The organism is Bradyrhizobium sp. IAR9 (assembly GCF_013408065.1).
Classification (GTDB): domain Bacteria; phylum Pseudomonadota; class Alphaproteobacteria; order Rhizobiales; family Xanthobacteraceae; genus Bradyrhizobium.
In genome coordinates, this window is the sequence record NZ_JACBZW010000010.1 from 220,873 (window position 1) to 319,866 (window position 98,994).

Here is a 98,994-nt window from a genome sequence, read left to right on the forward strand (position 1 = left end):
CAACGGGCCCCCGTCAGCCCTTCGCAATCATCCCGGCCATGACTCCGAACGACGAACCACCGGCCCCGCCGAGACCAAAGCCCGCGCGCGACACGCGGCGCATGGACGAGGCCTTGGCTAACCTCGAAGCGTATGCGGACGATCTGCGGGAGCTGATCAGGAAGCTCCGGAGGCGATTGCATTGACGGTCCGTTGCCCCGGACGCTGCCGAACTTGGGCCCGGCCGGAGGCTCACAACGCACCTACGTGCTGCAGACCCCGAAAGCTGAAGACAAGTCGAGCAAATCAGTTGGACGATGTCCGCAAAAAGTGGCCCGCGGGATTCGCGGCGCGCCTTTTTAGGGCCGAGTCGGGGCAGTCGCAGTCTTCCGCTCAAGCATAGCCATTTCAACTTGGTCAGCCAGGACCGTGAGGTGGCTTGCAAGCCGGTCGAACACTTCGCGCTTGCCTGGATCGGTTGCCAAATCGCGGATCAGGGCGCATTCGGCCGCATCTTTCCGGAGCTTCTCGATCTGGGCCAGATAATCCTTCATTGGGCCATTGCTCCGTTCCCCGCAAATGGAACGTACAGGCAATGTACGAAAGCGAACAGAAGTGATTGCCGCTTTTTCCTAGTCTACGGTGGCTTGGCCTTCCCCAAAGGTCCAAGCACCTCCAGCGGCCCCGGCCTCCCCACCCCAGAAGCCCCCCACCGCCGGGGCCGTCACTGGCGATAGCCCGACCGATCGATCGTATCCCGGGAAGTTGATCTTCTCCGCGTTCGCGATATGGGGGCCTTGAGCCATTTTGCAGCGGACGCGCTGCGACGATGCGCGGCACTTTCAATGGGAACTGTCCCCTCGCCACCGCATTTCCGATCGCATAGTTTTCCCGGTTGTCTCGGTCGGTCTTTGAGTGGCCCAAGGGGCGTACAATGGGCATTGGTGATCACACCGCTGTGCTGAAACAGCGTTTCGACGAGCTCGCTTCCGGGCTCTCCGAGTTGGAAAATTTGCGCTCCCGCGTGATCGCGGCCGAGCAAATGCAGAAGATGCGTAGCGCCGACCGCAAACCGGCCGCACCAATCCACCGGACTGCTAAACCCAAATCATCGTCGGCAAAATCCGATCGGCCAAAGAGGCGCCTGGCGCGGCCGCCCAGCGTCGGGCAATGACGTCGACGCCGGGCTACCGGCAATGCCAATGCCGGCTAGATTTTGGCAACCGTCATCAGCATTCGAGCGTGGCCGAAATACTCAACTAGTGAACTACGCGAAGAAAATAGTAGCCGACGCCGCCGATGACGAGCACCGTGGGGACGGCCCAGAGTATGAATACCGGCATGTCTACCTCCTCCAGTTACCTCCGGTAGCGGGATAACTTGGCAGAGATGGTGCCGTTCCAGCCTTCTAGGGGCGGGACCGATCTTCGCGTTGCACGGCTTGAGCTTCGTGAGATTCAGATCAGCGCGTTGAGCACTTGCGAAACCCATCGCAGGCAAGTCGGTCGGTCACTTCGCGGGCTTTTGAGGATTGCTCCGATACGATCGCGGATCGCAGCGGCGCTGATCGCAACGAGTGATGGGTTTTGCAAGAGCTCAAACCGACTTACGCGCCGAGTGCTATGCCAGCGGAATGGTGTCGACGCGCAGACAGGGGCGGCACTGGAAAGCATGGACTGCAGGCAGATTGAGGATGGCGGGAAGCGTGGCCAAAAACGTCATCGGCCGTCCGCACTTGGAGCAGATCAGAAGGGGCGGGCTGTCTTTCGCTACGCAAACCATCGCCAAGATGCCTGGAGGGGTAGGGCACAATAGGCGCATGCTGCGGGGAGTTCATCTCGGGGCGACTACTGGGGTTTATCGGAATCTGGCACTCGTTTGCGGCGACGAGCTACCAGAGCTCTATTGCGCATGAACTCGAGTGCGAACCATGTCGACGTCGAAATCGCGACCGGCCGTCACCGAATTGTACATTCCTCATTCCGGAGACGTCGATTGCGTTTTTAGCCTTACGCCGCGCTACCTTCCGAAGTTCGCGCGCGACGAGGTCGCAGCGGGAGGAGCTTCTCGGGCCCTGCTCAAGCTCAATTGGCAGGTCAAAAGTCCTCGGTCGGGTGCGCTTCTACAGCAGCAAATACGGACCAGCGACAGAAAGTGCGATTTTTAGAACCCGCTGTCGCTAGACGTCAGCGCATGTCGAGATGGAACGACATTTCGCTCGGAGACCGCGTCCTCGGGCTTGCGGGACTGACGCGCCAAAGCGCCCCCCCGAAAGGGGATGGGGACTTTTCGCGTAGGCCTAGTGCAACACGCGCGCGGCCTCGGCGAGCCGAACCCTTTCTCTGAGCTCCTCGAGTTCCTGAAGCATTTTCAGGAGATCGGGCAGGACATTTGCCCGCTTCAAAATTCGGGTCGTTTGTCCCATCGCTATACGCCTCCATGGCCTCCTGACGGCGAGCCACATCAAGGCGCACACAGGCAAATTTTCCCCTGCAAGAGAATGAACAATCTTAACCAGATCAGTGGTGGGATGATCGCGGAGCCTGGACAACGCGAAGCGATCCTTTGCCGGGGATTACGCGTCATCCGCGATAGGCGGGCTATCGGCCTTGCCGGGCCTCATCGGCTCAGCGGTTGCCACAGGCAGCGTAGACAAAGCGCGGCTCGATATCAGACAGGCGGACAACATCAGGCCAGCGATCGGCGCTCAACGCTACGTGATGGCCGCAATGGCGGTAGAACACAACGCCCTGCAAGCCATCTCGCGCATCTTGCCGAACGTGATCTTCACCGGTCGGCCGTCCGCGTGCGTGGGCGTGTGGCGTCGAGCAGAGCCGGGCATGCCGCTATCGAAGCGCGCCGCAAGCCGGAGTCGATTATCAATTACTTGGGCTTCGGAATGCGCCCGAGCTAGCGCCCCGTAGGTGTGCAAAGATCACTATGACGATCTACCCCGTGATGATTGCGCCCACGCGATCGAGATAACGCGCAACCAGTTCCGTCGCGAGTATGTCCTCAAACTCCGCAGGAATGTTCTTCATGTTCACGCGCAATCGATTCGCCGACACGGGGCCCGCGCAGAGTTTTTCGGTTCGGCTGGTCTTGTTGGCCAAGCTATTGATCCGGCTTTTGGTGAGCGCGCTGGGGCTCGAACCCAGGACCCCGTGATTAAAAGTCACGTGCTCTACCGGCTGAGCTACGCGCTCCCATGGCCGCTGATGGCACGTCAGAGATCGCCATCGTGGTCGGACATTCGAGAAGCATGTCTTGCCGCTGCGCTTAAGGGCGTCGCGGGGAAAACCGGCTGTTTCCGGATCATGCTTTCGGCCCGCGCTGTGTAGGGGGATGGGGCGCTGAGGTCAATAGCGTGGGTGGTTGCTGAAAGTCGCGGCAGGGGCGGGGATTTGCTCGCGGTTTCCGCCGCTTAGGGCGGAAAGCTCAACCCGATTGGCGGGCCGTCATCCACGCTGAACTGTCAGGGGTCGCCGGACGGGCTCGGCCTGCATGGTTCGAGACGCCCGCTTTGGCGGGCTCCTCACCATGAGGGTTTGTCAGTTCGTCTCCCGCCGCACCTCGTTCGGCACGGGCTGCGGCGTGCCGGGGGCCGGCAGCGCGACCGGACGCAGGCCGATCAGCTCGGCGGTGCGGATCGCGCTGTCGCGCCAGAACTGGAACGAGTTGATGCGGCTCAGCTCGAGGATGGCGATGGCGACGGCGGCCAGGAACGGCAGGCTCTGCAGCACCAGCACCCCGGCGAAGATGTAGATCTCGGTGATCTGGCGATAGCTGTTGGAGGCGATCAGTACGCCGGCGCCGATCACGAGCAGGGTGCCGATCACGGCCTCCCAGAACGCCTGGAACTCGATCGACATCCTGGACAGGCCGCCCTTGGAGGTGCGGGCGAAGGCGATGTGCTCGGTGATGAGGCCCTGTGCCACCGCGCGCGACACCGTCCACTGCACGCTCATCGCGGCGATCATGGCGCCGAGCATCTGGCCGGGCTTGATCGCGACGCGGGCGCGGTACATCGACAGGAAGTGCGCGAGCGAGACGATGAAGGCGCCGATGATCGGCAGCGTCAGGATCTTGTCGGGGATGGCGATGTCGGCGAAGGCGACGATCGGCACCCAGACGAGGTTGAGCAGCGCCACGACCACGCCGAGACTTTCGGCGCCGAGCCAGTTCAGCCAGCCCAGGCCATATTCGCGCTTCTGGTCGGGCGTCAGCCGGCTCTTGCCGGGCAGGAAGTAGCGCCAGTGCTTCTTCACGATCTGGAGGCCGCCATAGGCCCAGCGGTGACGCTGCTTCTTGAAGGCCTCGTAGGTGTCGGGCAGGAGACCCTGGCCGTAGCGGTGGTTGGTGTAGTGGGTTGTCCAGCCGAGCTCCTGGATCGCGAGGCCGAGATCTGAATCCTCGCAGATCGTATCGGACGACCAGCCGCCGGCCATGTCCATCGCCGCGCGGCGGATCAGGCACATCGTGCCGTGCACGATGATGGCGTTGGCCTCGTTGCGCTGGACCATGCCGATGTCGAAGAAGCCGGCATATTCGCCGTTCATGATGTAGTGCATGATCGACAGATCGCCGTCGCGATGCTCCTGCGGCGCCTGCACGAGGCCGACACGCGCATCGGCGAAGGCAGGCACGAGGTCCTTCAGCCAGTCGGGATCGACGGCATAGTCGGCGTCGAGGATGCCGATGATCTCGGCATCGGCGGCGGTGCGGTCCATCGCGATCCGAAGAGCGCCGGCCTTGAAGCCCTGCACCTTCTCGGCGTTGATGAACTTGAAGCGTTCGCCGAGCGCGCGGCAATGGTCCTGGATCGGCTGCCAGAACGCGGGATCCGGCGTGTTGTTGATGATGACCACGCATTCGTAGTTCGGATAGTTCAGCCGCGACAGCGCATCCAGTGTCTGCTTGAGCATCTCGACCGGCTCGAAATAAGCGGGAATGTGGATCGAGACCTTTGGGCAGTAATTCTCGGGAACATTCTCGACCGGCTTGCCCTTGCTGAGCAGTCGCTGCGGCGACCGGCCGAAGGCGACCGCTGCGATCTCGTCGATGCGCGCCATCGCAATGAGGACGAGCGGAACGAGCAGGATCATGCCGAGCGTCAGCGCGAAGGCGGAGCCGAAGATAAAGTAATGGCTGTTCCAGAACGCGAACACGGTCGCGGCCCAGGCGCCGACGCCGTTGGCCGTCGCCGACAGCAGGAAGGCCTGCTTCGCGGTCGGCTTTTCGATCCGCAGGATCGGCAGCGACAGCAGGATGCCGACCAGGAGCGCGATGCCCATCAGCTTCCAATAGTCGGGGTTCTCGACCGGACCGGTCCAGGCGAATTTCGGCTCACGGCTGGCGTTGAGGATGCCCCAATACGGACCGACGCCGCCTTCGAAGAATTTCCAGGGCTGATCGATGGCCTCGACGATGTTGTATTCCATGCCGATGGCTTCGGCGCGGCTGACGAAGTTGCGCAGGATCAGAGCCTGCTGGAACGGGCCCGGATCGGCGTTGCGCAGATTGTAGCCCTGGCTCGGCCAGCCGAACTCGGCGATCACGATGCGCTTGCCGGGGAACAGGTTGCGCAAGAGATTGTAGCGGTCGACGGCCTGGTCGACCGCCTGGTCCGAGCGGAAGTTTTCCCAGTAGGGCAGCACGTGGGCGGCGATGAAATCGACGCTGGAGCCGAGGTCGGGATTGTCGCGCCAGATGTTCCAGATCTCGCCGGTGGTGACGGGCACGCGGACCGAGCCCTTCACCTTCTTGATCATGTCGATGAGGTCTTCGACCTTCTGCTCGCCGCGGTAGATCACCTCGTTGCCGACGACGACGCCGACGACGTTGCTGTTCTTGCGGGCGAGCTCGATGGCGGCCTTGATCTCGCGCTCGTTGCGATCCTTGTCCTTGTCGATCCAGGCGCCGACGGTGACCTTGAGGCCGAACTCGGCTGCGATCGGCGGCACCAGTTCCACGCCGCCGGTGGACGAGTAGAGGCGGATCGCGCGCGTCATGGTCGACAGCGTCTTCAGGTCTGCGCGGATTTTCTCGACCGTCGGGATGTTGTCGATATCGGGGTGAGCCGAGCCTTCGAACGGCGCGTAGGAGACGCTCGGCAACAGGCCCTTGAAATCGGGCGCGGGTTCCTTGTCGCGCAAGACTCCCCACAGCCCAGCGTGAAGCGCGGAGACGAGCAACAGAACGGCGGCGACAACGCGCATCGCGGCTAAACCTGAAGGGGCTGAGGGGGCAGGGAAGCGGATCCGACCCCGAGATCCGACCAAGTCCGCGGCAAAGGGAGCATATCTCCGCCGCACGGTTTCACAACTGTCATGGCCTCATGTCCTTATGAGGGCATGGCCTTTTTCGAACGACGCGCGGCAGTGCCAACCGCGTCTATGGCCGATCGTTCCTGAACGACAGCTGAAACGGCCAAGGCTATTTAAGACCTTGGGCTATTTCTGGGGCGCCGGCGTCGGGCTTGCCGCGGGCGATGGGCTGGCGGTCGGCTGCGGCTGCGCATTGTTGGCAGCGGGAGCGGCCGGCTGTGCCGCTGCGGCCGCCGCCTGCTGCGGCTGGGCCGCCGGGTTGATCCAGCAGGCGTGCACGCGGCTGTCGAGGGTCTCGGCGACCTTGGGATCGATCTGGCCGCCGAACCGGGTCAGGCAGCGGAAGGCGGCCTGGATGTGACCGCCGGGGCAGCCGAAACGGTCGTAGAGGTCGAGATGGCGGAACGCGGTATCGAGGTCATCCCGCCACATCAGGCGCACCACGCGGCGGCCGAGCCAGACGCATTCGGGATTGCCGGCCGGGCCGTTGATGACTTGGGCCGCTTCGGCGAATTCGTCGGTGCGGCGCTGGTTCTGGGCCGCATCCTTGGCGGCGTCGGCGGGCTGGGCGGCAGCCTTGCCCTGGTCCGGTGCGGGCGTGCCGCTCTGGGCGGAAGCGCCACCGAGACCGGCGAGAACGAGAAGGCAGGAGACGGCCAAGGTGGCGGCGAACTGCCGCAGGACCGCATTTCGTGACTCGAACACCCGTTGCCGCATGAATTCCCCAATGTATCCGCTGGCCGTCCGCGTCAGGATCCCGCGGACGCGCCGGTGATGGCGTCCAAATGGGTCTCCAATGCGGCGGAAAAGTCTTTCCGAGTCCATGACCTGTATTTGGAATTTTGTCCAGCAAAGTCACGATGCTAGGCCCCGGTCGAAGGGCCGCAGCCCAATTCCTTTGGGGCAGGCGCGGATCCTTGAGTGTGGATCGGCATTTGGACCCCCGCTTGGACACCCGCTTTGGGCACCCCCTTGGCAGACGGCGTGCAAGCAGGTAATCGACGGACCCTTCGCGGAGGACGGAACCGATTTCTCTTCGTACGCCACTGGCGCTTCTGCTCGTTTCACTGGGTGCGATTGCTGCCGTGTGGTGGTGGTTGGCGACGCCGATCACGCTTGCACGCGCCCCGATCGATCCCGCCGAGAAGGTCCAATGCGTCTCCTACGCGCCGTTCCGCGGCGAGCAGACGCCGCTGAACGCGTGGACCCATATCGACGCCGAGCAGATCGAGCAGGATCTGCGCCAGCTCAAGGAAATCACCGACTGCGTCCGCACCTATTCGATGGAGAACGGGCTCGACCAGGTGCCGGCGATCGCTGCCAAGGTCGGTGGGCTGAAAGTGCTGCAAGGCATCTGGCTCTCCAGCAACCGCAGCAAGAATTCTGAGCAGGCCGCCCTCGCCATTCGCCTCACCAAGGAATTCCCCGCCATCATCACCGCGGTCATCGTCGGCAACGAGGTGCTGCTGCGCGGTGAGATGACGACGGCGGACCTCGTCTCGATCATCCGCCTGGTGAAGACGCAGGTCAGCGTGCCCGTCACCTATGCCGACGTCTGGGAATTCTGGCTGAAGAACCGCGAGGTCTATGACGCCGTCGACTTCGTCACCATTCACATCCTGCCTTATTGGGAGGATATGCCGGTGAAGGCGAAATTCGCCGCCGCCCATGTCGAGGCGATCCGCGAGCGCATGGCGGTGGCGTTTCCGGGCAAGGAAATCCTGATCGGCGAGACCGGCTGGCCGAGCGAAGGGCGCATGCGCGACGGCGCGCTGCCCTCACGCACCAACCAGGCGCGGGTGGTCTCGGAAATCCTCAGCTTGGCGAAGGCGCAGAAGTTTCGCGTCAACCTGATCGAGTCCTACGACCAGCCGTGGAAGCGCAAGCTGGAAGGCACCGTCGGCGGCTATTGGGGCCTGTACGATTCGGTGCGCCGGAGCCTGAAATATCCGCCGGGCGAGCCGATCAGCAATTTCCCGTACTGGAAATGGTACATGGGCGCGGGCATGGGCCTGTCCGTGCTGGTATTCGCGGTCGCGCTCATCACGCTGCGCCGGCGGCCGTGGACGCCGCGCTTCTCGGCTTGGCTCGGCGTCGCCATCTCGGCGACGACGGCGGGCAGCCTGCTCGGGATCGGCGCCGACAAGCTTTATTATGAGAGCTACGGCATCGGCGGCTGGCTGCTCTGGGGCGCGCTGCTCGCGGCCGGCATCCTGTCGCCGATCTTCTGTGCGCAGGCGATGGTGATCGGCCGCAGCCTTCCGACCTTCCTCGACCTGCTCGGTCCGCGCGAGGGGCGGAAATGGTCGAAGCTCACCGCCGTGCTCGGCCTGACGCTGGCGGTGACCGCGGTGATCGCGGCGGCGACCGCGCTCGGCTTCGTGTTCGACCCGCGCTACAAGGATTTCCCCTACGCCGCGCTGACGATGGCGGTGGTGCCGTTCGCGCTTTTGATGCTGAACCGGTCGCAGATCGGCCAGCGTCCGATCGCGGAATCGGTGTTCGCGGGCGTGCTGGCGCTGTCGGCAGTCTTCGTGCTCTTCAACGAGGGCCGCGACAATTGGCAGTCGCTGTGGACCTGCACGATCTATCTGTTGTTCGCGCTTACGCTGTGGCGGGCGCGGGCCGAGCAAATCCAAGAATGAACAGGCCGATCGCCAGGCCCGACAGCACGACATTGTAGAGCACGATGCCGAGGCCGGCGGCGATGATGCCGACGGTGAGCAGCACGATCGACGGCCGCATCAGGTTCAGCGTCGCGACCACCAGCGCGACGATGCCGAACACCGAATTCTTGAACAGCACCGTCGAGACCGACCGCGCCTTGCAGATCATCGTCTGCAGCCCGGCGTCGCAGGCGAGAGCGACCTGCGACAGCTCGATCGCGAGGTAGCGCAGATAGAGCGCATAGCCGACGGACGCGAAGCCGACGACGATCAGGAACTGCACCTGGTAGGGCGAGAGGCGGAAGGGCTTTTTTGTCATGGCGGCAATATGGTCGTGATGGCGCGGGCAGGCAACAGGGCAGGCGATGTTTCTGTTGATCCGGCTCGCCCAATGCGTGCGCGAGGGCCGTCAAAGCCGGCCTTGCGTCGCCCGTTTCTGGTCCGCGAGCCGTCGCTCGTATTTCTCAGCCAATGCGAGCAGGCGTTTCCTGATGTAGGGGTCCGCCTGTTCGGCCAGCTCGCGGATCAACGCGAGTTGCTCCTCCAGAAACTTCCCGTCCGTCATCTCCGCTCCGAATCAAATCCGTCGCGGATACTGCCGTCTTACGCGGACCTCTTCCGTATCATTTGGTATGTGCGCTATTTCAATCCGAGCCGGCGCTCGACCCAGCCGAGAACGAACAGCACGAGCAACGTGACGGCGATCGCTGCGGCGACCAGCAGCCAGGCTCCGAGCGCGCAGGCAATTCCAAGGCCCGCCGCAATCCAGACAGTCGCCGCGGTCGTGAGGCCGTGCACGGTCTTCGCCTTGGCGTCGTGCAGGATGACGCCGGCGCCGATGAAGCCGACGCCGGTCAGCACACCGGCAACGACGCCCTGAATGACCCGGGAGATCGCGTCCGGGTGGTCGCGCAGATTCTGGAACTCGATCACGGAGATCGAGACCAGCGCGGAGCCGAGAGCGACCAGCGCCAGGGTGCGCATTCCGACCGGCTTGTCGTTCATGTCGCGGTCGATGCCGATCAGCAGCCCTGTTCCCGCCGCGACGAGAAGCCTCAGCACATCATCCAGCTCGTTCATCGATGCTCGCGCGTTTCGGGAGACGGACGCTTGGCGTGCGCCCGGCAGATCGGGACTAAACGCCCGCTTGGTGAGAAAGAGCCGCTGAGATCCGAGCGTCCGATGGTCGCATGCTCGCGCAACTCCGAGCGATCATCGACGATCAGGCGGAGAGCCGCCGTTCGACAAGGCGATGGCGCCGACCAGTCCGGTCGGCGCCATCCGTCAGAGCTGAACGCGACCGCGCACCGTCACTTCTTGGTGTTCGAGCCCGTGGTGTTCTGCATCTTCTGTCCCGGCGCGCTTTCCGAATGGCCCGGTCCTGCGGTGGTATTGGTCTGGTGACCAGGGGCGTATTCGGATGCGCCGGGTCCCGTCGAAGGCTTCTTGGTGTTGTGCATTTGCTGACCCGGCGCGTTGCTCGACGCGCCCGGCGATTTCGTCGTTTGCGCGAGCGCCGGAGCTGCCGCCAGAAGCGCGGCCGTTGCGATGATCAATGTCTTCACGTGTTTCTCCCTTGGTCATGGAGACGGGCGCGAACGATTTCACATGTCGGCCGCTCCGGTTCACGACCGGGACAACTTGGCAATCGGCAGGTGGTTTCTCTTCTCGGTCCGAAATTTAGGTTCATCGGCGCGCGGAAAAGCACGCCGGCGTTCACCGCGCGTTCAGGTGCAATGTTTATCGCCTGAAGAACGACGACAGTGTCGATCCCGCGGACGCAGACGCAGTCTCCGGCTTCGCCGGAGCCGGCTGTGCCGCAGGCGGGGGCGCGGGCTCCTCGCGCTTCGACGAGCGCTTGGAGGAGTAGCTGCGGCGGCGTTGCGGCTTCTCGGGCTTTGCGCTCGGCGCGGGCGCGGTTTCGGCTTGCGGGACCGCGTCCTGGCTCTTCTCGGAGTTCTTCTCTTGAACTCTGTCCTGGGACTTCTCTTGTCCCTTCTCCGAACTGCCGCGCATCGACAGGCGCTGGCCGTCGAAGACGGTGGTCTCGCAGTGACGATCGTTCTCGGCGAGGCTCGCGCAGAATTTTGCGGCGGCGGCGGCGTTGACCAGCGGGCCGGCACCCAGGCGGAGCTGCATGCCGAGGCCGGTGTTGCCTTCCTTGATCATGATGATCGGTCGCAGCGCTGCGATCTCCGGATTGGATTTGCTCAGGCCGCGCCAGAGCGCGCGCAGACCGTCGATCGAATTTGCGCCGCCGAGGTCGATCGCAAAACGCGTCTGCTGGACCGCGATGGCGGGGGATTCGTTCTCGGCTGCCTCAGGTGCCTTCGCGGCTGTCGCGACGACCTCGGTCGGGGCGGGCGCCGGCTCGATTTTCTTTTCGGCGGCCTTCTCGTTTGACTCGGGCTGAATCAATTTCGACGCCGCCGGATCGGGCGGCGCCATGATCGACTTGGACGGCACCAGCGGTATGGTCGGCAGCGCCGAAGTGGTTGCCAGCGGCTGCTGCACGAGCGAGGCGGCGGCGGCAGTCTGCGGTGGCAGGCTCGACGGCTCCTTTGCAACTTCCTTGAGCGTATCCTTGACCGTTTCCTTCGGGGTGTCTTTGGGCGTGTCCTTGGCGGCCTCGGTCCGCGGCTTGTCGCCGGCGGAGGCGGGGGTCGAGGCGACGGGCGCGACGCTGGGGGCCGTGGGCGCGGCATCCTGCGGCTTGCCGGCCTGCGGCGGGGTGGTGGGCTGCTTGGCGATGGCGCCGGTGACGGAATCGAGCCCTTGCTCGACCACAGTGACGCGCGAATAGAGCCGATCGCGATCTGTGTTCAGTGTCTCGATGGCGGCCGCGAGCCGGCGGGCCTCGTTCTGGCTCTCCTTGGCCAGCGCCTGGAGCCGCTCCGCCTGGCGCGCGAGATCGGCGGACGCGACCTGGTCGCGCCGCCATCCGAGCTGGGCCTGATTGGCCATCACCGCGATGACGACGGCGCCTACCGCCGCAACACCCCAAGAGCCCAGCCGCCACATCATGCGGCGGTCGAACGCGCTTTCCTCGGCTACAAGTCCGGAGAACAGCCCGCCGGTCTCCTTGGTGCCGAAGGCATCCGCCAGTGGGTCGGAATCCTTTGCCATGAACGTTAAGTGCCCAGCCCTGTCCGGCTTCCCCGAATCAATCACGGAACATTAACAGGAAAAGCGTGTCGCACTTGAATTCCGGGCGTTTGCGGGGGTAGCAAGGCAAGAGCTTTTGAGGGTGGCTGCCCGCCCGTCGCGCCAATTTGATTCGGCCTTATCTGACAGGATTTCGATGACCGCCCGTTCCAGCCTCACGATCGTGCTCGCCGCCGGCGAAGGCACGCGCATGCGATCGAGCCTGCCGAAAGTGCTGCATCCGGTAGCCCACCAGACCTTGCTCGCCCACGTGCTCGCCGCCGCACCCAAGGGAACCGGCACCGCGCTCGCGGTCGTGATTGGTCCCGACCACCAGGCCGTCGCGGACGAGGCAAAGCGCATCAGGCCCGACGCGCTCACCTTCGTGCAAGCCGAGCGGCTCGGCACCGCCCATGCTGTGCTGGCGGCGCGCGAGGCGATCGCGCGCGGCGTCGATGATCTCCTCATTGCCTTCGGCGATACGCCGCTGATCTCGGCCGAGACCTTTGCGCGGCTGCGCGCGCCGCTCGCCAGGGGCGCTGCGATTGCCGCACTCGGCTTTCGCGCCGCCGATCCCACCGGCTATGGCCGTTTCATCGTCGAGGGCGAACGCCTGGTCGCGATCCGCGAGCAGGCCGATGCCAGCACAGAGGAGCGCGAGATCGATCTGTGCAATGCCGGCGTGATGGCGATCGACGGTCGCCGGGCGCTCGCGATCCTGGACAAGATCGGCAATGCGAATTCCAAGGGCGAATATTATCTGACCGACGCCGTCGGCATCGTCCGCGAACAGGGATGGGAGTCTGTGGTGATCGAGACCAGCGAGGACGAGGTGCGCGGCATCAACACCAAGGCACAGCTTGCGGAAGCAGAAGGCGTGATGCAGGCGCGCTTGCGCAAAGCGGCGATGGAAGCCGGCGTCACGCTGATCGCGCCGGAGACGGTTTATCTCGCCGCCGACACAGTGTTCGGCAAGGACGTGACGATCGAGCCCTTCGTGGTGATCGGCCCCGGCGTGTCGATCGCCGACGGCACCGTGATCCATTCCTTCTCGCATATCGTGCAGACGACGCTGGGCAAGAACGTTTCGATCGGCCCCTATGCGCGCTTGAGGCCCGGCACCTCGCTCGGCGACGGCGCGCGCATCGGCAATTTCGTGGAGACCAAGGCAGCGACGCTGGAGGCCGGCGTCAAGGTCAATCATCTCTCCTATATCGGTGACGCCACCGTCGGCGCCAATTCCAACATCGGCGCCGGCACCATCACCTGCAACTACGACGGCTTCAAGAAGCACAAGACGATCATCGGGCAGGGCGCCTTCGTCGGCACCAATTCCTCGCTGGTTGCCCCAGTGAAAATCGGCAATGGCGCCTATATCGGCTCCGGCTCGGTCATCACCCGCGACGTACCCGACGACGCCATGGCGCTGGAGCGCAACCAGCAGACCATCCGGGAAGGCGGCGCGGCGCGCTATCGCGAGTTGAAGACGGGCGGGAAGAAACCGGAGAAATAGGCACTATTCTGTTGTGTCGCAGCGCACTCCGACCTGATCCTGAGGGCCCGCTGGAAGCGGGCGTCTCGAAGGACGGCCGCGGGCGAGATGCGGGCCTTCATGCTTCGAGACGCGCTTCTCACCATGAGGGGCTTCTTACGTGGCCTTACTCGTCGTCGGCGAATTCGGAGAAGATCGCGCGGGTCAGGCGCCAACCGCGCGGCTTGGCGCGTTTGGCCGGCTCGCCTTGAGCGTGCTTCAGGAAGACCGGCTTGCTTTCCTTGCCGCGCTGGGGCGGCGGCCAATGCGCCAGGTGCGTGCCCGTGGTTTCGCTGGCGCGCAAGTACGTCGATGACAGACCTTTGCGGTCGGACGAGCCTTTCATGGCTTTGCTCTCCTGCACCGGAATCGTTGGTCAAACATATTGACAACAAGTTAAGGTACGCGGTCTAAGGCCGGCCAATTCGACGCAGGCGAAGCTCAGGTTGCGGTCCATGCTGTCTCAATCCGCAATAAATATTGAGTATATGGTTCCCTGGGATTTTCGCTAAAAACCGAGCGCGTCGTTTAGGCGATTTTTCGACGATTTGGGGGATAGTGATCCGCATGTGCGGGATTGTCGGCATTCTCGGGCGCGAGCCGGTTGCAGAGCAGCTGGTGGATTCGCTCAAACGTCTTGAATATCGCGGCTATGACTCCGCGGGCGTCGCCACGCTCGAAGGCAAGCACCTCGAGCGCCGTCGCGCCGAGGGCAAGCTGAAGAACCTGGAGAAGCGGCTGGAAGCCGAGCCGCTCCTGGGCACCACCGGCATCGGCCACACCCGCTGGGCCACCCACGGCAAGCCCACCGTCAACAACGCCCATCCGCACGCGACCGATCGCGTCGCCGTGGTCCACAACGGCATCATCGAGAATTTCCGCGAGCTGCGCGAGGAGCTCGAGAAAAAGGGCACGGTGTTCCACACCGAGACCGACACCGAGATCGTGCTGCATCTGGTCGACGATTTGCTTACACGCGGCAACAAGCCGGTCGAAGCCGTCAAGCTGGCGCTGGGGCGGCTCCGCGGCGCCTTCGCGCTTGGCTTCATCTTCGCCGGCGATGGCGACCTGATGATCGGCGCCCGCAACGGGCCGCCGCTGGCGATCGGCTATGGCGACGGCGAGATGTATCTCGGCTCCGATGCCATCGCGCTCGGCCCGTTCACCGACACGATCAGCTATCTCGAGGACGGCGACTGGGTGGTGCTGACCCGCAAGAGCGCGTCGATTTTCGACAAGGACGGCATTGCCGTCCAGCGCGACAAGATCAAGCATGCCGCCTCGACCTCGCTGGTCGACAAGGCGAACTATCGCCACTTCATGGCGAAGGAGATCCACGAGCAGCCGGAAGTGGTCGGCCATACGCTGGCGCGATACGTCGACATGGCGACCGAACGTGTCGCGCTGCCGGTCAAGCTGCCGTTCAACTTCAAGAACATCCAGCGCATCAACATTACGGCGTGCGGCACCGCGAGCTATGCCGGCTACGTCGCAAAATACTGGTTCGAGCGCTTTGCGCGCGTGCCGGTCGAGGTCGATGTCGCCTCCGAATTCCGCTACCGCGAGGCGCCCTTGCGCAAGGGCGATCTCGCCATCTTCATTTCGCAGTCGGGCGAGACCGCCGACACGCTTGCGGCACTGCGCTATGCCAAGGCCGAGGGCGTGCATACGGTCGCCGTCGTCAACGTGCCGACCTCGACGATCGCACGCGAGAGCGAGACCGTACTGCAGACGCTCGCGGGTCCCGAGATCGGCGTCGCCTCGACCAAGGCCTTCACCTGCCAGCTCATGGTGCTGGCAAACCTTGCGATCGCGGCCGGCAAGGCCAGAGGCGAATTGTCCGATGAGGACGAGACCAAGCTGGTTCACGGCCTCGTCGAGGTCCCGCGCCTGATGGCGGATGCGCTCACCACCGAGTTGCAGATCGAAAAGCTCGCGCACCGGATCGCCAAGTCCAGCGACGTGCTCTATCTCGGCCGCGGCACCAGCTTCCCGCTTGCGCTCGAAGGCGCGCTGAAGCTGAAGGAGATCTCCTACATCCACGCCGAAGGCTATGCCGCCGGCGAGCTCAAGCACGGGCCGATCGCGCTGATCGACGAGACCATGCCTGTCGTCGTCATCGCGCCGCACGATCGGGTGTTCGAAAAGACGGTGTCAAACATGCAGGAGGTCGCCGCCCGCGGCGGCAACATCATCCTGATGTCGGACGCGAAGGGTGCGGAAGAGGCGACCGTCGAGTCCCTCGTCACCATCGTCATGCCCGACATGGCGGCGGCCTTCACTCCGATGGTCTATGCCGTCCCCGTCCAGCTGCTCGCCTATCACACGGCTGTCGTCATGGGGACCGACGTCGACCAGCCGCGCAACCTCGCGAAATCGGTGACCGTGGAATAGGCAGAAGGGATATCAGGCGGTCGCGGTCTTCCAAAACCTGCTAGAAGACCCTAGCTTGTGTGCTGCGACCGACCTGGAACCCGAATGACCCCCCGCGACGACGCGCCCGCGCCTCTTGATCCGCTCCCGGAACCGCATACCGGCCTGATGGGCCGCTTCCGCAACTATTTTCTGACTGGCCTCGTGGTGACGGGGCCGATCGCCATCACCCTGTATCTGGTCTGGTGGTTCGTCACCTGGGTCGACGGCGTGGTGCGGCCGTTCGTGCCGCTGGCCTATCGGCCGGAAACCTATCTGCCCTATGTCGTTCCCGGCTGGGGACTGGTTGTCGCATTTTTCACGCTGACGCTGGTCGGTTTCCTCGCGGCCAATCTGATCGGCCGGACGCTCGTCGATGTCGGCGAAACGTTCCTCGGCCGGATCCCGGCGGTGCGCGCCATCTATCGCGGCCTGAAGCAAGTGTTCGAGACGCTGTTCTCGGGCAAGGGCTCGAGCTTCCGCAAGGTCGGACTGGTCGAGTTTCCCTCGCCGGGCATGTGGTCGATCGTGCTGATCTCGCAATCGCCGAACGAGGACATCGCGCGCAACCTGCCGGGGCAGGAGGAGCACGTCTCGGTGTTCCTGCCGTGCTCGCCGAACCCGACCACCGGCTTCTTCTTCTATGTCCCGAAGAGCAAGATCATCGAGGTCGACCTCACCGCCGAGGACGCGGCGACGCTGATCATGTCGGCAGGCGTGGTGCAGCCGGGCTCGGCACCCGATCCGAAAAAGGCTGCAGCACTCGCGGGCATGGCGAATGCCGCGCGCATCGCCAACGCGTCCGCGCTTCAGCCCGAGCCTGCGAAGGTGGAGTAGGGCCATTCCGCTGCGGGATGGCCGTCGGTCACGCGCGCGTTCGCATCCTCTGATAGTCTCCGGTTCGCCTGAGCGCCTCGCTCGGAATTCGATCTGGAGTACATGATGTCCAAGACCATTGCGATTCTCGCACCCGGCGCCATGGGCGGCGCCGTCGCCCGCCGCCTCGTCGAGCATGGCGCGCGCGTGCTGACGTCTTTGGACGGGCGGAGCGAGGCGACGCGGAAACGCGCGGCGGAAGCCGGCATGGTCGGTGCCGATGACAATCAAATTGCGGGCGCCGACATCATCCTCTCGATCGTGCCGCCGGGCGAAGCCGTCGCGCTGGCTGAACGGCTGGCCGCGCTGATCGTCAGGCGCGACAAGAAGCCAATCGTGGTCGATTGCAACGCCGTCAACGTCGATACCGTGCAGAGAATTGAGGAGATCATCGGCTCGGCGCAGGCGCCGTTCGTCGATGGCGGCATCATCGGTTTTCCGCCGCAGCCGGGCGGCAAGAGCCCGGCCTTTTATGTGTGCGGCGAGCACGCGAAGGACGTCGCGGTGCTGAAGGATTTTGGCCTCGATGTGCGTGTCGTCGAGGGCCCGGTCGGCGCGGCGTCGGCTCTAAAGATGTCCTACGCTGGCATCGTCAAGGGCCTCGCCGGCATCGGCTCGGCCATGGTGGTCGCGGCGACGAAAGCGGGCGCTGCAGATGCGCTACGCGACGAACTGGCGCTGAGCCAGCCCGCGGTCCTGGCGCGGCTCGAAGTCGCGCTGCCCGACATGATCCCCAAGGCCTATCGCTGGGTTGCCGAGATGCGGGAGATTTCCGGCTTTCTCGGCCCGGATCATCCGGCGAGCCAGATTTATGAAGGCTTTGCCAGATGGTTCGAGCATCTTGCAAAGGATGCAAGCGGCGAGGCGGCGGATGCGGCGCTGATGAAGGCGTTTGCCGCGGGGATCGCGCGGAAGAAGGCCTAATGGCCCCGCACCATCGCTCCGGCAGTTTGGTCGAAGTGCGCGGGTCTGTGTCCATGCGTCATTGCTTCGCTGCGCTCGCAATGACGAGGAGGAGACGTCGCGCCTGAACCTCAACCCGCCCCGATCAGCGGGATCGCCTCGTCGCGCTCATACAGATACAAGAGGCACCGCAGCGCCTCGCCGCGCTCGCCCTTCAGCTTTGGATCGTCCTTGAGGATGCGCAGCGCCTCGTCTCTGGCCTGGGTGATGAGCTGGCCGTGGACCTCCGAGCGCGCGATGCGGTAGCCGGGCAGGCCGCTCTGGCGCACGCCCAGCACGTCGCCTTCGCCGCGCAGCTTGAGGTCTTCCTCGGCGATGCGAAAACCGTCGGTGGTCTCGCGGATCACCTTCAGCCGTGCCTTCGACATCTCGCCGAGCGGCTCCGAATAAAGCAGCAGGCAGGTCGAAGCCTCCGAGCCGCGTCCGATGCGGCCGCGCAGCTGGTGCAGCTGGGCAAGGCCAAAACGCTCGGCATTCTCGATCACCATGATGGTCGCCGCCGGCACGTCGACGCCGACCTCGACTACGGTGGTCGCGACCAGCAAGCCGATCTCGTGGGCGGCGAACTGGCCCATCACGCGGTCCTTCTCGGTGCCCTTCATCTGGCCGTGGACGAGGCCGACGCGCTCGCCAAAACGCTTCTGCAGGCTCTCGAAACGCTTCGTCGCGTTGGTGAGGTGCTCGGTGCCTTCGGCCTCGGATTCCTCGACCAGCGGGCAAATCCAGTAAACCAGCTTGCCGGCCTGCAGCGCGCGGCCGATGCTGTCAGTGACTTCGGCGAGGCGGCTGATCGATATGGTGCGGGTTTCGATCGGCTGGCGGCCGGCCGGCTTTTCGCGCAGCTCGGAAATGTCCATGTCGCCGAAATAGGTCAGCACGAGCGTGCGCGGGATCGGCGTCGCGCTCAGCACCAGCACGTCGACCGCCTCGCCCTTGGACGTCAGCGCGAGGCGTTCGCGCACGCCGAAGCGGTGCTGCTCGTCGACGATGGCGAGGGCGAGATCGTGGAAGATCACGTCGTCCTGGATCAGGGCATGGGTGCCGACGACGAGGTCGATCTCGCCGGCCTCGAGTTGCGCCAGCAGCTCGCGCCGCTCCTTGCCCTTTTCGCGGCCGGTGAGGATCGCGACCCGCATTCCCGCGCGCTCGACGAGCGGCGCGATGGTCTTGATGTGCTGCCGCGCCAAAATTTCGGTCGGGGCCATCAGCGCCGCCTGCTTTCCCACTTCGGCGACGGCTGCGGCCGCGAGCAGCGCGACCACGGTCTTGCCGGAGCCGACGTCGCCCTGCAACAGACGCAGCATGCGCACCGGCTGTTGCAGGTCCTCGGCGATCGCGGCCGTTGCGCTGCGCTGGGAGGGCGTCAGCGCATAGGGCAGGGCGTCAATGATCTTGTTGCGCAGGTGACCGTCGCCGGCGTTGCGGACGCCGGCCGGGCGGCGGAGTTGCGCGCGGATCAGGGCGAGCGCGAGCTGGCCGGCCAGGAGCTCGTCGAAGGCGAGGCGCGACCAGAACGGCTGGTCGGGCAGGATGTCCGTCAGCTCGACCGGTTGATGCACGCGGTTGAGCGCTTCGGCGATCGGCGGGAAACTGCAGCGGCGCATCACCTCCGGGCTGATCCATTCCGGCAACGAAGGCAGCTTCTGCAGCGCCTGGGCGATCGCGCGGCGGAGCGAGCCGAGCGCCAGGCCTTCCGTTAGCGGATAGACCGGATCGATCCCTGAGAGTTTCGAGATCGCTTCCTCGTCCAGCACGCGGTCGGGATGCACGATCTGCGGGATGCCTTCATACATCTGCAGCGTGCCGGAGACGTAGCGCTTCTCCCCCATTGGCAGCAGTTTTTCGACATAGCCGGGCTTGGCGCGGAAGAAGGTCAGCACGACGTCGCCGGTGTCGTCGCTGGCATAGACGAGATAGGGCGCGCGCGCGTTGCGCGGCGGAGGCGGGCGGTGGCGGTCGACGGTGACCTCCAGCGTCACCATGGTTCCGACCGCCGCGTCGCGGATTTTTGGCCGCGCCCGGCGGTCGATCACCTGGCTCGGAAGGTGCAGGAGCAGATCGACCAGCCGCGGCGTCTCATTGCGGCTGAGCAAATACTGCAGCAGCTTGTCCTGCTTCGGACCGACGCCGGGCAGGCTGGTCACGGGGGCAAACAGCGGATTGAGCAGGCTGGGGCGCATGGATGCGTATCTAGGATCGTTTCGGCCCGTCATGCCCGGCTTTATGCCGGGCATCCACGGCTTTTTTCGCGGCCGCAACCCGGGCGGCAGGCTTGCCAAATCGAGGGCTGACACGGCCACCTCGAATGGCTATATCAGCCCCGCCCGGCACGTCCGGGCTTTCTGCGTTTGACTGGATTTGAGACATGACGGGAACGACACGATCGAGCAGCGGGCTGGACGACCGCCGCAAGCGGCTTTTGTTCCGCTGCTGGCACCGCGGCACGCGCGAGATGGACCTGATCCTCGGCCGCTTCGCGGATGCCGAGATCGGCAATCTGTCCGACGCCGAGCTCGATCAGCTCGAGACGCTGCTCGAGGTCAACGATCCCGATCTCTATGCCGCCATCACCGGTGACAAGGTGCTGCCCGCCGATGTCACCGGCGCGCTGTTTGCCCGCATCAAGGCCTATCCGATCGCGGACCGCGACGCATGAAGCAGGCAATGAAATCTCCGGCCGAGCTGCTTGCGCCCGGCCGTGTGCTGACGCTCGCCAATGTCGCGGAAGGCGCCGAAGGCCTTGTCGTCTCCGATCTCGCCCGCGCCATCGCGGCGCGGCCGAAGAAGCCGGCCGTCAGCCTTGCCGTGGTCTGCCGCGACGGTCCGCGCATGCAGCAGCTCGAACGCGCGCTGCAGTTCTTCGCTCCCGATCTGCCGGTGCTGACTTTCCCGGCCTGGGACTGCCAGCCCTATGACCGCGTCTCGCCGCATGGCGGCATCTTGGCACAACGCCTGACCACGCTGGCACGGCTGGCCTCGCTCACCGGCAGCGACAAGCCGCTGATCGTGCTGACCACGGTGAACGCGGTGGTGCAGCGCGTGCCGGCGCGCGAGCTCGTCGCGGCGCAGGCGCTGTCGGTTGCGCCCGGCAACGTGGTGCCGATGGACACTATCGTCGCCTGGCTCGAGCACAACGGCTACAACCGTTCCTCGACCGTGCGCGAGCCCGGCGAATACGCCGTGCGCGGCGGCATCCTCGATCTGTTTCCGGCCGGCCTCGATCAGCCCGTCCGCTTCGATTTCTTCGGCGACAGCCTGGAATCGATCCGCTCCTTCGACGCCGAGACCCAGCGCACGCTGCTCGACATGCGCTCGCTCGACCTGGTGCCGATCTCGGAATTCCAGCTCGTCACCGACACCATCCGCCGATTCCGCATGGGCTATGTCGCCGAGTTCGGCGCGCCCGAGCGCGACGATGCGCTGTATGAGGCTGTCAGCGAGGGCCGCCGCCATCCCGGCATGGAGCACTGGCTGCCGCTGTTCCAGGATCGGATGGACACGCTGTTCGACTATCTGCAAGGCGCGCCCATCGCGATCGAGCCGCAGGCCGAGGACGCCGTCCGCGAGCGCTTCAAGCAGATCCAGGACTATTACGAGGCCCGCCGCGACGCCATGGAGCATCCCGGCGGCGGCGCCATTTACAAGCCGCTGCCGCCAGACCGGCTTTATCTGACCGGCGAGGAATGGACCAAGCGCGAGAGCGACATGCCGCTGCTGCGGCTGACGCAGTTCTCGGTTCCGGCTGACGGGACCAGTGTCGTCGACGCCGGTGCCCGCAAGGGCCGCGATTTCGCGCCGGAGCGCAACGACACGACCGTCAACGTATTCGAATCCGTGGTCAGCCATGTCATGGCGCTGCACGCCCAGCGCAAGAAGGTCGTGATCGCGCTCTGGAGCGAAGGCTCGCGCGACCGCATGAATTCGATGTTGCGCGACCACAAGTTGGCCCACACCACCAGCGTCAACTCCTGGCGGACGGTGCAGGCGACCCCGCGCAACGAGACCATGCTCGCCGTGCTCGGCCTCGAAAGCGGCTTCGAGACCGACGAGATCGCGCTCATCAGCGAGCAGGACATCCTTGGCGACCGCCTGGTGCGGCCGCGCAAGGCCAGCCGCAAGCTCGACAATTTCATCTCGGAGGTGACGAGCCTTGCCGCGGGCGACATCGTCGTCCACGTCGATCACGGCATCGGCCGTTTCATCGGCCTCCAGACCCTCGATGTCGCGGGTGCGCCGCATGACTGTCTCGAGCTGCATTATGCCGCCGAAACAAAACTGTTCCTGCCGGTCGAGAACATCGAGCTATTGTCACGCTACGGCTCGGACCAGACCACGGTCGAGCTCGATCGCCTCGGTGGCGGTGGCTGGCAGACCCGCAAGGCCAAGCTCAAGAACCGCATCCGCGAGATCGCGGGCGAGCTGATCAAGATCGCCGCGGCGCGCCATCTGCACGAAGCGCCCAAGCTGCCGGTGCAGCAGGGCCTCTATGACGAGTTCTGCGCGCGCTTCCCCTATGACGAAACGGAGGACCAGCTAGGCGCGATCGAATCCACGCTGAAGGATCTCGAACTTGGCCGTCCCATGGACCGGCTGATCTGCGGCGACGTCGGCTTCGGCAAGACCGAGGTTGCCTTGCGCGCAGCCTTCGCCGTCGCGCTCGAAGGCAAGCAGGTCGCCGTCGTGGTGCCGACCACGCTGCTCGCGCGCCAGCACGCGAAGACCTTCACCGAGCGCTTCAAGGGCTTTCCGGTCAACGTGGCGCAGGCCTCGCGCCTGGTCGCGACCAAGGAGCTCAATCTCGTCAAGAAGGGCATCGCCGACGGTTCGGTCGACATCGTCGTCGGCACCCACGCGTTGCTCGGCAAGGCGATCAAGTTCCGCGACCTCGGCCTCGTCATCGTCGACGAGGAGCAGCATTTTGGCGTCACTCACAAGGAGCGGCTGAAGGCGCTGCGCTCCGAGGTGCACGTGCTGACGCTGTCGGCGACGCCGATCCCGCGCACGCTGCAACTGGCGCTGACCGGCGTTCGCGAGCTCTCGATCATTGCCTCGCCCCCGGTCGATCGCCTCGCGGTGCGCACCTTCGTCGCCCCGCATGATCCGCTGATGATCCGCGAGGCGCTGCTGCGCGAGCGCTATCGCGGCGGCCAGGCGTTCTACGTGGTGCCGCGCATCGACGACCTCGCCGAGGTCAAGGATTTCCTCGACAAGAACGTGCCGGAGATGAAGGTCGCGGTCGCGCACGGCCAGATGCCGCCCGCGGTGATTGAAGACATCATGACCGCGTTCTACGACGGCAAGTTCGACATCCTGCTGTCCACCACGATCGTCGAGTCCGGCCTCGACATTCCCAACGCCAACACGCTGATCGTCCACCGTGCCGACATGTTCGGTCTGGCCCAGCTCTATCAGCTGCGCGGCCGCGTCGGCCGTTCCAAGCTGCGCGCCTATGCGCTGTTCACACTGCCGTCGCAGCAGAAGATCACGGCGCAGGCCGAGCGCCGGCTCACGGTGCTGCAATCGCTGGAGACGCTGGGCGCCGGCTTCCAGCTCGCCTCGCACGATCTCGACATTCGCGGCGCCGGCAATCTGCTCGGCGAGGAGCAGTCCGGCCACATCAAGGAGGTCGGCTTCGAGCTCTATCAGTCGATGCTGGAGGAGGCGATCGTCAACCTCAAGGCCGGCGTCTCCGAGCCCGCCGCCGACCGCTGGTCGCCGTCGATCACCATCGGCATGCCCGTGCTCATCCCGGAGGATTACGTCGGCGATCTCTCGGTACGGCTGTCGCTGTACCGGCGTCTGGCCGATCTCGACACCGAGGAGGAGATCGAGAATTTCGGCGCGGAGATGCGCGATCGCTTCGGCGTGCTGCCGGACGAGGTGCGCTACCTCTTCAAGGTCGCCGCGATCAAGGCGTTCTGCCGAAGGGCCAATGTCGGCAAGATCGACGCCGGCCCGAAGGGCGCCGTCATCGCCTTCCGCGACAATTCCTTCGCCTATCCCGACCGCCTGGTGTCGTTCATCCGCAGCTACGGCCAGGCCGCCAAGGTGCGGCCCGACATGAAGGTGGTGTTCCTGCAGGACTGGGAGACGCCGGAAGAGCGTCTCGTGGGGACGACGGAGATCATGCGGCAGCTGGCGCAGCTCGCGGAGAGCAAGAAGGCGGCGTGAGGATCGGGCGAGAGGTGCCGTAGGGTGGGCAAAGGCGCTGTGCGCCGTGCCCACCATCTTTCAATAATTATCAGGCGTGGGCACGCTTCGCTTTGCCCACCCTACGGCAGCGAGGTTGTAACTACGACGCCGCTCGCGACGCATCCGCGGACAGCCGCCCCAGCAACGACCTTGCCGTATCCGACGGCGACAGCGAATCCACGCTGACGACGGGCTCGCTGCGCATCTCGTGCTTGCCGTTGGAGGTGTGACGCATCACCGCCGAGAGGCGGCGGGCGATCATGTGGGCGGTGCGGAAGTCGGTTTCCGCGAACACGACGATGACCGAGCCGTCCTTCTGCGCGGCGCCGAAATCCATCTGCCGCATCAGGCGGCTGAGGATGCGGGCAGCATCGAGCTGGGCGCGGGAATTGCCGGGGTCGAAGGCGAAGCGTGCGACGGAGAGACCGCCGCCGCGGGCCAGCGTCTGCTCGACCGCTTTGGCGAAATCGCGGGCGAAGGCTTCGACCGTCAGCAGGCCGCTGCGCGGATCGAGCCAGCCGCCGGCATCGATCGAGCGCAGCGTGCGGCTCAATTGTGCTTCCATCGCATGCTGGCGGATCAGGGGCAGTGCATTGGCCGCGACCTTCGCCGGCTCGCCCGGGATCAGCTCGAGATTGGGCAGGTCGTAAGTCTGCGTCAACTGGTGCGCGGTGACGACGACGGGCAGGCTGCGAAAGCGGGTGTCCTCGGCGAGCACCGTGAGAAAGGCGTCGGTGACGCGCGCGGTAAAACCCTCGGCGAGCACGACGCCGTCGAGGTCGCGGGTGTTGAGGTGTTTCGCGGCGGCCTCGATCGAGAGCGCGCCGACCACGCCGGCGCGTTCGCCGAGTGCGACAGAGAGCGCGGGATAGGCCGAGCCGCGGCCGATCAGGAGCACGGTGGCATCGCGGGCCGGATCGCCTTCCGGCAACGCGACCTTCACTTCCGGCAGCCGGCGCAGCACCGTGGCGTGCAGGGTGCGCACGCGCAAGGCGGCGCGAAGCCGCGCGATCAGGCGGTCGGAATTGCCGCCGCGCGAGGAGAACGGCAGGGCGTTGTGAGGCAGCATGCCCATCGCATCGAGGGCCACGAAGGGAAGGTAAAGCGGCTGGTCGGCGATCTTCTTGGCGAGCGGCGCAATATGCGGCTCGTGACCGCCGGACATCTGGGCGAGAACCGCGGCCGGCTGGACCTGCTCGACCGCGCGCGCTGCGCTGGCCCAGTCGGTGTCGACGACGGGAAAGAGCCGGGCCTCGTCCAGCGCCGCAATGAAGGGCGGCCGCTCGGCATTGGACACAAACAGGATCGGGCCCGCCTGGGACATTCGCAAACTCTGATCACGCGACAGATGCCCCGCAATCTAGTTTGGCCGCCTTAATGCAGCGTCAACGCACCAGGCGAAACTGCGGCTAGACCGGGCCGGAACGGTCGCGAAAAGCTTCGACCATCAGGGGGTTAAGCCCGAGCTCGCTGAGCGCCTCGCGGGCCCGGGTATTGTCCTGGGCGCGTCCGGCCAGCCGGTGGCCGGACAGCCGATCGGGCAGCGCGGTGAGCAGGGCGCCCTGGCCGAGCCGGCGTGCCCATTCCTGGAGGTCGTTGGAGAGGAAGCGGTAGCCGCCGACGGCCATGATACCGGAGGGGGGCGCGGTGATGCAGATTGCGCCGCTCGGACGGTCGAGCCGGGCGGCATAGCCGGTGTCGACATAGTCTCGCGGCGGCTGCGCGATCAGCGTGTCGCCGACCGGCTGCGGCGGGGCATAGGCCGCGATCGGCACCATCGCGCCGCGCAGGCCGAGCGTGCCCTTCGGCGTCAGCAGGATCTCGCCGGCAATGGACGAGCCGGATTGCTCACGCGGAGCGCCATGCGGCCCGGGCATCACCGCAACGGGCATGCCGTCCTCGCCGCGGCGGGCGCCGAACAGCCCGGCCTCGCCGAACAGGTAGACGTCGGTCAGCGGGGCATGTGGCGCGATCCAGGCATCGCTCGCCGCCACCTGCTCGGGCGCGCGCCACAGGCCGACGACGTTGCGCAAGGTCGGCATCCGCGCCGCCAGATCGGCATCGCCGAGCCGCAAGGCAAGCTGCGCCGGCGCGATCAGCACCTCGCATCCATGCTCGTTGATCTGCTGCTCCAGCACATCATTCTCGAACGGATGATGCAGCGCCAGCGCGCCGCCGGAGAGCAGCCACACAGCAAGCGAGGAGGCGAGTCCTGCGAACGACATCGGTGTGAATGCCGCCATCACGGTCGCGCCCTGCCGGATGTCGGCTTCCAGCGACATCGCAAGGCCACCGGCGATCACGCTGAAATGCGGTCGCGGTACCGGGCGAAAGCCTTCCGCGGTGACGTCGAAGGAGATCATCGCCGCCTTGCGGCCGTCCTGGATCACGGCGCGCGTGGTGCCCGGCGGGCGGGCCAACACGTCGTCGAGCGAAGCCATGCCTTCGGGCAGATCGGTGCCGAAGCCGCAGACGTGACGGATCGAGAAGGCTTCGGCGGCCGCATGCATCGCCAGATCGGCATAGCTGACGCCGTCGACCGTGCTCATGGTGACGATCGCGCGCGCCGCGGTGCGGTTGAGCGCGGCGGTGAGTTCCGCGTGCCGCCAGAGCAGCGGCAGCACGGCGACGACGAGGCCGGCGCGATGGGCGGCGAGCACCGTCAGCATGAACTCGACCGTATTGGGCAGCTGGATGGCGATGACGGAATTGGCCGGCAGGCCCGATTCGACGAAATAGGCCGACAGCGCCTCGATGGCCGTGTCTGCCTCGGCGTAGGTCATCCGCCGCGGCTGATGCCCGGTCACGCGGGCCTTGTTGAGCGGGTCGAGCAGGGCGGGCGCGTGCGGCTGCCGCATCAGCGTGCGCTGAAACAACGTGTCGAGCGTCGGCGATATTGCTGGCTGGTTCACGGCGTCACTTTGCTTGATGAGCTTGCGGCTGCCCCTTCGACCACCAGGTCTCCGGCAGATAGCCTGAGAGCGAGGTGGCCTTGGGCCGTTCTATCCGATTCCAGCGCGCGATCCATTGCTCGGATACGTTAAACAGGGGGATTGTGTAGAAGCCCGCGATCAGGGCGCGGTCGAGCGCCCGCACCGACGAGATGAAATCCGTATGTTCACGGGCCTCGAGCAGGGCGGCGATCATGGCATCGACCGCGCCATCCCTGGCGCCCATGTAGTTGCGCGTCCCCGGATTGTCCGCGGCAGCGCTGCCCCAATAGAAATATTGCTCGTTGCCGGGCGACAGCGACTGGTCCCAGCGGTTCTGGATCATGTCGAATTCGTAAGCGAGCCGGCGCTGGTCGAACTGCACGGGATCGACGGTTCGCACGCTCGGCTCGATGCCGGCGCGCTTGAGGTCGCGCTGGAACGCGAGCGCGATGCGTTCCTGGTCGCGGGTCGTGACCAGGATCTCGAAGGTGAAGGGCGCCTTGGTCTTGCGATTGCGCAGCACGGTGCCGTCGAGCTCGTAGCCGGCGTCCGACAAGAGCTTCAGCGCCGCGCGCAGCGTGGTGCGATCGCGTCCCGATCCGTCGGTCACCGGCAGACGGTAGCTGCCGTCCATGACATCGGAGCGAATTTGCGCGGCGAAGGGTTTGAGCAGCTCGCGCTCGCGCGCGTCCGCAGGCCGGCCATAGGCCGACAGGTCCGAGCCGGCGAAATAGCCGGCCACGCGCGAATAAAGTCCGAAAAAGTAGTTGCGGTTGACCAGCTCGAAATCGAACAGAAGCGTCAGCGCCTGGCGCACGCGGATGTCGGCGAAGATCGGACGGCGGGTGTTGAACACCAGGAATTCGGAAGGTTGCGGCAGACCCGGCTTGACGGTGTCGCGGATCATTTCGCCGCTTTTGGCGGCCGGAAAATCATAGCCGTCGTGCCAGCGCAGCGGCTCGTGCTCGACGCGAAAATCATAGAGGCCGCGCTTGAAGGCTTCGAACTGGCCGTTGGCCTCGCGAAAATAGTCGAGCCGGATCTCGTCGAAATTGTAGAGCCCGCGGTTGACGGCAAGGTCGCGGCCCCAATAGTCGGGATTGCGGGTCAGCGTCACGCTGGCCCCGGGCTTCACGGCCGTGGCGCGATAGGGGCCGGAGCCAATCGGGCTCGCCAGCGTCGTCTCCTCGAAGGTCGCGACGTCGACCGCTTGCTTCGAGAGGATCGGCATCAGGCCGAGGATCAGCGGCAGCTCGCGGTCGTTGGCGCCTGCGAGGTCGAAGCGGACGGTGAGGGGATCGGTCGCCTCGGCCTTGGCGACTTTGGCGTAGTACTGCCGGTGGTTGGGGCGGCCATGATCGCGCAGCAGCTGCCAGGAGAACAGCACGTCTTCGGCCATGACCTGCTTGCCGTCGGAGAAACGGGCGCGCGGATCGAGGCGAAACGTGACGAAGCTCCGCTCGTCGTCGGTCTCGACGCTCCTGGCGAGCAGGCCATAGAGCGTGAACGGCTCGTCGTTGCCGCGCGCGAGCAGGCTCTCGACCACGTAGCCCCGCATCTGCTGCACGGCCAATCCCTTGACGATGAAGGGATTGAGGCTGTCGAAGGTTCCGAGAACACCCCAGGTCAAGCGGCCGCCTTTGGGGGCATCGGGATTGGCATAGGGCATGTGGGTGAAATCGGCCGGCATCGCCGGCTTGCCGTGCATGGCGATGGCATGGGCTTCCTCGGCCCGCGCGCCGCCAGCGGACAGCCCGAGCGCGAGCATAGAGGCAAGGACGTAAAGGCGGAGACCGGGGCCCTCGAAAAGGCGCTGGAACTTGAACATCGGCACACGTTGATTCGAGGACCGGCTAGCCTCGAATCCTATCACAGGGAATTTCACCGGGCGCAGCCGCGGATGTGGCCAAAGACGGTTGTCGGCATTGATCTTTTCGTCGGCCACGTTAAGAAGGCGGGCAATCGCGCAAGAGCGCCGAGCCCGTCACTTATCTGCCTCAATTGACGGGAAGAGAGCCGCGCCCAAGGCGGCTTGGTTCGGCGCTTCGGAGCGGTTCGGGCGCTTCCCGTTCAGAAAGGGTTTTCCGCAATGAATTTCCGTTACTTGGCCGCGTCCGTCCGGCCGCGTGGGCGACTTCTCGCCCTGTTGACGGCGACGGCGTTGGCCGTTCCGTTTGCCGCCGAGGCCCAGACCCCGGCGCCGGCCCCGGGTGCGCCCAAGGCGACTCCGGCCCCGAAGGCGCCTCCCAAGGCCGCCCCGAAGGTTCCGGCACCGGCCGCTCAGGCCCCCGCCCAGCAGGCCCCCGCTGCAGGCGCTCCGGCGCAGCAGGGCGCGGCTCAGCCGGCGGATCAGCAGATCCAGCTGATCTACGCCCCCTGGACCAAGTTCTGCCTGAAGGGCCAGGACGCCAACGCCAAGCAGGTCTGCTTCACCGGCAAGGACGGCCGCATCGAATCGGGCCAGCCGGTCATCGCCGCCGTGATCATCGAGCCGGAAGGCGAGCCCAAGAAGATCCTGCGCGTGACGCTGCCGCTCGGTATGCAGCTCGTGCACGGCACCCGCATCATCGTCGACAGCAACGCGCCGCTGCAGCAGCCCTACGTGATCTGCTTCCAGAACGGCTGCATGTCCGATTACGAGGCGACGCCCGAGCTCATCAACAGCATGAAGAAGGGCCAGAATCTCGTTGTCCAGGCAATCAACGCCAACGGCGCGCCGCTGACCCTGCCGCTGCCGCTCGCCGGCGAATTCCAGAAGGCCTATGACGGTCCGCCGACCGATCCGAAGGTGTTCGAGGAAAATCAGAAGAAGCTCCAGGAAGAGCTTCAGAAGAAGGCTGATGAGCAGCGCAAGAAGCTAGAGCAGAGTGGTGCTGCCCCAGGGGCCGCTCCGGCCGGCCAGAAGTAATCGGGACCAGGGTCCTGGACATGAAAAAGGCGCTCTCACGAGCGCCTTTTTTGCTAGCCGTCTGCCAGTGAAATTCAGTTCAGCGAGGGATTGCGCGGGCGGTAGCCGCCATCCTTGTTCTTGATGAAGATCTCGGCCACCTGCGAATGCCGGATCGGCTCGCCGGATTCGTCCGGCAACAGGTTCTGCTCGGACACGTAGGCGACGTATTCGGATTCCGCGTTCTCCGCGAGCAGGTGGTAGAACGGCTGGTCCTTGTGGGGCCGCACCTCCTCGGGGATCGACAGCCACCACTCCTCGGTGTTGTTGAATTCCGGATCGATGTCGAAGATCACGCCCCGGAACGAGAAGATCCGGTGGCGTACGACCTGTCCGATCTGGAATTTGGCGGTCCGCGCTTTAATCATTCCCCGTCGATAGACCAGGATTGTGGCCGATGCTAGTGGCCTCATCTGGAATTAACGTTCACTTCAGGGGCAGATAGCCCCCAAGTCTTCAGAAAATACTTCACCGATGGTCGATATCCTCAATCTGGCGCTACCTTATTTCGGTTTGATCTTCGTCGGTTTTGCCTGCGGCAAGGCCAAGTCTCTGCCGGAATCGGGCCTCGCCTGGATGAACTTCTTCCTGCTCTACGTGTCGCTGCCGGCGCTGCTGTTTGCGATCATGTCGAAGACGCCGTTTGCGGAATTGAACAACCCGCCGTTCCTGGTCGCGACCACGCTGTCGACGGTTGCGGCATTCACCCTGGCGCTGGTGGTCGGCAAGGTTCTGGGACGGCTGACATTGCGCGAGGCGACGCTCGCAGGTCTCTCCGGCGGCTACGGCAATATCGGCTATATGGGTCCTGGCCTGGCGCTCGCTGTGCTCGGGACCAAGGCTGCGGCGCCGACCGCGCTGATCTTCTGCTGCGACAGCATCTTCCTGTTCACGATCGTGCCGCTCCTGATCGAGCTCTCCGACCGCGACCATCCCTCGATCGTGCATGCCTTCGGCGTCGTGCTGAAGCAGATCGTGCTCAACCCGCTGATCATGTCGGCCTGCTTCGGTGCCGCGGTCGCGGCGCTGCATATCGAGATGCCGGTCGCGCTCGACCGCACCATCACCTTCCTCCAGAACGCCGCCGCTCCGACCGCTCTGTTCGTGCTCGGCGTGACCGTGGCGCTGCGTCCGTTCGACCGGGTGCCGTGGGAAGTGCCGGGCGTGATCGCGGTCAAGCTCCTGATCCATCCGCTGGCGGCGTTCGGCCTGATGCTGGCGTTCGGCCCCTTCGCGCAGCCCTGGGCTGCGACCGCCGTGCTGATGGCCTCGCTGCCGCCGGCGCTGAACGTGTTCGTCATCGCCCGGCAGAACGATGCCTGGATCGAATCCGCCTCCGTCGCGGTGCTGCTCGGGACCTTTGCATCCGTGGTCACGCTGACCAGCGTGATGTGGCTACTTCAGAGCGGACGGCTGGTGTTTCCGTGAGAGCCAGAACTGCTGGCGATACGAACGGTGCGCCCCCTCTCCCGCTTGCGGGGGAGGGTTGGGGAGGGGATATCTCCACATTGGGATTGTCTGAAGTCTGCAGAGAAAATCCCTAAAAGGAGAGAGCCCCCACCCGGCGCTTCGCGCCGACCTCCCCCGCAAGCGGGAGAGGTTGCACCGAGCCCGCGGCTCGATCGAACTTAATCCAATTCATCGCGCGCTATCGCGCCTGAGAAACTACCTTCGCCAGGTCGGCGTCAGGCCTTCGCGCATCGCAAATCGCCGGAGCGGGCCGATGGCGCCGAGCAGGTGCATGCCCACGGCGCGGACCGGCTGGAGCGGCAGGAAATCGTTGAGCAGCGAGCGGTTGGCGATGTCGATCGCAAAGGTGCGGCTCAAAACGTCCGGACGCCGCGCGCGGTCGTAGCGCTTGAGCAGGTCGGGCGAGCCGGGATCCTGGCCGGCTGCGATGACCTCGCCCGCGAGCCTGGCAATGTCGGCGGCATCGCGCAGGCCGAGGTTGAGGCCCTGGGCACCAATCGGCGGAACCACATGGGCTGCTTCGCCGACCAGCGCAATGCGGTCGCGGCCGAAGGATTTTGGACGTTCGATCGCGAGGGGGAAGAGGTTGCGCCCGGGCTCGACGGTCATGCGCCCGAGGATCGAATGCGACTGCTTCTCGATCGCGGCCGACAGCTCGGCATCGCTGAGGCCGCGGAGCCGTTGGGCCTCCGCAGGCGCCGAGACCCAGACGATGCTGGAGCGGTCGCCGGGCAGGGGCACGAACACGCAAGGGCCATGCGGCGTGTGGAACTCGGTCGAGACATTGCGATGCGGCCGCGTGTGACCGACGTTGAAGGTCAGCGCGGTCTGCGTTAGCTCGCGCCGCGTCACCGCGATGCCGGCAGCTTCCCGGCACAGCGAATGCCGGCCGTCGGCGCCGACCACCAGGCGGGCCGAGAGAAATTGCGCGGAGGCGGTGCGGACCGCGACGTCGTCGGCTTCGATGACGACGCTTTCAGCCTCGTCGTCGAAACGGACGAGATTGGGCAGCTCAGCCGCACGCGCTTCCAGCGCCAGCATCAGCGAGCGGTTGTCGATGTTGTAGCCGAAGGCGTCGAGCGCGATTTCGTGACAGGAGAACCGGACCTCCGGCGCGCGGAACAGCCGGCCGGTGTCGTCGACGAGGCGCATGACCTCCAGCGCGGCGGCCTTATCCTTGCAGCGGGACCAGACGTCGAGCGTCTCCAGCAGTTCGACGGAGGCGCCGAGCAGCGCGGTGGTGCGGTTGTCGGCATAGGGAATGCGCCGCGCCACCAGTGCGGTCCGGGCACCCGCCTGCGCCAGCGCGATCGCTGCAGCAAGTCCGGCCGGTCCACCGCCGATCACGGCGGCGTCATGGAGTGTCGATGCGTCTGTCATGGAACGACAAATGACACGCCCGGCGGCAAATTCAAGCCCGCTGATTCCGCCTGATTTTCTGACGGATCGTGCGACCGGGCGCCGCAATGGCGGATGTGCAAACCGGCCTCATTCTGATAGCAGAAGCCATGGATACCCAGCAGGATTCCCTGAAGCCGAAACCGGCGATCCGCGCCGCGGCCTTTTCGGTGCACATCTTCACCGCGTTCGGCGCGGCGATCGCGCTATTGGCGATGCTGGAGGCCGTGCGCGAGCACTGGGCGGCGATGTTTCAATGGTTGGGCGTCGCCCTGATCATCGACGCGGTCGACGGGCCGATCGCGCGCCGGCTCGACGTCAAGAACGTGCAGCCGAACTGGTCGGGCGACGTGCTCGATCTCGTGGTCGACTTCGTCACCTATGTCTTCGTGCCGGCCTACGCGATCGTCGCCAGCGGCCTGCTGCTGCCGGTCGCGGCGCCCTTGCTCGGCGTCGCCATCATCGTCACCAGCGCACTATATTTCGCCGATCTGCGCATGAAGGCGGACGACAATCATTTCCGCGGCTTCCCGGCGCTGTGGAATGCGGCGGCGTTCTATCTGTTCCTGCTGCACTGGCCGCCGCTGTGGTCGACGCTGCTGGTGGCAGCGCTCGTCGTGCTGACCTTCGTGCCGTTTCACGTGCTGCATCCGGTCCGCGTCGTGCGGCTGCGCTGGCTGACGATGTCGCTGATCGCGATCTGGGCGCTGCTCGCCCTCTACGTGCTGGAGATGGATTTCCGCGTCGGCGCCGGCGTCACCGTCGCGCTCTGCGCGATCGCGCTCTGGATCAGCTTCAGCGATGCGTTGATACGACTGGTAAGATCCTTCGCATGATGCATCTGTTGACCAGCCCCGAAGCCTGGGCCGCGCTGCTCACCCTGACTGCGCTCGAGATCGTGCTCGGCATCGACAACGTCATCTTCCTGTCGGTGATCGTCTCGCGCATCCCCCAGCAACAGGCCGATCGCGCCCGCAAGATCGGGCTCGCTCTCGCGCTGGTCTTCCGCATCATGCTGCTCAGCGTCCTGGTCTGGCTGATCGGCCTGACCGCGCCGGTCTTTTCATTCAAGGGCTCGGACTTCTCCTGGCGCGACCTCATCCTGATCGGCGGCGGCCTGTTCCTGATCGCGAAGGCGACGCACGAGATCCACGCCGAGGTCGAGGCCGATGACGGCGAGGGCGATCAGAAATCCGGCGGTAGCGCCTTCTTCTGGGTGATCATCCAGATCATCGTCATCGACATCGTGTTCTCGCTGGATTCGATCATCACCGCGATCGGCATGGCCCAGGACGTCGAGATCATGATCGCGGCGGTCGTGATCGCCTGCCTGATCATGTACATTTCGTCGGGCCCGGTGTCGCGCTTCGTCGCGGAGCATCCGACCACGAAAATGCTGGCGCTGGCGTTCCTCGTGCTGATCGGCGTCGCGCTGGTCGCGGACGGATTCCAATTCCATATTCCGCGGGGCTACATCTATTTTGCAATTGCGTTCTCGGCGGCCGTCGAATTCTTCAACGTGCTGGCCAAGCGCAATCGCAGGAAGACCAGCACGCCGTCGGTTTAGGCGTTCCAGCTACATCGAGTTGACAAGGCGGGCGCGATGTCTTTCGCTGGCCTTTGAGAAGAGGAGGTCAGGTGATGACCAAAGCGGTCCGTGTGCACAAGGTCGGGGGCCCAGAAGCCCTGGTCTATGAGAGCGTCGATGTCCCGGCGCCCGGCCCCGGCGAGGTGCGCATCCGCCAGCATGCGGTCGGCCTGAACTTCATCGACGTCTATTACCGTACCGGTCTCTACAAGGCGCCGGGGCTGCCCTTCATTGCCGGCAACGAGGCCTCGGGCGAGGTCATCGCCGTCGGGCCCGGCGTGACGCATTTCCATCCGGGCGATCGCGTTGCCTACTACCACAATCTCGGAGCCTATACCGGCGAGCGCAACATTCCCTGGGAGAAGCTGGTCAAGCTGCCCGATCACATCACCCACGAGCAGGGCGCCGTGCTGATGCTCAAGGGCCTGACGGTGTGGTATCTCCTGCACAAGACTTTCAAGGTCGAGCCGCATCACCGCGTGCTGGTCCATGCCGCCGCCGGCGGCATCGGCCTCTTGGCCTGCCAATGGGCGAGGGCGCTCGGGGCCCACGTCATCGGCACGGTCGGCTCGCGCGAGAAGGCCGAGCTCGCCGAGGCCAATGGCTGCGATCACGTCATCCTCTACAACGAGGAGGACTTCGTCGCGCGCGTCAAGCAGATCAGCCGCAATGAGGGCTGCGACGTCGTCTATGACGGCGTCGGCAAGGCGACCTTCCCGGGCTCGCTGTCGTGCCTGAAGCCGCGCGGCATGTTCGTCTCCTTCGGCAACGCCTCCGGGCCGGTGCCGCCGTTCGCGATCGCCGAGCTCAACAATCACGGCTCGCTGTTTGCGACGCGGCCGAAGCTCAACGATTACGTCGGCACGCGCAAGGAGCTGCTCGAAGGCGCCGACACGCTGTTCGCCGCCGTGATCAACGGCAAGCTGCACGTGCCGATCAACCACGCCTACGCGCTGAAGGATGCCGCGAAGGCGCATATCGATCTCGAAAGCCGCAAGACCACGGGGGCTTCGATTTTGAAGCCGTAGGTTCCCGTCATTGCGAGCGAAGCGAGGAAATCCAGAACTGTCTCCGCGGATCCTGCTCTCGTAGGGTGGGCAAAGGTGCGTAGCGCCGTGCCCACCATTTCTGAGTGGTGGGCACGCTTCGCTTTGCCCACCCTACGGTACTGCCTCCAGGAGAACGAGACAGTTGCTACGCCACGCGCCGTGCCGCGCCGGCCTTGGTCAAGATCCCATCGAGACAATCGATCATCTCGGCGATCTCTGCCTTCGCGACGTTCAGCGCCGGCATGAAGCGCAGCGTGTCGAGCTGCGGCGCGTTGAGGAGCACGCCTTCCTCGAACGCCTGCGCGACGATGCCGGGCGCGATCGGCAGCTTGAGGTCGAGCGCGAGCAGCAGCCCGCGTCCCCGCACACCGCCGAGGCCGTGCCGGGCCGAGACCTTCTGCAGCTCGCTCTCGAGCAGGAGGCCAGTCTCGGCGACCTGCTTCAGGAAGTCGGGCTTGCTGACCTCCTCGAGCACGGCGAGCCCCGCCGCGCACATGATCGGGTTGCCGTTGAACGTGCCGCCCTGGTCGCCGTGCTCGAAGCACGAGGCGCGTTCGGTTGCGAGCAGGGCAGCGAGCGGCACGCCGCCGCCGATACCCTTGCCGAGCGTCACGATGTCGGGCGCGATGCCGGTGTGCTCGTAGTGGAAGAGTTTTCCGGTCCGGCCCATGCCGGTCTGGATCTCGTCGAAAATGAGCAGCAGGCCGTGCGCATCGGTCAGCGCGCGTAGCTGCTGAAGGAACGCATCGGTCGCCGGCCAGACGCCTGATTCACCCTGGATGGGCTCGAGCATCACCGCGACGGTGTTGTCGTTGATCAGCTTCTCGACCGAGGCGATGTCGTTCAGCTTCGCCTTCTTGAAGCCTGATACTTTCGGCTCGAACAGCGGCTCGAACGCCTTCTTGCCCGAGGCCGACATCGTCGCCACCGTTCGGCCGTGAAAGCCGCCTTCGAAGCTGATGATCTCGAACGCGCCGCCTTTGTGCAGGCTGCCATATTTGCGCGCGAGCTTGATCGCGCCCTCGTTGGCTTCCGCGCCGGAATTGGCAAAGAACACCTGGTCGAAGGCGCTGTTCGCGACCAGCGCTTGCGCCAGCTTGAGGCTCGGCTCGTTGTAGAACGCCGGGCTCGGCGTCAGCAGCCGCCTGGCCTGTGCGGAAAGCGCGTCGGCAACCGCGGCCGGGGAGTGGCCGAGGCAGTTCACGGCCCAGCCCTGCACGAAATCGAGATAGCGCTTGCGGCCGTCGTCCCAGAGGTAGGAGCCCGCGCCGCGGACGAACACGGCCTTGGGCCGTGCGGTGATGTCCATCAGCGCGTCATACGGATGCGTGGTCATGTCGAACTCCTCTGGAGGCGGGTGGAAAACGGGCGCAAAAAGCAGAAAGGCCGCACCTTGCGGGTGCGGCCTTTCTCGAAAACTTCAGCTGAATTCAGTGGTTCAGCGGCGTCGTCGGACATGGCGCACCCTCTCATCGTCGCGGGAGCGACGACGGAGCATTTCGGTGCGCAGGTGGGTCCGGAAATTGATCATGGGGCGCGTCCGTACAGCCGAATAGCAGGGCTTGTCAAGCAGGCTTTTTGCAGGATGCTCGCCAAGCGTGCATCGTCACGTCGGGTGCGCGGCCTCCACGGCCTCTTCATCGCCCCAATCCGCGTCCGCGATCGCGGTGTCGATCAGCTCACCGCGCAGCAGCTTGAGCGGCGAACTCCAGTACAGCGCGATGTTGTGGAAGGGGTCGGTCAGCACCTTGAACACCCAGACGAGGCCGGTCGTGACGTCACGCGTGGCGAAGAGCTGGAGCATGCGGGCAAGACCGCCACTGACGCCGATCGCGAGCCAGAGCGTGCCGACGTGACGGACGAAATCGAGACGCGTGGCGGGCGGATCGAACAGCCCGAACAGGGAAGGGAACGCGTACAGCGCAACCGGCGCGCTGCCCCACACCAGCAGCAGGACGATCTTGCGGGTCTGGTTGTAGCCGACCTTGACCGCTTCCTTGTAGTCGTTGCTGACGTCGTTGACGGTATCATAGCCGTTCGGCTCGAAGAAGAAATGCCCGGTCTGCCGCGTCAGCATCGCAAGCCAGCCGACGATGCCCGCGAGCGCTGCGTCCTTGAACAGCAAGGCGTAGCAGCCGAGAAAGATCACGGCGCTGACGAGATGCAGGGTCTGGTTGACGGTGCTCTGGTGGTAGAAGCGGTAATCGTCGAAGCGCTGCCTGCGCAGCATGTTCGAGAGACGGCTCATTCTCATTCCTCGCTCGCGTTGAAAGGCGCGGCAGAACTAGGACGAGTCCGTGACCTCTGCGTGAATGCACTATAGTGTCACATTCCTGCGTGACGGTTACTCGACGCCGTAATGCGAGAATACATCGGCGATGCCGGCATTGATTGCCGTTGCGGCCGCGATGTCGCGCTCGGCGCCTTCACCGTCACCCTTCTTGCGCTTCGCCAACCCGCGGCCGTAGAGCGAGCCGTCGAGCCTCGGCTTGATGCTCAGCGCGGCATCGTAATCGGCAATCGCCGCGTCGAGGTTGCCGAGCTTCAGATGGGCGAGGGCGCGGCTGTCCAGCGTGTCGGCATCGTTGGGAGCCATCTTCAGCGACTGCTCGCAATCGGCCAGCGCCTCCTGCAGGCGGCCGACGATCGCGCGGGTGAAGCATCGCGAATTGAACACGTCCGCACGGCTCGCATTCGCTCTAATGGAGCGGTCGTAATCGTCGAGCGCCAGCGTGTAGTCGTGCGTATCGAAATACATGTTCGCGCGCGCATAGAAGTCGCGGTCGTTGTTCGGACTGAGATCGATCGATTTGGCGAAATCGGCCAGCGCTCGGGGACGGTCGCCGCGGTCGCGATAGACGCGAGCGCGGTTGCCGTAGGCCGGCCCGTAGTTCGGGTTGAGCTTGATCGACAGATCGAAGTCCGCAAGTGCGCTCGCGTCGTCGCCGTGGTTGCTGAAGGCGGTGCCGCGATTGAAATAGGCGAGCGCGAAATTCGGATCGAGCTTGATGGCCTGATCGTAGTCGGCCATCGCGCGCTCGTACGCCTTGTTGTGAATGTGGGAGTTGCCCCGGTTGTTGTAGTAGAGCGGGTCGCGGGCGTTCAGCCGGATGACACGCGTGTAGTCGGCAATGGCGTGATCTTTCTCGCCGAGATCGTCATGGGCAATTCCCCTGTTGTACCAGAGGTCGGAATGCCCAGGATTGAGCTCGATCGCACGGTTGAAGTCCACCAGCGCACGCGCGGCGTCGCCCTTGCGCCGAAGCATCTCGCCGCGATTGGCGAGCGCATGCACATCGTTGGGATTGGCCTTGAGCACGGCCGAGCAGCCCTCGATGCGCCGTTCCTCGTGGCCCACGTCGTCGTCCTCGTAAAACCATTGGCGCAGCTGTGCGGCTGAGGGGGATCGCGCCGCGGCGGGGGCGGACAGCGCGAGCAGGGCCATCGTAAGGCCGATGGCCGACAGCTTGAACCAAATTGCTGATGTTTCGTCGTATTCCATTTGCGTGCCGCATCGAAACCATTGCGCCTCTAGCGCGTTTGTGATCGAAGGACGCGACTTGGTTCGAACCGGAAGCAATTCGGGCGAGACCAAGAGGGACGGGACCAACCAGACAGTTTTCAGCCTTGTCCGATACGCCTTATCCCATCGACCTCGACAGCATTCGCGGCGCATTTCCGCCGGGTATCGAAGCGCCGCCGCTGCTGGTCGACTTTGCCACCTGGCTCAAGGGGCGACCCTGGGGCAGCGTCGGCTGTTTCTCGCTGCAGGGCCAGTTCTCGGATCACGCGCCGATCACCGACGGCAGCCCCTTGCGGGACAGGTTTTCGCTGTTCATGCGGCTGCCGGACGGCTCGGCCGTCGGCGGCTGGTACGGCGCCGGTCTCGACCGCGACAATCCGCCGATCGTGGGACTGGGCTCGGAGGGCGACTACGAGCTGCTGGCGCCGAGCCTCGACGGCCTGCTCGCCAAACTGACGTCGCAACAATTCGACAATGCCTGGAGCGATCTCAAGCCGCATGACGAGGTCGAGCCGCAGACGGTCGAGCTCGCGCAATGGCTGGCCGGACGGCCGCTCGGCGAGCCGGCGACGCCCGACGACAATTCGTCGGAACTGCCTGACTTCCGCGGCTTCATGGAAAAATGGAGCCGGGATCGCGAAGACTACTGGGCCAATCACCGCCTGATGGCCGAGCTCGGCTGGCGGCTGGCCGCCCATCTGCCCAGGGGAAAGAAGCCCTGGGACCGGACGAGATTCGAGATCGCGATCGTCGGCAAGCAATACGAGGCGCGCGTGCTCTCGCACGGACCACAGCCGTTCGAGGAAGCCGCCTCGATCGAATCCCTGCTGCGCGACCTGCGCGAGGAGATGCGCCGCGCCCAGCCCGAGCTTGGCCTGTGGTACGCGATGAATTTTGGGCTCTATGCCGACGGCCGCGTCATGCCGAATTTCGAATACGATCTACGCCCGACCATCGACGGCGAGCCGGCGCTGCTCTCCGAGGCGAAAGCCGACCTCGCCCGCGCACCCCGGCCTGAGCGCTGGGTGCCGAAATGGCTGGCGGCCTCCTGAACCTTCGGAATTCCGCGGGGCTGCCGTGCAGCCGGGCGCGCCGAGACCTTCCGCTGATCGCGCCATCAGTGCGTTCTAGCCCTTGCTTGACCTCGCGGGGACGGCACCTTCGAGCCCTCTTGACTTAGAGCGCGCTCGAAGGGGTATCTGTACGTGCGTCAGTACGAGAACGGGCACAAATGAAGATCGGCGACCTTGCAAGACGAACCGGCTTGTCGACTCACACGCTGCGCTATTATGAGCGCATCGGGCTGCTTCCATACGCTGACCGGGATCGCTCCGGTCAACGTGATTTTGACGCATCAATCCTCACATGGATCGAATTCCTCGGTCGGCTCAAGACCACCGGAATGCCAATCCGGGACATGTTGCGTTACGCGGCGCTTCGTGATGACGGCGACGCCACCGGGCCAGCCCGGCGGCAGATGCTGGAAATCCATCGCGAACAGGTTCGCACGCAGATTGCCGAACTCCAGGAATGCCTGCTCGTCCTTGATACCAAGATTGCCGGCTACGCCGGCGACGAACAGAGGACGAAGGAAAATGACGCACGCCCAAACACACGCCGAAAGCCGCTTCGATCGCGGCCAGCGGGCCCTGTCACGCATTGACGGCAAGGCCGGCGAAAAGGTCGTCGCCTCACTCGCCGACATCGCTCCTGATTTCGCACGATACGTGATCGAGTTTCCCTTCGGCGACATTTACTGCCGCCCGGATCTCGGCCTGCGCGATCGAGAGATCGCGACGATCGCCGCGCTGACGGCGCTCGGAAATGCCGCGCCTCAGCTCAAAGTGCATATCGAGGCGGGGCTGAACGTCGGGCTTTCTCGCGACGAGATCGTGGAGATCATCATGCAGATGGCCGTCTATGCTGGCTTCCCGGCGGCAGTGAACGGGCTGTTCGCAGCCAAGGAGGTGTTCGCCGCGCAGAACGGACAGCAGGCGTCGGGAGACGCGACATGACGAACGTCGGCGCGGTGTATCGTGCATCGCCATAGTTCAGCGCACGCAGCCTGAACGCGGGCTGGTGGAATGGCTGACGCGCGCGCCGGTCTCGCCTGCGAACGCTGGGGACCGCAATGGCTGGCGGCGTCTTGGAGTCTCAGAACCCCGCGACGCTGCCGTGCAGATCGTACTGGTCGGCGCGCTCGATCTTCGCGGTGACGATCTCGCCGACGCGCAAGGGGCGGCGGCTCGTCAGATACACCGCGCCGTCGATCTCCGGAGCATCGGCCTTGGAGCGGCCCTTGGCCACCGTCGGGCCGACCTCGTCGATGATGATCTGCTGGCGGGTGCCGACCTTGCGCTTCAGCCTGCGCGCGGAGACCTTCTGCTGGCGGGCCATCAGCGCGTTGTAGCGCTCCTGCTTGACCTCTTCCGGCACCGGGTTCTCGATCACGTTCGATGTCGCGCCGGCAACCGGCTCGTATTTGAAGCAGCCGAGCCGATCGATCTCGGCTTCATCGAGCCAGTCGAGCAGATAGGCAAAATCGGCGTCGGTCTCACCGGGGAAGCCGACGATGAAGGTCGAGCGCAAGGCAAGATCAGGACATTCCTCGCGCCAGCGCTTGATCCGCGCCAGCGTCTTGTCCTGTGCCGCCGGGCGCTTCATCGCCTTCAGCACCTCGGGGCTTGCATGCTGGAACGGGATGTCGAGATAGGGCAGCACTTTGCCCTCGTTCATCAGCGCGATGACCTCGTCGACATGCGGGTAGGGGTAGACATATTGCAGCCGGACCCATGCGCCGAGCTCACCGAGCTCGCGCGCGAGGTCGAGGAATCTGGCGCGGACCTGGCGGTCCTTCCACGGGCTCTCGGCATATTTGAGATCGACGCCATAGGCCGAGGTGTCCTGCGAGATCACCAAGAGCTCCTTGACGCCGGCGCCGACCAGGCGTTCGGCCTCGCGCAGCACGTCATTGGCCGGACGCGAGACGAGGTCGCCGCGCAGCTTCGGAATGATGCAGAAGGTGCAGCGGTTGTTGCAGCCCTCGGAGATCTTCAAATAGGCGTAGTGGCGCGGCGTCAGCTTGATGCCCTGCGGCGGCACCAGGTCCAAATGCGGATTGTGAGCGGGCGGCAGCGCGCGGTGCACGGCGTCCAGCACGCTCTCGTATTGCTGCGGACCGGTGATCGAGAGCACGCCGGGATAGGCCTGCTCGATCTGCTCGGGTTCCGCGCCCATGCAACCCGTTACGATGACCTTGCCGTTCTCGGCCATGGCCTCGCCGATCGCCGACAGCGATTCCTGCTTGGCGCTGTCGAGGAAGCCGCAGGTGTTGACGATGACGATATCGGCGCCATCGTGCTTGCGGGCGAGCTCATAGCCCTCGGCGCGCAGGCGCGTGATGATGCGCTCGGAATCCACCAATGCCTTGGGACACCCGAGCGACACGAAGCTGACCTTGGGCGCAGCCGTCTGATCCATATCCAAATCTGCCTGATTGACCGGCCTGAGCTAGTCCCAATTGCCCACAATTACAACCCTTTGCAGGGCGTTCCGGCGTGCTATGGATGAATCACCTGCCGTGAGTGAGCTATGAGCGCCGAACAGTCGCCCAAAATCGTGATCGTCGACGAAAGCCCGATCCGCGCTGCGATCCTGGAGGAAGGATTGCGGGAGGCCGGATTCACGCAAGTGGTCCATATCCGCGAGATGCAGAGCCTGCTTGCCCGTATTTATGCGGTCGACCCCGATATCATCCTGATCGATCTCGAGAACCCCAGCCGCGACGTGCTGGAGGCGATGTTCCAGGTCAGCCGCGCCGTGAAGCGGCCGATCGCGATGTTCGTCGACCAGAGCGATTCAGCCTCGATCCAGGCCTCGGTCGAGGCGGGGGTATCCGCCTACATCGTCGACGGGCTGAAGAAGGAGCGCATCAAGCCGATCCTCGACCTCTGCGTGTCCCGCTTCAACGCCTTTGCCAAGCTCCAGGAGGAGCTCGAGCGCACCAAGTCGCAGCTCGAGGACCGCAAGATCATCGAACGCGCCAAGGGCATCCTGATGAAGGTGAAGGGCCTCACCGAGGACGAGGCCTACGTGCTGCTGCGCTCCACCGCCATGCGCGAGAAGAAGAAAATCGGCGAGATCGCACAGTCGATCATCACCGCGTCGGAGATGCTGAAATGACCGTTCCCCTCCGCATCGGGTTCATCCCGCTGGTCGATGCCGCAGCGCTGATCGTCGCCGTCGACAAGGGATTTGCCGCCGCCGAAGGGCTCGAGGTCGAGCTGGTGCGCGAGGTGTCGTGGTCCAACGTCCGCGACAAGCTCAATATCGGCCTGTTCGACGCCGCTCATCTGCTCGCGCCCGTGGCGATCGCATCCTCGCTCGGGCTCGGTCACGTCAAGGTGCCGATCGCCGCGCCCTTCAGTCTCGGCATCAACGGCAACGCGATTACGGTGTCGCCGGCGCTCCATGCCGCGCTGATGGAGGAGATCGACGGCGACCGTTTCGATCCGATGGCCACGGCGAAAGCGCTGGCGAAGGTGGTTGCCAAGCGGCGCAAGGCGGGTGCCGAGCCGCTGACTTTCGGCATGACCTTCCCGTTCTCGACCCACAATTACCAGCTGCGGTTCTGGATGGCCGCGGCCGGGGTCGATCCCGACGAAGACGTCCGCCTCGTGGTGCTGCCGCCGCCCTACATGGTCGACAGCCTCAAGAGCGGCCATGTCGATGCGTTCTGCGTCGGTGCGCCCTGGAATTCGATCGCCGTCGATCTCGGCATCGGTCACATCCTGCATTTCGTTTCCGACATTCTGGTCCGCGCGGCGGAAAAGGTGCTCGCCGTCCGCCAGACCTGGGCCGACAAGAATCCGGACGTGGTCGCTGCGCTGGTGCGCGCAGCAGTGAAGGCCGCCGCGTTCATCGAAAGCCCTGAGAACCTGACCGAGGCCGCGCAGATCCTGGCGCAACCCGAGCGGATCGGTGTCGATGCCGAGGTGATCCAGCGCTCGCTCGTCGGCCGCCTGAAGATATCGCCCGAGGGCGAGGTGCGCGAAAGCGGCCGCTACCTGCTGGTGGGGCGGGAAGAGGCGGGGCGGCCCGATCCGGTCCAGGCCGCCTGGCTCTATGCGCAGATGGTGCGCTGGGGGCAGACGGTGCTCAGTCCGGAGGGCGTCAAGACGGCGATGGCCGTTTTCAGGCCCGACCTCTACGATGCGGCCCTCGGCCGCCGGCCGCCCGAGCAGGCTCCCGCCGCGTTCGGGGCATTCGCGGGCCCGGTGTTCAATCCCGACGACATCCAGGGGCATCTTAGGGCCTTCGAGGTCGGGCGATGGAAGGCTTGATTCGGGTCTGCGTATTTTTTAGGCAGTAAGTTTCATTGCCCAAAGTTTGATCCGGCTGCCCGAATTTCGTGAAAGCTTGCCGCCCGGGAATTCCCGGGGTGGCGCCTAATCATCTGAAATAGCGATATTTTCCATTTTGGCCAAGCTGGCACGCAACTTGAATGTTGCAGTGCGGCCAGCTTGTCACAGGTGCCTGCTGAGCCGAGTCCCGCAGCAACGAAGCTGATCGGACCGTCGGGAAACGAAGCCGGCTCTTAAGGGCCAGCCCAGTTCCTCGCGGGTCGCGCCAATGTCCGTCGATGCCACCCAGGTGGCCGCAGGAGCTTCGTTACCGACCATGAAAATCGATACGCTCGCAGTCGACTTTACCGACGAGCAAAAACGCTATCTCGAAGGTTTTACGACCGGTCTGCAGATCAGCCGGGTCGGTCGCGGTCTCGGCGGCGGAGGCGGCGCCGGCAAGCCGAACGCCGAGCCTGTTGGTCCCGATGCCGTGCACATCAAGGCGCAGGACAAGGTCATCGCGTCGGGCAAGAAGCTCGCCGACCAGGAGAAGTTCAAGCGCGACGAGCATCCCTTCGATGCTTATCCGCGGCTGCGCCAGCAAGCGCTCGACAATACGCCGCCGAGCCCGGCGGACAATTTCCGCTGGCGCTATTACGGCATCTTCTATGTCGCGCCGACGCAGGACTCCTACATGAGCCGCCTGCGGATTCCGAACGGCATCATGAAGCATTGGCAGATGTCGGGCCTTGCCGATCTCGCCGACGAGCTCTGCGGTCCCTACAGCCACGTCACGACGCGCGCCAATCTCCAGCTTCGCGAGATTCCGCCGAAGAATGCCGTGAAGCTGATCGAGGGTATCCAGGACCTCGGCCTGTGTTCGCGCGGCTCCGGCGCCGACAACATCCGCAATGTCACGGGCACGCCGACGGCTGGCATCGATCCGCAGGAGATCATCGACACGCGGCCCTATGCGCGCGAATGGCACTACCACATCCTCAACGATCGCTCGCTCTACGGCTTGCCGCGCAAGTTCAACGTCGCCTTCGACGGCGCCGGCAGGATCGCGGTGCTCGAGGAGACCAACGACATCGCCTTCACGGCGTATGAGGTGAAGGACGGCTTTGGCGTCGAGCCCGGAATCTGGTTCCGCCTCGGCCTCGGCGGCATCACCGGCCACAAGGACTTTGCGAAATATTCCGGCATCATCGTCAAGCCGGAGCAGGCGACGGCTGTCGCCGATGCCATCGTGCGGGTATTCATCGACCATGGCGATCGCACCAACCGCAACAAGGCGCGGCTGAAATATGTGCTCGACGCCATGGGCCATGACGGCTTTCTCAAGCTCGTCGAGGAACGGCTGAAGACGCCGTTCACGCACGTGCCGGAAGAGGCGTTCGCGCCTCGGCCCGCGGCGGACCGCATGGCGCATGTCGGCGTGCACAAGCAGAAGCAGGACGACCTCAACTGGATTGGCGTCTCGCTGCCGCTCGGCAAGCTCAGCTGCGATCAGATGCGCGGTCTTGCCAAGGTCTCGCGCGACCTCGGCGACGGTGAGATCCGCCTGACGGTCTGGCAGAACCTGCTGATATCAGGGGTGCGCGACGAGAACGTCGCGCTCGCCGTCGCCGCCATCAAGCAGATCGGGCTCGCGGTCGAGGTTTCGCACATCCGCGCCGGACTGATCGCCTGCACCGGCAACGCCGGCTGCCGTTTCGCGGCGTCCAACACCAAGCGCAGCGCGGCCGAGATCGGTGATTGGTGCGAGCCGCGCGTCGCCATGGACAAGCCGGTCAACATCCATGTCACTGGCTGCCACCATTCATGCGCACAGCATTACATCAGCGATATCGGCCTGATCGGTGCGCGCGTGCCGGTGAACGAGGACGACACGGTCGAGGGCTATCACCTCTTCACGGGTGGCGGGTTCGGCCCCGACGCGGACGTCGGGCAGGAGGTCTATCACGACCTCAAGGCCGAGGACGCGCCGAAGACGGTCGAAGGACTGCTCAAGGCCTATATCGCCCATCGCTCGTCACCCGACGAAACCTTCCTGTCCTTTGCGCGCCGCCATGACGGCGAAACGCTGCGCAAGCTTGCCGATGCACAGGTGTCCGCATGAACCAGATCACGCCTCCGCCGAAACTCGATATCATCCCCGCCAGCGCCCCGTTCTCCGACGCGCAGCGCTCCTGGCTGAACGGCTTCTTCGCCGGGTTGCTCTCGCCCGATGTCGCCGCGCCGCTGTCGGCGGAGCAGGGCGCCGCCGTCATGCAAGGCGCAGCCGGCGACGGTGACGACGGCGAGGCGCCCTGGCACGACCAGACCATGCCGATCGCCGACCGGATGAAGCTTGCGGAGGGCCGTCCCGTCCGCCGCAAGATGATGGCGGCGATGGCGCAGCAGGATTGCGGCCAGTGCGGCTACAATTGCCACGATTATTCGGAGGCGATCGCGGGCCGCAGCGAAGCACGGCTCAACCTCTGTGTCCCCGGCGGCAAGGAAACCGCGCGGATGCTGAAGTCGCTGTACGAGGAGCTGGACAAGGCGCCGGCGGCCAAGGCGGCTGACAAGACGGACGCGGTGACCGCGCCGGCCGTGACCGTGACGATCGCGGAGCCGGGCCGCTCGCGCGACAACCCCGTGACCGCGACATTTCTCTCGCGCCGTCTGCTCAACAAGGGCAAGTCCGAGAAGGAAACCTATCACGTCGAGTTCGATCTCTCCGAGAGCAAGCTCGACTACGTCGTGGGCGACAGTTTTGGCGTGTTCGCGCGCAACGAGGTCGGCCTCGTCGACCAGATCATCGCGCTGCTCGGCGCCTCCCACACCACCAAGGTCAACGGCAAGACGTTGCGCGAGGTGCTGATCGAGGACGTCTCGCTGTCGCCGGCACCCGACACGCTGTTCGAATTGATCTCCTTCATCACCGGCGGCGCGCAGCGCGAGAAGGCGCGGGCGCTGGCGCAGGGCGAGGATCCCGACGGCGATGCCGCCACGCTCGACGTCATGGCGGCGCTGCAGAAGTTCTCGGGCACCAGGCCGCATCCGGAGGCTTTCGTCGAGGCGCTGGAGCCGCTGCAGCCGCGGCTCTACTCGATCTCGTCCTCGCACAATGCGACGCCCGGAAAGCTGTCGCTGACCGTCGATTCCGTGCGCTACGTCGTCGGCAAGCGCAAGCGCCTCGGTGTCGCCTCGACCTTCCTCGGCGAGCGCATCACAGAAGGCGAGAATCTCAAGGTCTATGTGCAGAAGGCGCACGGTTTCGGCCTGCCGCAGGACCCGAAGACGCCCGTGATCATGATCGGTCCCGGCACCGGCATCGCGCCGTTCCGTGCTTTCCTGCTCGATCGCAAGGCGACCGGCGCGCCCGGCAAGAACTGGCTGTTCTTCGGCCATCAGCGCAGCGATTGCGACTTCTTCTACCAGGAGGAGCTCAATGCGATGAAGACCTCGGGTCTGCTGACGCGCATGTCGCTGGCCTGGTCGCGCGACGGCGAGAAGAAGTTCTATGTGCAGGACCGCATGCGCGAGGTCGGCCGCGAGGTGTGGACCTGGCTCGCCGAAGGCGCGCATCTCTACATCTGCGGCGATGCCAAGCGCATGGCCAAGGACGTCGAGCGTGCGCTGGTCGACATCGTCGCCCAGTTCGGGGCTCGTTCGACCGACGAAGCTGTCAGCTTCGTCGCCGAGCTCAAGAAGACCGGCCGCTTCCAGGCTGACGTGTACTAAGGCGATCGTCGGGCTACAGTCATCCGGGCCGGTTCCAATCGGCTCGGATTTGAACGAATAAGATTCTCGGAACCCGTACCTGGAGAGAATTTACATCTGCGATGCGGCCTCCTCAAAGGAGGCACATCGCTATTTCCTCCGGTATCTTGCCTCCCTCCCTGGTTGATCCCTCATAATCCCGCAAATGGGGCGTTGGAGATCGACCATGCGCGAACTATCGGCGGAAGCCAGGCTGCACTTCTACGCGCGCTCGCTCTCGCGTCGGACCGGGGCGAGCATGCATCATTTCGCGCTCTACAGTGCGTTTGCCGTGATCGCGGCGATCGTGTTCGGCACGTTGTCGATACACCCGTTCTAAAGATCCTGCTCGGTCTCGTAGGGTGGGCAAGCGAAGGTGCCCACCGCCTGTGTCAATCATGCAGAGATCGTGGGCACGGTGCTATGCGCCTTTGTCCACCCTACGGCACCTGATGGGCCTCACGCCCCGCGCTTGAACGGCGCCACTTCGATCCCTGCATCCTTCAACGCCTGACGCAAGGTCCGCGCGATCTCGACGGCGCCGTGCGTGTCGCCATGAATGCACACCGTGTCGGTGCGCATCTTGATGACCTTGCCCGTCACCGAGACCACCGCGCCGTCCTGCACCATGCGCACCACGCGGTCGGCAATCGCCTTGGCGTCGTGCAGCACCGCGCCGGGCTTCTTGCGCGAGACGAGATTGCCGTCGTCCTCATAGGCGCGGTCGGCGAACACCTCGTGCACCATCGGCAGATTGGCGGCTTCGCCGGCCTTCACCAGCTTGGAATTGGCGAGCACGACGAAGATCAGGCTGGGATCGACCGCCCGGATGCCGGCGGCGATCGCCTTCGCCGTCATGTCGTCCTCGCAGGCGACGTTGGAGAGCGCGCCATGCGCCTTCACATGCGTGACCTTGTGGCCGGCCGCGGTCGCAATCGCCTGCAATGCGCCGATCTGGTAGGCGACGAGGTTCTCGATCTCGGACGCCTTCAGGCCCGCGATCGGATGGCGGCCGAAACCGTGCAGGTCGCGATATCCGGGATGGGCGCCGACCGAGACGCCGCGCGCCTTCGCCAATTCTACCGTCCGGCGCATGATGTCGGGGTCGCCGGCATGGAAGCCGCAGGCGACGTTGACCGAGCTTGCCAGCTCGATCATCGCGGGATCGTTGCCCATCTCCCACGCGCCAAAACCTTCGCCGAGGTCGCAATTGAGATCGATCGTCTTCATGGGTTGCTCTCCGCCTCTGGTCGTCGTGTCGTTTATGGCTCCGCCGTCACCTGCCAGGTCCCGGCGTCCACGGCGCTGACAGCATAGCCCGCGACGTTGGCATCGCTGAGCGCCTCGATGTTGAGCGCGACGGTGTCGGCAGAGCGCAGGCGATCGGGCAGGTTGCGGATCAGTTGCGCAAATTTCCTCGCCTCGTCCTGCGCCTCGGCCATGCTCACAGCCCTGAAGCGGAACGCGGTTCCCGCCGAGGTCTGGGCGAGGCGGCCGACGTCGGCGGTGATGACGGTTGCGATCTTCGGATAGCCGCCGGAGGTACCGCGGTCCATCATCAGCGCGATCGGCGAGCCGTTGCCGGGCACCTGGATGCTGCCGTTGACCGTGCCGTCGGAGACGATGTTGTGGCCGTGCAGATGCTTGATGGCGGGGCCCTCGAGCCGGTAGCCCATGCGGTCGGAGGTCGCCGAAATCTTCCACTCGCTGCCCAGGAACAGCGCCTTGTTGGCGTCGTCGAACTCGTCGTCCTGCGGCCCCAGCACGACGCGGATCGGACCTGTCGCAGGCTTCGGCAGCTCGATGCGCAGCTCCGCCGCGCCGCTCGCGGCATCGACACTGAATTCATCGCCGGCCTGGAGCGGGCGCGGGTAGGGGCTGCCGAGGCCGGCGCGGGCATTCACCGCGAGACTGCCGAACACCATCTCGCCTTTAATGGCGCCTTCGATGGCGAGATAGGTGAACGCGCCGCCGCGGGCAAAGCCCAGCGTCAGCGTCTCGCCGTCCTTCAGCGTCACCGACGTGTCCATCGGGACCGGGTTTCCGGCGACGTCCGCATTGCGCGGCGCGCCTGAAATTGCAACACGCACGGCGCCATCGCGCGCGGTGAAGGCGGCGCCGAACGGGCCGATCTCTCCAGTGGCCGCGAACGGCTCGTTGCCGACCAGCGTGTTCGCCGCAGCCAGCGACAGGCGGTCCATGGCGCCGCTGACCGTCAGACCATAGCGCTGTGCGCCGTGGCGTCCGCCGTCCTGCACGGAGCTTGCCGGGCCGATGCTGGCGACGACGAGCCGGCTCATGCGTCCACCTGCTCGGCGACGATCTCGCCGGCTTCCGCAGCGCGGTCCAGCTCCTCGAAGGTCTTGTGATCGATGGAGAAGAACGTCACGCGGTCACCGGGTTCGGTGAGGAAGGTTGGATCGCGGTGGAGCTGATAGGTTCTGACAGGCGTGCGGCCGAGCAGATGCCAGCCGCTCGGGGCGGCGAGGCACTGGATCCCGGCCTGGACGCCACCGATCGAGATCGTGCCGGCGGGCGTCAGCAGCCGCGGATTTTGCCGGCGCGACATGTGCAGGGATTTGTCGAGGCCGCTGAGATAGGACCAGCCCGGCGTGAAGCCGATCATGGCGACCTTGTAGTCGCCGCCCGCATGCCGGGCGACGATGTCATCAGGCGTGGTGCTCAGCGCCTTGGCGACATCCTCGAGGTCGATGCCATGCTCGCCGCCATAGGCGACGGGAATGCGCCAGCGCCGCGCCTTGGTGACCGGCGGCGGCGGCTGGATAGCGATCGGGAGCAGCTTGTCGCCCAGCGCATCGAAACCGATCTTGCCGGGATCGTAGTGCACCAGCAGCGAGCGATAGGTTGGCACAGTCTCGGTGATGCCATCGATCGGGCTTGCTGCGAGCGCCTTGTCCAGCGCCAGCACGCGTTGGTTGGCATCGTCGTCGATGGTGCGGCTGAACTCGACCGTGACGGCGCTGTCGCCACTGGGCAGAAGGCGGGGCGGGGAGAGCGTCACGGCCATTGAGCTGTCGAAGAGCTGTCGAAATCGGGCTTTTGCGGGAGCGGGCTCGACCTTGAGTTCCGCCTCACCCCTGCTTCGCGTAAATGCGCCCGCAAGTCCAATAAATTAATGCAGGAGGCCACGATAAGGCTTTGTTATCGCGTCGCATAACAGCCCACCGGCCCTGCGTTATTGATAGCCTCTTGGCCCTTGACGCAAAGCGCCCGGCTCGCAAGATGCGCTCGTTCTTTCCCGCCCATCCGGAGCTCGTCTGTTTCCATGTCGCTGTCCCCCGAAGCCCGCAAGATCCTCGCCGGCATCACCACTGCCACCATCACCACGGTCCTGCTGAAAAAGGGCCTGCGCAACGTGTGGATGCGGGGCGCGCGGCCGCTGCGCCCCGGCCTGCCGCGTCTGGTGGGGCCGGCCTTCACGCTGCGCTTCGTGCCGGCGCGCGAGGATCTGGCGACGCCGGAATCCTGGTCGTCGCCGATCTCGACCCGCACCGCGATCGAGGCGATGCCCGAGGGTTGCATCGCCGTAGTCGATGCCATGGGCATCACCGATGCCGGCATCTTCGGCGACATCCTCTGCGCCCGCATGATGAAGCGCGGTGTCACCGCGCTCGTCACCGACGGCGTCGTGCGTGACGTCGAGGGCGTGCTCGGCACCAACCTGCCGGTGTGGTGCGACGGCTATGCCGCGCCGCCTTCGGTCGCCGGCCTGACCTTCGTCGGCTGGGGCGAGCCGATCGGCTGCGGCGGGGTTGCTGTTTTTCCGAACGACATCGTGGTCGCCGACCAGGACGGCTGCGTGCTGATCCCGCAGGCGATGCTCGAGCACGTGCTCAACGAGGGCGTCGAGCAGGAGCGGATGGAGGCCTGGATCGTCAACGAGGTGAACAACGGCGCGGTGCTGCCCGGCCTCTACCCCATGAACGCGGAAACCAAGGCGCGCTACGCCGCCAGCAAGAAGTAACGAAGCGAGGACCCCATGGAGATCACTGTTGCCGGCACGCGGCTGACCCGCCGCGCGCCCAAGGAAAACTTCACCGGTACCGTGTGGCAAGACCCCATCATCATGGCGCCCGCGCCGGCACGGCTGAACTGCTCGCGCGTCGCCTTCGAGCCCGGCGCGCGCACCAATTGGCATCACCATCCGCTCGGGCAGACGCTCTACGTCATCTCCGGCGTCGGCCGCGTCCAGACCAAGGGCGGTCCTGTCAGGGAGATCCGCCCCGGCGACACCGTCTGGATCCCGCCGGGTGAATTGCACTGGCACGGCGCTTCGCCGACCAACGGCATGTGCCACATCGCCATGCAGGAGGCGCTCGACGGGACCTACTCGACCTGGCTGGAGCCGGTGACCGACGCGGAGTACGGCGCGGCGCTGGGCTGAGGCATTGGTGTCCCGGACAAGACGCATCGCCCCAAGGCGATGCGCCGCCGATCCGGGACCCAGAACTGCCGAACGAGCAAGGAAGCTGGGTCCCGGCTCGGCGCAGCAACGCTTCGCGCTGCTGCTTGTCCGGGACATGGCAACCTACATCCGTTCCGCCGTCCACGTGCCCGTGCACAGCGCGCCGCGCCAGGTGCCGGAGCCCGAGGTGCCGCTGAGCCGGCCGAAGCCGACGGCGCGCTTGATGCCGGTGCTCAAGGTGACGTTGATGCTGCCGGCGTCCGCCACGCGGCCCGATGCCGTCACCGCGGCGCTGGTCGATGCGATCTGCCCATTGTTGATACCGATCGCGACGGTGGCGCCGTTGCCGCAGGTCTCGCTCGAGGACGAGATCCGCACGTTCCAGGCGCCGTCGAAGCTGGTCGATGCTGCATTTGCCTGTCCGCAGAGCAGGGCGGCGGCCCAGATCGCGGCAAAGATACCCTTGCAAAGACGTCGCATGACACGCCCCATTGGCTGAACCTGCGGGGCATCGTGTCACGACATGGGGCGGACTGATGTGAGGGGTGTCACGGATGCGGTCGGACGGTCCAACGCGATCGTGTCGGAGCGCCGCCGCATCAGCCGGGCAGAGCCGTGAAAGCTGGCGTTCGTAGCATCACCTTGTTTTCGCGGTGCGATCGATCACGCGCGCCAGCGAGACGGCGGAGTTTGTATCGACCAGCGGGGTCTTGCCGACTGTCTTTCGCAGTGCGAACGCCTCGGATGCAAAAAGCTTGTCCGGATCATCAGGGGCGTCCTTGATGCCGGTGAGCAGGCGGATCTGCATGCCCTTCAGGAGCTCCGTCACGGCCGGTTTGGCGATTGTCTTGTCATTGGGGTCGGCCAGGAGTGCCTCTTCCCAGCCGCGGTGAGCATTCTTGGGTGTCACGCGCTCCACAAGCTTATCGTAGCTGGTCTGGTAGGCGCCGATGGCCACGAGGCGATCGTTTTCGGCGAGCTCAGGCGAAGTGATCACCTCGGAGCGCAGAGTCAGCATCTGCTCGTCTGCATGCTCCAGCTCCCGCTTCATGATGCTGCTTGCAACACCCTGCCAGTGTCGGTGAAATCCGAGCTGCGTGAGAGGGTTGATCGTATCAGGTCCCTCGGGCAGCAGGCTGGCCGTGAACTCTATGGCCAGAAGGCAATAGTCCAGGCCAGACACGCGCTGGCCGTCCAGCAGCAATTTGTCGTCCGTCACCACCAGTCGCTTGGCAACCGCTTCGTCCAGGTCGGGGCCGGCAACCAGGAGATAGCCGCTGCGGGCGAGCGCATTGCCGTCGGCATAGGAGAACAAGGGCGTGACGATGTTGAGTCCGAACAGGCCCGCGACCCGGTCGTAGATCTTTTCAGCCACGCGCAACCCGTCGGAAACGCCCGGCGCGAGCCCGGTCTGTGTGGTCAGGTCGGCCGCCAGTTGCAGGACCTGTTGCGCGACGTCGTGAAACGGAAGGCGGAACAGCCCGACGAACAGGGACAAATTGTCCTGCTTCATGGGCGCGCGCCTGACGGCGTAGATATTCTTGAAGTCGACATACCCCGGAGCGGCACCGGCGGCCTTCAGCTGAGCGGCGATCTCGTCATTGCTCAGGATCGTGGGTCGGCGCTGACGCCCGTCGCCGAAGCTGAACTCGGTGAGCACGACGCCGAGCGGAAGGAACGAGTTGAAAAACTTGCCGCCCTCGCGCAAGCCCATTTCGACCATACGCACGCCGAAATAGCTCGCTTCGGGCAGGAAGGTCTGTCCCGCGGTCATCGCGTTGCCACCGCTCGACGCGACGTAACCGACATAGGGGCGCCGCAACTCGCGGCTCGCCCAGTGCTCCACGACGTTCTTGAGTGTGGCCCAGACTGTCATGACATCCTTCCACTCCAAGCAGCTCAGTGGTTGCTCACTGGCAGCGAGCTGCCCAATCGGTCGACTGCGCCAGCAAGATCGGTGAGAGCCAGATCGGACTTTCTTCGTCGTAGTTCAGGCTTTCCCACGATGCGCGACAGGCTTTGCGGAACGCGACGCAAACGGACCGCGTCTTGTGGAGCTCGTCATAGAACTCCCTGGCGAACTGCGGCGCGCGTTCGTCCTCGACATTCCATCGGAAGCCCAAGGCGTAGGGGATTCCGTTCATCACCAGTTGCTGAACGCAGCCCTTCGAGATGCCACGGCAGGCCGAGAGGTAGACCAGTGTCGTCGTTGAAAGCCCGTCGGATGCCGCCACCCTGTCGAGCTTCAGGCCGACCGCTTGCTGCGGTTGCAGTCCGGGAAGGACGAGGGTTGCGGTTTTCTGGCCATCGCTCCAGGCGTGACCGGCGTAGTGGAGAATGGTCGGCCGGAATGCGTCGAGCTGCTTCAGCAGATAGGGGGCGGCCTCGCCCGGAGGGGCGTCCGACAAGTTGACGACCTTCAAATCGAAACAGCCCGCGGCACCCAGCTCTGTCACGTGCTTCAGTTCGGTATCGATATTGCCAAGCTTGTCGAACTTCTTGCCATCGCAGATCGCGCTGTCGAGCTTCAGATCGGGATGTTCGCCGATCTGAGAACGAACGAACATCAGTTTTGCACCCGGTTTGATCCGCGCCCGCTCACTGGCCCTTCCGCGGACAAAGGATGGAATGCGCCGGACGATCGGCGCATAGAGCAGCACGAATGGCCCATTTTCCTCCGAGAGATAACGTACACTCGCCTCGAAGGGCACCGGATAAAAGCCGGCGTCGCTGATGACGAACCGGAACGACAGTCCCACCAGCCCGCCCGCGGACTTCTCGATCTGCGAGAACAGATGTTCGCCGATCGCTTTGACAACGAAGCTTTTGAACAGGCGTGTTCCGATGTCCCGCGTTTGGCCGAGCCAGTTGTTCAGCGGCATCTCATCGCGCGCATAAGTCTGAGCGGCAGATTTGAGGTCATCGAGATCGCTGATGGTGTTCCAGCGAAGCATAGGAGAGCCGTCTTCACCCGTTCCGAGCCGGCATTCCACCTTGGCGCTATGGATTTCGATCTCGATCACGCGGAACGCGCCCGGAATCGCATCCGTCTCGTCGGGATGCCCGGTGAGCATCGCAATGAACGGGCGCAAGATCCGATGCCGGTGCAGCTGCAGCGCGTCCATCGGCAGGATCAACGCATTGCCTGCTGTTCTGCACTCTTCCTCCAGGTCCGCGCAGGTTCCGAACGAAGGTGCGATGACCAGCACGGAGGTGTGGGGGTCCTGGGCCAGGACGACGGTGTTGAGCACGTGCTTCGCGCCAAGGGTCGTGCGTGTGTCGAATACGGCGCTGGGGTCAGTCGGCAACCGGGCGTCGAGCACGAGCAATTCAGTCTCATTCGCGATGAGCCACTCGCTGGTCTGGTCCGGGGTCATCAGAGGCTTGTCGTACAAGTCCTCCAGGGCCACTCCGGCCGCGAGCAGATGTCCCCGCAGGGTTTCGAACATGCTTGGTTCGGCGGTGGCTATGGCAATCTTTGCTGTCATACCGGTGCCTCCTGCGCGCACAATGGCAGGTTGAACTCGAATCCCGCGCCGTCCAGCTCGATCAGATCGCCGTCGTGCTGTTCGGCAGCCTTGCGAATAGCCTCGACCGCGACGCTGGCCATCTGCCGTGCCCGGTGCTGGCTCTGCTCGATCGGATCCGCCGCCGACGGTGCCAGAGCGTCGGTAATCGTCGCGGGCAGGCGCATGGACACCGAGAGGCGATGCGGCGGCCGTTCCGCGATCGTCACGGTCAACCTGTCGTTCGGCGTGATGCGCAACAACAGCAGAGAGCTGAGGGCGGAGCGAAATGCAAAGCTCAACCTCTTCGTCCATCCCTTGACCAACACCGGATGACGCATCGCAATCTGGTCGACGAGGTCGATCGCGGCACGATCCTCGACGGGAAGGCCTTCGACCTCGTGATAAAGCACTTCCAATACGTCGAATTGCTCGGGGGCCTCCTGCGGCGTCTGCTGAACGGTCAGACGATCGGACAGACGTTCGAAAGTCAGGTCGGCCCTCAGCAGGTGGTTGGCGGCCTGCTCGAGCAGCTCGGCGCAATTCCTCATGAGCTCTGGTTTGCTCAGGAGCGATGCGGCGCCGCGCAGCAGGCCGTCGGCCATCAACAGTGGGGCGCGGGTCTCGCGTGCAACGGCCGTGACGGTCTCTTCCAGATATCCCCAGTCGCTCTCCCGGCTTTGGTCCGCAAGGCTGGTAAACAGCCAGAGTTGATGACCATAATCGTCATTCAACGGCTCGCGATTTGCGAGAGTCGTCAGCTCGGTGCGCGGTGCGTCGCCGATCGTCAGGTGGATGTGAAGACGGTGCTGGATCCCGCATTCCGCCAGTTGCACAGAATCTTCGCTCCGGGCGCCAAATGACGAGAGCTTCTTGTCACGCGCCTGGCCGAAGATGTTCTCGGCTGCTCCATTCATGTGGCAGATCGTCCCAACGGCATCCACGATGACGGCCGCCTGCTCGATTCTATCCATGAGCGCGTGCTCGATCGCTTCATGCCAGCGAGCCGCAAAGATCTGTTCGCAGTCGGCGGCGAGGCCACTTGCCGCGTCCTGATCAGGCCCACGGAACGCGTTGAACTCCGATGATTCCATGTCCAGGATCAGTTCGATCTTGCCATTCACGAACAGGGGGACGGTCATGGCGGATCGCTGATCGGGTGCGGTTTTGATGAAGCCGTAGTTCCGCTCGGTATCGCCGATGTCTGGAACAACCAGAATGCTCCGCGCGGCCAGGCAGCTGCCGAGCATGCCGCTGGACAGCTCCTGGGTGTACTCGGCCCTGCGGTCAGGAGCTTTCACGAGCAGGTTTCGGTCATTCTTGACGTGCTCGGCGACCAGCACGAACTTGCTGCGGCGGCGATCGACCCGGAACACGCCGACATACTCCCAGCCCAGACATTTCGTGGTGCCTGTGGCCAGCAGCTCAGCGATGGCGCGTGCGCTCGCTGCCTTGTTCAAATCGTCCTTGAGTTTGCGCAAGGCGCGTGCCTGGGCGTGTTCCATGGCGGCGTCTGCGGCCTGCAATATCTCCTCGACGCCGAGATTTTGCAGCGTGCGCAGATCCGAGGCGGTGTATTGGTGCTTGCGGGACAGCAGAGCAAGCGAACTTCCAAACCGGCCTCCGGCTTTGCGGATCGGCAATACGATCATCGACTCGAATTCGTCGGCGATGATGGCCTTGCTCACCGGGTTGTCCATTTCCTCCGGATTGAGGCGCTCGACGAACGCGGCCAAATTGTTGTCCCACGTCTTGCCCTGCTCGAGCCAATCGATCACGCCGGGCGGCACCTTGAACCAACGCGTGCTCCACTCCCAGCTGGGTCTGGGAAAGACAGTGACCGCTCGCCAATAATCGCTGAGATCGTTGTAGACCCCGAACGTGCTCATTTCGAACGGGATGACCTTGCCGATGACCTGGAGCGTTGCCTCGATGATCGCTTGCGGATCATCGTGCTCGGCTAGAATCGTCTTGAGCTCACGACGGGCGCGATCTTCGGCAAGAGGAGCGAACAGCACCAACAGCCCTGCCGAGCTGTTCGGTGCTTCCATGTAAGGTGTTCCGCTCACCCTTGCCAGAACGGAACGACCGTCTTTCGGGCGGAGCCTGACGAAGCTCGAGAAGCCCGTTTGTTTGGTGATCCATTCGGCGAACAGGTTCGTCGTTCCCTCGTCCTCGGGTCCGAATACGAGGGAGAGGGACATCTCCTTGAGTTCCGGTTCCGAGAAGCCCAGAACCTGCACCGCGCGCTCGTTTGCGAACCGGATCTTGCCTGTCAAGTCGGTGCGGAGCACGCCATCCTGCAAGGCATCGAGGCGGCTCTGTTCAGCGCTCTGGTCGAGCAGGAGTGCGTAATTGCCCGGCTTTCCATCCTCGTCGCGCAGCGGGCCGATCTCGACTCTGACCTGACGAACCGCTTCGTCGGTCTGGATGTCTGCGCGCAAACTCGTGTTGTGATTTGCCCGGAGGGCCATGCACACGTCGGCTGCACGGGACCCAAACAACCCGGGGAAAGCAGCGCCGCGCCTGCCGGGAATGAGCTTGTCGAATGCCGCATTCGAATAGACGATGCGGCCGTCGTTCGCCAGTTCGACGAAGGGAATCTCGCTGTAATGTGCGGCTTCATCGAGCGCGTCATACCGATCCGACAATACGCTCAGCATGGTATTTTGCGATTGCAGGATCTTGCCGACGGTCTGAGCGTCGAAACCGAACTCCGAAACGAGCATCCGCGCTTGCTCGTTGACCAGTGGCTGCAGCGCGGTCGTCAAGCTTGTCTGCCGACTTCGGAGCGCGCCGATCACATGGCGTCGTATGCTTTCCTCCGACATCAACAAGCCGGGGCTCCAGTCGCCTGAGACTAGCGATGGCGTCGCACGGAGTTCCTCCATAACAACCTCGCTCGCTTACGCAACTATCGGCGCCGAAAGAAGATCGGCAAATGACTTTTCGGTTTACTCAATCTCGGCGAAACGGTGCCGACTGTGCGGTAAACAGGTCGCAAAGGGTCTGACGATCAATCCAGACTAGAAGCAACTTCGGCGGGCAGAGTATGAAATGGTTCACAATGGGGGCATTTGAATCGAGCGGTCCTACGACACGAGGCCCCGGCTCGCATGGGCGGGGATAGCGACGACTATCCCGGCCAGTCGGATCATAGATTGCAGGTTGTGTGACGAAAACGTCAGCCTACCTGCGCCAGGTTGGCTCACGTGCAATCAGCGCCGCTCAATTCACCCGCGTCCAGGTCTGGCCGCCGCAGAACATGCCGCCGAAGGCGCAGCCCTGCACGCGCAGGCGGTCGGTGCCCTTCATCGCGATCGTCGAATCGTAGGTCGAGCCGGAGTTCGGATCGAGGATGCGGCCGGACCATTTCTGGTCCTTGCTGGGCTTCATGTTGATCAGAACCTGCTCGCCATTCTGGTTCGATTTGGAATCAACCGAGTAGCCGCAGAGATTGCTGCCGCATTGCTCGATGCGGACCTTGCCTTCCTTTTCCTCGGTGAGCCAGACGCCGAGCGGCGAGCTGAGATCGCGTGTGGCCGCGGCTGCCGGAGCCGGCGTGGCTGCGGCCGCCTGGACGGGAGCGGCGGCAGGCGCCGGAGCGGGCGGCGGAGGCGGCGCCGATGGCGCAGTAGCGACGGTCGGAGCGGGCGGTGGTGCCACGGTGGGCGCTGCCTGCTGCTCAGCGGGCGCAGGGGCCGGGGGCGGCGCAGGTGGCGGCAGCACGGCCGTGTCAGCCGGCGCATTGGTGGCGGTCGTGGTCGGCGGAGGCGCCGGCGGTGGCGCAGGAGGCGGCGCCACGGCTGCAGCAGCCGCGGGCGCCGCGGGCGGGGCGGCGGGAGCGGGAGCTGGAGCGGCTGGTGCCTGCGGATCGACCGTGGCCTGCTGCGGCGCCTGCTCGTTCTTCTTGGCCTTCTTGGCCTTGGCCTGGCCGGTGTTGTCGTACACGCCGGGAATCTGCACCGTGCCGCGGTCCGGATCGATCCGGATGGTGCGTCCGCCATATTCGAAAGTGTACTGTGCTTGAGCAGCTGTACTCGCCAACAGGAATGCGGCCGCGGCCAACAGCTTCCTCATTTCCATCTCCTGAGCAGATAGTCCCGGACCGACGCTTACGCCTCGGTTCGTTCTTCAAAAGTGATCTAGATCACTGTCCTCGGTATAAGTCGTGCGCGTGCCGACCTTGGTTCAATAACGCCGAACTCTGCCCGGAGTTGGGCAGGGCGGCCCCGCTCCAATTTGGCGCGCCTGAGCGGCGAATTCAGCGCGCCGCGTCTACCTCCGCGGACAACCGGCATTGGCGACCTGATGGGCGCGGGCAAGCGCTGCGTCGTTCGCCTTATCGGCATGAACATCGACCGAACCAACGAGGCAGGCCTTCGTGCCATCGATCGCGAACACGGAGAGCTCCTGGAGCTCCTTCTCATCCTCGCCGACCCGTCGCCAGGTGCGGATCACCGCGGCCCTTGGCACGCCGGCTCGCATGATCCATTGCACCTTTTCGCCGAACGACTTGCCGGCGCCGCGCCATTGCGCGGTCGGCCCGGACACCTTCTCGATTGCGCTCCGAGGCGCAATCGTGACCGATACGATATTGCCTTCGTCGGCAAAGCTCACCACGTAACCGGCCGGACCCGGGCAGGTCCACAGGCCGAGTTCATTTGTCGACTCGTCCTTGCAGGCCGGCCCTGTCGCGGGCGTGAACTTCGTCTTCGCGACCGCACCGTGGACCCCGCCGATCCCGATCCCGAGCGCGATTGCGATTGCCAATTCCCGCCGCATTGCTAGTCGAACCACGCTGCATAGATCTTCTTGTAGCTGCCGTCTTCCATCGAGATATGCAGCCATTGGTCGACGAAGGCCTTCAGCGCCATGTCGCGCTGGAGCCAATAGGCCTTCTCGGAGAAGTCGAACGGTTTTTCGGGATGCACCGCGCAGAGCACGCCGGCGTGCTGCTTCTGCTGGTAGCGCGTCTCGGAGGCGTCCGTCATCATCAGATCGGCGTTGCCCTTGGCGATCTCGTCGAAGATCACGGTATTGTCGGAGAAGACGGTGATCTCGGCGTCCTTGATGTTGGCACGCGCAAAGCGCTCGTTGGTGCCGCCGGGATTGACGATCACGCGGGTGCCCTTCTTGTCGATATCGGGAAGCGTCTGGTACTTGCCGACGTCGGCGCAGCGTGCGATCGGCGTCTTGCCTTCGCGCATGATCGGCGTCGAGAAGAAGCCCTTCTTCTGCCGGTCGAACGTGACCGATACGCCGCCCATGGCGATGTCGAACTGGTCGGCCTCGAAATCCTTCATCAGCTTCGGCCAGGCGGTCGGCACGAACTCGACCTTGACCCCGAGCGCCTTGCCGAGCGCCTCTGCCATGTCGACATCGAAGCCGCTGAATTTTTGCGTCGCCTTGTCCAGATAGGTGAAGGGCTTGTAGTCGCCGGTCATGCCGACGCGCAAGGTGCCGCGCTTGACGATCTCGTCGAGGCGTGAGGGCGCCTGCTGCGCGTGGGCCGAAAGGTTTGCCAGCAACGCCACGGCCGCAGCCGCCAAGATTCGAACAGCCATCCGAACGATCATGTCTTTTCCACCCCTGCGCGAGCTGTCATTGTGCAGCTCTTGAGGGGTGGATTTAGACCAGATGCCAGTCGCTGGCGAGATGGAATTGAGGGAATCTGGACGTGACGATCTCGATGTACGAGGCCTCTGTCGGCCTCTTCGTCCCCCATTTGCGCAACCTGTCGGGACTGCTCGACAAGGGCGTGGCGTATGCGGAGGCCCGCAAGTTCAATCCGGCCGTTCTGCTCGGTATGCGGCTGGCCCCGAACATGTACGATCTGGCGCAGCAGGTCGGCGAGGCCTGCCGACATGCCGTGGTCGCCCCGGCCTTGCTGGCGGAGCTCGAGCCGGTGGCGCTGCCGGCGCTGGAGCACGACATGGCCGGGCTTCAGGCGCGGATCGCAACCTCGATCGAGTTCATCGAAGGCCTGCCGCGTGCGGAGATCGATGCGGCGGCGGAACGGAATGTCTTCTTCAGGCTGAAGAACGGGACCGAGCTGCCCTTCACCGGGCGAGCGCTGCTGCTGACGTTCAGTGTCCCGCAGTTCTTCTTTCACGTCACCACCGCCTACGACCTGCTGCGGCATGCAGGCGTCGAGCTGGTGAAGAAGGATTATCTGGGAAGGAAGTAGTTGGCGGTGCTCGGTGTACACCTCTCCTTTCGGGAGGGGTGTACACCGAGACCTGAGGCCGGAGCGCTAGGCTTCGCCCTTGCGCTCGTAGTCGGCGAGCGAGCTGCGGCCGGCGATCTCGCTGCGCAGCTGCTCGAAGCGCCTGTTCGCCTCGTCCTGCTGGACGTCGACGAAATGCACCGCGGCCTCACTCGTCATGGGGCCGCTGACCACGGGCGTGGACTGTTCGCCGATGGTCTCGTGGACGTAATACTCACCGTCATCGCCGCGATGCACCGTCCATTTCAGGCGGATCGCGACCATCGGGCCGGGGCCGACCTTGCTATAGCCGTCGGCGTCGGTGTGCTCCGGCACCAGCGGCTGCTCTTCGACCATTGGATGCTCGTCGACTGACTGATGCTCGTCGACCGACGGATGCTCGTCGACAGCCGAATACTCATCGACGACCTGATGCTCGTCGGGGTCCACGTGCTCGCGCTCTCCGGCAACCACGATCTCCGTCTCGGTCTTGCGAATGACGAGGACGGGCTCGGGGTGCTCCAGGATGCTGGCGATGGTCGCCAGCGCGTGGTCGGTCGGGTCGATCTCTGACAAGGGTGCATCCTCCAGCTCGACGCGGCCGGCTAGTCCTGTCCCGCTGCCGCCGCGCTTCCGTCACCATTACGCGCGCTTGATTAAGGCTGAGTTGGGGCTCGATCTGCACCAAAATGGGACGCATTCTGGCCTTCCGAAGGCGGGTGGACTAAGTCATGATCCGGAAAAGTGCGCAGCGGTTTTCCGAAAAGATCATGCTCAAACAATAACTAAAGCGCGATGACGATTCATCGCGCTTTGTCCATCCGCTTTCGGCTTGTTCAGCCCAGCACGTCCTGATTGATGATGTTCTGCCGGATGGGATCGCCGTCCAGCACACTCAGGATGTTGCGCGCGGTCTGCTCGCTCATGCGGCTGACCGCCTCCACCGTGACGCCGGCGACGTGCGGGGCGATGATGACGTTGGGCAGCGCGAACAGCGCGTTGCTGACCGGCGGCGGCTCCACCTCGAACACGTCGATGCCGGCGCCGGCGATCTTGCCGGAAACCAGGGCGTCGTACAGCGCGGCTTCCTTCACGATGCCGCCGCGCGCGGTGTTGATGAGATAGGATTTCGGCTTCATCCGGCCGATCCGCGCTGCATCGAACAGACCGACGGTTTCCGGCGTCTTCGGGCAGTGGATGGTGACGAAATCGGCGTGAGGCAGCGCGGCGTCGAGGTCGGCGACGGGCTCGCAGCCGGCAGCCTTGATCTCGGCGGCTGGCTTGTAGGGATCGTAGACCTGCACGGTCATTTCCATCGCCAGGCACCGCTTGGCGGTACGGCTGCCGATGCGGCCGAAGCCGATGATCAGCACGGTCTTGCCGTACAGATCGAACGGCAGCATGCCGAGCCGGTCGGCCCATTTGCCGTCCTTGACGCAGGCGTGCAACTCGTTCGCGCGCTTGGCCAGCGTCAGCATCATGAACAGCGCCTGCTCGGCGACCGAGGGCGAGTTGGCGCTGCCCGCGACCATCAGCGGCACCTTGCGGCGGGAAAGGGCGGGCACGTCGACGGCGTCGTAGCCGACGCCGATGCGGGTCACGACCTTCATGTCCTTGGACGCCTCGAGCTCGGTCTCGCCGAAGGCGGTGGCGCCGAGCGCCACGCCATGGACCGGCGCATGGCTCTTCAGCAAGGCCTCGAAATCCCTGGCCGAGATCAGGTTCGCAAACTCGACGAGCTCGATATCGTCCCGCTGGGTGAGGAGGGCGCGTGCCCCTTGCGACAAAGTTTGTGTAACGAAAATCTTCTTCTTGTTGGTCGCCATCGTCCCCTGCCTGCGCGAGTTTCTTGGACCGGCGTCACAACACGACGCCGGTCGCCTCGTTTAGCAGGTGCATGTTATTGAGGTCCATCGCCAAACGCATGGGTGCCCCGTCCTTGGCGCCGGCGTTGGGATCGACGCGGCCGCAGATCGGCGTGCCCTCGAGCCCGAAATAGACCAGGGTCTCCATTCCCATCGGCTCGGTGACGTCGAGCACGGTCTCGAAGGTCTCGACGCCCGGCCCCAGATGCGCATGCGACTCGGTGAGATGCTCGGGCCGCAGGCCGAGCAGCAGCTTGTCGGTGCGCGGCAGCGCGTTGTAGCGCGCCGCGCGGGCCGGCGGCAGCGCGAACGCGATGCGGTCGGTGAGCCGGATCTGGAGTGTGCCGCCGGCGTCCTCGAGCCGGCACGGGATGAAGTTCATGGCGGGCGACCCGATGAAGCCGGCGACGAAGCGCGTGGCCGGCTTGTGGTAGAGCTCATTCGGGGTGCCGATCTGCTCGATCTTGCCCTTGTTCATCACCACCACACGGTCGGCCAAGGTCATCGCCTCGACCTGGTCGTGGGTGACGTACACGGTCGTGGTGCGGACCTTCTGGTGCACCTTCTTGATCTCGATCCGCATCTGCACGCGCAGCTTGGCGTCGAGATTGGACAGCGGCTCGTCGAACAGGAAGACCTTCGGGTTGCGCACGATGGCCCGGCCCATCGCGACGCGCTGGCGCTGGCCGCCCGAGAGCTGTTTCGGCTTGCGGTCGATCAGGTCGGTGATGTCGAGGAGGCGGGCGGCTTCCGTGACCCGCGCCTTGATCTCGGCCTTGGGATAATGCTTCAGGCGCAGCCCGAACGACATGTTCTCCGCGACCGTCATGTGCGGATAGAGTGCGTAGTTCTGGAACACCATCGCGATGTCGCGGTCTTTCGGCGGCACGTCGTTGACGACGTCGCCGCCGATCATGATGTCGCCGTCGCTGATGTCCTCGAGGCCTGCGATCATCCGCAGCGTCGTCGACTTGCCGCAACCGGAGGGGCCGACCAGCACGATGAACTCGTGGTCGGCGATATCCAGATCGATGCCGCGCACGGCTTCGACGTCGTCGTAACGCTTAACCACTTTCCGCAAAGCAACGTCAGCCATGAGACATCAACCCTTTGTCGCACCGGCGGTCAGGCCGGCAATGTAGTAGTCCATCAGGAAGGCGTAGATGATCAGCGGCGGCGCCGCGCCGAGCAGCGCGCCGGTCATGATCTGTCCCCAGTTGAAGACGTCGCCCTTGATCAGCGTCGTGGTGATGCCGACCGGCAGCACCAGTTGGTCCACCGAGGTCGTGAACACCAGGGGATAGAGGAACTGCGCCCAGGATACGGTGAACGCGAAGATGGTCGCGGCGATCAGGCCGGGCAGCGCGACGGGGATGAAGATCCGCGTCAGGGTCTGCAGCCAGGAGGCGCCGTCGATCAGCGCGGCCTCGTCCAGCTCCTTCGGGATCGAGGCGAAATAGCCGATCATGATCCAGGTGCAGAACGGCACCGTCAGCGTCGGATAGATGAACAGCAGCACGTACCATCTGTTGAGCAGCGTGATGCCGGTGATGTCCTGGACCATTCCGAGCACCTTGAACAGGGGAATGAACAGAAGACTGTCCGGGATCAAATAGGTGAGGAAGACGCCGGTGGCCAGCGTCGCCGAGCCCCAGAACTTCATCCGGGCCAGCGCAAAGGCGGCAGGGATGCTGATCAGCATCGTGATGATGACGACCACGATCGACACGATCGACGAATTCCAGAAAAAGCGCAGGAACTGGTTCGAGCTCAGGAGCTCGACATAATTCGACAGCGTCGGATGGAACACCCACCAGGGATTGGTCGCCGCCGATATTTCCGCGCTGCTCTTGAGCGAGGTGATCAGCATGTAGATCGGCGGCGTCAGGAAGAAGATCGCAAACAGCACCAGGAAGAAATAAGACCAGCGCAGCGCCCAGGTGCGGTCGCGGCTCATGCTGCCGTATTTGATCTTGCGGGAGGGGCCGGCCTTGTCGATTGCAAGCGTGCTCATCAGGCTTCATTCCCGCGTTTGTTGACATCGCGCAGGATGAAGATCGCTGCGACGGCGAGGATCGGCACCATGAACAGGGAGACGCAGGCGCCGAGCGGAATATCGCTGCTCTGGATGCCGACCTGGAATGCCCAGGTGGCGAACAGATGCGTCGTATCTAGCGGGCCCCCTGACGTCAGGATGCGCACGATGTCGAAATTGGCGAAGGTCACGATCAGCGAGAACAGCGTCGTGATGGCGATGATGTTGCGCATCATCGGCAGCGTCACGTACCAGATCCGCTGCCACCAATTGGCGCCGTCGATCGCCGCGGCCTCATAGAGCTGTTCGGGCACGGATTTCAGCGCGGCGAGGTACATGATCAGGAAGAACGGCGCGCCATACCAGACGTTGACCAGGATGACGGAGAAGCGCGCCCAGAAAGTGTCGCCGAGCCAGGGGATCGGACCGACGCCGAAGAAGGACAGCGTGTAGTTGAAGGCGCTGTAGGAGGGATCGAACAGCCACAGCCAGGCCAGCGTGCTCATCGCCGGCGGAATCACCCAGGGCACCAGCAGCATGCCGCGCCATTTGCGCTGCTTCTTGCCCGGAATGTTGTGGACGAAATGCGCGACGATGAAACCGATCAGCGCCTTGAAGACCACCGCGGTGATGGCGAAGATGCAGGACTGCCGCACCACCATCCAGAACGTCTCGCGCTTGAACAGGAAGGTGAAGTTGCTGAGGCCGACGAACTTCGTCATCGCCTTGTTCAGCGTCGCGAGGTACACCGAGTAGAAGGCGGGGTAGAGCACGAGCAGGACGATCAGAAGGATCAGCGGAAGCGTCAGGAAGAACGCCACCGTCGATTTCCGTCCGAGCGCGTTGCGCAGGCTTGATCCCTTCCGCGCGCCCCTTGCACGGACGGCGCGACCTTGCTCGACGACGACATCGGCCATCTCAGCTTCCTTGAATCAGCTCTATTGGATCTACTTCTTTGTCCAACCGCGAAGCCGGCCATTGGGGTCGGCTTCCCGGCCATGCGAATTCGATGACGGGATGCAGGCGGCTCACGCAGATGGCGTGAACCTCCCCGCACACCCCACCTAGCTCCGCATGAAGCCTTCGCACTCGCCCTCGGCCCAGGCGAGGGCCTGATCCATGGTCTCGCCGCGTGCAAAACGCAGCGCCATCTTGGTCAGCGTCGCCTGGAAATAGATCTGCTGCGCGATCTTGGGCGGTGCCGGGGACGCCGCGATCGACAGCGTCTGATGCTTGTAGGGGTCGGGATAGTGGAAGAGCGTTCCCTTCGGCGGCCCTTCCTCTTCCCATGTCTTGAGCTTGGTCATGTTGGCGTAGGCCGGCAGGTCGTAGCCGCCGCTCACCGCGACGAACTTCTCGATCGACGATGGCGAGGACATGTGAACGAGCAGGCTCTTGGCCGCCTCCTTGTTCTTGCCAAAACTCCAGACACCCCAGAAATAGGGCAGGTACGGTGCAAACCGGCCCTTCGGACCGGACGGGAATCCGTGCGTCCAGCACTGCTCGGCAACCTGCGGCGCATCGCGCTTGGCGACGGCCCAGGCGCTCGGCGGATTGAGGATCATCGCGCCGCGGCCGGAGATCAGCCATTTGTTGTTGGAGGCGTCGTCCCAGGACGGCGCATCCGGCGGCAGGAAGGCGATCAGCTTCTTGTAGAACTCCATGGCCTGGCGAACCTGATCGGTCTTCACCGTGATGTCGCCCTTGGCGTTGACGAGCTCGGCGCCGAACGACTGGAAGATCGCGCCGGCGGTGTCCACGCTGTCGGTGGTCTCGCCGAGACCGATGCCGAACGGAACGCCGGCCTTGTGGCAAGCCTCGGCTGCCTTCAGGAAGGTCTCCATGGTCCAGTTCTCGACCTTGGGCGGGCCGCCGACCGGGTACATCTCCTGCACGTCGATGCCGGCATGCTTCTTCATCAGGTCGATGCGGGAGCAGGGACCCTTGATCTGGCTGCCGGGTGTCGCGGGCACTGCGAGCCATTTGCCGCCCGACTGCCCGAGATATTTGACCGTGCCGTTCACCTCACCGTTCTGCTTGAGAAGCGGCTCCATGACGTCGTTGAGCGGCTCGAGATTCTCGGCATAGGCCTGCGGCCACCAGCTCGGCATCTGCAGGATGTCATGACCAGACTTCGCCTGGGCTTCGGCCGCGGCGGTCAGCTCGATCTTCTTGTTGTTGCTGGTGATGTAGTCGATGGAGACTTCGACCTTCTCCTTCGCGGCCCATTCGTTGACGAGGTCGGTCGAGGCCTTGTTGGCGCCCGGCACCCAATGGTCCCAGAAACCGATCGAGAGTTTGCCGGCGGCGTAAGCGCCCCGGACATAGGGCGCTGTGATCAGCGCCGCGGAGGACATTGCAGTGGCAGCCACAAATTGACGTCGCGTCAGTGTCTTGCGTGACATCTCGTTTCCTCGCCTGGGTGTTTGTTGTTGGAGTTTCCTCTAAGACTTCTTTTCCGAGTTCTTGTTGTTGGATTTTCTTATTGATGCCGTCGGCCCAGGTGAACAATTCACGCAGGCCGCAGCAAATTGGTAGCGCGATCAGATCATGATTGACCGCGTCTGTCGAGAAAGCCGAACGGCTCGCGCCTAGAACTAACGTTGCGTCCTCGAACGCGGCAGCGCTGTGCCGGTGGTGAGCTGCGATCGCTTGTTTTGCGACGCACACGTCGCGAGAGCCGGCCCGGAACGATCCGTGCGCAATTACGCCGCAGTTTCGAATAAGCCTGCATAACCGCTTCGCGCGAAAGACTTTTCGGGCGTGGACAGCATTCGGCCGCGTCTGGACCGCGAAGCGGCGGAAACGATAGAGTTGCAGCTGGCGGGTGACTCCGCCCCAACACGCCAGTCAGATCGACGATGGAGACGAGAATGATCAACCCGGCGCCGTCTGCGCGGCTTCACATGCGGCGATGGTTCGCACTGGGGGCCGTGCTTACGCTGCTGCTCGGTGCGGCCGCAGTGGCCCATGCTCAAGGCCTGGTCAAAGGCGTTCAGGACGGCGCGGCGGCTGGAAACAAGGCGGCAGGTCCGGTCGGTGGCGTGCTCGGCGGTGCAATCGGCGGCGTGGTCGGCGTTTTCACCGGCGTGCTCGGCGTCGGCAACAACAATGGCAATCAGGCCCCGGCCGCCAGGGATGCTGGCAAGGACGCCAAGCAACAGGGCGCGGCCAAGGACAAGGATGCCAAGGACAAGGATGCGAAGGGTGCCAAAGCAGGCAAGGGCGCCAAGGCGAGCAAGGAGGCCAAGAACGCACCGCAGGGCAAGGACAATAAGGATGTCACCGTCCTCACCCAGACCGGCGCGCCGCAGCAGACCGCCGAGCAGATCGTCGCCAACAGCGATTCTTATATCGAACGGATCAAGACTCAGCTGAATCTTACGGCTGATCAGGAGAAGCACTGGTACGGCTTCTCGAGCGCAATGCACTACCTTGGGCATAATGGTGCAGAGCGGCTCAACTTGCGGGTTGCGCGCGCCAAGCGGGATCCGCCCGACGACATTATCGAGCAGATGCGAAACGAGGCGCAGTTCCTGATCGACCGCGCCGCCGACCAGCGCAATGTCGCCGATGCCGCCGAGCCGCTCTTTTCGAGCCTCGATGACAAGCAGAAGCAGGTCTTCATTCAGGAGATGGTGCGGCTGAGCCACGAGCGCGGATTGGATTGATCAAGTTGAATCGGATCGGGCGCGTCTGAATTAACGGAGCCGGCCACGAATTCGTGAATCCTCTCCAAAATTGAGGTATGATTATCTTCGCAAGCTGACTGCGGGGGTGATATGGCGGACGGACTCTCCGTTTTCCTGGTCGAAGACGAGGCGTTGATCCGGATGATGATCGCCGACATGGTGACGGAACTCGGCCACCACGTCGTTGCGGAAGCGGACAATGTCCGGGACGCCAGCGCGTTCGCCATGACCGCGCAATACGATATGGCCATCCTCGACATCAACCTGATGGGCGTCTACGTCGATCCCGTCGCCGACCTGATCGAACGTCGCGGAAAGCCGTTCATGTTCGCCACGGGGTACGGTCCGGAATTGCTGCCGTCCTTGCTCAGACGCAGGCCGATCCTGCGCAAGCCGATCGCTATGGATCAGCTCAAGGCGATGATCGATTCCATGTTTCCGGGAGCCCCGGCCAAAGCGCCGCACTGAGTGACGGCGAGGACGCCGCACTGAGATAGCCCAACGAAAATGGCCGCCGGTCAGGGGCGGCCATTTGGCGGCAGGATTTGTCGTGGTCTCAGATCAGGCCGGCGCCGAGGTCGATGCCGTACGCCATCAGGCCGAACGAGGCGACCAGGCCCGTGCAGCAGAACAGCAAGATGGTCTTGAAGGACGAATCGGCGAAACGCGTTTCGACGACGGCCGGCATCGCGGCGATCGAAATCATGCTCATGTCATTGCCCCCTTGTTGACCCTGAATTGCAGCAGGTGAGGGAACCCTAGGGCAAAAAGTTTGACGTCAGATTGGGGGACATCCTTAACGGAGTCTCAATCGGATTCCGCAATTCCGGCGCTGCGGGCCGGATTGTAAGTCTCAGTTGCGGCCGTTCTTCAGCACCCTGGCAATGGTGTGGGCCGTCATGGCCGCGCGGTCGGAAGCGCGCTGGGCGGCCAGCCGGTCTCGGGCCTTTTCCTCGATCAGAAGGTCGATCAGCGCCAGCCGCTTGTCTTCGTCATCCGCCTCGCTCAGCAGGCGATGATAGCGGTGGTAGTCGAAACCAAAATCCTGCTTACGCATGTCACGCCCCCGCAACTACGCCACACACAAACACACGGCAGGATTGTTTCTCATCCGGAACACGCAGGCAAGCACGTTCATGTATGGAACCGCGCGTGCGCGGCAATCAGCTGTGCATTAATGGAACCGTGACCAGAAGGACGACCGAACTTCAGTTTGGATTTGAGTCGGCGAACATCTTCAGGCCGACGAAGCTCGCGTCTGGCTTCGTCACGAGCTTGGTCGGGATGTTGCGCAGATAGTCCTGGAAGCGCCCCTTGGCTTCGAAGCGCGCCCGGAACGCAGAGGCGAGAAGGAACTCGGGGAAACGCGGCACGATTCCGCCGGCGACATACACACCGCCGCGGGCACCGAACGTCACCGCAAGATTGCCGGCGACCGAGCCAAGGATGGCGCAAAACATCTCCAGCGTTGCGCGGCTGACGGGACAGGTGCCTTCCATCGCGGCTTTGGTGATGGCGGCAGCATCGCGATGCGGCACCTGGGCGCGGTCAACCTCAGCCAAGGCCTCGTAGAGGTTTTGCAGCCCGGAACCCGAGAGCGCGCCGCGCTCGATGGAGACGTGGCCAAGGCGTCCGCGCAAGCACGCAATCACACGTTCCTCGCGCTCGTTCTCCGCCGGCAGGGTCGCATGTCCTGCTTCGGTGACGACGGCGAGGCGCGCGCCGTGGCGTTCGACCAGACAGGAGACGCCAAAGCCGGTTCCGGGGCCAACCACCAGCAACGGCTCTCCGGCCAGGCCGTTTTGTCCTCCGAGCGGGATCAGATCCGCAGGCTGCAAGGCGGGCAGGGACCAGGCCACCACCTCGAAATCGTTGAGCACATGGACGCTGTCGAAGCCGAGAGCCGGCTGCAGCTCGTTGCCGTCGATGACCCAGGGACTGTTGGTCATGACGCAGCGGTTGTTGGTGACGGGGCCTGCCACGGCCAGCACGGCTCTTTGCGGCGGCTCGCCGCCGGACCGGCGCGCCAGCACGTCCGCGATGGCTTCGCGGACGGTCGGGAAGTCGGCGACCTTCACATAATCGATCGGTCCGGTCTGGTCGCCGCTGCCGAGGTCGCCGCGGCCCAATTCGCTCCGGCTCAGCGCGAAGCGCGCATTGGTGCCGCCGATATCGGCGAGAAGTATCTGTCCTGTCTTGCCGATATTCATGACTTCGTGGCCGCCGCCGCCTTGCGGCACGACAACCCTGTCCTCCAGTCCTTCGACCCGGTCCGCGCAGTCACGGACAGTGCGAGAATCCGCCCTTGGGTGCGCCTAGTCAACACGGACGAGGCCAAACCGTTGCATCATGGCGGCCGTCTGGCGACCAATTCGCACGGCGCGGGCGGTTGCGAAGCTGCGCGGGAAGGCCGACACTCAGGGGACTTGTCCGGCGCCGGCGCGCCGGGCACAGCGAATGAGACCGGCGATGAAGATTTCCGACCGCGACGTGCTGCTGGTGATCGACGTGCAGAACGACTTCTGCACCGGCGGGGCGCTTGCCGTGCCCGGCGGCGAGAAGGTCGTCCCTGCCATCAACCGAATCGCCCAAAAATTCGCCAATGTAGTGCTGACCCAGGACTGGCATCCGCGCGACCACGTCTCGTTCGCGCCGAACCATGCGGGCAAGCAGCCGTTCCAGACCATCGAGCTCGACTACGGCACTCAGGTGCTCTGGCCGGCGCACTGCGTGCAGGGTACCTCGGGGGCGGAGTTCCATCGCGATCTCGACGTCGTCAGGGCGAGCCTCGTGGTGCGCAAGGGCTTTCGCCGTGGCATCGATTCCTATTCGGCGCTGTTCGAGAACGACAAGCGGACGCCGACGGGCCTGCTTGGATATTTGCGCGAACGCGAGCTGAAGACCGTGTTCGTCGCCGGCCTCGCGCTCGATTTCTGCGTCCGCTTCTCGGCGGAGGATGCCCGCAAGGCAGGGTTCGAGGTCGCCGTCATCGAGGACGCCTGCCGTGGCATCGATCTCGACGGCTCGGTCGCTGCGGCCCATCGGAGTTTTCGCGACCTCGGCATCGCCATCGTGAGCCTCGAGGCGTTCCTGTGACGATCGTGAGATGGCCATGGTGAAGCGGACCGGCAAACAGAGCGGCGCACAGGGGGCTGCCCCAGACGACCCGCTGCTGTGGCCGTTTGCAGCGGCGCGCCTTGCGATGGACAGCTGCTTCTGGTGGCTGGAGCGCGGTCCGGCGGAGCAGGGCGACAGCACTCTGCCCTGGACGACGCCGAGCACCGTCGCGCTCGAGCTCGCGACCATGCGCCTGCGCGATTGCTCGCAGACGCAGTCCGGCCAGCCGGCGCTGGTCTGCGCGCCCTATGCGCTGCATCGGGCCCTGATCGCCGATTTCGCCCCCGGCCACAGTGTCGTGCAGTCGCTGCAAACCGGCGGCATCGACCGTGTCTATCTCACCGACTGGCGGTCGGCGACGCCGGATATGCGCTATCTCTCGATCGACAGCTATCTCGGCGATCTCAACGTCGCCATCGACGAGATCGGCGCGCCGGTCGATCTGGTCGGCTTGTGCCAGGGCGGCTGGCTGTCGCTGCTTTATGCGTCGCGCTTTCCGGCCAAGGTGCGGCGGCTGGTGCTGGTCGGCGCTCCCGTGGATCTGTCGATCGAGTCCTCGTTGTGCCGGCTCACCCGCAACGCGCCCGAGATGGTCTACGACCAGCTCGTCGTACGCGGCGGCGGCAATGTCCGCGGCGAGGAGATGCTGCGCTTCTGGTCCAAGGCGCCGAACCGCGATGATATCGTAACGGCGTTGCAGAGAGACCTGTCGGACGAGGAGGGCGCGGCGCTGCTCGCGCGGTTCGACCGCTGGAACGCCGAGACGCTCGATCTGCCGGGCAAATATTATCTGGAGATCGTCAACCGGATTTTCCGGGAGAACCAGATCGCTAGCAGCAGTTTCGTCGCTCTTGGTCGCACGGTCGATCCGAGGGACGTCAAGGCGCCGGTCTTCCTGATGGCCGGGCTCGACGACGAGGTCGTGCCGGCTGCGCAGGCGCTCGCCACTGCGGGTCTCCTCGGCACGGCGCCGGCCTTCATTGCGGCGGCTTCCGAGCCGAGCAATCACCTCGGCCTGTTCATGGGCGCGCGCACCCACGCGCATGCCTGGCCACGGATCGCCGCCTGGCTGCGCGACGATCTGTCCGGCGTGCTGGCCCGCAGCGCCTGAGCTCGCAAAGGTACCGGGCAGACCAAGGCGCTTGGCAGACGTCGCCGGGCAGACCGCGGCGCAAATCCGTTATGCATGACCGCGGATGGCCTGCACGGGACCGGGTCGATGGGCTACATAGGGACTGGAGCTGACGGCTGCGGCAGCGAAGAGATTAAGGGTACTGCGCTCGATGACTTTCCACTCGATCTACGCCCACGGATTTGCGCGCGTGGCGGCCTGTGTCACCACGTCCCATGTCGCCGATCCCTCGGCCAACGCCAAGGCCGTGCTGGCGGCGGCCAATGCCTGCCATGAGCAGTCGGTGGCGGTCGCGGTGTTTCCCGAGCTGTGCCTGTCCGGCTATGCGATCGAAGACCTCGTCAAGCAGGATCCGCTGCTCGATGCGGTCGAGCGCGGCCTCGTAGGCATCGTCGAGGGCTCGGCGGGGCTGATGACGGTCCTGATCGTCGGAGCGCCGCTACGCTTTGGTCATCGCATCTACAATTGTGCCGTCGTCATTCACCGCGGCAACATCCTCGGCGTGGTGCCGAAGACGTACCTGCCGACCTACCGCGAATTCTACGAAGGGCGGCATTTCGCCTCCGGCGCCGGCATGGTCGGAGAGACGATCGCGTTCGGCGGGCTGCATGCGCCGTTCGGCGTTGACCTCTTGTTTGCGGCCGAGGACGTTCCGGGCCTCACCATCGGCGTCGAGATCTGCGAGGACATGTGGATCCCGGTAACGCCGGCCTCGGAGCTTGCACTCGCGGGCGCCAGCGTGCTCATCAACCTCTCGGGCAGCCCGATCACGATCGGCCGGGCGCGTTCGCGCGCGCTGCTGTGCCAATCGACGTCGGCGCGCTGCCTCGCGGCGTACGTCTATTCGGCCGCTGGGGCCGGGGAATCGACCACGGATCTTTCCTGGGACGGCCAGACCTCGATCTATGAGAACGGCGTGCTGCTGGCCGAGGGCGAGCGGTTCCGCCAGGGCGGCCAGATCACGCTGGCCGACGTCGATCTCGATCTGCTCAGGCAGGAACGTGCCGCGATGGGGACGTTCGACGACAACCGCCGGCAGCGCGAGGCGTTTTTCCGCAAGGTGACATTCGCGCTGAAGCCGCCGGCCGCCGATATCGGCTTCCTGCGCAAGGTCGAGCGCTTTCCGTTCGTGCCGAGCGACGAAAGCCTGCTCGAGCAGGATTGCTACGAGGCCTACAACATCCAGGTCGCCGGCCTCGTGCAGCGCATGCGCGCGACCGGCACCAAGCGCGTCGTGATCGGCGTGTCGGGCGGGCTTGATTCCACCCATGCACTGATCGTCGCCGCCAAGGCGGTCGACCTGCTCGGTCTGCCGCGCGAAAACATCCTGGCCTACACCATGCCCGGTTTTGCCACCGGCAGTGAAAGCAAGACCCATGCATTGGCGCTGATGCAGGCGTTGCAGACGAGTTGGCAGGAGCTCGATATCCGCACCACCGCGACGCAGATGCTGAAGGATATAGGCCATCCCTTCGGCAACGGCCAGAAGGTCTACGATGTCACCTTCGAGAACGTTCAGGCGGGCCTGCGTACGGATTACCTGTTCCGGCTCGCCAACCATCACGGCGGCATCGTCATCGGAACCGGCGATCTCTCCGAGCTCGCGCTCGGCTGGTGCACCTATGGCGTCGGCGACCAGATGGCGCATTACAACGTCAATGCCGGCGTGCCGAAGACGCTGATCCAGCATCTGATCCGATGGGTGATCTCATCGAAGCAGTTCAGCGACGACGTCAACCGGACGCTTGGCTCGATCCTGGTGGCCGAAATCTCGCCCGAACTGGTGCCGGTTGAGCCCGGCCAGAAGCCGCAGAGCACCGAGGCATCCGTCGGCCCTTACGAGCTGCAGGATTTCAACCTGTTCTACACGCTGCGGTTCGGCATGCGCCCGTCCAAGATCGCCTTCATGGCGCAGCACGCGTGGAAGGACGTCGCCAAGGGCGAATGGCCGCCGGCGTTCCCGAGCGACCGGCGCAAGGCCTATGATCTCAAGGAGATCCGACGCTGGCTCGAGGTGTTCCTGCGCCGCTTCTTCGCCTTCAGCCAGTTCAAGCGCTCGGCGATGCCGAACGGCCCGAAGGTCTCGGCGGGCGGCTCGTTGTCGCCCCGCGGCGACTGGCGCGCGCCGTCGGATTCGAGCGCGGCGGCATGGCTCGAGGATCTCGAGCGGAACGTGCCGAACTGATCGGGACGGCGGATCGTTGGGGAGATGATCTGATGTCGGCAGTGGATGGAGCGGAAGCGGAGGAGGCCAGGGTCGTCAACGGCCTCTATATCTTCGACATCGAGATGCGCGACGGCAAGCGCGGGCAGGCGAGGGGTGTCGTCGTGCTGTGCGACGGACGCATCATGGGCGGCGACAGCTATTTCTACTACACCGGCACCTACACCTTCCGGAACGGCAAGTGGCGGGGCGATATGATCGTCAATCAGCACACCGAAGCGGTCGGCAGGACGCTTGCGTTCGGAGGCAGGGAGGTCACCTGCGGCTTCTCGGGCGACTACTCCGCCGGCGGCGCCGAGGTCGAAGGCATGGCGCTGGTCGGCAAGACCACCGTGACATTCACGGCCCGCCTCACATTGAAGGATGCGATGTAAGTCCGCGTGACCGGCCCTCGTTCCTGCTCAGGAACCTTCGCACCCACAGAACGTTCGCGTCTGTTGTTGCGAATTGTCGAGGAGAGGGACCATGCGTCAACACTTGATGTTATCGACTGCGGCCGTCGGGCTCATGCTCGCGTCCGGCATTGCCTACGCCCAGGCGCCCGGTGAGCGCAGAGACGAGCCAAAACGGACCGAGGAACCGGCGAAAGGCGCCGCGCCCCAGCGCGGTGGTGCAGCTCAAGAACGGGTTCAAGAGCGCGCCCAGGGCGCACAAGAGAAAATGCAGGGAGCCGGCCGCGAGGAGAAGGGCGGCGGCCGCCGTGCAGACGAAGAGAAGGGACGACCGGGCACCGCCGCCGAACGCGGCCAGCCCAATGCGAAGGAGCAGGCACAGGAGTCCCGCGAGCCATCGCGAGATCGCAACCGCGAAGCCGACACGGCGAAACAAGGTCGCGAGACCGGCAAGAGCAGCGCCGAGACGAAGCAGGACAAGTCCGCGCCGCAGAAATCAACGGCCGAGACCGAGAAGTCCAAGTCCGGCCCGGCCGGCCAGCAGAACGAGCGGACGGGAGCCGCGGCCAACCAGAAGGAGCAGAGCCAGCCTCCGCGCAATGCGGCCGAGCAACAGCCGGCGCAACAGAACAACCGGCCGGCCACCGCGACGGACACGAACCGCGCGGCTCCGACCAACAATGCGCAAACTGCGCCTTCCGGCACGCAGACCAATCAAGCCAATCAGACCACCCAGACCAACACACAGGTTGGTCAGCAGACCAGCGTGACCACCGAGAAGCAGGTGCGGATGTCCGAAACGGTGAGCCGTGCGCGGTTGGCGCAGCCGGAGCGCAACCTGAACATCTCGATCCGGATCGGCGAGACGATCCCGCCGCGCGTGCGGCTCTACCGACTGCCGCCCGAGATCGTCACGATCGAGCCCCAATATCGGGATTACGAGTATTTCGCGACCGATGACGACGTCGTCATCGTGGAGCCGCGGACGCATCGCATCGTCAGCCAGGTGCCGCGCGATCCGTCGCGAGCCCGCGCGCAGATGGGCGGCGCGGCCTCGTCGAACATGGCAGCCGCCGGAGGCACGACGAGCAACAGCGTGAACTGTCAGGTCATGCGGCGTGATGCGTCGGGCAATGTCGCCCAGGCAGAGCCGTCAACCGTCGGCTCGACCGCGCGCGCGGATTCGCTGAGCGTGACGGTTCAGATGCCGGATGGCAGCTCGTCCGCACCGGTCGCCCTTGGGGCGGCCGCCGGCAATATCGTGGTCGCGACGCAAGGGCAGGGCGACTGCACGGTGACGATCGAGCCGCAGACGCGCTGATCGAAAGACGAGGCTGAAACGACAACGCGCCGCCCGGTTGCCCCAACCGGACGGCGCGTTGTTGCGTTCAATCTGAAAGTTTCGAGGTCCGGAGTGCCTAGGAGTCCGGACCTCGTCACCTTGCCCCAGCCTTCAATCCCCCGCCCCATGTGGTCCCCCAACCCCATGTAGCGCGATCAGAGGGTGATGCCCGTGGAAGTGGCCGCCGATCGATGCACGCGATGTACGTGACATCGCGATAGGATTCCATTCCGGATCACTACGGGCATAGATACCGCTTGCCATGTGCCCGTTCTGCATCGGCGGTCTGATCGCAGTTGCCTGATCCGCCGCACGCGATCGGCAGGATGTCCACATCTCCTCGGCGCCGCTGAGCCTCGATTTCACGGGCCTGTCATTGAACTGGTCTAGCGCTGCTCCCCGTCATCGCTGACGGCGAAGGAGCAAGCCATGTCGAAGCCGGTGCTGGGCGCCGCATTGTCCATCAAATCGATCCCCGCGCATCGCGACTGGCTTCTCGACCGGCAGCGCGATCTCGAAATCCAGGATTTCTTCCGCGCCGATCTCCTCGACAGCGATTGGCGCAGCACCGCCGGCGAGATCAAGCAGATGCTGGCGGGCCATACCGGCCGGCTCGGCATCCACGGCCCGTTCTGGGGCTTCAAGATCGACAGCCACGATCCCATGATCCGCCAGGCCGTGACCAAGCGCCTGCTCCAGGGCCTCGATGCCGCCGAGTTCCTCGGCGCGACGCAGATGGTGATCCATTCGCCGTTCACGACCTGGGATCACAACAATCTCGATCTCTATCCTGACAATCGCGGCAATCTGGTCGAACGCGTCAAGGCGACGCTCGCCGAGGTGATCGCGCGCGCCGAGACCATCGGCTGCGAGGTCGTCATCGAGAACATCGAGGACAAGGATCCGCGCGACCGCGTCCGTCTCGCCAGGGCGCTCGAAAGTGCCAAGGTCCGCGTCTCGCTCGACACCGGGCATGCCAACTATGCCCACATCTCCACCGGTGCGCCGCCGGTCGACTATTACGTCGAGACCGCCGGCGACATGCTGACCCATGTGCATCTGCAGGACACCGACGGCTTTGCCGACCGGCACTGGGCGCCGGGCGAAGGCAACATTCCCTGGGTCGCCGTGTTCCGCGCGCTGGGACGGCTGACTTCCAATCCGCGGCTGATCCTCGAACTCCGCAACCACGACGACGTCCGCGCCGGCGCAGCCCATCTCGCTGCGCTCGGTCTTGCCGAATAACCGCATCATCTGGGGTTACCGCCATGAGCAAATTCACCCGTCGCACCATCCTGAAGACCGGCGGCGCCGCCGCAAGCACGCTGCTGCTGCCGCGTTTTGCCATCGCGCAGGGCGACAACCGTCCGTCGGTGACGATCGCCGTGCAGAAGGTGACGAATGCGAACGTGCTCGACGTGCTGCGCGAGCAGTCCAATGTCGGCGAGCGCGTGTTCTTCTCCTCGATCTGGGAAGGCCTGATCTCCAAGAACTGGCGCGGCAACCTCGAGGCCGTGCCCGGCCTTGCCACCGAGTGGCGCCGCATCGACGACCAGACCGTCGAGGTAAAGCTGCGTCAGGGCGTCAAATTCCACAACGGCGACGAGATGACCGCAGAGGACGTCGTCTTCACCTTCAGCCGCGAGCGCATGTTCGGCGAGACCGAGGCCAAGAGCCGCTCGACCATCCAGGCCTTCGAGAAGATCCCGACGCCGCGTCCGGGCAAGGAATTGCCGCCGGACGTGCCGGCCGTTGCCCGCCGCATCTGGCCGGATCTCGTGCGCGTCGACGCCGTCGATAAATACACAGTGCGCTTCTACAACGCGACGCCCGACGTCACGATCGAAGGCCGGCTGTCGCGCTATGGCTCCGACATCATGAACCGCCGCGCCTGGGACGAATCCGCGAGCTATCTCGACTGGGCGCGCAAGCCGGTCACGACCGGTCCCTACAAGGTCGTCGAGCTCAAGCCCGACGTGTCGCTGACCCTCGAAGCGCATGACGAATATTGGGGCGGCCGTCCGCCGCTCAAGCGCATCCGCTTCCTCGAAGTGCCCGAAGTCGCGAGCCGCATCAACGGACTGCTCTCGGGCGAATACCAGTTCGCCTGCGATATCCCGCCGGACCAGATCGCCGGCATCGAGAAGAACGCCGCGTTCGAAGTGCAGGGCGGCACCATCCTCAACCACCGCCTGACCGTGTTCGACAAGAACCACGCCCAGCTCGCCAATCCCTTGGTGCGGCGCGCCTTCACCCACGCGATCGACCGCCAGGCCATCGTTGACAGCCTGTGGGCCGGCCGCACCCGCGTGCCGAAGGGGCTGCAGTGGGAATTCTACGGCGACATGTTCAACGCCGACTGGAGCGTGCCGGCCTACGATCCGAAGCTCGCGCAGGATCTGCTCAAGCAGGCCAATTACAAGGGCGATCCGATTCCGTATCGCCTGCTCAACAATTACTACACCAACCAGGTCGCGACCGCGCAGGTGCTGGTCGAGATGTGGAAGTCGGTCGGCCTCAACGTCCAGATCGAGACCAAGGAGAACTGGTCGCAGATCATGGAGCGCGGGTCGGCCCGCGCCGTGCGCGACTGGTCGAACTCGGCCGCCTTCAACGATCCGGTCTCCTCGCTGGTCGCCCAGCACGGTCCGAACGGCCAGCAACAGCAGATCGGTGAATGGACCAATGTCGAGCTGAACAAGCTCTCGGAGTTCCTGGAAACCTCGACCGACCGCGCTGCCCGCAAGAAGGCGTTCCGCCGCATGCTGGAGATCGCCGAGCGCGAAGACCCCGCTTACACGGTGCTGCACCAGAACGCCACGTTCACGGCCAAACCGAAGTCGATCAAGTGGAAGGCGTCACCGGCGTTCGCGATGGATTTCCGCGCCGGCAATTTCGAGGCCTGAGGTGACGCCGCTGGTCAGCATTGCAGGCCTGAGCGTCGCCTTCAGCGGCGTGCCGGTCCTGCGCGGTGTCGATCTCGCTCTCGGCAAGGGCGAGGCTCTCGGCCTCGTCGGCGAGTCCGGATCGGGCAAGTCGGTGACGTGGCTTGCCGCGCTCGGGCTGCTGCCGCGGCATGCCAAGGTCTCGGGCTCGGTGCGGCTCGACGGACGCGAGATCCTGGGTGCGCCGGCCGCCGAGCTCGAGCAGGTCAGGGGCGGGCGCATCGCGATGATCTTCCAGGATCCGGCGAGCGCGCTGAACCCGGTCTTGACCATCCGCAGGCAGCTCTGCGAAGCGCTGTCGCTGCATCGGGATCTCCAAGGCAACGCCGTGAAGGCGGAAGCGCGGCGGCTGCTCGATCTCGTCGGCATTCCCGATGCGGGCCGGCGGTTAGAGGCCTATCCGCACGAATTCTCCGGCGGCCAGGTCCAGCGCATCATGATCGCGATGGCGCTCGCCGGAAATCCGGACCTCCTCATCGCGGATGAGCCGACCACCGCGCTCGATGCCACCATTCAGGCCCAGATCCTGGAGCTGCTCTCGACGGTCCGCCGCGAGCTCGGCATGGCGATGGTGCTGATCAGCCACGATCTCGGCGTCGTCGCGGAGAATTGCGACCGTGTCGCCGTGATGTATGCCGGCCGCATCGTCGAGCAGGCCCCCAGCAACCAGCTGTTCGCCGATCCCGTGCATCCCTATGCCCAGGGCCTGATCGGCGCATTGCCGCCACTCGACGGCCCGCGGCGGCGTCTCACCGCCATCCCGGGAACGGTGCCCGATCCCGCGAAAATGCCTGATGGCTGCGCCTTCGCGCCGCGCTGTACGCTGGCGTCCGAGCCGTGTAGCCGTGCCGCGCCGACCCTGGCGCCGATCGCGGACGATCGCGCAGTCGCCTGCATCCGCGCCGAGGCGTCGCGCCGCGCGCTGCTCGGGATCGCCGCCGAATGAGCCCGCCGCTCGTCGAGGTGTCCTCGATCTCCCGCAGTTATTCGATGCGCTCCGGCATGTTCGGCCGCAACACCGCCGTCCATGCAGTCGATGGCGTCTCGCTGACGATCCCCAAAGGCGAGACGCTCGGCCTCGTCGGCGAGTCCGGCTCGGGCAAGTCCACCACCGGACGCATCGTGCTCGGTCTGGAGCCGCCCGATAGCGGCGAGGTGAGGTTCGACGGCAAGCCGATGGCTGCGCCGGGCACGGCCGCATGGCGTGCGCAACGCGCCCGCGTGCAAATGATCTTCCAGGACCCGCTCGGCGCACTGGACCGGCGCTTGCCGGTCGCCGCGCAAATCCGCGAGCCGCTCGACATTCACGGGCTCGGCACGCCCGACGCGCGCGAGGAGCGCGTCCGCGAATTGCTGCGCGCCGTCGAGCTCACCCCGGCGCATGGCGCGCGTTATCCGGGCGCACTGTCCGGCGGCCAGCGCCAGCGCATCGTGCTGGCACGGGCGCTCGCCACGAAGCCCGATTTCCTGGTCTGCGACGAGCCGGTCAGCGCGCTAGACGTTTCGATCCAGGCGCAGGTGGTGAACCTGCTTTGCGATCTCCAGGCGCAACTCGGGCTCACGCTGCTGTTCATCAGCCACGATCTGCGCGTCGTCAGGCAGATCAGCAATGTCGTCGCCGTGATGTATCTCGGCCGCATCGTCGAGATCGGCAGCGCCGACGATCTGTTCGCGCGGCCCGAGCATCCCTATACCCAGGCGCTGGTCTCGGCTTCGCCCGCGCCAGGCCGCCGCAGCGCCGGCCGCATCGTGCTCGCGGGCGATCCGCCGAACCCGGCTGCGCGACCGCAAGGCTGCGCCTTCCATCCGCGCTGCCCGCGCGCGATCGCACGCTGCGCGCGCGAGGTGCCGGCACTTGCGGCCGTCGGCGGCAACAGGCAGGTCGCCTGCCATCTCGTCACCGGCGCCGAGACTCGGGACGCCGCGTGATGGGACGCTATTTCGCCATTCGCATTGGACGCGCGGCGCTGACGATCGTGCTCGTCGTGACCTTCGCCTTCGTGGTGCTGCGTCTCTCCGGCGATCCCGCGCTGATGATTTTGGGACCGGAAGCGCCGCCCGAGGTGCTCGCGGCGTTCCGCAAGGCCTGGGGCCTCGATGATCCCATCTGGTTTCAGTATCTCGATTACTTCGGTGCCATCGCCAAGGGCGAGCTCGGCCGCTCCATGCGTGACGGGCGACCCGCGATCGAGCTGGTGCTGGAGCGGATTCCGGCGACGCTGGCGCTGACCTTGCCGGCCTTCGCCTTCAAGGTCGCGCTCGGCATTCCCGCCGGCATCTACGCCGCGCTGCACCGGGGCTCCGCGATCGACCGCGCCGTGATGATGACGGCGGTGGCCGGCTTCACAGTGCCGAGCTTCGTGCTGGCGCTGCTGCTGGTGCTCGTGTTCGCCGTGCAGCTCGGCTGGCTGCCCTCGGGCGGGCAGGACAGTTGGCGCCACGCGATCCTGCCCATCGCGACGCTCAGCCTCGGCGGTGCCGCCGTTCTGGCGCGCTTCACCCGCAGCGCGATGCTGGAGGTGCTGGGCCAACCCTATATCCGCACCGCGTCGGCCAAGGGCGTGCCGTGGCGCAGGGTGGTGACGTCGCATGCGCTGCCGAACGCGGCGATTCCGACCGTCACCATTCTGGGCTTCATGGTGGGCACGCTGATCGCGGGCGCGGTGGTGGTCGAGAGTGTATTTGCCTGGCCGGGAGTAGGGCGGCTTCTCGTTGTTGCGGTTGCCAATCGCGACCTCGCCGTCGTGCAGTGCATCCTGCTTCTTGTGGCGATGACCATGGTCACGTCCAATTTGATCGTCGACTTCCTCTACGGCTTCCTTGATCCGCGGTTGCGCGCCAAAGGAGCCCACGCATGACCGACGCGACGCTGAAGGACACCACCGTCCGCCGTCGCATCCGCCTGCCGGCGATCCCAATCTCGGTCGCGCTCGCGGTTGCCTGGATTGTCGCGATGCTGGTCATTGCAGCCTTCGCTGAGAAGATCGCGCCCTACGGCTACACTCAGCTCGATTTGCGCAACCGCTTGGTCGCGCCCGGCAATGCCGCGCATTGGCTCGGCACGGACGAGCTCGGCCGAGACGTGCTGTCGCGGCTGCTCGTCTCCATCCGGATCTCGCTGCTGATTGCCTTCGGCGCCACCGCCATCTCGGCGGTGGTCGGCACCACGCTCGGCTTCCTCGCCGCGCATTTCCGAGGGGTGGTCGAGCAGCTCGTGTTGATGCTGACCGACTTCCAGGCCAGCATGCCCTTCCTGATCATGGCGCTCGCGGTGCTCGCCTTTTTCGGCAATTCGCTGCCGCTGCTGATTGGCCTGATGGGACTGTTCGGCTGGGAGCGCTATGCCCGCATCGCGCGGGGCCTTGCCATCTCCGCCAATGCGCAGGGCTACGCGGCGGCCGTCCGCCAGTTAGGTGCGACGCCGCCCCGGATTTACCTTCGGCACATCCTGCCCAACATCGCCTCGACCCTGATCGTCTCGACCACGCTGGTCTTCCCCGAGGTGATCCTGATGGAGTCGGGCCTATCCTTCCTTGGCCTTGGCGTGCAGCCGCCGATGACCAGCCTCGGCAACATGGTCGGTTACGGCCGCGAATATCTGACCCGGGCGCCCTGGATCATGCTGGCGCCGGCGACCACGATCGTGGTCACCACCCTGGCGGTTTCGGTGATCGGGGACTGGCTGCGCGACCGGCTCGATCCGACCCTGCAATAGGGCACCCGTAGCCCGGATGGAGCGAAGCGTAATCCGGGACGGCGGTAAATTGGGGTGAGACCTGTCCCGGATTGCGCTCCGCTTCATCCGGGCTACGAAGCGGCCCGCGCCGGGAGCAGGGGAGCCCTGTCCGCCCCAAGTTCCCGTTGCGCGCGTTCCCCGCGTGCGCTATCCGGCCACAAAGGCCTGAGGCGGCACCAGATTTTCCCGCCCGGCCGGTCAAACCGAGGACGGAAACCGCCATGCCAGCCTATCGCTCCCGCACCACCACCCACGGCCGCAACATGGCGGGTGCCCGCGGCCTCTGGCGCGCGACCGGCATGAAGGACGCCGATTTCGGCAAGCCGATCATCGCGGTCGTCAATTCCTTCACCCAATTCGTGCCCGGCCACGTCCATCTCAAGGACCTCGGCCAGCTCGTCGCCCGCGAGATCGAGCAGGCCGGTGGCGTCGCCAAGGAATTCAACACCATCGCGGTCGACGACGGCATCGCGATGGGCCATGACGGCATGCTCTACAGCCTGCCGTCGCGCGAGCTGATCGCCGACAGCGTCGAGTACATGGCCAACGCGCACTGCGCCGACGGCCTGGTCTGCATCTCCAATTGCGACAAGATCACCCCCGGCATGCTGATGGCCGCGCTGCGGCTCAACATCCCCGTCGTGTTCGTCTCGGGCGGGCCGATGGAGGCCGGCAAGGTCAAGCTGCAAGGCAAGACCAAGGCCGTCGACCTCATCGACGCCATGGTGGCTGCAGCCGATTCCAAGGTCAGCGACGACGACGTCAAGGTGATCGAGCGTTCGGCGTGTCCGACCTGCGGCTCCTGCTCGGGCATGTTCACCGCCAACTCCATGAACTGCCTGACCGAGGCGCTGGGCCTCGCGCTGCCCGGCAACGGCACGGTGGTGGCAACCCATGCCGACCGCAAGCGCCTGTTCGTCGAGGCCGGCCACACCATCGTCGATCTCGTGCGCCGCTATTACGAGCAGGACGACGCATCCGTGCTGCCGCGCAACGTCGCCAACTTCAAGGCGTTCGAGAACGCGATGACGCTCGACATCGCCATGGGCGGCTCGACCAACACCGTGCTGCATCTGCTCGCCGCCGCCCATGAAGGGCAGGTGGAGTTCACCATGAAGGACATCGACCGGCTTTCTCGCCGCGTGCCCGTGCTGTGCAAGGTCGCCCCGTCGGTCGCCGACGTGCATGTCGAGGACGTGCATCGTGCCGGCGGCATCATGGGCATTCTGGGCGAGCTCGACCGCGCCGGCCTGATCGACACCTCGGTCTCGACCGTGCATGCGCCGACCATGAACGACGCGCTTGAGCGCTGGGACATCAAGCGCTCCAAGAGCGAGGCGGTCCGCACCTTCTTCCGTGCTTCGCCCGGCGGCATTCCGACCCAGGTCGCCTTCAGCCAGGAGCGCCGCTACGACGAGCTCGACGCCGATCGCGAGAAAGGCGTGGTGCGTGATCTCGAGCACGCCTTCAGCAAGGACGGCGGTCTCGCCGTGCTCTACGGCAACCTCGCGCAGGACGGCTGCATCGTGAAGACCGCCGGCGTCGACGCCTCGATCCTGAAATTCTCTGGCCCCGCGCGCGTGTTCGAAAGCCAGGACGCCGCCGTCGAGGGCATCCTGGGCGGCAAGGTCGTCGCCGGCGAGATCGTGGTCATCATCTACGAAGGCCCGCGCGGCGGCCCCGGCATGCAGGAGATGCTCTATCCCACGAGCTACCTGAAATCGATGGGCCTCGGCAAAGCCTGCGCGCTCGTCACCGACGGCCGTTTCTCCGGCGGCTCGTCGGGCCTGTCGATCGGCCATCTGTCGCCGGAAGCCGCCGAAGGCGGCAACATCGGCCTGGTGCGCACCGGCGATCGCATCGCGATCGACATCCCGAACCGCAGCATCAGCCTGGAGGTCTCCGACGAGGAGCTCGCCAAGCGCCGCGCCGCGGAAGAGGCGAAGGGCGATGCCGCCTGGCAGCCGGCTGCGCGCAAGCGCAATGTCTCGACCGCGCTGCAAGCTTACGCCGCGCTCACCACCAGCGCCGCGCGCGGTGCCGTGCGCGAGGTCAAGCGTCGTCCGAAATAACGCCCCGCCACGCCTCAGGCGGGAGTCGATTCCTCCGAAGCGCTCGCGGTCCCCCCGCGAGCGCGCAGATGGGTTTTGCAGGACACACAAATGAAGCCGGGACGGGGGTCGCAAAGGAACGGCCCCCGCCTCCTGGGGTGTGGGCTATTGGGGGTGGAGGCGAGAGCCGCTTTGCGAAGTGGGCACCCGACGTGCGGGCTCGCCCGCCAGGCCCTGTGAATTTAGTGTATTTGCGCGCGTTTTGCTATTTAATTTTTATTAATTTTGTTTGTTTTTTTATTTAATCGTGCAATCCTAAGAAAAATAACCCGAAATCCATTTTTCCGAATCCGGCCGGGCGGTCGCCGTATCCTCCGCGACGGTGCGGATGCCAGTAGCGGAGTAAGCCATGAGTCAATCTCCATCGCTCGTGCCGCCCATGACGACAGACCGGGACGTCTACCTCGTGCTCGATGATTTTGGCCGGCGGCTCGGCCGCGCCTGGTGCGAAACTGCCGAGGAGGATGCCAATCGGGCGACCCTGCTCAGACATCTCGTCGAGGGGCAATATCTCCATCCGGCACGTGTCGTGGCCTTCAACACCGCGGAAGGATGGTCACGAGATGCCACCGCAGAAATAGCGGACGAGCTGCGCCGCCGCTTTGTCGAATTCGAAGAAACTGATCCCTCGCTGCTGGAGTTTCTGGAAAGAGCGGCGAGGCACTGATAGCTCGACCTTGACGGAGGCGGATGAGCGCTTTCGCGTTAATGCGCGTGGTCAATGAGTTCTTACCGGTCGGCTGCGATCGGCCGTTCGCATTAAGGATGCCCCGACGAAGTTCGGCAGAGCAGGGTTTTGCGGCGTATACTCCCGCGACCTTCGCAAATCCATTTTGGGCAATTGGGGCACCACCGCAATGTCGCGTACTCTCGCTGTTGTTTTCTCCACCGCCGTCGCCGCGATTTCCATGACGGGCGCAGCCTCCGCCGGCTGCTACAATTGCTACGCACCGCCGCCGTGCCAGACCTGCTATCAGCAGCAATACGTCGCGCCGCAGTACCGCACCGTCGACGAGACCGTGATGGTCGCCCCGGGCTCCGTCGTCGCGCATCGCACGCCCGCGCAGTACCGCACCGTGATGGTGCCGCAGACCGTGATGGTCGCGCCGCCGAGCGTCCAGTACGAGCGCATCCCCCCGCAATACGCCACGCGCCAACGCGTCCAGATGGTCTCGCCAGGGTATTCCTATTACGCCCCGGTGCAGATGGGATGCGCGTCCTGCGGGTACTGAGCGAGAGGCAGTCACGAAGAAGATTCGCGCGGCGCTCCTCACGGGGCGCCACGTTTTCTTTTGCGCGGTGTTAAAGGGAGCGGATCTTTGAACCGGTAAGCCGTTGTTGCCGAGCTACATGTACCAGAGGGCGGCAGTGTTTTGCGCGGAGCTTGAGGCGCGTCCGAGAGATTCTATCAGGTCAGCGTCAATACCATATGGACTGTGTGAGGTTCGCGGCGTTCTGCGCGTTCGAACCCAAATCTGCCAAGCACCCTGAGCATCGCAGCGTTGTCCGGTAGCACCTCCGCGGTCAGTTCCTTCAGCCTGGCTTCGCGGGCAAGGCTGATCAGGTGGCGCAGCAGCAGTCCGCCGATGCCGCGTCCTTGCCAGGCGTCGATCACCATGAAGGCCGTCTCGGCGCAGCCGGGCCCGGCTGCGACATATCGCGCGCCGCCCACGATGGTGCTCCGACCTGCATTCGCCACGCACGCGACCAGCGCAACATGGTCCTTGAAGTCGACCTCGACGAAAAAGGCGCGCTCCTTCTCGGAGAAATGACGTTTTAGCATGAAGAAGCGGCGCTGGAGGGACTGTGTGCCCACCTCGCCAAGCGCGGCCAGCATGGCGGCCTCGTCATCTGGCCGGAGAGCACGGATCTCCACGGCCGTACCGTCGCGGAGCTGTTCGTTTCGCGCGTAATTTGCTGCATTCGACATGCGTTCGCGTCGCAATTGTTGAGCCGCTACGTGACCACGGCACCCGTCCCATCAGGCCGCCTTCAGTCCTTTGCCGGTTGATTTGGATCAAGCCTGCAGTCCCGGTCCGGCCGCTAGGCTTTCCGCATGGAGCCAATCAGCCGGGCGCGGGCCTCAGACCTTGAAGACACTTCGCCAACTTTTTTCCACCAGCGACGTCGTTCAGCTCGTGATCCGGCTCGGCTTGCTTGCACTGCTGATCCTGTGGACGCTCCTGATCATCCGTCCCTTCGTGCCGATCCTGACCTGGAGCGCGGTACTTGCCGTGGCGTTCTATCCGGTCTTCAATTGGCTCGCGAAATGTTTGGGCGGCCGCCCGCGGACAGCGGCGGTGCTCCTCACCTTCACCATGCTCGGCATCGTCATCGGTCCGGCGGCCTGGCTCGGCCTCAGTGCGGTTGACGGCGTCAGAGAACTCGCAGGGCAACTCGGCAGCGGCGATCTCGTGCTGCAGGCGGCGCCGGAGCGGATCAAGGACTGGCCGCTGGTCGGGCCGCAGCTCTACGATCTCTGGAATCAGGCCTACACCAACATCCGCGCGGCCGTGCGCGAGGTTGCGCCATATCTGAAGCCGATTGCCGGCATGATGCTGTCATTCGCAGGCAGCGCCGGCCTTGGCACCCTGCAGTTCCTGATGTCGGTGCTGGTCGCCGGATTTCTCTTTCCATATGGTCCGCAGCTCGTCAGCGCAATCCGCGGCTTCCTGTTCCGCATCGTGCCGGAACAGAGCGAACATTTCCTCGAGCTGGCGGCCGGGACCATCCGGGCGGTGTCGCAGGGCGTCATCGGCGTCGCCATTATCCAGGCGCTGCTCGCCGGCATCGGATTCAAGCTGGCGCTCATCCCGAGCGCGGGGCTGCTCGCCGTCATTGTTCTGCTGCTGTCGATCGTGCAGCTCGGTGCGGGGATCGTCCTCATTCCGGTCGTCATCTGGATCTGGATGGATAAGGACGTCACCACGGCGCTGCTCCTGACCGTATTTCTCGTCATCGTCGGTCTCCTCGACAACATCCTGAAGCCGCTGGTCATGGGACGGGGCCTCTCCACGCCGGCGCTCGTCATCCTGATCGGAGTGATCGGTGGCACGCTCGCGCATGGGATCATCGGTCTGTTCATCGGACCGATCATTCTCTCGGTCGCCTGGGAGCTCGCAGCGGCGTGGATCCGCATCGACCGGGCCGTGCCGCCTGCGCAGCTTGTCGCTGACCGTTGATTTAAATCAACGTCTCAGCGATGGCGGCACCGCTTGAATGCCTTGCACGACGACGAGGTCGAACATGGCTATTGAAAATCTGAAGCTCCCCGATGAAGCCGTGTTCGAGCACATCGAGTCGTAGTGGGGACAGCTCGATTTCTTGGTTCATTCCATCGCCTTTTCGCCCAAGGAGGCTCTGCACGGGCGCGTCGTTGATGTCGACCGCGACGGCCTTCTGAAGACGATGGACGTGTCTTGCTGGTCATACATGTCGTTCTCAGCGATAGTGCAGGGCGATCAGCTCGGCGACACAGGCGGGCTTCTTGCCGCCCTCGATCTCGATCACGAGATGATAGTTCACGCGCAGTCCGTCCGGCGGCACGTCCTCGGCTTCGGCGACCGTGACGCGGCCGCGCAGTCTTGAGCCCGCCGGCACGGGGGCGAGGTACCTGATCCGGTCAGCGCCGTAGTTCAGCGTGTTGCGAAGGCCCTTCAGGCCGATGACAGAGCGGATGAACAGCGGCGCCAGGGCAAGTGACAGCAGGCCATGAGCGATGGTTTTGCCGCCCGGCATCTCCTTGCTGGCACGTTCCTGATCCACATGGATCCATTGTTCGTCGCAGGTCGCCTCGGCGAACTGATTGATGCGTGGCTGGGTGATCTCGATCCAGTCGCTGGCGCCGATCTCGGTGCCGATAGCGGATTTGATCTCGTCGAAGTCGCTGAATATGCGCATGATCGCTCTGCTCAAAGTCTCATTTCCAGGACGCTGTCAGGAATGGCCAGTTCGGCCTCGGTGACGGCCATGACCTCTCCGACACTGATGCCGGGCGCCGTTTCCAAGAGGGTCGCCCTGCCACCAGGGAAGCCGATCACGGCCATGTCGGTCACGACAAGGTGGACCGGCCGCGCCGAGGTCAACGGCAGCGAGCATTTTGCCACGATCTTCGACTTACCCTTGGCCGCGTGCTGCATGGCGACGATGACGCGCTTGGCACCGCTGACGAGATCCATGGCGCCGCCCATGCCCGGCACCATCTTGCCGGGGATCATCCAGTTGGCGAGATGGCCATGCGCGTCGACCTGGAGCCCGCCGAGCACCGTGACATCGACATGACCGCCGCGGATCAGTCCGAAGGACATCGCACTGTCGAAGGTTGAGGCACCCGGCAACGCGCTGATGGGACGCCCGCCGGCGTCGGTGAGCGTCGGATGAGCCATGCCTTGCTCGGGAATCGGCCCTGTGCCAATCAGCCCATTCTCCGACTGGAAGAATACCTTCAGATCTGATGGCACGTAGTTTGCGACCAGGGTCGGAATGCCGATGCCGAGATTGACAAGATTGCCCGTCTTCAGCTCCTTGGCGACTCGCCGGGCGATGATGATCTGGGGATCCATGATGTCACCCGTTGGTGATGAGATAGTCGACGAGCGGCGCGGGGGTGACGACGTGATCGGGCGCAATCACGCCAACGGGCACGATATGCTCGGCCGTCACGATGACGGTGTCGGCCGCCATCGCCATGACCGGGTTGAAATTGCGCGAGGTGAGCGCGTAGGCGAGGTTGCCGAGATAATCGGCGAGGAAGGCGTGGACGAGGGCGAACTGGGCGCGCAGCGCCGTTTCCAGCAGGAATGGCTTGCCGTCGATCTCGATCTGACGCTTGCCTTCGGCGACCAGCGTCCCGACGCCCGTGGGCGTCAGCACACCGCCGAGACCGCATCCGCCGGCGCGGATGCGCTCGACGAAGGTCCCTTGCGGGACGAGATCGACCGCAATCTGGCTCGCCAACATCTGCTGCTGCGCTTTTGGATTGAGGCCGATATGTGTTGCGGTCAGCTTCGACACCAATGCCTGATCGAACAACTTGCCGACGCCCTTGCCGGGCGTCGCCGCGTCGTTCGAGATCAAGGTCAGGCCGGTCTTGTTCTGGCGCACGACTTCGTCGAGCAGGCGCTCCGGCGTCCCGACTCCCATGAAGCCACCCACCATAACGCTGGCGCCCGCCGGAATCATTGCGACGGCTTCTTCGATGGAAATGGCCTTCATCATTGAACTCCGGGATCGGCCCACGATGGCAGAAGGCGGCAGTAGGCGGATGTTGGCGCCCGGCGCCTCTCGTCCTTTGATCTGCGTCAAGGCTTCCGCTCATTCCGATCCTGCTGCGTCGATACCGATGCTCCCTAGTACCTCGCGCCAGAGCTTGCGAACGGCGGCATGACGTTGTTCGAGGGCAGCACTCACCGCATCCCGATGCGGCGCAAGGTCCGTGCCCTTGAGGAACAGAATCTGGGATTGCAGCAGCCGGCTGCTCTCGAACTCGATCCGTCGCAGCGCCGAGACAAAGGGATCCTGCACATTGGCCTCGATCGGGAGCAGCGCGGCCGGTCGGATGCCCGCATGCACGGCATGGGCAAGCGTTGCAAGGTGAACCGCCTGGGCGAGACGAGGGTCCGGGATTCCGTCGATCGGGGCGGGCAGCCAGGCGGTCTCCCAGGACGCAACCATGTATCCCAAGGTAAAATCCGGGGTCCAGGAAGTTGCGCGCATCAGCAGCGAAACGATCTCCGTCTCGCGATAGAACTGTGCGTTCAATTCGGTTTGCCACGCTGCGTCGAGTCTTACGGGCAGCGTGAAGGCGAATTGCCGAGCGAGAGCGCCATGCGCCGAGATCAGGAATGCTGCGATCCGCGTCTGCTGGCCCGGTGGAACGCGGCCGTCCAGCTCGAGCGGACCCAGGAATCCGCTCATGCCAGCGCTCGCTTGACCGGGATAGCGCGCAGGTGATCGTAACCGTCAGGGAACGGTGTCAGCTCGCCGCCGGGCTCCTCGGGCGCGACCCATACCGCTTGATTGCCTTGCCAGCGGCCGGCCAGCACATCGTCGGCAAAGCGCGCGAGAAGATCGGCCGTCAGCGCGCCTTTTTCCAGTGTGAAAGCGTGATACGCCTTGGGAATGATCACTAGCGAGCTGTTCGGAATCTCAACCCGCAGGGTCTCGTGCAGATGACGCGGGGTCAGAAAATCGAACTCACCATTGAGGATCATGGTCGGAGCCGAGATCGCTGACAGGTGGGGCGTTAGCGGTTGGAAGTCGAGAAAGGACTCCATCAGATTTTGAAGCGCATAGACATCGTTCACCAGCCAGCCCTGGCGCTTGACGCTGTCGAGCTTGTCCAACAATGGCTTCAACCACTGGTCGGAGAGGTTCATAGGCAGCAGCAAATCCTGGAGATAGCCTGTTCCTCCCAGGATCAGGCCAGTCCGGAGGGCGTTGCCGAGAAGCAAAAGCTGCGGCGTCAGCTCGGCGAAGCAGCTCATTGGCACCAGTCCGGACAGCCGCTGCCCATGCTCGATCGCATAGCGGAGCGCGATCAGGCCGCCGAAGCTGATGCCGCTCAGGAAGACCGGCCCCTCGCCAAGCGCTTCAATCAGAAGCCTGAGCGCGGCAACCTGGTCGTCCTGATTGATAAATAGCGTCGGTTTGTCGGAGACCCCTTGACCAAGGAGATCGAAGGTTGCCACGCGAAAGCCTCGCGTCAGCAGCGCCTCGCGATAGGCGCCCCATAGCTCGGAATATTGTGTCAGTCCGTTGACGAAAACATAGGCCGGCGCTCTCGCCGGCCCATCGAGCTCATAGCGTATTCGATACGAGCCGTGATTGAGAAAGGGCATCGCACAAGACTACCGACATCGCTGGCTACGATGCTCAACTGTCGCGAGCGGATTCCGTTGAGCTAGATCAAAGATCCCCGTTGCGACCTTCCTAGCGTTTCAAGAACTGTCCAGGGAGGAATCCGTCATGTCCACGACCGGTTTCGTGAAACGTTGTTCCGTCAGCCTGATTGTACTGCTGGTCGGCACCGCTCTGGCAGTTGCACAACCCTTCACGCGCCGCTCGTCGCAGGTGCAGCATGACGGGCTGAAGAAGACCTACGAGATCGCCAACTTCCGCCTTGGCGGCAAGTACGACCTCTCCAATCCCTCCAAGTGGGAGAATGGCGGCGAGGGGGGTGTCACGCTCGAGTCCCTCGGCGCTGGCAAGTTGAGAACAGCCTACATCGCCATCGGTAACGCGCGGCGCAACGCCGCAGGCGAGATTACCAATGCCGTCGTGATCAACTCCTATTATTCCGGTGACTCCACCGACATGTACGAGCAGTGGGTCAAGGGCGCTGCCTTGTCGGGGGGCGTCCCGATCATCGGTTCGGGACGGCCGATCGATACAGACCGCTATTATGTCATCATGGTCGATCCGCTCGGCACCTGGGGTGCAAGCAAGCCGTCCGATGGGCTCGGCATCAAGTTTCCGCAATACAGCTACTACGACATGGTGCAGGCGAACTATCGTCTGCTGCGCGACGAACTGAAGGTCGCGCGCGTTGCATTGGTCACGGGCGTGTCCATGGGCGGTACGCAGACCTATGTCTGGGGCGTCATGCACCCAGAATATGTCAGCGCCTTGATGCCGATCGGAGGCACCACGCAGTCGGATGGAGAGGATCCAGTCGGCAACTGGACGTTCCAGATGATGACGGCCGCGATCCAGGGCGATCCGGTCTGGCAAGAGACCAAGGGCGACTATTACAAGCTACCGAAGGAAAAGCATCCCGTGCCGGGTGTCGCGTTCGGCTGGTCGATCCTTGGTATGACGGGTTATGACTTCGCATTCCGCACAACCCAGAACTGGGGCGCCGTGCAGCCCGAAATTTTCTACTGGGATCCGCCGAACGAGAAGGCCGGTTTGAACGTCATCAACCGCGCCAAGCTCTATGACGCGGTCGATCTCGTCTGGCGCAACCGGGTTGGCGAGACCCACAACGTTAATCCCTATCTCGGCCGCATCCAGGCGCGAACGCTGGTGATGCACATCACCAACGATCTCTGGCTCAACTTCAAGCTGGCGCAGCAGGCGGTCGATCGCGTGCCCGGCGCGGACCTGATCGCGCAGGAAAGCCCGGTCGCGCATTACGGCGTATTCCCGATCATCAACCAGCGCAAGAACGATCCGAAATTCGTGGCTTTCATGGACGACGTTGCAAGCCTCGATCGCGCGCAGAAATTCGCCGACAAGAACTATCGCGTGCCCGGTGTTGCCGAGAAGATCGATCCGGAAAAATCCTTCTGGAAGGATTTTGTGACATATCCCTATCCGGTCAAATTCTCCAACGCCAAAGACAAGAGCGGCAAGTCCTGGCAGATCGGCTACATGGATGAATATAACGGCACCGACAGAGACCCGAAGGTGCTGGTCATCATCCACGGCAAGGGCGCCTTCGGCGGCCACTACGGCAACATCATGCAATATGCGCTGCGGAGCGGAGTGCGCGTGATCGTGCCCGACCTGCCGCATTATGGGATGTCGGGGCCCGGCAATCTCGACAAGAGCCCGGCGCGCACCATGCAGGACATGCGCGAGGTGATCTACGACCTCGTCGTCAATCAGCTCGGCGTGAAGAAGGCGGTGTATCTTGGCCACTCGCTCGGCGGTCAGTTCGTGATGGGCTATGCCCTGACCTGGCCCGACGCCGTGCAGGCGCTGGCGCTCGAAGCGCCATCGGGCCTCGAGGAATATCCGCGCGACATCACGATCGCCAAGGACAAGAAGGCAAAACTGTTCGACCCGGATCTCGGCCGCGATTTCGACAAGTGGAAGTCAATCTGGGATCAGACTGGCATTCTCGCCGCTGAGAAGGCGCGCGACGAGCAGGGTGTCCGCGATTTCTTCTATTTCAAGAAGCGTGACCCAAACACCGGCGCAGTGTCGGCGGCGAAGAGCGGGTATTTCTACAGTGACAGTGAATATGCCCGCTTCCACACCGATCAGCGCGTCGGCCTCATCAGGGGCAACCCGAAGGAGCTCGATCAATGGTGCAACGTCTTCATTTTCGACATCTATACCATCGGGGCTGAGCTCCAGCAGGACGACCCGAAGAACCTCTACGAGCGGCTCACGCAGATCAAGGCGCCAATCTTCCTGGCCTTCGGCGACAAGGAGCCGTTCATCCCGACGCCCGCCTTCAACGGGCTGACCGATCTCGGTCGCGATGTGATCTCGCCGTTCATGACGCGGATGACCAATGCCGGCAACCGACCAATCCTCAAGATCTACCCGGAAACAGGGCACTTTATTCACACCGATAATCCGGTGGAGTTCTCGGTGGACGTCGTGGATTTCGTAACCAAGGGTAGTGTCGACACCTCTTCGCCGTCGAGCATTGATCGCATGATAAAGGGGGCCGTGGTATCTGCCCTGCCGGTGGCGCCGACGCCTCCCGGAGCCGCGCCTACGGCCGGCCTGAACAAATAGGGCCGCACATGGCAAGGGTGCAGGCAGGTGAGGTCCAACTCGGCTGGCGGGAGTGGGGGCGGGGCGACGTCACGGTCGTCTTCATCCACGGCAATCTCGCCAGCAAGGATTGGATCGAGCTTGCCGCGCCACTGTTTCCGACGGGCCTGCGCGTCGTCGCCATCGACTGGCGTGGTTGCGGCGACAGCGATCGGCCGAAGCCGACCGCGAACTACGCCAACTATTCCATGCAGCAGCATGCCGAGGACATGCTGGCCGCCCTCGATACGCTCGAGATCAGCTATTGCCATCTTGCGACGCATTCGACCGGCGGCATCATCGCCGCGCGCATGCTCTTGATGCAGCCGCAACGCTTCGGCCGTGTGTTCTCGCTCGATCCGGTGACGCCGCTCGGCATGGCTTTCAATGCCGATCAGATCGGCCTTTTCCGCGCGATGATGGCGAACAAGGAATTGACGCGAACGATCATGGCAACGGCGGCGTCCTCGTTGTTCGTGCCCGAGAGCATGGCGCCGAACGCGATTCCGCGTTTTCGCGAAGGACTGCCTGAGATCCAGGCCCTGTTCGATCGCATCATCGACCAGACCTTTGGCGTCTCCGAAGGCATCTGGATCGGCACTGCTGTCAATCTGACGCAGGAGAAGGAAAGCCGCGAGCTGGAGCGCCGGATGCCGCAGCTACGGCATCCGCATCTGGTGCTGTGGGGCGAATGGGACGGCTGGATTCTTCCGGCCGACCTGCGTGTGATGGCTGAGGCGATGCCGGATTGCCGCCTCGTCATCGTGCCCGGCATCGGCCACTCGATGAATCTCGAACGGCCGGCACTCTATGCCGGCTATTTCGGTGCCTGGTTCGGAGGACTTCCCGCATGAGCGAAACCGTCTGAAAGGAGCGACATCATGGTCGAAATCAACGCGTCCGCCGAGAGCATGCGTGCGTCACTGAGCGAGGCGCTCGGTCGCCTGCGCAAGGCCAATTCGGACTATTTCGAATTGCTGGAGCGTGCTCTCGGCTCGTCGCCACTGCCGGTCGCGAACCAGGCGAAGGAGTTCTGCGCCTTCATGCAGCACAATGTCACCGCAACTTTCGATCTCGGCGACAAGCTGATCAACGCAAAGGACATGCAGGATGCGCTCAAGCTTCAAGCCGATTTCTTCCAGGACCAGATGCGCTCGCTGACCGACCAGGGCCGGGCTATGAGCGAGTCTGCGATGAAGGCGGCGGGAGGCATGTTCAGTCCGAAGGCTTGACGCGCTGTCGTTGTCTGCGGGGCGGGGGATCCACGTTCTTAGAAGGAGGACGGATCATGCTCAAATATCTGCTGGCGGCGTTCGCTATTCTCATTCTTGTCGGCGCCACGCTCGTGCCCGATGACGCCTATGCTCGCAGGGGTGGCGGCGGTCGTGGCGGTGGGTTTCATGGCGGCGGCGGGCGCGCGCATTTTGCCGGCGGCGGTCATGCCGGGCGCTTCCATGGCGGCGGCGGACATCGCTACGCTGGCCGGCCCCGGCCGAGTCACCCAATTGCGGGCCGTCCCGGCGGCCGACCCATTGCAGGTCGGCCGGGACGTCCGACCCACCCAATCGCGGGCCGTCCGGGCCGTCCAGGCTATCCGATTGCGGGGCGGCCCGGTTATCCCGGCTATGGCGGACGCTATCCCTACTATCCCGGCCGCGGCCTCGCTTACGGTGCGGCAGCCGGAGCTCTTGCGGCAGGCGCCTACTACGGAAGCGGCTCCTATAATCAGGGCTGCTATTACGACACTTATGGCAACTGGACCTGTCCGCAGGGTAATCCCTACTATCCCTATTGATGAACGCAGAAGCGCAAGTGAGGTCGGTTATGGCCGGAACGAACAAGCTCTCGGTCGAGAAAGCTCTCGAAAAATTGCGTCAAGATGATCAGATCAAATCGAGCGGAGAGCAGCGTGACGAAAAGAGTGAAGACCTGCGTCGAGAGATCAAGCGCATGAGGGCGCTGCGATCGCGGCTTGATCGCGCGCCCTCCAAGTAAAGCGTAGGTGTGTCCAGGCGTGACCATCTAAGTTCGCACGGATCGAACCGGCCAAGGCTGGAGTAAAGCGATGTGGGTGCTGATGTACGTCTTTTCCTACTCGATCAGTCCTGCCGCGACGAATGACAAGGCGGAATGGCGCCTCCTTCCGACGGTTGTCTTCCAGGAGTTTTCCAACGAAGAGCGGTGCCGGAAGGCCAAAGCCACGCTTGAAGGAAGCTTGAGCGAGGCGGGTGCCAAGCTCCGAAGCGGCTTGGAGGATCTCAAGAGCCTGGGTAAAGCGGATCCAGCTCAGATCATCATCGCCTACAACGTCGAATGCCTGCCGAAATAGGCCCTAGGCCGCGGTTTAGCCCGGGTGCCCGCATCTGTGGACGCGAGTCGGCAATCGGTATGAGACCGCAGGCATCGTACCGATCGGTCCAAATTGGGTCCAAGTTCGCGTTGCGCTCAGTCCGAAGCTAAGCTAACTCCCTGGCATTGGTACGAGGGAAGGGTGGCCGAGTGGTTTAAGGCACCGGTCTTGAAAACCGGCGTGCCCGCAAGGGTACCGTGGGTTCGAATCCCACCCCTTCCGCCAGTCGATCCGTGTCCGGCCCGAAGAGATGGGTAACGGATCGTACCTAAGAGATGGGTGACAACCTCGTGCCGAACGGGTTGTCGAGGGGTTGCAGGGTCTTCTGC

Annotated in this window: 92 protein-coding genes, 2 tRNA genes and 1 pseudogene; 49 read left to right on the forward strand and 46 right to left on the reverse strand. The window is 64.5% G+C overall.

Annotation, left to right across the window (positions count from 1 at the left end; genetic code table 11):
• Window positions 1-338 precede the first annotated feature (338 nt).
• Complete coding sequence (locus tag GGD67_RS25550; protein WP_018317951.1) at window positions 339-533, reverse strand: hypothetical protein; 195 nt, start codon at window positions 531-533, stop codon at window positions 339-341.
• Between the two features lie 380 nt (window positions 534-913).
• Here GGD67_RS25550 and GGD67_RS25555 point away from each other — a divergent pair, with 380 nt between their 5' ends.
• Entirely contained in the window at window positions 914-1,153 is a 240-nt protein-coding gene (locus GGD67_RS25555) for a hypothetical protein (protein WP_157644262.1), read from the forward strand.
• Between the two features lie 1,774 nt (window positions 1,154-2,927).
• Here GGD67_RS25555 and GGD67_RS25560 read toward each other — a convergent pair.
• The 4 genes from GGD67_RS25560 to GGD67_RS25575 form a co-directional block, all read right to left on the reverse strand.
• Window positions 2,928-3,092: a hypothetical protein gene (locus GGD67_RS25560; RefSeq protein WP_179736648.1), complete on the reverse strand. Its 165-nt coding sequence runs from the start codon at window positions 3,090-3,092 to the stop codon at window positions 2,928-2,930.
• 17 nt (window positions 3,093-3,109) lie between these two features.
• A tRNA-Lys gene (locus tag GGD67_RS25565) sits at window positions 3,110-3,185 on the reverse strand.
• A gap of 345 nt (window positions 3,186-3,530) precedes the next feature.
• A complete protein-coding gene (locus GGD67_RS25570) occupies window positions 3,531-6,197 on the reverse strand; it encodes a glycosyltransferase (protein ID WP_179736650.1) in 2,667 nt (888 codons plus the stop codon).
• Between the two features lie 234 nt (window positions 6,198-6,431).
• Entirely contained in the window at window positions 6,432-7,022 is a 591-nt protein-coding gene (locus GGD67_RS25575; RefSeq protein WP_018317955.1) for a hypothetical protein, read from the reverse strand.
• Between the two features lie 368 nt (window positions 7,023-7,390).
• Between GGD67_RS25575 and GGD67_RS25580 the strand changes: the two genes are divergently transcribed.
• Complete coding sequence (locus tag GGD67_RS25580; protein ID WP_312009940.1) at window positions 7,391-8,950, forward strand: beta-(1-6) glucans synthase; 1,560 nt, start codon at window positions 7,391-7,393, stop codon at window positions 8,948-8,950.
• Here GGD67_RS25580 and GGD67_RS25585 read toward each other — a convergent pair.
• The 5 genes from GGD67_RS25585 to GGD67_RS25605 all read right to left on the reverse strand — a co-directional run bounded on the left by GGD67_RS25585 (window position 8,910) and on the right by GGD67_RS25605 (window position 12,097).
• Complete coding sequence (locus tag GGD67_RS25585) at window positions 8,910-9,290, reverse strand: hypothetical protein (RefSeq protein WP_018317956.1); 381 nt, start codon at window positions 9,288-9,290, stop codon at window positions 8,910-8,912. The two genes, GGD67_RS25580 and GGD67_RS25585, sit on opposite strands and share 41 nt — an antisense overlap.
• Before the next feature lie 90 nt (window positions 9,291-9,380).
• Window positions 9,381-9,536 (reverse strand): hypothetical protein, encoded by a 156-nt coding sequence (locus GGD67_RS25590; RefSeq protein ID WP_018317957.1) that lies wholly within the window; start codon window positions 9,534-9,536, stop codon window positions 9,381-9,383.
• A gap of 74 nt (window positions 9,537-9,610) precedes the next feature.
• A complete protein-coding gene (locus GGD67_RS25595) occupies window positions 9,611-10,051 on the reverse strand; it encodes an MgtC/SapB family protein (RefSeq protein WP_018317958.1) in 441 nt (146 codons plus the stop codon).
• Window positions 10,052-10,281: 230 nt separating this feature from the next.
• On the reverse strand, window positions 10,282-10,536 hold the full coding sequence (locus tag GGD67_RS25600) for a hypothetical protein (RefSeq protein ID WP_179736652.1): 255 nt from the start codon (window positions 10,534-10,536) through the stop codon (window positions 10,282-10,284).
• A 175-nt stretch (window positions 10,537-10,711) separates the two neighbouring features.
• Window positions 10,712-12,097, reverse strand: coding sequence for a hypothetical protein (locus GGD67_RS25605; protein WP_179736654.1), 1,386 nt, complete (start codon window positions 12,095-12,097; stop codon window positions 10,712-10,714).
• 175 nt (window positions 12,098-12,272) lie between these two features.
• Here GGD67_RS25605 and glmU point away from each other — a divergent pair, with 175 nt between their 5' ends.
• On the forward strand, window positions 12,273-13,628 hold the full coding sequence (gene glmU / locus GGD67_RS25610) for a bifunctional UDP-N-acetylglucosamine diphosphorylase/glucosamine-1-phosphate N-acetyltransferase GlmU (RefSeq protein WP_179736656.1): 1,356 nt from the start codon (window positions 12,273-12,275) through the stop codon (window positions 13,626-13,628).
• Between the two features lie 145 nt (window positions 13,629-13,773).
• On the opposite strand, the gene GGD67_RS25615 is transcribed toward glmU, so the two are convergent.
• Window positions 13,774-13,992 carry a hypothetical protein gene (locus GGD67_RS25615; RefSeq protein ID WP_092257983.1) on the reverse strand — a complete coding sequence of 73 codons (219 nt, stop codon included), beginning with the start codon at window positions 13,990-13,992 and terminating at the stop codon, window positions 13,774-13,776.
• 221 nt (window positions 13,993-14,213) lie between these two features.
• Here GGD67_RS25615 and glmS point away from each other — a divergent pair, with 221 nt between their 5' ends.
• From glmS to GGD67_RS25630, 3 genes are all read left to right on the forward strand, one after another.
• Window positions 14,214-16,040 (forward strand): glutamine--fructose-6-phosphate transaminase (isomerizing), encoded by a 1,827-nt coding sequence (glmS, locus tag GGD67_RS25620; RefSeq protein WP_179736658.1) that lies wholly within the window; start codon window positions 14,214-14,216, stop codon window positions 16,038-16,040.
• A gap of 84 nt (window positions 16,041-16,124) precedes the next feature.
• Complete coding sequence (locus GGD67_RS25625; RefSeq protein WP_018317964.1) at window positions 16,125-16,895, forward strand: DUF502 domain-containing protein; 771 nt, start codon at window positions 16,125-16,127, stop codon at window positions 16,893-16,895.
• 105 nt (window positions 16,896-17,000) lie between these two features.
• A complete protein-coding gene (locus tag GGD67_RS25630) occupies window positions 17,001-17,858 on the forward strand; it encodes an NAD(P)-dependent oxidoreductase (RefSeq protein ID WP_026201943.1) in 858 nt (285 codons plus the stop codon).
• A gap of 110 nt (window positions 17,859-17,968) precedes the next feature.
• On the opposite strand, the gene recG is transcribed toward GGD67_RS25630, so the two are convergent.
• Window positions 17,969-20,077, reverse strand: a complete 2,109-nt coding sequence (gene recG, locus GGD67_RS25635) for an ATP-dependent DNA helicase RecG (protein ID WP_179736660.1) — start codon at window positions 20,075-20,077, stop codon at window positions 17,969-17,971.
• A gap of 185 nt (window positions 20,078-20,262) precedes the next feature.
• Here recG and GGD67_RS25640 point away from each other — a divergent pair, with 185 nt between their 5' ends.
• A complete protein-coding gene (locus GGD67_RS25640; RefSeq protein ID WP_179736662.1) occupies window positions 20,263-20,553 on the forward strand; it encodes a succinate dehydrogenase assembly factor 2 in 291 nt (96 codons plus the stop codon).
• Complete coding sequence (gene mfd, locus GGD67_RS25645; protein ID WP_179736664.1) at window positions 20,550-24,068, forward strand: transcription-repair coupling factor; 3,519 nt, start codon at window positions 20,550-20,552, stop codon at window positions 24,066-24,068. Before GGD67_RS25640 ends, mfd begins: the two co-directional genes overlap by 4 nt.
• Before the next feature lie 121 nt (window positions 24,069-24,189).
• On the opposite strand, the gene GGD67_RS25650 is transcribed toward mfd, so the two are convergent.
• The 3 genes from GGD67_RS25650 to GGD67_RS25660 all read right to left on the reverse strand — a co-directional run bounded on the left by GGD67_RS25650 (window position 24,190) and on the right by GGD67_RS25660 (window position 28,850).
• The gene (locus tag GGD67_RS25650; protein WP_179736666.1) at window positions 24,190-25,413 is read right to left on the reverse strand and encodes a GGDEF domain-containing protein; all 1,224 of its coding nucleotides are present in this window, start codon (window positions 25,411-25,413) and stop codon (window positions 24,190-24,192) included.
• An 85-nt stretch (window positions 25,414-25,498) separates the two neighbouring features.
• Window positions 25,499-27,001 (reverse strand): class I adenylate-forming enzyme family protein, encoded by a 1,503-nt coding sequence (locus GGD67_RS25655; protein WP_179736668.1) that lies wholly within the window; start codon window positions 26,999-27,001, stop codon window positions 25,499-25,501.
• A 4-nt stretch (window positions 27,002-27,005) separates the two neighbouring features.
• The gene (locus tag GGD67_RS25660) at window positions 27,006-28,850 is read right to left on the reverse strand and encodes an extracellular solute-binding protein (RefSeq protein WP_179736670.1); all 1,845 of its coding nucleotides are present in this window, start codon (window positions 28,848-28,850) and stop codon (window positions 27,006-27,008) included.
• Between the two features lie 261 nt (window positions 28,851-29,111).
• On the opposite strand from GGD67_RS25660, the gene GGD67_RS25665 reads away from it, so the two are divergent.
• Window positions 29,112-29,930, forward strand: a complete 819-nt coding sequence (locus GGD67_RS25665) for an invasion associated locus B family protein (protein ID WP_179736672.1) — start codon at window positions 29,112-29,114, stop codon at window positions 29,928-29,930.
• Window positions 29,931-30,004: 74 nt separating this feature from the next.
• Here the strand turns inward: GGD67_RS25665 and hspQ are convergent, their stop codons facing one another.
• Window positions 30,005-30,337, reverse strand: coding sequence for a heat shock protein HspQ (gene hspQ / locus GGD67_RS25670; RefSeq protein WP_018317973.1), 333 nt, complete (start codon window positions 30,335-30,337; stop codon window positions 30,005-30,007).
• A 106-nt stretch (window positions 30,338-30,443) separates the two neighbouring features.
• On the opposite strand from hspQ, the gene GGD67_RS25675 reads away from it, so the two are divergent.
• Window positions 30,444-31,397: an AEC family transporter gene (locus tag GGD67_RS25675; protein WP_018317974.1), complete on the forward strand. Its 954-nt coding sequence runs from the start codon at window positions 30,444-30,446 to the stop codon at window positions 31,395-31,397.
• A gap of 237 nt (window positions 31,398-31,634) precedes the next feature.
• On the opposite strand, the gene GGD67_RS25680 is transcribed toward GGD67_RS25675, so the two are convergent.
• Complete coding sequence (locus tag GGD67_RS25680; RefSeq protein ID WP_179736674.1) at window positions 31,635-32,819, reverse strand: UbiH/UbiF family hydroxylase; 1,185 nt, start codon at window positions 32,817-32,819, stop codon at window positions 31,635-31,637.
• Window positions 32,820-32,905: 86 nt separating this feature from the next.
• Here GGD67_RS25680 and pcsA point away from each other — a divergent pair, with 86 nt between their 5' ends.
• The 3 genes from pcsA to GGD67_RS25695 all read left to right on the forward strand — a co-directional run bounded on the left by pcsA (window position 32,906) and on the right by GGD67_RS25695 (window position 35,453).
• Complete coding sequence (pcsA, locus tag GGD67_RS25685) at window positions 32,906-33,673, forward strand: phosphatidylcholine synthase (RefSeq protein WP_026201945.1); 768 nt, start codon at window positions 32,906-32,908, stop codon at window positions 33,671-33,673.
• On the forward strand, window positions 33,670-34,404 hold the full coding sequence (locus GGD67_RS25690) for a TerC family protein (protein ID WP_018317977.1): 735 nt from the start codon (window positions 33,670-33,672) through the stop codon (window positions 34,402-34,404). Before pcsA ends, GGD67_RS25690 begins: the two co-directional genes overlap by 4 nt.
• Before the next feature lie 74 nt (window positions 34,405-34,478).
• Window positions 34,479-35,453 (forward strand): quinone oxidoreductase family protein, encoded by a 975-nt coding sequence (locus GGD67_RS25695; RefSeq protein WP_018317978.1) that lies wholly within the window; start codon window positions 34,479-34,481, stop codon window positions 35,451-35,453.
• 166 nt (window positions 35,454-35,619) lie between these two features.
• On the opposite strand, the gene GGD67_RS25700 is transcribed toward GGD67_RS25695, so the two are convergent.
• The 3 genes from GGD67_RS25700 to GGD67_RS25710 all read right to left on the reverse strand — a co-directional run bounded on the left by GGD67_RS25700 (window position 35,620) and on the right by GGD67_RS25710 (window position 38,976).
• Entirely contained in the window at window positions 35,620-36,810 is a 1,191-nt protein-coding gene (locus GGD67_RS25700) for an acetylornithine transaminase (RefSeq protein ID WP_179736676.1), read from the reverse strand.
• A 270-nt stretch (window positions 36,811-37,080) separates the two neighbouring features.
• A complete protein-coding gene (locus GGD67_RS25705; RefSeq protein WP_179736677.1) occupies window positions 37,081-37,722 on the reverse strand; it encodes a hypothetical protein in 642 nt (213 codons plus the stop codon).
• Between the two features lie 96 nt (window positions 37,723-37,818).
• Window positions 37,819-38,976, reverse strand: coding sequence for a tetratricopeptide repeat protein (locus GGD67_RS25710; RefSeq protein ID WP_179736679.1), 1,158 nt, complete (start codon window positions 38,974-38,976; stop codon window positions 37,819-37,821).
• 125 nt (window positions 38,977-39,101) lie between these two features.
• Between GGD67_RS25710 and GGD67_RS25715 the strand changes: the two genes are divergently transcribed.
• From GGD67_RS25715 to GGD67_RS25725, 3 genes are all read left to right on the forward strand, one after another.
• Window positions 39,102-40,049, forward strand: coding sequence for a hypothetical protein (locus GGD67_RS25715; RefSeq protein ID WP_179736682.1), 948 nt, complete (start codon window positions 39,102-39,104; stop codon window positions 40,047-40,049).
• A gap of 179 nt (window positions 40,050-40,228) precedes the next feature.
• Window positions 40,229-40,660, forward strand: a complete 432-nt coding sequence (locus tag GGD67_RS25720; RefSeq protein ID WP_091963536.1) for a MerR family transcriptional regulator — start codon at window positions 40,229-40,231, stop codon at window positions 40,658-40,660.
• Window positions 40,593-41,012 carry a carboxymuconolactone decarboxylase family protein gene (locus tag GGD67_RS25725; RefSeq protein ID WP_018317982.1) on the forward strand — a complete coding sequence of 140 codons (420 nt, stop codon included), beginning with the start codon at window positions 40,593-40,595 and terminating at the stop codon, window positions 41,010-41,012. Before GGD67_RS25720 ends, GGD67_RS25725 begins: the two co-directional genes overlap by 68 nt.
• 139 nt (window positions 41,013-41,151) lie before the next feature.
• On the opposite strand, the gene rimO is transcribed toward GGD67_RS25725, so the two are convergent.
• On the reverse strand, window positions 41,152-42,477 hold the full coding sequence (rimO, locus tag GGD67_RS25730) for a 30S ribosomal protein S12 methylthiotransferase RimO (protein ID WP_179736684.1): 1,326 nt from the start codon (window positions 42,475-42,477) through the stop codon (window positions 41,152-41,154).
• A 111-nt stretch (window positions 42,478-42,588) separates the two neighbouring features.
• Between rimO and GGD67_RS25735 the strand changes: the two genes are divergently transcribed.
• The 5 genes from GGD67_RS25735 (at window position 42,589) to GGD67_RS25755 (ending at window position 48,432) form a co-directional block, all read left to right on the forward strand.
• On the forward strand, window positions 42,589-43,179 hold the full coding sequence (locus GGD67_RS25735; protein WP_008564898.1) for an ANTAR domain-containing response regulator: 591 nt from the start codon (window positions 42,589-42,591) through the stop codon (window positions 43,177-43,179).
• Window positions 43,176-44,339: a CmpA/NrtA family ABC transporter substrate-binding protein gene (locus GGD67_RS25740; protein ID WP_179736686.1), complete on the forward strand. Its 1,164-nt coding sequence runs from the start codon at window positions 43,176-43,178 to the stop codon at window positions 44,337-44,339. The genes GGD67_RS25735 and GGD67_RS25740 overlap by 4 nt, the downstream gene beginning before the upstream one ends.
• Before the next feature lie 337 nt (window positions 44,340-44,676).
• Window positions 44,677-46,464: a NirA family protein gene (locus tag GGD67_RS25745; RefSeq protein WP_179736688.1), complete on the forward strand. Its 1,788-nt coding sequence runs from the start codon at window positions 44,677-44,679 to the stop codon at window positions 46,462-46,464.
• Entirely contained in the window at window positions 46,461-48,074 is a 1,614-nt protein-coding gene (locus GGD67_RS25750) for a sulfite reductase subunit alpha (RefSeq protein ID WP_179736690.1), read from the forward strand. Before GGD67_RS25745 ends, GGD67_RS25750 begins: the two co-directional genes overlap by 4 nt.
• Window positions 48,075-48,279: 205 nt before the next feature.
• Complete coding sequence (locus GGD67_RS25755; RefSeq protein WP_165637618.1) at window positions 48,280-48,432, forward strand: hypothetical protein; 153 nt, start codon at window positions 48,280-48,282, stop codon at window positions 48,430-48,432.
• 119 nt (window positions 48,433-48,551) lie between these two features.
• Here the strand turns inward: GGD67_RS25755 and GGD67_RS25760 are convergent, their stop codons facing one another.
• The 3 genes from GGD67_RS25760 to pxpB are packed head-to-tail and all read right to left on the reverse strand — an operon-like array spanning window position 48,552 to window position 51,120.
• Window positions 48,552-49,322 carry a LamB/YcsF family protein gene (locus tag GGD67_RS25760; RefSeq protein ID WP_018317990.1) on the reverse strand — a complete coding sequence of 257 codons (771 nt, stop codon included), beginning with the start codon at window positions 49,320-49,322 and terminating at the stop codon, window positions 48,552-48,554.
• Between the two features lie 32 nt (window positions 49,323-49,354).
• Complete coding sequence (locus GGD67_RS25765; protein ID WP_179736692.1) at window positions 49,355-50,392, reverse strand: biotin-dependent carboxyltransferase family protein; 1,038 nt, start codon at window positions 50,390-50,392, stop codon at window positions 49,355-49,357.
• Window positions 50,389-51,120, reverse strand: a complete 732-nt coding sequence (gene pxpB, locus GGD67_RS25770) for a 5-oxoprolinase subunit PxpB (RefSeq protein WP_179736694.1) — start codon at window positions 51,118-51,120, stop codon at window positions 50,389-50,391. The genes GGD67_RS25765 and pxpB overlap by 4 nt, the downstream gene beginning before the upstream one ends.
• Window positions 51,121-51,378: 258 nt before the next feature.
• On the opposite strand from pxpB, the gene GGD67_RS25775 reads away from it, so the two are divergent.
• Complete coding sequence (locus GGD67_RS25775; protein WP_018317993.1) at window positions 51,379-52,077, forward strand: ribonuclease activity regulator RraA; 699 nt, start codon at window positions 51,379-51,381, stop codon at window positions 52,075-52,077.
• Window positions 52,078-52,092: 15 nt separating this feature from the next.
• Window positions 52,093-52,497, forward strand: a complete 405-nt coding sequence (locus tag GGD67_RS25780) for a cupin domain-containing protein (RefSeq protein WP_018317994.1) — start codon at window positions 52,093-52,095, stop codon at window positions 52,495-52,497.
• 144 nt (window positions 52,498-52,641) lie between these two features.
• On the opposite strand, the gene GGD67_RS25785 is transcribed toward GGD67_RS25780, so the two are convergent.
• The 7 genes from GGD67_RS25785 to GGD67_RS25815 form a co-directional block, all read right to left on the reverse strand.
• Complete coding sequence (locus tag GGD67_RS25785) at window positions 52,642-52,998, reverse strand: hypothetical protein (RefSeq protein WP_179736696.1); 357 nt, start codon at window positions 52,996-52,998, stop codon at window positions 52,642-52,644.
• 157 nt (window positions 52,999-53,155) lie between these two features.
• Window positions 53,156-54,394 (reverse strand): hypothetical protein, encoded by a 1,239-nt coding sequence (locus GGD67_RS25790; RefSeq protein ID WP_179736698.1) that lies wholly within the window; start codon window positions 54,392-54,394, stop codon window positions 53,156-53,158.
• A 34-nt stretch (window positions 54,395-54,428) separates the two neighbouring features.
• Window positions 54,429-56,006: a CHAT domain-containing protein gene (locus GGD67_RS25795; protein ID WP_179736700.1), complete on the reverse strand. Its 1,578-nt coding sequence runs from the start codon at window positions 56,004-56,006 to the stop codon at window positions 54,429-54,431.
• Window positions 56,003-58,795 (reverse strand): PAS domain-containing protein, encoded by a 2,793-nt coding sequence (locus GGD67_RS25800; RefSeq protein ID WP_179736702.1) that lies wholly within the window; start codon window positions 58,793-58,795, stop codon window positions 56,003-56,005. The genes GGD67_RS25795 and GGD67_RS25800 overlap by 4 nt, the downstream gene beginning before the upstream one ends.
• A 457-nt stretch (window positions 58,796-59,252) precedes the next feature.
• On the reverse strand, window positions 59,253-60,104 hold the full coding sequence (locus GGD67_RS25805) for a DUF2147 domain-containing protein (protein ID WP_179736704.1): 852 nt from the start codon (window positions 60,102-60,104) through the stop codon (window positions 59,253-59,255).
• A gap of 198 nt (window positions 60,105-60,302) precedes the next feature.
• Window positions 60,303-60,797 carry a hypothetical protein gene (locus GGD67_RS25810; RefSeq protein ID WP_246784351.1) on the reverse strand — a complete coding sequence of 165 codons (495 nt, stop codon included), beginning with the start codon at window positions 60,795-60,797 and terminating at the stop codon, window positions 60,303-60,305.
• 14 nt (window positions 60,798-60,811) lie between these two features.
• Window positions 60,812-61,591, reverse strand: a complete 780-nt coding sequence (locus tag GGD67_RS25815) for a transporter substrate-binding domain-containing protein (protein ID WP_092258061.1) — start codon at window positions 61,589-61,591, stop codon at window positions 60,812-60,814.
• A 125-nt stretch (window positions 61,592-61,716) separates the two neighbouring features.
• Here GGD67_RS25815 and GGD67_RS25820 point away from each other — a divergent pair, with 125 nt between their 5' ends.
• Complete coding sequence (locus tag GGD67_RS25820; RefSeq protein WP_179736802.1) at window positions 61,717-62,214, forward strand: DUF1993 family protein; 498 nt, start codon at window positions 61,717-61,719, stop codon at window positions 62,212-62,214.
• 66 nt (window positions 62,215-62,280) lie between these two features.
• On the opposite strand, the gene GGD67_RS25825 is transcribed toward GGD67_RS25820, so the two are convergent.
• The 6 genes from GGD67_RS25825 to GGD67_RS25850 all read right to left on the reverse strand — a co-directional run bounded on the left by GGD67_RS25825 (window position 62,281) and on the right by GGD67_RS25850 (window position 68,537).
• The gene (locus tag GGD67_RS25825; RefSeq protein ID WP_179736706.1) at window positions 62,281-62,808 is read right to left on the reverse strand and encodes a hypothetical protein; all 528 of its coding nucleotides are present in this window, start codon (window positions 62,806-62,808) and stop codon (window positions 62,281-62,283) included.
• 260 nt (window positions 62,809-63,068) lie between these two features.
• The gene (locus GGD67_RS25830; protein WP_179736709.1) at window positions 63,069-64,058 is read right to left on the reverse strand and encodes a hydroxyacid dehydrogenase; all 990 of its coding nucleotides are present in this window, start codon (window positions 64,056-64,058) and stop codon (window positions 63,069-63,071) included.
• Window positions 64,059-64,092: 34 nt separating this feature from the next.
• Complete coding sequence (locus tag GGD67_RS25835) at window positions 64,093-65,193, reverse strand: ABC transporter ATP-binding protein (protein WP_018318005.1); 1,101 nt, start codon at window positions 65,191-65,193, stop codon at window positions 64,093-64,095.
• 6 nt (window positions 65,194-65,199) lie between these two features.
• On the reverse strand, window positions 65,200-66,111 hold the full coding sequence (locus GGD67_RS25840; protein WP_018318006.1) for a carbohydrate ABC transporter permease: 912 nt from the start codon (window positions 66,109-66,111) through the stop codon (window positions 65,200-65,202).
• Window positions 66,111-67,049 (reverse strand): carbohydrate ABC transporter permease, encoded by a 939-nt coding sequence (locus GGD67_RS25845; RefSeq protein ID WP_018318007.1) that lies wholly within the window; start codon window positions 67,047-67,049, stop codon window positions 66,111-66,113. Before GGD67_RS25845 ends, GGD67_RS25840 begins: the two co-directional genes overlap by 1 nt.
• Before the next feature lie 147 nt (window positions 67,050-67,196).
• Window positions 67,197-68,537, reverse strand: a complete 1,341-nt coding sequence (locus GGD67_RS25850) for an ABC transporter substrate-binding protein (RefSeq protein ID WP_018318008.1) — start codon at window positions 68,535-68,537, stop codon at window positions 67,197-67,199.
• 468 nt (window positions 68,538-69,005) lie between these two features.
• On the opposite strand from GGD67_RS25850, the gene GGD67_RS25855 reads away from it, so the two are divergent.
• Both GGD67_RS25855 and GGD67_RS25860 read left to right on the forward strand, forming a co-directional pair.
• A complete protein-coding gene (locus tag GGD67_RS25855) occupies window positions 69,006-69,803 on the forward strand; it encodes a Spy/CpxP family protein refolding chaperone (protein ID WP_092258070.1) in 798 nt (265 codons plus the stop codon).
• 111 nt (window positions 69,804-69,914) lie between these two features.
• Window positions 69,915-70,292, forward strand: a complete 378-nt coding sequence (locus GGD67_RS25860; protein ID WP_179736711.1) for a response regulator — start codon at window positions 69,915-69,917, stop codon at window positions 70,290-70,292.
• A gap of 88 nt (window positions 70,293-70,380) precedes the next feature.
• Here the strand turns inward: GGD67_RS25860 and GGD67_RS25865 are convergent, their stop codons facing one another.
• The 3 genes from GGD67_RS25865 to glk all read right to left on the reverse strand — a co-directional run bounded on the left by GGD67_RS25865 (window position 70,381) and on the right by glk (window position 72,034).
• Window positions 70,381-70,536, reverse strand: a complete 156-nt coding sequence (locus tag GGD67_RS25865) for a hypothetical protein (protein WP_018318011.1) — start codon at window positions 70,534-70,536, stop codon at window positions 70,381-70,383.
• Between the two features lie 141 nt (window positions 70,537-70,677).
• Entirely contained in the window at window positions 70,678-70,881 is a 204-nt protein-coding gene (locus GGD67_RS25870) for a hypothetical protein (RefSeq protein ID WP_018318012.1), read from the reverse strand.
• A 151-nt stretch (window positions 70,882-71,032) separates the two neighbouring features.
• Window positions 71,033-72,034 (reverse strand): glucokinase, encoded by a 1,002-nt coding sequence (glk, locus tag GGD67_RS25875; RefSeq protein WP_179736804.1) that lies wholly within the window; start codon window positions 72,032-72,034, stop codon window positions 71,033-71,035.
• Between the two features lie 247 nt (window positions 72,035-72,281).
• Between glk and pncA the strand changes: the two genes are divergently transcribed.
• The 14 genes from pncA (at window position 72,282) to GGD67_RS25945 (ending at window position 88,055) form a co-directional block, all read left to right on the forward strand.
• Window positions 72,282-72,920 (forward strand): bifunctional nicotinamidase/pyrazinamidase, encoded by a 639-nt coding sequence (pncA, locus tag GGD67_RS25880; protein ID WP_179736713.1) that lies wholly within the window; start codon window positions 72,282-72,284, stop codon window positions 72,918-72,920.
• A gap of 16 nt (window positions 72,921-72,936) precedes the next feature.
• Window positions 72,937-74,052: an alpha/beta fold hydrolase gene (locus GGD67_RS25885; RefSeq protein WP_179736716.1), complete on the forward strand. Its 1,116-nt coding sequence runs from the start codon at window positions 72,937-72,939 to the stop codon at window positions 74,050-74,052.
• Window positions 74,053-74,224: 172 nt separating this feature from the next.
• Entirely contained in the window at window positions 74,225-76,258 is a 2,034-nt protein-coding gene (locus tag GGD67_RS25890; RefSeq protein ID WP_179736718.1) for an NAD(+) synthase, read from the forward strand.
• A gap of 32 nt (window positions 76,259-76,290) precedes the next feature.
• A complete protein-coding gene (locus GGD67_RS25895; RefSeq protein ID WP_246784350.1) occupies window positions 76,291-76,671 on the forward strand; it encodes a GrlR family regulatory protein in 381 nt (126 codons plus the stop codon).
• Between the two features lie 133 nt (window positions 76,672-76,804).
• On the forward strand, window positions 76,805-78,010 hold the full coding sequence (locus GGD67_RS25900; RefSeq protein ID WP_246790853.1) for a DUF1236 domain-containing protein: 1,206 nt from the start codon (window positions 76,805-76,807) through the stop codon (window positions 78,008-78,010).
• A 450-nt stretch (window positions 78,011-78,460) separates the two neighbouring features.
• Window positions 78,461-79,276, forward strand: coding sequence for a sugar phosphate isomerase/epimerase (locus tag GGD67_RS25905; RefSeq protein WP_179736724.1), 816 nt, complete (start codon window positions 78,461-78,463; stop codon window positions 79,274-79,276).
• Between the two features lie 23 nt (window positions 79,277-79,299).
• Window positions 79,300-80,937: an ABC transporter substrate-binding protein gene (locus tag GGD67_RS25910; RefSeq protein ID WP_179736726.1), complete on the forward strand. Its 1,638-nt coding sequence runs from the start codon at window positions 79,300-79,302 to the stop codon at window positions 80,935-80,937.
• Window position 80,938: 1 nt separating this feature from the next.
• Complete coding sequence (locus GGD67_RS25915; protein ID WP_179736728.1) at window positions 80,939-81,922, forward strand: ABC transporter ATP-binding protein; 984 nt, start codon at window positions 80,939-80,941, stop codon at window positions 81,920-81,922.
• Entirely contained in the window at window positions 81,919-82,905 is a 987-nt protein-coding gene (locus GGD67_RS25920; RefSeq protein WP_179736730.1) for an ABC transporter ATP-binding protein, read from the forward strand. The genes GGD67_RS25915 and GGD67_RS25920 overlap by 4 nt, the downstream gene beginning before the upstream one ends.
• Window positions 82,905-83,834, forward strand: a complete 930-nt coding sequence (locus tag GGD67_RS25925) for an ABC transporter permease (RefSeq protein ID WP_018318023.1) — start codon at window positions 82,905-82,907, stop codon at window positions 83,832-83,834. The genes GGD67_RS25920 and GGD67_RS25925 overlap by 1 nt, the downstream gene beginning before the upstream one ends.
• The gene (locus GGD67_RS25930) at window positions 83,831-84,691 is read left to right on the forward strand and encodes an ABC transporter permease (protein WP_179736732.1); all 861 of its coding nucleotides are present in this window, start codon (window positions 83,831-83,833) and stop codon (window positions 84,689-84,691) included. The genes GGD67_RS25925 and GGD67_RS25930 overlap by 4 nt, the downstream gene beginning before the upstream one ends.
• A gap of 242 nt (window positions 84,692-84,933) precedes the next feature.
• A complete protein-coding gene (ilvD, locus tag GGD67_RS25935) occupies window positions 84,934-86,784 on the forward strand; it encodes a dihydroxy-acid dehydratase (protein WP_179736735.1) in 1,851 nt (616 codons plus the stop codon).
• Between the two features lie 388 nt (window positions 86,785-87,172).
• On the forward strand, window positions 87,173-87,490 hold the full coding sequence (locus GGD67_RS25940; RefSeq protein WP_018318026.1) for a hypothetical protein: 318 nt from the start codon (window positions 87,173-87,175) through the stop codon (window positions 87,488-87,490).
• Window positions 87,491-87,731: 241 nt separating this feature from the next.
• Window positions 87,732-88,055, forward strand: coding sequence for a hypothetical protein (locus GGD67_RS25945; RefSeq protein WP_020508670.1), 324 nt, complete (start codon window positions 87,732-87,734; stop codon window positions 88,053-88,055).
• Between the two features lie 176 nt (window positions 88,056-88,231).
• On the opposite strand, the gene GGD67_RS25950 is transcribed toward GGD67_RS25945, so the two are convergent.
• A complete protein-coding gene (locus GGD67_RS25950; RefSeq protein ID WP_179736737.1) occupies window positions 88,232-88,753 on the reverse strand; it encodes a GNAT family N-acetyltransferase in 522 nt (173 codons plus the stop codon).
• 160 nt (window positions 88,754-88,913) lie between these two features.
• On the opposite strand from GGD67_RS25950, the gene GGD67_RS25955 reads away from it, so the two are divergent.
• A complete protein-coding gene (locus GGD67_RS25955; RefSeq protein ID WP_018318029.1) occupies window positions 88,914-90,005 on the forward strand; it encodes an AI-2E family transporter in 1,092 nt (363 codons plus the stop codon).
• A gap of 124 nt (window positions 90,006-90,129) precedes the next feature.
• Window positions 90,130-90,279 (forward strand): annotated as a pseudogene (locus GGD67_RS25960) (SDR family oxidoreductase); the annotation flags it as partial.
• Here GGD67_RS25960 and GGD67_RS25965 read toward each other — a convergent pair.
• From GGD67_RS25965 to GGD67_RS25985, 5 genes are all read right to left on the reverse strand, one after another.
• The gene (locus GGD67_RS25965) at window positions 90,265-90,723 is read right to left on the reverse strand and encodes a MaoC family dehydratase (RefSeq protein ID WP_026201956.1); all 459 of its coding nucleotides are present in this window, start codon (window positions 90,721-90,723) and stop codon (window positions 90,265-90,267) included. The pseudogene GGD67_RS25960 and the gene GGD67_RS25965 sit on opposite strands and share 15 nt — an antisense overlap.
• 11 nt (window positions 90,724-90,734) lie before the next feature.
• Complete coding sequence (locus tag GGD67_RS25970) at window positions 90,735-91,385, reverse strand: 3-oxoacid CoA-transferase subunit B (RefSeq protein ID WP_092258110.1); 651 nt, start codon at window positions 91,383-91,385, stop codon at window positions 90,735-90,737.
• Between the two features lie 4 nt (window positions 91,386-91,389).
• Window positions 91,390-92,037 (reverse strand): CoA transferase subunit A, encoded by a 648-nt coding sequence (locus GGD67_RS25975; protein ID WP_026201957.1) that lies wholly within the window; start codon window positions 92,035-92,037, stop codon window positions 91,390-91,392.
• A gap of 99 nt (window positions 92,038-92,136) precedes the next feature.
• Entirely contained in the window at window positions 92,137-92,739 is a 603-nt protein-coding gene (locus GGD67_RS25980) for a hypothetical protein (protein ID WP_179736739.1), read from the reverse strand.
• Complete coding sequence (locus tag GGD67_RS25985) at window positions 92,736-93,662, reverse strand: alpha/beta fold hydrolase (RefSeq protein ID WP_179736741.1); 927 nt, start codon at window positions 93,660-93,662, stop codon at window positions 92,736-92,738. The genes GGD67_RS25980 and GGD67_RS25985 overlap by 4 nt, the downstream gene beginning before the upstream one ends.
• Window positions 93,663-93,789: 127 nt before the next feature.
• Here GGD67_RS25985 and GGD67_RS25990 point away from each other — a divergent pair, with 127 nt between their 5' ends.
• From GGD67_RS25990 to GGD67_RS26020, 7 genes are all read left to right on the forward strand, one after another.
• Window positions 93,790-96,297, forward strand: a complete 2,508-nt coding sequence (locus GGD67_RS25990; protein ID WP_179736743.1) for an alpha/beta hydrolase — start codon at window positions 93,790-93,792, stop codon at window positions 96,295-96,297.
• Window positions 96,298-96,305: 8 nt separating this feature from the next.
• On the forward strand, window positions 96,306-97,169 hold the full coding sequence (locus GGD67_RS25995) for an alpha/beta fold hydrolase (protein WP_179736745.1): 864 nt from the start codon (window positions 96,306-96,308) through the stop codon (window positions 97,167-97,169).
• A 27-nt stretch (window positions 97,170-97,196) separates the two neighbouring features.
• Window positions 97,197-97,547, forward strand: a complete 351-nt coding sequence (locus GGD67_RS26000; RefSeq protein ID WP_179736747.1) for a phasin — start codon at window positions 97,197-97,199, stop codon at window positions 97,545-97,547.
• Between the two features lie 56 nt (window positions 97,548-97,603).
• On the forward strand, window positions 97,604-98,110 hold the full coding sequence (locus tag GGD67_RS26005; RefSeq protein ID WP_179736749.1) for a hypothetical protein: 507 nt from the start codon (window positions 97,604-97,606) through the stop codon (window positions 98,108-98,110).
• 29 nt (window positions 98,111-98,139) lie between these two features.
• Window positions 98,140-98,310 (forward strand): hypothetical protein, encoded by a 171-nt coding sequence (locus GGD67_RS26010; RefSeq protein ID WP_179736751.1) that lies wholly within the window; start codon window positions 98,140-98,142, stop codon window positions 98,308-98,310.
• A 70-nt stretch (window positions 98,311-98,380) separates the two neighbouring features.
• The gene (locus GGD67_RS26015) at window positions 98,381-98,644 is read left to right on the forward strand and encodes a hypothetical protein (RefSeq protein ID WP_018318038.1); all 264 of its coding nucleotides are present in this window, start codon (window positions 98,381-98,383) and stop codon (window positions 98,642-98,644) included.
• A 156-nt stretch (window positions 98,645-98,800) separates the two neighbouring features.
• Window positions 98,801-98,890 (forward strand) — tRNA-Ser (locus tag GGD67_RS26020).
• Window positions 98,891-98,994 lie beyond the last annotated feature (104 nt).

Coding starts and splice junctions, on each gene's coding strand:
- hspQ (WP_018317973.1), bottom strand. CDS start 30,337: ATGATTAAAGCGCGGACCGCCAAATTCCAGATCGGACAGGTCGTACGC.
- GGD67_RS25665 (WP_179736672.1), top strand. CDS start 29,112: ATGAATTTCCGTTACTTGGCCGCGTCCGTCCGGCCGCGTGGGCGACTT.
- GGD67_RS25865 (WP_018318011.1), bottom strand. CDS start 70,536: ATGAGCATGATTTCGATCGCCGCGATGCCGGCCGTCGTCGAAACGCGT.
- GGD67_RS25920 (WP_179736730.1), top strand. CDS start 81,919: ATGAGCCCGCCGCTCGTCGAGGTGTCCTCGATCTCCCGCAGTTATTCG.
- GGD67_RS25965 (WP_026201956.1), bottom strand. CDS start 90,723: ATGCGCATATTCAGCGACTTCGACGAGATCAAATCCGCTATCGGCACC.
- GGD67_RS25830 (WP_179736709.1), bottom strand. CDS start 64,058: ATGGCGACCAACAAGAAGAAGATTTTCGTTACACAAACTTTGTCGCAA.
- GGD67_RS25885 (WP_179736716.1), top strand. CDS start 72,937: ATGGTGAAGCGGACCGGCAAACAGAGCGGCGCACAGGGGGCTGCCCCA.
- glmU (WP_179736656.1), top strand. CDS start 12,273: ATGACCGCCCGTTCCAGCCTCACGATCGTGCTCGCCGCCGGCGAAGGC.
- GGD67_RS25895 (WP_246784350.1), top strand. CDS start 76,291: ATGTCGGCAGTGGATGGAGCGGAAGCGGAGGAGGCCAGGGTCGTCAAC.
- GGD67_RS25980 (WP_179736739.1), bottom strand. CDS start 92,739: ATGAGCGGATTCCTGGGTCCGCTCGAGCTGGACGGCCGCGTTCCACCG.
- pxpB (WP_179736694.1), bottom strand. CDS start 51,120: ATGGCCGTGACGCTCTCCCCGCCCCGCCTTCTGCCCAGTGGCGACAGC.
- GGD67_RS25680 (WP_179736674.1), bottom strand. CDS start 32,819: ATGACAGACGCATCGACACTCCATGACGCCGCCGTGATCGGCGGTGGA.
- GGD67_RS25775 (WP_018317993.1), top strand. CDS start 51,379: ATGTCGCTGTCCCCCGAAGCCCGCAAGATCCTCGCCGGCATCACCACT.
- GGD67_RS25840 (WP_018318006.1), bottom strand. CDS start 66,111: ATGAGCACGCTTGCAATCGACAAGGCCGGCCCCTCCCGCAAGATCAAA.
- GGD67_RS25615 (WP_092257983.1), bottom strand. CDS start 13,992: ATGAAAGGCTCGTCCGACCGCAAAGGTCTGTCATCGACGTACTTGCGC.
- GGD67_RS25555 (WP_157644262.1), top strand. CDS start 914: ATGGGCATTGGTGATCACACCGCTGTGCTGAAACAGCGTTTCGACGAG.
- recG (WP_179736660.1), bottom strand. CDS start 20,077: ATGCGCCCCAGCCTGCTCAATCCGCTGTTTGCCCCCGTGACCAGCCTG.
- GGD67_RS25650 (WP_179736666.1), bottom strand. CDS start 25,413: ATGTCCCAGGCGGGCCCGATCCTGTTTGTGTCCAATGCCGAGCGGCCG.
- GGD67_RS25910 (WP_179736726.1), top strand. CDS start 79,300: ATGAGCAAATTCACCCGTCGCACCATCCTGAAGACCGGCGGCGCCGCC.
- GGD67_RS25925 (WP_018318023.1), top strand. CDS start 82,905: ATGGGACGCTATTTCGCCATTCGCATTGGACGCGCGGCGCTGACGATC.
- GGD67_RS25550 (WP_018317951.1), bottom strand. CDS start 533: ATGAAGGATTATCTGGCCCAGATCGAGAAGCTCCGGAAAGATGCGGCC.
- GGD67_RS25590 (WP_018317957.1), bottom strand. CDS start 9,536: ATGACGGACGGGAAGTTTCTGGAGGAGCAACTCGCGTTGATCCGCGAG.
- GGD67_RS25790 (WP_179736698.1), bottom strand. CDS start 54,394: ATGACAGTCTGGGCCACACTCAAGAACGTCGTGGAGCACTGGGCGAGC.
- GGD67_RS26005 (WP_179736749.1), top strand. CDS start 97,604: ATGCTCAAATATCTGCTGGCGGCGTTCGCTATTCTCATTCTTGTCGGC.
- GGD67_RS25940 (WP_018318026.1), top strand. CDS start 87,173: ATGAGTCAATCTCCATCGCTCGTGCCGCCCATGACGACAGACCGGGAC.
- GGD67_RS25760 (WP_018317990.1), bottom strand. CDS start 49,322: ATGAAGACGATCGATCTCAATTGCGACCTCGGCGAAGGTTTTGGCGCG.
- GGD67_RS25870 (WP_018318012.1), bottom strand. CDS start 70,881: ATGCGTAAGCAGGATTTTGGTTTCGACTACCACCGCTATCATCGCCTG.
- GGD67_RS25700 (WP_179736676.1), bottom strand. CDS start 36,810: ATGACCACGCATCCGTATGACGCGCTGATGGACATCACCGCACGGCCC.
- GGD67_RS25765 (WP_179736692.1), bottom strand. CDS start 50,392: ATGAGCCGGCTCGTCGTCGCCAGCATCGGCCCGGCAAGCTCCGTGCAG.
- GGD67_RS25805 (WP_179736704.1), bottom strand. CDS start 60,104: ATGAGGAAGCTGTTGGCCGCGGCCGCATTCCTGTTGGCGAGTACAGCT.
- GGD67_RS25835 (WP_018318005.1), bottom strand. CDS start 65,193: ATGGCTGACGTTGCTTTGCGGAAAGTGGTTAAGCGTTACGACGACGTC.
- GGD67_RS25705 (WP_179736677.1), bottom strand. CDS start 37,722: ATGAGCCGTCTCTCGAACATGCTGCGCAGGCAGCGCTTCGACGATTAC.
- GGD67_RS26015 (WP_018318038.1), top strand. CDS start 98,381: ATGTGGGTGCTGATGTACGTCTTTTCCTACTCGATCAGTCCTGCCGCG.
- GGD67_RS25725 (WP_018317982.1), top strand. CDS start 40,593: ATGACGCACGCCCAAACACACGCCGAAAGCCGCTTCGATCGCGGCCAG.
- glk (WP_179736804.1), bottom strand. CDS start 72,034: ATGAATATCGGCAAGACAGGACAGATACTTCTCGCCGATATCGGCGGC.
- GGD67_RS25970 (WP_092258110.1), bottom strand. CDS start 91,385: ATGGATCCCCAGATCATCATCGCCCGGCGAGTCGCCAAGGAGCTGAAG.
- GGD67_RS25710 (WP_179736679.1), bottom strand. CDS start 38,976: ATGGAATACGACGAAACATCAGCAATTTGGTTCAAGCTGTCGGCCATC.
- GGD67_RS25625 (WP_018317964.1), top strand. CDS start 16,125: ATGACCCCCCGCGACGACGCGCCCGCGCCTCTTGATCCGCTCCCGGAA.
- GGD67_RS25640 (WP_179736662.1), top strand. CDS start 20,263: ATGACGGGAACGACACGATCGAGCAGCGGGCTGGACGACCGCCGCAAG.
- pcsA (WP_026201945.1), top strand. CDS start 32,906: ATGGCGGATGTGCAAACCGGCCTCATTCTGATAGCAGAAGCCATGGAT.
- GGD67_RS25690 (WP_018317977.1), top strand. CDS start 33,670: ATGATGCATCTGTTGACCAGCCCCGAAGCCTGGGCCGCGCTGCTCACC.
- GGD67_RS25750 (WP_179736690.1), top strand. CDS start 46,461: ATGAACCAGATCACGCCTCCGCCGAAACTCGATATCATCCCCGCCAGC.
- mfd (WP_179736664.1), top strand. CDS start 20,550: ATGAAGCAGGCAATGAAATCTCCGGCCGAGCTGCTTGCGCCCGGCCGT.
- GGD67_RS25990 (WP_179736743.1), top strand. CDS start 93,790: ATGTCCACGACCGGTTTCGTGAAACGTTGTTCCGTCAGCCTGATTGTA.
- GGD67_RS25890 (WP_179736718.1), top strand. CDS start 74,225: ATGACTTTCCACTCGATCTACGCCCACGGATTTGCGCGCGTGGCGGCC.
- GGD67_RS25595 (WP_018317958.1), bottom strand. CDS start 10,051: ATGAACGAGCTGGATGATGTGCTGAGGCTTCTCGTCGCGGCGGGAACA.
- GGD67_RS25585 (WP_018317956.1), bottom strand. CDS start 9,290: ATGACAAAAAAGCCCTTCCGCCTCTCGCCCTACCAGGTGCAGTTCCTG.
- GGD67_RS25675 (WP_018317974.1), top strand. CDS start 30,444: ATGGTCGATATCCTCAATCTGGCGCTACCTTATTTCGGTTTGATCTTC.
- GGD67_RS25795 (WP_179736700.1), bottom strand. CDS start 56,006: ATGACAGCAAAGATTGCCATAGCCACCGCCGAACCAAGCATGTTCGAA.
- GGD67_RS25900 (WP_246790853.1), top strand. CDS start 76,805: ATGCTCGCGTCCGGCATTGCCTACGCCCAGGCGCCCGGTGAGCGCAGA.
- GGD67_RS25630 (WP_026201943.1), top strand. CDS start 17,001: ATGTCCAAGACCATTGCGATTCTCGCACCCGGCGCCATGGGCGGCGCC.
- GGD67_RS25850 (WP_018318008.1), bottom strand. CDS start 68,537: ATGTCACGCAAGACACTGACGCGACGTCAATTTGTGGCTGCCACTGCA.
- GGD67_RS25740 (WP_179736686.1), top strand. CDS start 43,176: ATGACCGTTCCCCTCCGCATCGGGTTCATCCCGCTGGTCGATGCCGCA.
- GGD67_RS25605 (WP_179736654.1), bottom strand. CDS start 12,097: ATGGCAAAGGATTCCGACCCACTGGCGGATGCCTTCGGCACCAAGGAG.
- GGD67_RS25660 (WP_179736670.1), bottom strand. CDS start 28,850: ATGTTCAAGTTCCAGCGCCTTTTCGAGGGCCCCGGTCTCCGCCTTTAC.
- GGD67_RS25780 (WP_018317994.1), top strand. CDS start 52,093: ATGGAGATCACTGTTGCCGGCACGCGGCTGACCCGCCGCGCGCCCAAG.
- pncA (WP_179736713.1), top strand. CDS start 72,282: ATGAGACCGGCGATGAAGATTTCCGACCGCGACGTGCTGCTGGTGATC.
- GGD67_RS25950 (WP_179736737.1), bottom strand. CDS start 88,753: ATGTCGAATGCAGCAAATTACGCGCGAAACGAACAGCTCCGCGACGGT.
- GGD67_RS25860 (WP_179736711.1), top strand. CDS start 69,915: ATGGCGGACGGACTCTCCGTTTTCCTGGTCGAAGACGAGGCGTTGATC.
- GGD67_RS25985 (WP_179736741.1), bottom strand. CDS start 93,662: ATGCCCTTTCTCAATCACGGCTCGTATCGAATACGCTATGAGCTCGAT.
- GGD67_RS25735 (WP_008564898.1), top strand. CDS start 42,589: ATGAGCGCCGAACAGTCGCCCAAAATCGTGATCGTCGACGAAAGCCCG.
- GGD67_RS25815 (WP_092258061.1), bottom strand. CDS start 61,591: ATGGCTGTTCGAATCTTGGCGGCTGCGGCCGTGGCGTTGCTGGCAAAC.
- GGD67_RS25930 (WP_179736732.1), top strand. CDS start 83,831: ATGACCGACGCGACGCTGAAGGACACCACCGTCCGCCGTCGCATCCGC.
- GGD67_RS25820 (WP_179736802.1), top strand. CDS start 61,717: ATGTACGAGGCCTCTGTCGGCCTCTTCGTCCCCCATTTGCGCAACCTG.
- GGD67_RS26000 (WP_179736747.1), top strand. CDS start 97,197: ATGGTCGAAATCAACGCGTCCGCCGAGAGCATGCGTGCGTCACTGAGC.
- GGD67_RS25995 (WP_179736745.1), top strand. CDS start 96,306: ATGGCAAGGGTGCAGGCAGGTGAGGTCCAACTCGGCTGGCGGGAGTGG.
- GGD67_RS25575 (WP_018317955.1), bottom strand. CDS start 7,022: ATGCGGCAACGGGTGTTCGAGTCACGAAATGCGGTCCTGCGGCAGTTC.
- glmS (WP_179736658.1), top strand. CDS start 14,214: ATGTGCGGGATTGTCGGCATTCTCGGGCGCGAGCCGGTTGCAGAGCAG.
- GGD67_RS25855 (WP_092258070.1), top strand. CDS start 69,006: ATGATCAACCCGGCGCCGTCTGCGCGGCTTCACATGCGGCGATGGTTC.
- GGD67_RS25720 (WP_091963536.1), top strand. CDS start 40,229: ATGAAGATCGGCGACCTTGCAAGACGAACCGGCTTGTCGACTCACACG.
- GGD67_RS25945 (WP_020508670.1), top strand. CDS start 87,732: ATGACGGGCGCAGCCTCCGCCGGCTGCTACAATTGCTACGCACCGCCG.
- rimO (WP_179736684.1), bottom strand. CDS start 42,477: ATGGATCAGACGGCTGCGCCCAAGGTCAGCTTCGTGTCGCTCGGGTGT.
- GGD67_RS25755 (WP_165637618.1), top strand. CDS start 48,280: ATGCGCGAACTATCGGCGGAAGCCAGGCTGCACTTCTACGCGCGCTCG.
- GGD67_RS25905 (WP_179736724.1), top strand. CDS start 78,461: ATGTCGAAGCCGGTGCTGGGCGCCGCATTGTCCATCAAATCGATCCCC.
- GGD67_RS25785 (WP_179736696.1), bottom strand. CDS start 52,998: ATGCGACGTCTTTGCAAGGGTATCTTTGCCGCGATCTGGGCCGCCGCC.
- GGD67_RS25745 (WP_179736688.1), top strand. CDS start 44,677: ATGAAAATCGATACGCTCGCAGTCGACTTTACCGACGAGCAAAAACGC.
- GGD67_RS25845 (WP_018318007.1), bottom strand. CDS start 67,049: ATGGCCGATGTCGTCGTCGAGCAAGGTCGCGCCGTCCGTGCAAGGGGC.
- ilvD (WP_179736735.1), top strand. CDS start 84,934: ATGCCAGCCTATCGCTCCCGCACCACCACCCACGGCCGCAACATGGCG.
- GGD67_RS25695 (WP_018317978.1), top strand. CDS start 34,479: ATGACCAAAGCGGTCCGTGTGCACAAGGTCGGGGGCCCAGAAGCCCTG.
- GGD67_RS25570 (WP_179736650.1), bottom strand. CDS start 6,197: ATGCGCGTTGTCGCCGCCGTTCTGTTGCTCGTCTCCGCGCTTCACGCT.
- GGD67_RS25975 (WP_026201957.1), bottom strand. CDS start 92,037: ATGAAGGCCATTTCCATCGAAGAAGCCGTCGCAATGATTCCGGCGGGC.
- GGD67_RS26010 (WP_179736751.1), top strand. CDS start 98,140: ATGGCCGGAACGAACAAGCTCTCGGTCGAGAAAGCTCTCGAAAAATTG.